The organism is bacterium (genome assembly GCA_037143175.1).
Lineage (GTDB): Bacteria > Verrucomicrobiota > Kiritimatiellia > CAIKKV01 > CAITUY01 > JAABPW01.
Genome location: JBAWZF010000004.1, coordinates 1 through 115,343, shown reverse-complemented (window position 1 = coordinate 115,343; position 115,343 = coordinate 1). Strand labels below are relative to the sequence as shown.

The window sequence follows — 115,343 nt, the reverse complement described above, 5'->3', positions numbered from 1 at the left end:
TCACGACTCACGGGCTCGGTGGTGCGCATCGTGAACACATCCCACTGCCCGCGGGAAATACCCTTATTCACGCCGTTCCGGTCACCAATCAAGGGATAGAACTGCACCCCGGAGCCGTCTCCATAGATCCAGAGCGAGAGCGAGACCGGTAGCCCCGGAAGTGGCGGATCGATCGAGACGAGATGATCTGCGCTGTTGGTCGCGGCCCAGGTCAATTCCAGTGAACGCAAGCCCGAGTGGGCCACCTTATTTGTGGTATGCCCCGCCGGCGACTGATCCGGCTCACGTGACAGGCCAGAAATCTGACCCGCACCATAGGAACGATCCTGCTCGAAATCGGCGAAGAACGCACGACTATCCGGCTTTGACAGGATGATCTCCTGATCGACATTGACCGGGGAATCGCCCGCATCGACGGCCACCACCTGAAGTCGAAGCGGGCCTGCCGCCTTGCGTGCCTCCGCCGCCCGTGCCGGCAGGTCTACCCGGAAGGCGCGCTCCTCCTCAGGTTTGAGTTCGCCTTCCATTGCGCCGGAAGCCACAGGCGATCCAGCCTGGTCCACCAGGCTCCACTGTATCTGCACCTTGCGGCTTCTACCCACCCATCCGTTCTGGACGATAGCCCAGGCGCCACGGTCGCCCGCCCACTGGTGTTCGGGGTCATCATAGGCGGCAAAGGCCGCCAACGCTTCAGCCGCCCGCTGTTGCGTATGGATAAAGACGGAGCCAAATTCGACGACCCCGGATTTCACCGCTCCGGAGTTACGATTCCCCGTCACACCCTTTACACTGTCGTCCTCCCGGGCCGCTGCAATGGCAAAGCCCGCCAGCTCCAAGGGAGCATCAATATCGCGCGTCGAGCCTTTGGGTAAATGCGTGAGGATACCGTCTCCGGGCAACCCCACCTCAATATAACGCCAGCCCGTAAAATCAAGTGTGCACAGTAAGGATTCGATACGGGTGCGCTTCCAGCCGCCTTCATAGAAATCGGCCATGTCGCTGTAGTCCTGCAGAATCGCCGACACGCGCGCCCCCGACCCATCCCCCTTGACCCAGAATCCCGCACGGAAGGCGTCCCCGGAAAAATACCGGCGCGCCGGAGGGCGCATATTGAACACCGTTCCCGAATTCTCAAAATCAACCCGCATGGCATAGCGGCCCGGCGGATTGGTTTCGCCACCCGCCGCTGCGGCAATGTCAACCCGGCTCAGCCGCAGGCTCGTCTGTGGCAACCCTGTGTACCGGTAGGCTTCGGCGACCGAGACGTTCTGATCCCCAAACTTGGTCCCGCGCGTGCCCCAGCCGCCGTAGACGTCGGCGAAGGGCTCGAAAAGGAGATAGCTGTTACCGAACACAATCGTCTCATCCACCCGCCCGTTCAGTTCCGGCACATCGGGCGACAGCACATCGCCTCTCAACCTGAAGGGAGGAACGAAGGGGGCGAAACTATCCGGCGCCATCGGGACGACCACTTCCGTCAATTCACCAGGCGCCAGTTTCACCTCGGTGTCCCGGTCCGCCACCGGCGTGTCATTCCAATCCACCAAGGCCATCCGGACATTTGCCCGGACAGGCTTGGAGGTGAAATTCCGCAGATCAACGGCCACCACCAGATTGGTGTCACGGACGCGCATCCGCGAACCGAGTAACCCGACCAGCGCCGTGGCCGTGGGCTTGGGGCCAACCGACGGCACGACGGTCATATCATCAATCCACACCGTCCCCTCCACCGGCAATTCCTTGCTCTGTTCCCCGCGCTCAATGGCAATGCCCTTGAAGCACAGATGCCGTTCGCGCGGCACCTCCTTGAGATCAAATGAAAATTCTTTCCACCCATCGAAGTCGAGCGTCACAGGAGGCATGGGCCTGTCCTTGCCGTCATCATACCGGATCCCGCCGTCCGAATCGGTGACCGCCTTGGCATCCCAAAACGAAAACCTGATCCGGTTCCCGGATTTGTTGCCCTTCACCCAGACATGAACCAGGCCCGGAGCCGGCAGGATAAAAGCATTGGGAAGGAATGAGAGTTCTGCCCGCCCCCGCACATCCAGCCGATAAGTGAGCGCCGCGGAAGCGAGTCCCACCTTTTTTTCAACAAGGTCGACCCGGGCCGAAATACCCAGGCCCGACGGCAGGAGGCTTGAGAACGTACTCACGACCAATGCCGGTTCGGCCGCCGCCCCTTTAACCGCACTCCCCAGCAACAACGCAAGTCCTAGACACATACCGAACTTCTGAATCTTCAAAATGGCGCTCATTTGTTCTCCTCCGGACCCAGCACGATCACGGCTGAATCATATTCGGCATACGTCACAGGTCCGCCGCGATGCTGCGTGCTGGCGCTCCCCGTCAGCATAAACAGGCGCTCCCCGCTAGGGATCACCCCAATGATGGGAGCTGACTTGCCCGGCAACTTGAGCCGTTCATCGGGCCGGCCATCCTGTTGTCGCAGGACCTGAAGGCCGGACCGGGTAGGGACCAGCAACTGGGTCTGTGTGGCCAGCGGTTGCCCGGTCACCTCGCTACCGAGCACCACCGACCAGAGCACCTGCCCCGCCGGCGAGACCAACGCCGCGTGCCCCTGGTCGCTGGCATAGAAGATGCCGTTCGAGCTCACGACCGCGCCACGCGAAATACGCCCGCCCAGCGGCAGATCGAAAATGGACTTCCCATCCGCAGCCCCGAAGGCCCGCATATGCCCGCTTTCATCACCCAGGAACACCACCCCGCCAGAGACCGCGGCGGCGGCCCGGGTACAGGGAGCTATGGGGGCCGTCCATGCCTGTTTCCCCGACTCGGCGGTCACAGCGTGCAGCTGCCCATCCCACGAGGCGGCATAGATCCGCCCTTCGGCCAGCGCAGCCGCCGCGCGGATTTTTCCGGCCGTCTTGTATTCCCAGATCAGGATCCCGGAGTCGAGGTCAACCCGGTAGAGTTTGCCATCGTCTGAACCAAAGAACACATCGTCGCCCGCAGGGGTCGGCGCCGAATAGACGCGCCCCTCGGTCTGGAACGACCAGAGCCGGGCCCCGTTTTCAGCGATCGCATGGAGCCGCTCGTCGGCGGAGCCCACGAGCAACCGCCCGGCATACCAGGCGGGGGTACTGAGCGGGGTAATGGTGCCAAAGGTCCATGAACGCCCCCAATTGAGCCGCCGTTTCCCCAGCTCGTCACCCAGGGAAGCGGAACGCAGCCCGCCACCGGGCGAAGGAACCACAAAGAGTCCCTTGGCCAGAATCGGGCCTGCGGGGAATACGGGCGTGTTGGCATCCAACCGGCCTTTCTCACTATAATTTCCGCACAGGTCGGCAGGCGTGACGGGAGGAACGTGGGCGGGCCCGCCCATGAACATGGGCCAACTGAGCGGATCAACCGGAAATGCCTTCGCACTGCCCGTATCCGGACCGCCAACGGGGCCATAGACCTCCACCTCGGTCAGGCTGTCCCGGTTGGCATGCAGCTGACGGCCCGGCAGAATCTTCAACACATCGGTGAAAATCGGCTTTTCAAAATGGACCACCACAAACCGGCGGCGGTTGTTCCGCACCAGTGCGACCACGCTGGAAATCTTTGCCTCGATATTATTAGCCTCAATGGCAATCGTGCGATAGGGCTCCTCAGGCATGGCATTATTCAGGTAAAGCACGAGATGTGAAACCCAGGCGGGTTGGACCAACGCCACACTGAAGCCCATGGCATCCGGAGATTGGAACCAGGTGGTCCCGATATCATCGAGCCGGCTGTTATGCAGGAAGGACTCCTCTTCCGTGAAGAGCATGGCGGAGTCAGTCCCCCCCTGTTTAAACGCGGTGACATGGTTTTGCGAAATCAGCTTCTGCTTGAGACTGCTGGGGATCCGGCTGTAGCGCACACGGATATCGCGCACAAACGTCGGCTCCACCGCATAGAGCTCGGGATTGGCCAGCAAATTCGCCGAGGGAAAACGGATCGGCCGCAAACTCACCTGATCCACGAGTATCTCGCCACCCGTCGATTCCAGCCCGACCGTCAACCCCGCCGAGATCAAGGGTGCCTTTACCGCCAGCCGCCCGAAACTCCACACTCCGGGCCGCCCCTTGAAAGCCGAGAGAGTGAGCGGGGCCGATTCCCCGCCGAACTGTACGCCGGCGGTCAGCACGGCACCCGTGCCGATCGGCCTGTAGGAAAACTCAAGCAGATAGGTACCCAGGGGAACCACACGCCGGTCAACACCCTGCGTGACCATGGTTCCGGGAATCACCCGCAAGGAGCGTTTGCCGGCGCGAGCCACCTCCGAGAACTGAGGCTTCCCCTCGCCTGCCATCCAGCCGGCTCCGTCTTCGAAGCCGCCATTGGCGAGCTGCTCCATCCCAAAACGCAAAACTGAATCGAGATCGCCGGACTTGTCCTCACCCGCCGGGTAATACTCGCCCGTCGCATCGGGATCGCGATCAAGCCCCGCCCGGACATAGGCCGGGTAGTCACCGCTAGGCGCCTCGTGGAGGGCGGGCACCTGGGCCTGCCACGTGATCTGGCCATCGAGCCCGAATCGCGCCACGGTCCCGTCGATCGCCCCGGCCATCACCCCATCCGCCACCGGCTGCAGCTTTGCCCGGAAAGCCAGATGGCGCTTCCAGAGCGTGGTCCCATCAGCCAGATCGATGCAAAGCACATCCCCATTCCACAAAGAGCGGTAGAGCCGGCTGAGATCCGGGGCGAGCACATCAGAGGAGACCAATACCGCGGGATCAGCCGCCAGGCTCCAGATCGTGCGACCCTTCACGTCCAGGCAGGTGAGCTCGTTACTCCCCTTGAGAAACCGGTCGCCTTTCAGGCGCCGTCCCGGGAGCCACTGCCACCGACCCAGCTTACCGTCTTCAGGGAGCGGCGCGGTGAGACCGCTTGAATCCACCCAGGGTATGGCCGAACCGGCTGGCCAGCGCACAGACCAGCCCCCGGCACTCGTCTGGTTCCCGGGGTCATCATGACTTTCAACAATCAAGGCGCCGGTGCGGGCGTCGAGGAAGCGCGGGCGGAAAGCCCATACATCAACGATCTCCTTTTTGATCTCCGTGCTCCCCGTCAGTTGGTATTCGCTGGAGACCAGGCGGGAACCATCCGGACTCAGGGCCATATTCACCAGGGAGCGGGTCATGGGGAAGGCCGCGGCCCCCCCGCTCTTTTCAGCTTCCTGCACAACAGACACAATCTCCGGTGCCCGATCTGAAAACCACAGTCGCCGTCCCTCATAATCGAGAGCCAACAGACCGGCACGCCCGGCCACCAGGATCTGTTTGAGCGCCGGATTAATCTCGGCCTGCACGTGCGTATCAATTGCGCCTTCGCTCCAATGCGTGTCCGCCCATTCGGTGGCGGCAAGCTTCTTGATCACACGACCAGTTTGTCCGTCCAACAGGAAGAGGTACCATCCACGTCCGGTCAAGGCCATGATGCGGCGCCCGTCATCATACCACCGGGCGGTATATACATCATGCTCGGGCAGATAAATCTTCCACAGCAGCTTCCCATCCGGTCCAAGGCAAAAGAGGTTCTCGCCATAACCGAAGGTGCCCACAAGCACCCGCCCGGTAGCAGGATCGAGATCCATGCTCTGAACCATATCCTCGCCGCTGATCAATCCGGCAAAGGAGTCCCGAGTCGCCGCAACGGTCTGACCGGGCACAAGTCCAGTAGTCACAGGACGAGGAGCCTGCAAGCGCGGAACTGGAGCAGGCCCTGAGGAGGCCTCCGGCTTGAGTGCCAGGAAAGCATCCACTCCGGCACCAAGCCCCTCGGCATCGTTGGCGAGGATGGCCACCGAGTCGAAGCCATTGGCAAAGGCACTGTGGGTCCAGGACACCAGCGCCCCACCCTGTCCGGGGAAATTCGAGGTCAACGGCTCCGACAACGCATCGCGCCGTGTGAGCGCCTCGATGAGACGGTTCTCACCCCGGCGCCCGAGCAGGATCACTGGCCCGTCAATAAAGAATCCGGGTTGAACCACGTCACCCCGCCAGAGCCGCGTTCCATCAAGCCGTGGTTGCTCGCGATCAAAAGGACCCGGCGGACGTGCCACCGCCTCGCAATTCACAATGGAGGCCTTACGCCCACGCGTAGCCAACCCTTTGCACAACCGTTCGGCCGCGGGTCTCGCCCACTGTTGCTCGGGCTCAAGAGGAATCAGGATATCGCCTTGCGTCCCGGCCAAAAAGGCCGCTAAACGTCCGGGATCAGAGAAACGGACTTTGGCCGTGTCGAAAGTCGCCGCAGGCATCAAGCCATCCTTGACCTGAACCGAAGCCTTCGCGGCCAGGCCACTCACTAACTCGCGCACGGAAACGATCCAGGCTCCGGGGGCCCCGTTGACCGGCACCGTCCAGGCCGCGACATATTCCGGGGCGGCGGCCCGGTAGATCTCCTGCATCGTCTGTCCGGAGGGGGTGGTAATCCGGATCTCCAAGGGGAAACTCGCATTGATCGGCTGGCCCTTTGCCCCGAGCACCGTTACCCGGTAGCTCAGGTTCTGGCCAGCCTTCAGCTCCGCGGACGTTTCGAGCCGGACGGAGACGGGAGCCTCGGGCAGGAACGCGAGCACCTTGCCGGGATAGTGGGCCATATCGAGCTCGAGCGACATCCACTCCCCCTCGGTCTTGACCGCCACGGGTTTCATTTCAAGCAGGTCGAAACAAACGGGTGGGCGGCGGGGAAACTCGAGATGCGTGCGAAGCGGCGCCTGATAGAGGGTTTTAGACAGGCCCGTGAACCCGACCTGGTTTAAGTTCGGCACCACCATGTACTGACCTTCTCCCCGTATCAGCCAGTCGGGACCCACCATCATGTCGTGCCGTGCTGCAGGCAGGATGTGCTTCGCGAGCGTTTCGCGCACGAGGCGCGTGGTCTCAACACTCCGGTCCCAAACCTGCTCGGTTTCAAAGTCCGTGTACTTTGGAAATGAACCCAACTTCGGATCGTACTCATCAAGTTCGCTATCGAGGCGAACAGCCCCCTCGACCGGCAAATGACTGGATCGCTCAACAAGCAACGTCTTCCCGGCGTTGGAAAAGCGACGCAACTCGGTCAACGTTTTCGCCGGACATTCATCCTCAAAGGTAAATCCCGGCGCGAAGAGTGCGCTGTATTCCATCGCACGCCCGGCGGCAATATCATCATCACCCAGGAAATCGGCCGGATAACCCGCACGTAGACAAGCCACCCAGAGCCCCTCACACTGCTCCGTGATGCTGTTCGGCTTGCGGGCGCCGAGATACTGCGCGGAACGCGAATAGTAGATCGCCACCTTTTTGTAACCCTTGTCAAGCGAGAGGAAAAAATCACCATAGCGGGTACAGAGCGTACCGGCGATGTTCTTCAACGCATCCCCGGAATTGCCAAGGGTAAAATACGTAAAACCCTCGATGCGTTGCGAAAGCGCGAAGAAGGCTTGGCGCAAAATGTGCTGATCGTAAATTCCCGGACTATGGTAAGTATGGAGCTGGGTCCAGACGCGGCCCTTCCCGCCAAGTCGAAGCACATCGGCCTGCATCGGAGCGAAAACAGGCCGATCCCCGCAACCGGAGTCCTTATACATGACGCAGGCCGCGATATCGAGGGAGGCAAACACATCCTCCTCACGCCCATTGGCCGCGATATTTCCCCCGTTATGGCCCCAATAACGATTGAGCGTGAAATTGGCTGACGAAGGCATCACGCTTTTCACCGAGCCAGCAAGCCGGTCACACCAGAGCCGCCAGCACTCATCCTCGTAGGCGGGGTACGTACGGAACGTATCAAGATCCTCCCGGTTTCGCTGCTCGACAGGTCGGGCGATATACCGATCGAAGGCCTTCATCGCCTTGGCACTTGTGAGGTTCGGATTCTTGGCACGGTACCCGAGTTCCATCGCCTGCTCAAAGGCCGAGACGATCGGAACGCCATCAATGAGCGACCGGGTATAGATCTCATCATACAAGCAGACCCCCTGGAAGGCAGGGCTATGTCGCATCGAGTGCGTTTCGAGTCCGGCATAGCGCGCACAGGCACCCAGGATAGCGTCACCGCGTGGAAGGGTCGTGTCGTTATAGGTAAATAGATCCTCCCAGAAACGCAGGTTGTACCGCACGCAGGCATTGAGGAAACGATCCCGCCCGCTGGACTGTGCATAGGCCTCCCACGGACCAAGTTCTGGACACTCCCGAATGACCTGCTCAACCACGGCATCGTTATGGACCACCCGATCCATGTCGTAGGACATGCCTTTAAAGCCGTTGATGCCCATCGCGCGGAGCTCGCGTACAAGCTCCTCCGCCCCCTGGCCGGAACGGATGCACTGCGCGTACCTGCTGCCCCAGGACGAGTACTTACCGAGAATGATGTTATCAAAATGTGTCGCCGGTTCAGGCTCTACGAGATCAAAGACCAGCGGACGGGCCGATATCTGTCCAAGGGTCGCCTCAACCCGATAGGAGCCAGGTGCCAACTGAAGGGTTAACGCACTGTCAAGCTGCACCAGCCGTGTGTCACGATCCTTGACCGCCGACCCGAGCTTGTCTTTGAACAGGCTGAAACGCCGTCCCTGCGCATCGACCAGATCAACCTGAAGGGGCGTCCCCGCCGGGATCGGCTGCCCAATCGCCAGCAGCCCAGCCCCCACCCAGAAGGATTCCCCCCGGTAAAACGCATCCCGGCCCCGCTGAGTGAAAAGCCCGAGACTCATCGGACGTGGCTCGGACACCGTAATCCAAGTCTCGACCGACAAGGGCGGCCCCGCTTCGTCAGCCGGCCGTACACCCAGCTCAAGCTTATAAAGCCCATCAGGCACGCGCGGGATCGCCAATTGCGCCCGGCAGTCAGGCCCGGACCGCACCTCAACGGCAACCCAGTTGGTGGCCGCATATCCCTGAAGACGCGCAAAAAGAGCAGCGCCATCCAACCGGTTGGTCAGCGTGGCGGACGCTTCGTTTGTAACCACCCGTGCCCCTGCGGGAATGCCGGAATCAATCGCCTGAAGCCGAACTGTCGTCGCATCACCCGGCTTGAAATGACGAGTCGACAACTCGGCGAGCAGGCCGCGCTGAATGCCCTTGGTGGGATCGGGAAGATCGACTCGCAAGGCCTTGACAGGCAATGATGAAAGGTCGCCTCCAACGGAGATGACGGATCCGGTCATACCCAGGCAAACTTCGTATCCCTGGCGGCGGGGATACAAATGAGCAAACTTGGGTGTGCCTGCATCGTGTTCCCCCCACTGCATCTTCTCAACGCCGGTGACCACGACCGAGCAATTACGGTCGCCAGTGAGCGGAAAGGCGTAGAGCGGAATGCCGATTTCCCACTGGCTGACTCGCACCGCAGGCATCGGCGCCAAGCCCCCACCTGCTCCCGCCGCAATACCATCAGCTCCGAGTTGAAAGCTGATGCCAACCGGATGAAGTTGATACCCGTGCCCAGCATGGTGGGCGGGAAGCCAGATCGTCAAGGGCGCAAATTTTTCAAACACCGGCAGCAATTCATGCGCCTTGCCGCTTTTACGCCACGCCTCATGCGCCTCATCCGCAGTCCCGGCAGGAAGCATCTCGAGGGAATCCCGCAACGTCAGATCGGGCAGAGGCGCCTCGCGCATGGAGGGAGGCAAGTCGGGGTCTGTCGGATTAGAAAGGAGGGCACGAATGGTAACCGGATAAGCCTTGATCCGGATGATTTTCCCGGCAACAAGCAGATCGGGACTTTCAGAGGTAAGGGTTCCGTCAGCTCCCAGCGTGAAGACGTGATCGCCCGGCCATAGGACATGCCGGCCCGGCTTGAGCTCCTGCCGCGCCCGGGGTATACGGTCGATGTACTTGCCTTCATGGTAGCGCTCGAACAGCGGCTGGCCATCCAGCAGAATATTCCTGGCCCAACAGACGACCTTGACGCCAACCTTCTGGACCTCCACCCCGCGCGCTGTCTGCACAGGGTTAAGGATCGGTTCATTCACCTCGAGACTGTCCACCGTGACCTCGGGCCGGTCATAGGGCACAAGACGGAATTCGATTTCGTCGGCCACAGACCCGCGTCCGAAGCTCAGCAGCCCCGACAAGATCATCAGGAAAAATATTCGTCGGTTCATTGGCAATCAGATTCCTCTCTCAATGCGTAAACGTAAACAGCATCCAGTTGACAGCCCATTGGTAGATCATTTCCCGGACCGTATTATCACCGCCATGCCCGATTCCTTCACCCAACGGGTTGGAGGCTGTAGGCGGCGTCGAAATTTCCCACCCGCATCCGTCATCGTTCGGGCTGAAGAGCACGGCTGGCCGCCCATCCAATAAAACATACTGCCAGGGCCGATTCTCGAAAAAGGCAGCCTCCCCGGGCCAGGGACTGGGATAGACCATCTTGAAAACATCGGCCACACGCGGGTCTTCCTTGAGCAGCAAAATCGGTTCAGCGCCGGGAATCAGCTTGCCGACTTCCGGACGAACGGATTCGGCAAAAGCGCTGCCGCGGTTGTAGCAATCGTCAAGGATGAGGGTTCCCCCCCGTTTAAGCCAGAGCGAAAGATTCTCGGTTTCCTTCTCGGTCAACGACCAACGCCCATGGGAAGTGAGATAGACGATCGTGTAGCGGAAGAGGTCCGGACTGGCAAGATCCAGTCCGTCGTTGAAAACGTAAACCGGCAATTCGGTACGCTTGTTGATCTGGTAATGCACATAGGGAATGGCCGTCGGATCGGCATCCCAGTCAAACCCGGCCATGGCAGGCCGGATCCGCGGCATGGAAATCTTATTGCGCCGATCCTCTTCCCGCCCCGCCTCCCGGGTCTTGGCACTGTCGGCAGTGATCTCGCGGCGGTTCATCTGGCTGGCGCGCGCCGCCCAGGATTCGCTGGCCGGGGAAGGCAGGGACAACAGGCAGTAGACAGTAGACAGTAGACAGAAAATCTTGCTGGGGGTATTCATTATTTTCCTCCGGAAATCAGGCGGAAGTAATCGCCAACCGCATCCTCGGCACCACTGGGCCAACTCTCCGAATTAAGCCGTGCCTCCAGCTTCTGCTTGTCAATCGCCTGCGCTTTCTCTGCACGGACGGCCCGCTCCGGCTCCACCAGCAGATTCGTGGCCCGTTTCACTTTCTTCAGCCCGGCCAGAAGTTCGGTCTGTTGGAACCCGAAGCTCTTCTCCGTGAATTGGGCCAGATCGGGCCGGACAACCACGATCTGGAGGGAGCGGGATCGCCCCACCCCGGGCCCGGTCTCGGTATTGTTGTCGCGCGCCGAGAGTTCGACACGGATCCGGTCGCCCGGCAGCAGCCCTGGATTAAGTGCCTTGAAAGCCTCGGTAAACCGGCCATTCACCCGCTCGGACACCGGCTCCACGAGGCGTGAGGTCGACCCCTGCCTTGGCTCACGCCCCAGCATCGCGTCAATCGTATCAATGCGGTAAGCGAGCGACACCTCGGTCACCCCGAAATCGTCCTCGGCTGTATAGGGCACAGCGAAGGCCGTGGCCTCCTCGGCCAGCATGACGAGCTTGTCCTTTCGGATTCCCACCTGGATGGTCGGAACCAGATCCTTGTCTACCACGATCTCTAGATTGACCGGCTCGGTCATCTCAAAGCCCCGCCCATGGCGGCCAGTGAGCCGGATCGAGGCGCGACAAGGTTGGTCCACCGTGAACGAGAAGTGCCCAAAGCGGCCACTGACCGTGATCGCCTGCTTTTCGCCACCCGTCCACTCAACATAACTGAAATCCGGGTGGAGCTCGGTGGTGGATGAGAAGCTGACGAGAATACTGGTGCCGGCCAACGCCTGGATCCTGGGGATGCGACCGGAAAGGGTACGCGGCGGCTGTCCCACATAAGCAGGATAAACCAGCTCGTAACTGATCGCGGAAAGCTGCGGCCGTTCACCTACGAGAATAGTCCCGAACGGACTGCGGCGTCCGGCATAAGCAAAATCGTAGGTAAAGGATTTGTCGGTCTGCCCGATAGTATACGCCGCTGAACCCTCAACCAAAGTAAGGGGCTGGTGCGTCTCCCGGCCGGTATCGGCTTCCTTCATCCGAAGATCAATGGCGGTTCGGCGGGCACCCCGGGCATGCACCTTGAGGGTCACAGGATCGCCCCGGACCGCCGTCACATTGCCCGGCTCGATGGTAAGGGTAACGGGGAAAAGAGTATCAAGCACCGCGAGCCACGCCTCGCGCAACCGGACCACCCGATCGCTCATCAGGCGCGGAGCCGCGATTGCGAGGATCAAGGCCACAACAACAGGAACCATCGCAGCAAACAGGATTTTTCGAGGACGGCGCAGATCAATCAAGAGCGCGGGATCGTTCTTATGAAGCTCCGCAGTGGCCCTCGCCACAAGCGCAGCCACCAGCACGGGCGAATGACGGGACCCAGCCTTTCCACTCAAGGTTTCTTCACCCAACTGGTGCGCGCCAATGATCAGGTTATCCAACTGGCCGTGACGCGCCTCGATCTCGAGGGCTTCGCGGTCAAGCCGGATACGCCGGAAGACGGGCGGCAGCAGCCAACGGACCGCCGCAAAGGCCCCCACCCCGACGGCGGACAGGAAAAGAAGAAACAGTGGCCAGGACGGTAGCAGCAACGCCGAGTCAAGGAGCACCCAAATCAGGAGCATGCCCGGCCCGGCCAGCATGAACCGTCCCAAGCCCTCCAGCAAAGCCCAGCGGTTGCGGAACCGGCCGAAACCACGCAGGGCCTGAGTCAGATTGTCGAATGCTTCCTTCATTACGCCATTCCTCGCCGCTTGCGCACCAGACAGTCCACACACACCAGGATAAAAAACAGGAACAAGGTCAGAGGCAGGTTCCAGAGCGCAACGACGTGGGTTCGGCTAACCGTCTTCGACCGCGCACAAATCGATTTCATGAGAGCGTCACCCTGGTCCGGCGCGAAGGCATGGCCGCCGGTCGCCGCCGCCAGCTCGGCCATCCGTTCGGGACGCGCCCGCGGATCATCAAGTTCTTCCTCGCTATTCCCAGCTTGGAAACTGGAGACTGTGACCTCGATCCGGTTTGAGGCCGTGACGGTCCAACTGCCCGGCTCGGTGAGGGGCACCTCGTATTCATAGAGCCCGGGCCGGCTGCGACTGTCACGCGGATAGTAGACGACCTGAGTGCCGGACGGACTCGTCACGGTGACCACCAGGTCGGCACCCCGCACCGGCTGGTAAAGCTTGTCGATTAAGCGCGTGGAGAGCGTCAGGGTCTCGCCAACGGCCGGATCAGACCGGGAACGCTGGATTTCAGGGCGGCCGGGTTGCCGGCGTGGATCGGGGGCAAGGAAACGTAAGGAGTTGCCCCAGAAGCGACGGAAGCCGTCGGGAGCTTCGGGTTCGCGCATCATTTCCCAGCGCCAGGTGGTGTCGGCGGCGAGTGAAAGTACCTTGCCCTTACCCACATCCTGAACGGCGATGACAGGCATGGCCCCCTCCGGGAGCTGGCGAACGGCAAGCAGGCTGGCTCCCGGCTTCACCGCTCCTACCCGGTTACACCCTTCCAAAGAAGGAAGGTCGGACCAGAATTCACGGTTCGCCTCGGCATCGACCTCCAATTGCATGATCGGATGGACCTGCCCCATGGCTGTCGGCAGCAGGGGAAACTCCTTGGCCACCTGCGGGTCGCCCGGGACGGCGATCTCGAAGGGAAGAATCGACGCAAGCGGCGAATCCTGATAGCCACCGGCCGCATAGGCTGAGTAACCGCCCAGGGTGACAAGTCCGCCGCCGCGCCGGGCCACGAATTCGCAGAGCCAGCGGAGTTTGGTCTCGGCGAGATCGCCTCCCTGCCGGAAATAGGAACGCGGAATATCACCCAGAATCAAAACATCGTATTGGTAGAGATCAGATTCCTGCCCCGGCAGGCCGTCTCCGATGTCTTTGTGCCGCAATGCGCCCTGCCCGTACCAACCGCTTTTTGGTAGCATGGTGATGGTCGCCAGATCCACGACCGGGTCGCGTGCCAGCCAGTGTCCAAGCATCTTGCGCTCATCACGGGGGATGTCGATATAGAGAACCCGGATCCGGGCATCCACCACATCGAGCCGGTGCTCGGCCGCCAACCGATGTGCTGTGGTCCCCCCATGCACACCATCCAGGACGATACGGTAGACATGTTCCCCTACCCGGTTCGGCTTGACGACGAAGCGCACCGCGACAGGCGTCTTCCCCAACCGGATATTTTCCTTCACCGCGAGTGGCTCGGACAACCCCTTGTCGTAGAGGGAAACGCGCACCACCTGCTCCTCGAGTCCACTGGCCGTCAGGACAGCCCCGACCACGGTCTCATCCCCCAGCCGCACATAGGGAGCGGCGGAAGCGATGCGCACCTCAGCCCGGGCAGGAGGTTCCGGACTACCGAAAACAACCGGATAGACCGGCACACCCCGCGAAGCCAGCAGGGGCACCACGAGCGTTCCGCGGTCACCACCCGTATCGTTACCATCGGTCAGGAGGATCACGGCATCAAGATTGTCCTCAAGGCGCAGCGTATCACCCAGGGCACGGGTGAGTCCCGTGGCTCCCGCCATGGGTTTGGCCCCGTCACCGGGTTCCACATGCCAGGCAAAGGCATAACGGCTCAGGCTCACCCTATCCCCAAGATCGCGGACCAGGCGGCTGGCGAGATCCTGCGCGGCCTCGCGCCGGGTATGGCCACCCGCATCCTGCAAGTCCATGCTCTGGGAGGCATCCGCCAACAGCGCCACGCGCGGCGGTTGTTTCCAGTCGATGGCGAATCTCAACTCAAGTTGGATGAGCATGAGCAAAGCCAGGCCGAACCCACCCAGTCGCAGGGCGGCGAGCAAAAGGCGGTTACGCAACGGCATCGTATTCTGCGGCAGGAAATTGAGCGCGGCCGCCGCAAGGCCCACCACGCCCAGGAGAATGAGCAGCCAGGTCGGGACCGAAGCGCCGGCATAGAAACTCCAGTCGGTGACCTTGGCAATGGCCCCCTCTCCGTGAATCCCCAACAACTGGAAGAGAAATTTCATCACGCTCCTCCCTCACTGCGTTCCTTCTGGCGCTGCGCGTTGGCCCGGAAACCAATGAGGGCTTCCAGGACATAAGCGAGCATGAGCAATGCGATGAGCAGCGTCCAGAATTCAATACCCGCAAGCGACAGTTTCAGGGGTTGGCCCGGTCTCGCGATCCGGACGTCGCTACCAAACAGGTCACGGAGCCCGGGTAAGGCCATCAGCTCGGTACGACTCTCGCGCGGATCGGGATTGACGGTGAGGGGACGCGCATAACCGACGACATCCGCCTGGCCACGTTGCGGCTTCCGGATCTGGTAACTCCCCGAGGCCAGTGCTGGCAGCAGCACCGTCCGGTTGGTTGAAATGACCAGGGGTGCCAGTCGCGCGAGCGGCACCAGAACGGGCGTGGGTTGAGCTCCGGCAACCGCGGAGGCAGGAGGCTCCCCCTGCCGCCGAAGCGGAACCGGCACGATCTCCAACTCGCTCTCAAAGGCAAAAGCGGTCGCCGACACATCGAGAACCGCCGGGCAAGCGGCCAGCAGGCTGTCGGGGGAACGTACATTGAGCCGGCCCGTCAGGTAATCCATCAAGCGCCACATCAGCACCGGGAAAGCGCGGGTACGGGCGACATTCCCCGCCTCAAGCTCAAGCCCGAAGGCCAGCAGAACGGCCCGCCCCTGCCCGACGCGGCGCTCGACAGCCAGGGGCGTACCATCCTCAGCCTGAAAGAGCACTGAGGACTCGGGGGGAAGCGTCTCCAGTTCGCGGGCTTGCGAGAACCGCAGGACGGAAAGATCCCCCTGCAGCCGGTCACGGAAGGGAGCCAGCAGCGGATGCTGGCCGGCCGCGGGCTCGAGCCCGAGCGGCGTCTTGAACGTGCGGACATTTCCGATGAGGGCGGGCGAGAGTGCCCCTCGCTCACCGCTGGCGCTTGCCAGGGCACGATTGAACCGAACCGGGTTGCATTCTGCCGGACAGAAAAATAGAAGCGATTTACCGGAGCGGACAAAGGCATCAAGATCGGTCAGTGCATTGGCGGGCAGGTCGCTCACGCCATAGAGGACGATCACATCATACTTGCTCAGCGGCTGGAGCCCCATCGCCTCGGGCGTGCAAAGGGTCGACTCGATCCCGGTGCTGTAGGCAAGCCCGAGTTCGCGTCCCGGATTGAGAACCAGGCGCAGGAAGGTCGCCCCGTCGATCCGAGCCGCCCCGTCCTCTTCATGGGAAACACCGGCATCGGCCCCACCCCCGAGACGTCCAAGCGCGGAAGCCGACGAGGAAACGCCCTTGTCCGAGGGGCGCACGAGCAGGACACGGCAGGAGTCGGCCACATTGACCGGCACGAGGCGCAGATCATCCAGCGGATAGGCATCCGAATCCTGAAGTTGGATTTCCCCAAAAGTCCGTTGCGCCCGGTTCATCGGCGCCGTGAGGTCAACCACGGCCTCGGCAGCCGGTGATAGCAGGAGGGAACGTGTGGTAGCCAGGAAACGCCCCCCAACAGCCAGACGCAAGGTCGTGGATTTCTCGGCGGAACCACTGTTGACCACACGCGCCAGGATATGCACGTCATCACCGACGCGCACATCTCCACCCCGCGTCACCGCTTCCACGATTCCGATGTTCTCGCCAACCCCACCGGCGAGATCCACAAACACAAGGTCAAGAGCGGACCCGAGATCACGGCGCGCCTGCCCGATCCGGCGCAGGTCATCCTGCTGGCGGGTGGTAAAGGCGGAGGCGCGGAGATCGGTAAGGACCACGATCTGGGAACGCACCTCGCGACGTCCGCGGACCATATCGCACGCATCGGCCACGGCGCGAAGAAGGCCGGGCCCGGTCCCGTCTCCAGCCTTGATCGAGGCGAGCGCCGCCAGGGCTGGACTACTCTCGGGCTGAAGTGGAGCGAGGACCCGGTTCTCATCGCCAGCCACAATCAGCGCGCAGCGGCTGTGAGGCGCCAGTTCGCCCAGGAGCGAGGCCGCCCGCTCCCGTGCCACATCAATCAGGGGGGCACGGCCGCCCTTCGCATTTTTCCCTTCCGTCCGCATGCTGGCGGAAGCATCCACCACGACCACCAGATTACGGGGGGCGGGCCGCGAGACTCCACACGAGGTGAAGAACCGGGCCATCGCCAGGCAGAGGAGCGCCAGGATCAGAAGCCGGAGGAACAGTTGCAAGGGGTCAACGAGCCGCCAGGAAAAGACATTGTAGCGCCGCTCGGTACGGAGCAACCGGATACTGGGAAATGACTGGATCGGGAACCGGTGCCGGGCAATGAGGTGAAGGGCCACAGGAACCGACAGGCCGAGCAGACCCAGGAGCATGGCTGGAAAAAGAAAACTCATCCGCGGCGCCTCCGGTAGAGAAGATAATCACGCAACGCCAACTCGATCGGCAGACCTGTATGAATGAACCGGTAGTCAGCCCCGCCGGCAAGACTGCCCTCGCGAATAGCCTCCCGGAAAACACTGAACCGCTGTTTGTATTCCTGACGTTGACGAAGCGGATCGCACATCAGCTCCCGCCCGGTCTCGGCATCGCGAAAGCTGGTCAGCATTTGAAAGGGAAAGTCCACCTCGTCCTGATCCACCAGATGAAAAACAACCAACTCATGACCCCGGGCCGCCAACCGCTTGATGCCGTCCACCACCCGCTCCTCATCGCCGTGGCCATCCGTGATCAGCACGAGCAGGCTGCGACGGGGAAGGCGCAGGGCCATCTTCTGCAACGCGTTCGGAAGATCTGTTTCGCCGGCGGCCTGGAGTTGATTGAGACTCGCCAGCAGCGTAAAGAGATGACGCTGCCCCTGACGCGCAGGGACAAAGGTACGGATATCGGTATCGAAGGTCACCAGACCCGCCGAGTCCTGCTGCTTGCTGGAAAGATAGGCGAGCGAGGCGGCGAGGTAACACCCGTACTCCAACTTGGAAAGCCGGTTTTTGTCGGTGGGCTGGCAGCCCATGGAGCCGCTCACATCCAGGAGCGGAATCACGTTCATGTTCGATTCCATCTCGAAACGCTTGACGTAATAGCGCTCGGTGCGGGCCAGCAGTTTCCAGTCAAGCGTCCGGGGCTCGTCCCCCGGGGAATATTCCCGGTAGGCTTTGAACTCCACGCTATATCCATAGAACGGACAACGGTGTCGCGACGCGTACATCCCTTCCACCAGCAGCCGGGCCGAGAGCTCGAGGGAGCTGATCGACCGGAGGATCTTGGAATCCAGGAAGCGCATCGGAGCTGTGACCGGGACTGGCATCAGACTTTCTCAGGGACTGCCTCCAGCAGCGCATCGATCACGGCATCACTGCTGACCCCGTCGGCCACCGCGGCAAAATTGGTGACCAGGCGGTGACGAAGAACCGAATGGATGACAAAACGGACATCCTCGGCCGTCGCCTGAAAGCTCCCCCGCAACAGGGCATGGCTCTTGGCACCCAGGCTCAAATACTGTCCGGCGCGCGGACCGGCACCCCAATCAATGTACTTCTTGATTTTTTCAGGGGCCCCGGGCTTGCGAATATGGGTCGCCGTGACCAGCCGGACAATATAGTCGAGCACATGGTCGCTGATCGGGATCTGACGCACCACCTTGCGCATGGCGAGCACTTCCTCGCCAGTGAGGACCGGCTGCGGAGTTTCAAACCCGGAGGCGGTGGTGGCTTTAATGATCTGCTTGAGCTCCTGGTCGGTCGGGTAGTCAACCCAGAGATTGAACATGAACCGGTCGAGCTGCGCCTCCGGCAACGGATAGGTGCCTTCCTGCTCGATCGGGTTCTGGGTGGCCATCACCATAAACGGTTCCTCAAGCGCATACGTCTTGCGCCCGGCGGTCACATGTTTTTCCTGCATCGCTTCAAGCAACGCCGCCTGGGTTTTCGGTGGAGTCCGGTTGATCTCATCGGCCAGCAGCAGGTTGGTGAAAACCGGTCCCTGTACAAACACGAATTGTTTGCGACCCGTGGCATGATCCTCCTCAAGCACATCGGTACCCGTAATATCGGCGGGCATCATGTCGGGGGTGAATTGGATGCGCTTGTAGGAAACCGAGAGGGCCTTGGCGAGAGTACTGACGAGGAGCGTCTTGGCGAGCCCGGGAACCCCAACCAGCAGGACGTGCCCGCCCGCGAAAAGCGCCACAAGAACCCGGTCAATGAGATCCTCCTGACCGACAATTACCTTGCGGAGCTCGCGCAGAACCTTTTCCCTGGTCAAGCCCGCGAGTTCAACCATTTTGACATCGGCATCGGATACAGCAGGCTGTGTCATAGCGTAAAATCCTCTCGTTTCTGGGCAACTACTCAGGCCGACCAACAATTGATCAACCCTGTCCGTTCATTGACAGCATTATTTATGCCAAGTCTAAAACGTGCACTTTACGAGGGTTCAGATGCCTCAACTGCCTATTGCTATACGCATCGCAGAAAAATGGCCGCATTCTACAGTATGCATATCAGGAGCCATCCCGCTCACATTACAACTGGTTTGTGAAGTGTGAAAACCCTGTTGCCCTCTCTCCCTTACTCCCGGCATTTCTTGGCTCTGGGGCCGATACTAACGGGATAATCCCCGGTCATGGGCTTGCCGACCGCCGCTTCATGGGGATCGAGATGCTCGTGCCAGACCCGGATGTCACCCGGCGCGAAGGCGGAACACGGCGCAGCCGGATGGGTACGGGCAGGGTTAGCCTATCGACCTCCACCGAGTTGTCCTTTGTTGAGGATTTCATCCCTATGCCTATGGTCTTTTCATTTTAACAAGCCTAACGTGATATTCCGTTCGCACGCATGGCAGATTCAACGGTATTATAGAGCAACATCGTAATCGTCATGGGCCCGACACCGCCGGGCACGGGAGTGATCATACTGGCCTTGGCCATACACCCCTCAAAGTCAGCATCCCCCACTAACCGGAATCCGGCTTTCCTGGAGGGATCCTCAACCCGATTAACCCCGACATCAATGACCACGGCTCCCTCGCGGATCATGTCCGCCGTGACCGTATTGGGGCGCCCCGCCGCGGCAATAACGATATCCGCCTGACTGGTAAAACGAGCCATGTCCCTGGTCTTCGTATGACACACCGTTACTGTAGCATTACCCATCTTGCCCTTCGCCATCAGCAGATTAGCCAGCGGTTTGCCAACGATATTGCTGCGCCCGACAATCACCACATGCGCGCCTTCAATCTTCACCCCACTGCGAAGCAGCATTTGCAGCACCCCATGAGGAGTACAGGGGAGAAACGCTTTTTCACCCACCACCATCCGCCCAACATTCACAGGATGGAACCCATCCACATCTTTTTCGGGATCGATGGTGAGCAATACTTCACTTTCATTCAAATGCCCGGGTAAAGGTAACTGCACCAGTATCCCATTGATTTTTGGATCCGCATTCATCTTCCGGATCAAAGCCAGCAATTCCGCCTGAGAGGCATCGACCGGGAGGCGGTTATCATCGGAAAATATTCCGATCTCATGGCATGCCTTCTCCTTCGCCGTCACATAAGACCGGGACGCCGGATCATCCCCGACCAGAATCACGCCCAGTCCCGGCACAATCGCCTTCTCTTTCAACTTCGCAATTTCAACAGCCAGTTCCTCGCGGATCTGTCGGGCAATCTCTTTTCCATCAATGATTTTTGCGGCCATAATGTCCTTTGAAATTAAAACAGACCTTTTACACGACCCGTATCCACATCAATATCGATATTGTTAAACGCTGGCTCCGAAGCTGTGCCGGGCATCAGTTTGATTTCACCTGACACCGGCACCACAAAACCGGCACCGCGGTAGACCAGCATATCCCGGATCGGCAGCGTCCACCCTTTCGGGCGCCCCTTGAGCGAGGGATCATGCGAGAGACTGAGATGCGTCTTCACCATACAGGTCCCCATTGCGGCAGTTGCAGGATCGGCCTCAAACTTAATGGCTTTCTCCAGCGCCACATCGCTATAGGAAACTCCATCCGCGCCGTACACTTCCTTGGCAATCAGTTCGATCCGCTGACGTAACGGGGTCTTGAGATCGTAAAGGAATTTGAAGTCATTTTTCTCGTTAGCCGCAGCGATCACAACTTCAGCCAGCTCACGGGCGCCTTCGCCCCCTTTGAGCCAATGCTCGGAGAGCGCTACATACGCCCCATGCTGCTGGGCGACCTTCCGCACCAACGCCACTTCAGCCGCGGTATCCGTATAGAAACTGTTGATGCAGACCACGGGCCGCACACCGGACTTTTTAACGATTTCGATATGGGCAACCAGATTTTCACAGCCCTTCTCAAGCAGCCCGAGATTCTCGCGGGTATAGGCTTCGTCCAGCTTGGCGCCTGGCTTAACTTCCGGCCCGCCCCCATGCATCTTCAGCGCGCGGATCGTGGCCACCACAACCACTGCACTGGGCTTCAAGCCGGAGAACCGGCATTTCAGATTCCAGAATTTCTCAAACCCGATATCAGCCGCAAAACCGCTCTCCGTCACATGATACTCGGCCAGTCTGGTCCCGATTTCATCCGCAATGATGGAGCTCTGCCCGATAGCGATGTTCGCAAACGGACCGGCATGCACAAAAACCGGTTGACCTTCCACCGTCTGAACCAGCGTGGGATGGATGGCCTCCACCATCCAGGCCGCCATGGCTCCATCCACCTTAAGGTCGGCCGTGGTGATTTCATTGCCATCCCGATCACACGCCAACACCATCTTGCCGAGTCGTTGCCGTAAATCCTTGAGATCTTTGGACATCGCCAGAATAGCCATGACCTCACTGCCCACGGAAATCTGAAAGCCTGAGTCCATCTCGAAGCCATCCATTTTCCCGCCGCGTCCAATCGTGATATTGCGCAGACTCTGGGCACAGAAATCCATACACCACTTCACGCTTACCCGCGCAGGATCCACGTTCAGACGCCGGATCCCGGTTTTAGCCAGGCGGGCATCATCATAGTTTTTCTCATGCTGCATGCGGGACGTTAACGCCACCATGGCCAGGTTATGGGCATTTGTAACGGAGTCGATATCTCCCGTCATACGAATAGAGAATGGTGCCAGGGGAATACATTGGGCAAGCCCGCCCCCGGCGGCCGATCCCTTGATGTTGAAAGTCGGTCCGCCGCTGGGTTGCCGGATCGCACCCGTCACGGTTTTACCCAGAACGGACAATCCCTCAATCAGCCCGATCGTGGTCGTGGTCTTCCCCTCACCGAGCGGGGTGGGGGTGATAGCCGTGACATCGATATACTTTCCGATAGGCCGGGAGCCAATACGGTCCATGACCGCACGCTGGTCAATTTTCGCCAGCTGCCGGCCCATCATGATAACTTCACTTTCGTGAAGTCCCAGTTCCTCAGCCAACTGCAGCACCGGCTTCATGGTCATTTCAGCCGCTTCAGCAATCTGCCAGTCCTTCATTTTCGTCGGATCCAAGATCGGTCGTGTCATACTAGTATCCCTTTCCTCTGTAGCCGTGCCTGATAAGGCATATCATGATCTGATTACTCTACCAATTTACCCTCGCGATGGGCCATAATGAATTCCACACCAAACATATCCTCGCCCGTCAGCAGCGCCCTGGCAAGTTTGAAGGACTCCGAGGTCGTATCAACTGAGGCCAGTATTTTCGCGTTCATTTGGAGCGGATCCACGATACCACTGTCGCCCCCTGCCTCCACGACCATCCAGGTAAATGCCTGATTGATAAGTTTACGTGCTGGCATCCCGAAAGAGACGTTGCTCAAGCCTCCCGAAATATGAATTTCAGGGCCATAGGCCTTACGAATCGAAACTACGGCCTCCAGGAATGACTGGGCATTGTTCGAATCCGTCGCCACCGGGAACACCAGCGGATCGACATACACATCCCCGCCACAGATCCCCGCCTTGTTGAGCAGCGGCATCAGACGGTTGAGGTTGACTAGACGTTGTTCCGTGTTGCTTGGAAGATCCGTCTCACCGGCCGCAGAAGCAATCACAACTGCCTTGAATTCGGCCGCTACGGAAATGGACTCCTGCCTTTCGAGCGAAACAGAATTCACCATGGGGTGCCCCCGCAGGGGATCACAGGCCTCCAAGCCCGCACGCAGAATGGCAGGATTCGAGGAATCAATACTCAGGGGGATCGCGGCTGTTGCCTGCACCACGCCCGCCACCCACTGAATGGCCCGGATCCGCTCGGAGACATCTGTGCTGAACTCATCCACATTCACATCGAGGAAAGCTGCATCAGCCTGCTCCTGCCGCCGGGCCAAATACCGGAGATAATCCACTGCCGCAGCCTTACCGGCCGCATCACCATATAACCCTTGCCAGACAGCCACGGCACAATGCTTTATTTTGCCAGCCTCCCAGTCAGCCGTCTTTAGAAAATGACCGGGAATCGGCAACGTCCGACTGTCCGCCTTGCCTCCGTAGACAACTGCAAAACTGCCGTCTTCCACTTGCCTCACAAAAGTCCCACCCACCTTATATATACGGGTGCAATGGATATTCTCACCTACCACGATAAACTTTTTCATATACTGCTCCTATACGGTTCTACCGGAATGCTTTCACTATCTCAATTAGGTATAATGTCAGGCTTGTATAAACATGCCTTATTTTTGGATAATCAGGCTTCTTGAAAAAGAAAGATCTAGAAGCTAAAGATTATTTTACTGGAGGGCGAACCTTGCGTGAGACGCGTGAGCAGTGTGTAGCCCGTTCATAACTGTCCGACGTCTTCTGCGCAAACCCCTTCAACCTCATGTACTGCAAGAACTACTCTCGTACCACACTCATCGACTGACTCCTTAGTTCGGTCAGCACGGACTAGTCGGTCAGATCTTGGCAGCCTCGCCCAGTAAACGATTGACTTCTTTGGATATTATATCCAGTTTCGTCGTTTTAGGAAGGTAGCTGGTTACTCGCTTACCCCTGATTTCCTCAATCACCTCATTATCAAATATCAGCCCCGTCAACAGCAGGATCGGCATAGACGGCATGGTTTTCCAGATCTCTTCCGCCAGTGTTAAGCCATCCGTGTCCTCCAGCTGTTGATCCATGATAATCAAGTCCGGGGGATCAGATTGTAAAATGCGCCGTGCGGCATCAGCCGTACTGGCAATGGAAACCCTAAACCCCTTCATCGAAAGAACCGTTTGAAGGATAGTCGAGATTCTAGGTTCATCGTCAATGCTGAGAATATGTTTTTGCATAGGTACCCCGCAAATTTGTGATTTATACCCCAGGGGTGAAGTCAGTGTCCTTTTGCTCTTCCTGGCACAGACGCACCGTCATTACACCTCCGACTACTTTGTTCTGATCTCGAAGAGGAACCATATTGAAACGTATGGGAATGACGGCCCCATTCTTACACAACACGCTTCCCGGCCTTCCCTGAATTTCTCGCCCCTCTTTCACCGCCTGAACAAACTTTAGCTTTGTGGGGGCCTCGCCGGCAGGCAACTCAGGTATGTCGAGAATCTTAGCCATGGGGTTAAGCAGGATTTCCGGCAAATCGTAACCGGTGGTATGCACTACCGCCGGGTTGACCCGAATGATATTGAGCGCTTTACTGATGACGAAAATGTGATCATCAATCAGGTTGATGATCAAGTCACTGTAGCGCAACTGATGAGCCAGGGACTGCTCCGACCACTGCCGCTCCAGATTTTCAGCCTTCAAGCTTTCATTCGACCTGACCAGTTCCGCGGTACGCTCCAAGACCTTTTGTTCCAGGATCGCATTGGCATGCTCGAGCGCTGACGCCGCCTTGCGTCGGGCATCAATATCGTCACGAATCATCCATCCCAGAAAAACCAGCAGGAGAAAATTCAATCCCAACCCCGCCCACACCGTCCATCGTGTGGCTTGCGCCTGAAGGTACGAGGCCTTATCCCGCTGACGCAACAGTTCCTGCTGTTCCTCAGTGAGCTTTTGCGCAGCCCGCTGAATCTCCGCTAACAAGATGCTCCCGGAGTCGGCCTGCAGTTTCTCCAGCGCGGCCTCCTTGCCGCGCAGTTCCAAGGCCTGAACTAATTCGCGGGAAAGGACCATGCGTTTACCCACAAGCTCCTCGATCAATTGAATCCGCTCCCTTGACTCCGGTTCCTGGCGGGTCAGGGCCTTGGCTACCTCCAGATGTCCCACCATTTCATTATAATGGATCCGATACGCAGCCTGGTCCAGTTTGTCCGCTGTAAGGAGATAACTTCTCAGACTTGCCTCTCCCGCATGCAGGGAGGACACAATGGCATCCGTCTCGAGCATGACCGCATGGGTATGATTGACCCAGTCACTTGTGGCCATGGATCGTCTAATGGTGGTGACGGCGACAACCGCCACGACCATCAGGACTACCAGCATGACTCCAAATACCACGAACACCACCTTGATAATATTATTGTTCATAATGATGGAGCCTTAGAAGTTAACGACTATGCTTGAAGTGGGTGTGCTCGCCAGCGGCGGATCCAAAATTGGCGAGTCGGTTTTAACCACGGTCGACCCGAGTTGCCTTACCCCATTGTTCAAAACAAACTCTGATGCCGAAGTCCAATTCATGCTTACATAACCACTATAATTATCGGCGATTTCGCGAATTGTTTCTCCCGAATAATTTAAAGCTAGAATGTAACGATCGTCGCTGCAATCAATGTAGGCTTTGTCTTCAGTCGCATAACAGACATCGTGAAGCGTTTCTCCCGGAAGCCGCATGACAATCAGCCTCGTCTGGTAGCCCTTGCTTCTCAATACCTTATCGGCAAGAACAGCATAGTTGTAGGGCATTACCACCCGGAAGAATTGACTCGGATAAGATGTGGCGACGGACAAAGCGAACCACTCGATAGCCGGGATGAAAGCGGCCTCCAAGGCGTTCTGAGGCACCGCCGGCAGCGTGCCATCAATTGAGGGGACGACATTCGTAAGGGTCATGTTTTCAAGGAGTTCCCACGCCAGGGAATTGCTGAGGTTGGTGGTGGTTTGCACCAATACGTCTGCCCCGACCGTCCCCCAGATTCCCATCCTCAATCCCCCATTCTCCATCGTGATGGAAACAACAGGCGGGATCCCACCTCTACTGGCCTCCGTGATATTGGGGGGCAAGGATGGAGACGTCCACGACAACTCCCCATTAAGAATACTTTCGTTACCATTACTGGTGTAGGAAGAAATCGTGAAGAAAAAAGTCTTTCCCTGTGCTAGGTTCGCGATAGCTGCTGTTGTAGCAAGGCCGACATCCACTGTAGTTGAATAGGTATGCGAGGTTTGCCCATAATAAATCCGGTAACCGGCCAAGTCATTCAAGGGACTCCCATCCATGTAGTTGACCGGAGGATCCCACGCAAACGCCGCATCAGCTGCTTCCAGACTTGAAAGGCCGCATCCGCCCAAAAAGCAACCGACCCAAAGTATCCTGAAAGTCATTGCGCTCATTGGCTACCCTCGACTCATTATGGTATCTTTCTGAAATTCCCTGGCTTGTTCGGCAGACTTGTCCCACTTGACTTTTCCTGCGAATAGGCAGAAACAAAACCATTCACATTGCTCGCATTAATGGCAAAATACCACGGCCCACTATTGGTCGGGATAGTGATGGCTGCCGAAGTCAGGTTGGCTGCTAAATTGGTGAAACTGGTGTATACCCCTGAGATTTTTCCATAGCCTATGGTATATCCCGCCAGGGTCGCACCCGTGGTACTTATCAAACTACCATCCGTGTTGACGGTAGGCGTACTCCAACTCATCGACATTTTCCCCGTCTTAAATGCATAGGACAAGGAACTTAGAACGGGCGGAAGAGACACCCACCCATCAAATATCAATTCCGTGGAAAACACACTTTCATTACCGCTGGTATCGTAAACCGTCACCGCAAAATACGTTCGGTTCGATACGACAGGGATGGATGTGGTCAATACCATCCCCACATCTTGTGTCATCGTATAAATGCCAGAGTTTTGTCCCCAGTAGAGACGGTATCCCTGCACAGGACAGATCGTGCCATCGGTGTAATTGGTGCTGCTATCCCAAACCAGACTCGCAGCGAATAATGAAGTACAACCTGCGAGAATAAATAAACCACTGATGATGAGTTGTTTTTTCATAAACCCTCCTTTGTTGCCTACTACCCAATTTTTCTCCCATGTTGAGAAAATGATATGAGGGGGTTCGTCTGGCTTCTATGGGGTATAACCCTACCAGGAATGAAGGATGGTTCTTGATGAAGATGCAAACCACAAAACGTCATCACCGCTTGACGAAAGCCGCATCATTCGTCATCATGCCGACCTTCATGACTTCAAAGCGGGCAGTTAGCTCAATTGGTTAGAGCGTCTGGTTTACACCCAGAAGGTTACAGGTTCGAGTCCTGTACCGCCCACCATCCTTCGCACTGCGCCGTACGGCTTGAGCTACGGATGGTCTCCGACCGGAAAAAATCAGGAACCCCTCAACAAGCGTTCCTGAGAATTCTCAAGGTTCCGGCACCAGTGGCCGACCACGAGAAGCTTTTGGCAAAATCGCGGCCTTTCAGAATTCGTGCCTGCCGTTCCGTATCAGACCAGTCCAATACCGTCTGGATTGCTGCCGACAAAGCCTTGGGATCGTCGGGGTTAAAATACTGAACAACATCCCCCCCCACCTCCGGGATCGATGCGCACCGCGTCGTTACCACTGGAGTCCCCGCCATCAAACCCTCCAGTACCGGTAAACCAAACCCTTCGTATAGCGACGGAAACACAAAGACATCACAGCCTTGGTAAAGCGCCACCAACTCAAGCTCAGAAAGCTTTTTCAATCGGATAACACGACGAGGATCACTGATCGCATCCAGCGCTTTGGCCACCTCCGGCTCCCCCAGCCGCGCATTTCCGACAATGACGAGATTGTGTGGGATGGAATCCATTAATTGACCGAAGGCTCTCACCAACGCCTGAACATTCTTATGAGGATAAGTAGCGGCCACACAAAGAAGATACGGCAAGGCAGGAGGAATCAGACGATCCACCAATCGCCCACGTTCCATCTTCGGCAAGGGCACAGCAAAGACTGGGCTGGCCGCCTCATAGACCGTATCAATCTTGTCGGTATTAACGGAGGTATACTTGACTATCTCGCCCTGCGAAAATCGCGATACGGCAATAACCCGATTACAGCGCCATGCCGCCGCTTTGACAAGAATGTCTGTTGCGAAACGGGACAGAAACGTCAGATCCTGAGGGAAAGCCTTATATTGCATGTCATGGATCGACACCACCTGAGGGCATGACATCAATACTGGTGCAGTATAGCCTGGCGACCAAAGCACATCTATCCCGCACCTCCTGACCTTCCATGGCAATTCAAACTGTTCTCGTAGAATGCGAAAAGTCCGATTCATGGCGTGGAATTTCAATTGCACAAAGGAGACATGTCGAAATGCGGCCAAATCGGCTTTCAAAACATGATGATTCTCAAAATTGGTAAATACCACCAACCGGTCACCCGCACACTGCTCCGCCATTGCCAACAGTGTTTTACGAAGATAGGTCTCTGTCCCTCCCACTTCACCGGGGATATAAAACAGCGTGTTCACGCCAATGATTAAAGGCTGCATTTTCATAAGTTCAGGATTAAGAAACCAGAATACAGAATGCATACCATCGGTCAAGCATCTCGAAAAGACCTAGGTATACAACACCTCTACAGGAGCTTCCCTATGAATCTCAAGAAGAGGAATGCGCCAATATAAATCAAACGACGACCTGCTTGACCGCAAAATATTTTTAATTATATCATAACTGAATGTTTCACAAGAAAAGCAATATCGATTCCGCAAAATACCTCCAACGCCGTACGGAATTAAAAATCGCCATGCAACACCTCGATCTGGCGGCACGAGGTGCAAACGATCGGGCGCGACTAAAAGCGGCCACAATGGCGATTGCCTCTATCATTGGAATTGCCTCTATCAGCGATAAAAACATAAAACTAAGAGATTCATGGATCCGCTTCGCGGAAACAGGAATTAATGCCTCCGCAGAAACATCTGTACTCAGAAAAGCTTTCACCATCGCATCCACATTCATGATGCATTCAACTTCAAACATCAACGAGCAAGGGAGCGTGGTTCCGCTGAATGTCTCTGAACTTCTGCAAGCCATTGAGCTCTTGATTCACTCTGCTTATGACCAAAATGAGCGGAACAAACCACTCCCCCTCCGTCGGGCCATTCGGCGCACGTATATGATCGGAATTGCGGCTGCAGCAGGGCTAGCGGGGCTTGTATACGGTGTTTGGATGATTTACTCGTGGGTGTCTCCCGAAGGAGTGGTGATTACCTATTTTAACGGAACCAGTTTCGATCACTCTGCTGCACGCCGGGTATGCCACCAACTCAGCCTTGATTACGGCACTGACAGACCCGCCTGGGGCGTACGACGAAATGGCTGGTCAGCACGATGGGAAGGATCTCTTGTCGCGCCAACTGAAGATGAGTATGAGTTCTATATCCAAAGCATGGACGGGGCACGACTGTTCATTGACAATCAATGTTTGATAGATAATTGGCATGAACAGGAATGGCAAGCCAGTGGTCGCCATGCCAACATACGACTGAACAAGGGATCTCACCGATTCATGCTTGAACACTACAACGCGACAGGACCTTCAGCGATTCGAGTCCGATGGATGGGCGGGGGCCTTCCTGCCAATAGCATCATTGAAACACCTTATCTGAGGAAGAAATGAATATCCAACAAACCCCTTTAGTGACAATCGTTGTTCCGGCCTATAATGAGGCGTCTAATCTTGCCCCCTTGGCACGACGCTTAACGGCGTGCATGCCTGGAAATCTAGCATGGGAACTATTGATTATTAATGATGGTAGTTCAGATGGAACGAACGATGAAGTCGACCGTCTTGCCCGAGAAGGGTTTCCCGTTTATGGACTTTCACTTTCTCGAAATTTCGGACATCAAAAAGCACTCCGAGCTGGCCTCGACCAAGCCGAAGGCGATTGCGTAGTCATTATGGATGCGGACCTGCAGCACCCCCCCGAACTCGTGACGCAACTTCTGGAACGTTGGAGAGCAGGTTTCCAGATTGTGCACACAACCCGGGAGGATGGGATTGAGACGGGCCTTTTTAAACGAGGCACATCAGCCATATACTACTCCCTCTTTAATCTACTAACGGGTTTACATCTACCACCTGGCTCAGCCGATTTCCGATTACTAGATCGCAAGGTGGTCAATGCCTTACGAGCCATGCCGGAATCCAACCTTTTCCTCCGCGGGATGGCCCACTGGATTGGCTTCAAGTCAACCACCGTTCCTTATCAACCCGCCATACGCCACAGCGGGTCAAGCAAATATGGATTTTCCAAAATGTTCGGATTAGGCTTGCAGGGAATTATGTCGTTCAGCGTCCGCCCGCTCCGAATAGCCATGGTGCTGGGTTTTATTTTTGCCACATCTGCAGGATTCTACGGCATCTACGCCTTGTTGATCTACCTATGTACAGACCGTGCGGTACAAGGTTGGACATCCATTCTTATAAGCGTGTTGTTTTGTGGCGGCATTCAAATGATGCTCATGGGAATTTTGGGTGAATATGTTGGAAAGCTGTTTCTAGAGTCCAAACATCGACCAGATTATTGGATAGCATCATCAAACTACCGTCCGACTGAGCCCGCAACTGACTCATACAAATACCACTCGTAGTCGAAGCCATGGGTGCCAGCATCCTGCACAGTATAGGGGTATCGCCTTCCCTGAAATAACGCACTCACACGTCGGGATAGATCTAAAAGACAATACGAACCTTGGCGAGAAACTGTTTCAGAAAGGCACCAATAAGCAGGATCCAACCGCTGTCTACTAGCCAACTCCACGGGGATAGCAGAGTGAAGAGAATGCAAAACATGAAGTCCCAATTTTTCACCTCGATACAAAGGCAAAAATTGCTCGAAATAAATTTGGATCGAAGAGACTAGCTCCCTTTCTGGATCCTGCATATCCAAACAGATCGCCATCGGGCGTCCATCTCTCAAACGCTGCTCCATTTTCGACAACAACCGTAGCTCAATATTCCGAGCATTGTGCTGTACGGCAAATTGCAGCAAAAAACCATAATAATTGGCCACGACAAACCATCCCAAAAGAAAAAGGGTTAAGCCATTCAAAAATCCTTTTCTCGCAGGGCACAAAAAATAATAACGATCCAATTCAAGAAACCCTCTGGCTAAATGCCAGCCAAGCAACGGCACCAGCGGATAGAAATATCGCAGCGATGGTAACCAAGAAATCATCAAAATGGCACATAAACTGAGTGTCATGCACAATGAAAAAAACAAGCATTCTACATCAAGAGAAACACCGAATTGTCGGAACAATCCTATCATCCGCAACACCATTGCGATTAATGACGCAATAATCAATACGGCAAATATCGGAGAGGTAGCGAACTGAAAAGCGTCATAGGTCAACCAACGCAAATTCTGCATCAAAAGAGGAATCCCTATCTCAAACACGCCATAGTTGGCGGCGGCAGAGGCCACGTGAATACGCCAGATCGTATAAACCAACAATCCTACTGCCGGGATGACAGCAGCGACTAGGGTGCCTCTTCGCCTAACAATGGCTAACTCAAACAGAACAAGACAAAATATTGCCATTAGCGCAATATTGATTTCTTTTGCCATCGACAGGCCGACATAACCCACAATGAGTATGCAAGTTCGAATTACAATAGTCGCCGTCCCCTCGTCATCGGAATCTGTTAGTAGAAGCATAGTCCCCATAAAGAGCATACCTAAAGCGCAGAAGGTTTGAAGTTCCTGAGGAGCCAATCGAGCAACCGGTTGATTTGGAAAAAAACAGACGAATGCATTAAAAATCAACATCGGCATGAACACGGACGTATCCTGGACACTCCACACTACCCTGTGACAACGGATACGCACCATACGCCAAAGCGCCATGTTCCAGAATAACATTCCCGCCAACCATTCGGCCCAACGGACAAAATGATGCAAGGCCGAATGGGGACCAATGATAAGCCAAGCGATAGCATTATGAAGATCGAAAAAAGGGCGGTAACGGCCCCCTTCCGACACTCCAATAAAAGTCGCATTCATCCAAGAATAAAAACTATGGGGAACCCTTAACAAATTGACGCTGATGAAATCATTCATATCGTCAACAAGCGCAAACGGCGTATTCAGAGAATAGTAAACGGCAGGCACAAACATCAGGAGAAAGAGAGCCACCATGGCAATGGCAACCCAATGAATTCTTCGTGTAAATTCATACTCTTCAGTCTTCCGTCTCATAATGGTTTGGATGGTGCATGCGTGAGCGTATAAAGTCAAGGGAGGCATTTATGGATAGTTGATAATTCAAACAATATATCCAAATCATTCCACCCTTGCCTTGCTCATACAACAAGACAGTGTTTTTTTGTGCATCTTTTAGAATTCAAACACTGTTCCCGGTTCGGGAAGAGCGATTTGTCGTAGATATGTACGTCCCGTATTGAATATTCCCTCCTGATATTCGTTGGAAAATATTTTCAAAGTTCCACCGTTCGTAACACTGCCACCTCCGCCAAGCGTATTAATTACACCTGAAACTGCATCAACAACCGATGCCTTCAACAAGACGCCGCCTCCAGCACCCGCGCCACCTTTTCCACCACCGGCACCTCCATAACAACTTCCATTAACTGTGGCCCCTCCAGCACCTCCATTACTTTGTCCGGAAGAGGACGCGCTGCCACCGCTTCCTCCAACACCCGGAGCGCCTGCTGTCTGGCCAGCACTCCCATTTCCGGCTACACTTGCAAATCCTTTAGCAAGCACAAAGCCTCTTATCATAATCATATTGGATGCAACCAACATTACAGATCCCCCGCCCCTGTTACCAGCGCCACCGCCACCACCACCCGATGTGGGACTATCATAGTATGCTTTCCATCCGGCACCGCCACCACCGCCGCCACCACCACCAGACCCCATTAATAAAGATTCATTTGTAGTTGAGTCGCCCTGCCCACCAACACTCGCATACCCCCCAGGACTACCCACACCACCGCCACCAGCGAATCTTGAAGACATATTCCCATCATGGGAGTCATATCCACCAAACCCGGCAATTCCGTTACTACCGCCAAAAACGCCACTACCGATACCACCATTTACGCCTGGTTTCCCGTTTTCTAATCCTCCCCCACTCATACCAGATGACCCACTCCCCCCACTTCCACCATTTCCTCCCAGGTATCCGGCGCCGCTGGCATCCAGTGTGCCTAATATTGTGATGTTCGATGCGGATATTTCAACCCAACCGTATTTGCTGCCATCATAGGGTTTAACATAAACCGTCGTTCCTGTAGCGATCATCACTGTCCCGATATTGAAGTGATTGCTGGCAATATATGTTCCATTGGTAATCACCCAACTGCTTCCTCCATGATCTCCGCCAGTCAAATCCGTCCAAGCGAAAACCCGCACACACGTAAACAATACTGACAGACCTATTCCTAATTCGATTTTTATTCTCATTCTTTTCTCCATTTTTTGACTCATAGCTGCACTCTCATATTTTTCTTATTTTCGTAAATACCCTGCGTAATATTGAACCCCATGATGATTACCATTAGGTTCTTTTATATTCTGTGGCGACTGCACGATTTTCCAGGCGTCATCTCCCCCCAGAAACGATAAATCACTAAAAACTTTTGATGGAGCGGGCACAAAGTTCGAAAGAGGAACCCCATCCACGCCGCTAGCCGAGCGGTTCCAATAATTGTCAGCGCTCTTTAGTCCCAAGTAGTTTTTGCTGATATACGTTTCCGAGCCAATTCCTTGATACTGGATACGATTCCTGATCCCCGGATCATCAACCAAGTCCAAGGCGCGGCGGAATGTCATTGAGCCCTGACTATGCGCGGTCACATCAATTGTAGCCACTCCTGTAGCCGCAACGCTTCTCAGCGTATTTGCCCCTCGTATCGCAGTGATATCAATTAAGCCAAACTCATTGCCAAGTGATTGAATGGCATCCCCAAGAATCATCCAGCCATGCGTACTATTGGCCACTTGCGTAACAGTCCCTGCTCCCTTGATACTACTTGTAGTTCTTTTCATGTTTTCCGCGTCGACCTGCGTATTGGCCATGCCATTAAAGTTCACCGCTCTTACTCCATCCAAAGAATCGCCCGAATCCGACCACTTGCTTTCCAGAAAATCACCCGACAAAAAGCTAATGGGGAGTCCCCCTGCCACCAGTGCCGCATCAGCCACACCATCCACTAACTGGAATCCAACGAAACTCCGCGAGAAGGGATTAATCACTTGTGAACGCACCTTCCAGGTATCGGCCATGATCGTTTTGCAAATGGCCATCAGGGAACGCGACGGGGCCACGGCCATTTCCTCCAAATGGTTGACCACCGTTGCGGCGCTTCCCCGTAGCACCCGCTTACTGAACTTTTCCTTCACGAACTCACTTTCCGTAGCTTTCACTACGGGAGGTCGATCCTCCCATTTTTCAGGTTGAGCAACTGAACGCGTCTCACTCGGCAAAGCCTCAACCAGCACTGCTGAGATACGGCTCGCCACTGGAGCGATCACGGAGGCCATTGCATAGTCGATCAAAGCATCTCTCGACATGGCACCATCCCCGAATGCTTCCACCATATTCCCGCCATACACTGCGGCTCTGAGCGAACCCTGTACCCCCCCGGATATGGGCGAGTGCAAATAACCCAAGTTCGATACATTGCCCGCATGCATATAGTCACCAAAACTAGCAGGACTCTGCCCCTCAACCGGAGCAGCCATGAAGGTCCCCATCATCCCGCCCGCTGCAAAACTGATGGCCGTATCACGGAACACATTTTTAAATCCACCTCCATCGATCGCTGCTCGCGCACCGGAGGAGACGAAAGTGCTGGTGCCGGACTGGGTTGCCAACTGCATCGGCACATCCCAACCTGTTTTTGCCATCCCATATCCGGCTCCATAACCCGCTACAGAAGCCGCAGAACTTATGGCCCATGACTGGGCAAAATCACCTATATTCCCATGCGATATCATGGTGGTGGCAGCAGAGGAAACCCCTTGAATCACCACCGCACCCGCGACATAGGCACCAAACGAGGCTGTCGTCGCTGTCGTCACGGTCACTCCCACCGTTCCCAGCATTGCAGCACCCAGCGCCCCTCCTGCCCCACAAGTGACCACCGTGGCCACAATCGCCACCGCCGCCATCGTGTATTGCTGTTGAGTTGCTTTTCGCTTATTGCGTAACTGCGTTTCTTTAGCCGACGTTTTCGCAAAATACTGATCCACGTTGGCAGTACCCATGCGACTCATTTCCCCGCGCATGACGTCATTGATCTGCCCCCCCCGTAAATAGTAATCCAGCCACCATTCCCGTCGGGTATCATTAGGCCCGACCGTGGCACCTAACCGGGGAATAGAGTTCACACCGCTCATCAACATCCGGGTCGCCTCTTGCTCGTTCATCCCTAGATGACGGTACTTGCTAACCATATCGCGCACCTCGCGCGGGTGCTCATTCTGGTATCGAGTTAAGGCTCGGGCAGCCCACTCCTCCGCAGCACGCTGCTGCCGCAGTCGTTCTTCTTCTGCCTGGCGCAAGGCTTCCTCATACGCCCGACGTTGTCGTTCGATCTCGCGAAGCTGACCATATTGCGACACAAGCCATTCCCCAACTCGACTGTCGAGCGCCCCGTGATTCCAGCGATATAATCCATAGGGATCGGAAAACAAAAGTGGATTATTCCCGGCATAGGCATAGAGATTCATGCCATCAGCATACCCCGCCGGATCCTGTTGCAGAAAACGCCCCAATTCGGCTGAGTAAGCCCGGTTCCGGTAATGCATCAGTCCGGATTCCTGATCCCACTGCCGTGCGGCAAATGTCCAGATATTACCCAGCCCACTTTGAATCAGCGGATTCCCGTTGCCATCCAATACCTGCATCTGACCGAATAACGAATAGCGGAATTGCTCCACCGGATGTCCGGATGCATCTGTGAGAACCGCAATATTGGCACGCCAGTCCCTCAAATAGTAATAGGGTATTCCCTCACGCAGGAATACCACCGGGGTATCGATTGTATCGGCGAATACATAACTGCGCCCCCATGCCCCATTCACCGCCTCATCAATCAGCGCTTCGCCATCATAGTAATAAGCAATATGCCCGCCAGCGATATCCTTACTCACGCGGCGATTCAACGCATCATAGGAATAATACGCCAACACCACTCCATTGGATCGCAGCTCCACCAGTCGGCCCCTATAGTCGTAGACATACCCGGCATTACCCCGCGCCACGAGACTCCCATTCGCATCATAATGGAGTGCCTCCTCACCCACGCGGGTATACTGATTCCCGGCATTGATCGCCCGACTTACCCGGCCTTGCACCGGATTTGAACTACTAAGCCAATTCCCCATCAGATCATAGTCAAAGGATTCACGAAGCAGGTTATTCAACACCTTCTTAGCCGTCACCTGATTCCCTGCATCATAGGTGTAGGTCGCGCCTTCGCCACTACTCTCGGACGACACCGTCACGTTTCCGTTGGGATCTCGACTCAGCACGGCGTTATAATCACAGTTCACCCCTTGCTGCCGCAGAATGCTGAGTCGCTCCCTTGAATCATAGCCATGGGTTTCTACCACCCCACTCGCATAGGTCACCGTCTCAACTCGCCCATTCGGGGTATACGCATAACGCGCATAGGTTAGCGAACCGGCCGCATTCTTCAGCTCAATCAATCGGTTATTTGCATCATAGCCCCTCCTCATCGTTACCCCTGAAGGAGTGTCCACCTGCTCTGAATTTCCTGAAGCATCATAATGCCGCTGAATGAGTCGACCATTCTGCCACTCCCTTACCACCCGATTCAGGCCATCATAGGCATATTCCACACGGTTATCATCCGTACTGCTGCAGGGATTATTGAAGGCCACCGCATTGGTAATTCTGGATAATTTGTCGTAGCACAATGTTACACTCGGCAATGAATTAACCAATTCCATGGTCAAACGATCCAGCGCATCGTACCGATTGGACACCACCACTCCGTCCGGTTTCAGGGTCCAATCCAGGCGATTCCCATACAGGTAAGCCCAGCGGGTCACCTTCCCGAGTTCATTGGACATCGAACACTTATTCCCACAGATATCGTAGGCATAACGGGTTGCTCCTCCATTAGCGTTTGTTACACGAACAGGACGATTAAGTGGATCATAGTCCGTAATGGTAACCGCCTCAGACCCCGTCCCCTTGGCCTCAACATTTTTAATCACATTCCCGGCGGGATCATATGACACCTCTGAGCGAATCCCCCGCCAATCGCACTTAGCCGTCACCCTGTCCAGTACATCGTACTCAATAAACCTCTGATCACTTCCATCAGTCTCACGAACCGCACGCCCCCACTTGTCATACTCCTGCCGGATGGTTCGGCCATTGGGTAAAATGCTGGCAATAGCATGACCCAAGTTGTCGTAGCATGTGCGGGACAAATTCCCCAGCGCATCGATAGCGCCTGCCTGCCGGCCCAAGGCGTCATAGGTTTTCTGTATGACATATCCGCGGGGATCTTTCCGGCTTCTTTCCAACCCTCGTTCATCATACGTGGTTTCTACAATCGCCTCATCAATCGAACCCGCAGCAAATACCTGCTTGATGAGCAAGCCACGGGAATCATAAACATACCCATTTGCCACGCCGAGATGATTCCGATTGCTCACCAGATGATCTGCTGTATCATAATAAGACCACGCTCGCTGTTCCTCCGGCAGTCCCTCAGCAGCAATCACTTCCTGAACACGCCCCAAATCATCATAAATGGTCGCCGTAGAAACACTACGCGAATTAATAGTGCGCACAGCCTGCCCGGCAGCATTATATTCAATCCAAGTCTGATTCCCGCCCGGATCCGTCAAATTCGTAACGTTCCCGAAAGCATTGAAAGCAAATCGAGTCACCATACCCAGCGGATCTATTACGGCGGTCACCGCTCCCACTGAATTCACCTCGTGCCGTGTGGCATGCCCATTGGCATCCGTGGAAATAACAGGGCGATTATTCCTGTTATACGCAATGGTTGCGGCTTGCCCTAGCGCATCCGTTTTCCGAATCAGGTTCCCGTCTTCATCATACTCAAACTTAGTGATATCCCGCCCAAGCTCCGCGACAAGAGCCTGAAGCCTGACTCGATCACGCCCTGTTAGACGCCCGTCGCCATCCAGATCCCCTGCAATTCCCGGCATCAACAGGCCTTGGGCCTGGTTCGAACTACCGGTCAATTCGTCTTTTGCTCCCTGAGTATCACCATCCGGATCCGCACCCAACGCATACAGCTCACGGATCTCAGCCCCGCCAAGGAAACGGTGATAAATCCGGACATCATCCAACCCACCAGCGAAACAGAAATTAGTTGTAACAGCCTCACATGCAATGCCCAGGGGAGCCAACCTTCCTGTCGTCACCGCGGTGATGTTAGTATCCAGTACTACCTCACCATCCACATAAAGCATCATATTGCTTCCGCTGATTGACAAGGCTACGTGAGCCCATACCCCTGCCGCAAGGCTCGCAGACGCCGGAATCACGTCCGCTGCATTCCCTGACAACCGGACTTCAGGGCGGCGCCCGGTCATCTGAAGGCCTAAACCGCCTTGACGCGCGACCACCATTTGTGTCCCCGTTGTATTGCCCCCGTCAGGCCGAACCCAAACCGATACGGTCATATTGCTTGAACGGTCAAGCAAGTCCGAGCTGGGGATGCGAACCCCACTGGTTACCCCATCAAACTCCAGGGCACTTCCCATCCGGCCAATACCTCCGTTCGGCTCTCCACCTTCCAGCCACACCCCGTTAAGCCTGTTACTGGAACTGTCGGCAATGACAGTTCCATTGGTTTCATCCAGCCGATACCAAGCCGCCAGCCCCTGCCCCAACGATGCCTGGGCTGGATTCATACCCTGCGCCACCTCTACCCCATCACAGAGGCCATCCCCATCGGTATCCGGACTCAATGGATTGCAGCCATAATCTGATTCCCCATCAGCAAACCCATCTCCATTTCGATCTACACCTTGCAGGAAAAGGCCAATCGGCATTACCCCGTCACAGCCATCTACCAGACCATCATGATCGCTATCAGGGTTGCGGGGATTGGTGCCACACAGAAACTCTTCAAGATTGCTCAGGCCATCTTGATCAGGATCGGATGAATCTGTCGGATCCGACGGATCAAGCGCAAATTGAAGCTCCCATGAGTTTGGTAAACCATCGCCATCATCGTCGAGCCCGACTGGTTCGTTTGTAGTAATGGCTAGAGCATCCAGATAACCCCGCGAAAAAATGGGTGTAAACACCCGGGCAACCGAAAATTCGCTCACCGGCTTAGCAAAGGGTATCGCCTTTCCCACACAAACCGCACCGACCCATAGCGCCCAGTGCTGCGCCACATAATCGGCTTTCACCGTGAATCGAGTCCACTGGGATGTTGAAACCGGCGTATGTCCCACCAAAGTCTCCCAGCCAGAAGCCGTACAAACGACCACCTGCCCAGTTGCATTAATAAAAAATGCTGTGGCGACGTCGGGACTAACCCCTGGCAAATAATCGAGCCACCGCCGCACCGGCCGGGCCTGAAAGTCTATCCATACGACAGGACTGCCACAAGCTGCGTTCACCCTCGAAACCGCACCAGTCCCCATCAGAGATGCCGACTGCATCCCTTCAGAAATGCAATTCGTCTGTACCCAGGCAATATTTGTCCCGGTTGCCAGCCAGCCATTCTGACCAGCCAAAACCCCGCATGTTACAACCGGGGGTTCAAACGGTTCAATCCATGGAAGTCCGGCAAACGAATTTGAAACCGCGGGATTTGACCCCCATCGGGTTTCAGCCCCATCCCCCATGCCATCCCCATCACTGTCGGGATTTTGAGGATCCAGAGCCAGCAGGTATTCCTCATAGTTGTCCAGGCCGTCACCATCGGGGTCGGCATAGTCAGACAGATCGGACCAATCAGTATAAGCGAATCGGTCAGATAAATCGGATCGAACGGGTGAGATTAAAACAGAATCAAGATAGCCAGCCCGTTGTGCAGAATGCTTTACCATCAATCCGGAATATTCACGCGGCGAGCAGGAGGCAAATACAAGACCGCTTGCGACCTGCCAACCGTCCATGTACAAGCTCCATACCCGGTTGCTAAAATCCTGGCAGGTTGTAAAGCGAACCCACCCATTGGTTGTCACCCAGGGTGCGTTTGTCAGCGTAACCCAATTGGTTGAGTCCGACACGACCAGTCGACCGTTACGATCCGCATAGAAGCCCACCGTAGAAGAAGGCTCCAACACCGGCGGAACGGACGCCGTCCGGAAGGCGGGGATGGTTCTCAGATCTGTCCAGATAACCGACTGCCCCGCCGCAGCCAGTGGCTGATAGATTGCCACGGCTGATGTCCGGCCATCCAACTGCAGCGCCTTAAGGCCCGAATATGGCTGACTCATATTTACCACAGCGCCAGATTCGCACAAAGGTACGCGCCACCCATTTTGCCCGACAAGAAGCCCGTTAGTGATCTGCGGAGCCTCAAATGACTCACTGAATGGGAGTGTATGATACGCTGCAGCATGGGTTGGCGATAATCCACGCGCTTGCTCCGTCCCATCTCCCATCCCATCACCATCGGTATCTGGATTACACGGGTTCAGGCCAAGCCGGTATTCTTCGAGAGCGGAGAGAGAATCACCATCTTGGTCCAACGGATCGGCCGGATCGGCCGGATTAAGCCCGTATGTGAGTTCCCAGGCATTTGGCATTCCGTCACCATCACTATCAATGTCACCGGGCGCGTCAGTTGTTACCCGGATCGCATCCAGCCAGGCATTTGTATAGCTCGGGGCGGAAAAACGCAAACCAGCAAAGCTGGTCAATCGATGAACGAAACCGAGGTTTTCAGCAATCAGCTGACCATTCAGGCAGAGGCTCCACACTTGATTGGAGTAGTTTTCCATGGCCGTAAAGCGGCACCAGTTTGTGCCGGTAATGGCAGGCGCATTGGTAAGCGTTATCCAATTAGAGCCGCTCGCCACCACGGTTGCCCCATCGGCATCAATGTAGAAGGCCGCCATCGAGGCCGGATGAATCTCAGGCCGTGCGGAGGCAAGGCGACGCACGGGAATTCCCTCAAAGTCGATCCAGGTGGTAACACCAATCTCGCCTTTGATTATTTGAGATATTTGGGCGGCACCAGTCGTCGCCGCGGATAGACATAAAGCCTGCAAGCCTTCGCCGTCGCCATTCGTTCGTACGAGGGCACAATTTGCTATTGAAACTTCCCAACCATGCTGCCCGTGAAGATCCCCTTGGAGCACCTGCGGGGCTTCAAAGGATTCTAAGAATGGAACCGTTGCTGTAATAGACACATTCGCATTAGTTGGCGAGGTTCCCAAGGCGAGTTCAACCCCATCACTGAGCCCATCACCATCGGTATCAGGATTGCCGGGGTCAAGGTTCTGCTGGAATTCTTCGAGGTTGGAGAGGCCATCAAAGTCGAGATCGGACGGATCAGACATATCCAGCGGATTGGAGGAGGTATAGGGATTGAGTCCATAACGCCGTTCCCAGTCATCTGGCATACCGTCGTTGTCTGAGTCCACGCAATAACCCGCCGGAGTATTGGTAAACACACTAATGTCATCAATCAACGCATCCTGATAAAAGGCACTGCGAAAACGTAGCCGGGCCAGTTCAGGGACTCTTGTAGCAAAGGGCAGGCTGCGAACCACATTGGTTCCATTGATCCACAGTCCCCACCGTTGCCCCACATAGTCTTGGCGCACGGAAAACCGGGTCAATGACCCTATTGCCAGCACCGGCGCATTGGAGAGGCAAACCCAGGTTCCCGGGCAGGAGGTCGCATCATATACCATCAGGTACCCCTCCCGATTCACATAAAAAACCGCCCCCACGCCATTTGTGATCACCGGCAATCCACTCGCTATACGTCGAACGGGCGCCCCCAAGAATTCTATCCAAACCACCTCAACACCATAAGCAGCCAAAGGATGCGTGATCAGGGCGTTATCATTCGTATCTGCCTTAAGTCGCAGACCTTGCGGGCTGCCCAGAGCTGCGTTAGTGACCACCCACGCCACATTGCTAAGGCCCACGTTCCAGCCATTCTGTCCGCCAAGCTCGCCACAAATAACCTCCGGCAATTCAAATGACTCTGCGAACGGGGGCCCGACATGACTACCGGCATTAGTGGATGAGAGTCCATTCAACGTCTCGGCTCCGTCCCCCATGCCGTCACCATCCGAATCTCCATTCAAAGGATCTGAACCCGCCCGCCATTCCTCGGCCAGCGACAAGCCATCGCCATCCTCATCACTGCCCCCATCCTGTGGCGATGAGGGATCCAACCCTAATTGCCGCTCTACATACCCGGGTATCCCATCGCCATCCTCGTCAGGATCCTGCAAAACGAAATCAATACCAGTCACAATTCCCGTAACCTGAACAGGATTAAACGCGTACACGCTGGCCGCCTCCCATGAGTCACGTTCGGAATCTCCATCTGAATCGCGCCACGCTTCAACCGCCCAATTTGTCTGCAGGCGTTCCACCACCAGATGATAAGGGCCCAGGCCTGCACAGAACGCGTGGGACTTCAATCCGCCCCCAAGCACCGAATTCGCCACAACCTGTAACACGCCCGTCTGTACACCGGAATATCCAATCAGGCCACTAATGGACGGGTTATAGCTGACACCCATAAGCTGAAAACTGAAGGCCTGCTTCACTTGTCCTACATTGACCGGACTGTAATCCGCCAAGAGACCGTAGTCCGCCCATGGATAATCGGTAAGAGCACCTTCCTCAATCAATCGCTGATAATAAGGAGCAACAACCTGCTTGAGCTGCCCTAGATTGACTGGCCCAGCATGGTCGCCAGCCTCCATACTGGCTAATCCCTCCCGAATTGCATCATTGGCTCCACCAGGGATGTTGGCCTCAAGTTCTGCTTTGGCCATCTCAGCCATCCAGCATAATTGCCCTCTTAACGCAGGTGCGTAATCATTGGCAGGCATGTTAGTCTCCACCACATGACGTGACAGCCACCACTCAGGCATCACACCAGAACCTGATAACGGGAAGCAGAAGGCGGAGAACATACAACAAATAATAGCCTTGAGCTTCATTGAAGCCCCCCTTCCAGTGCTGTCACATCAGCATCATCGACAACCCCGTCCCCATTAACATCCGCACGCCTCAAAACATCCAGGGGAACATTTGGCTTGGAACGATTCACTGTGCTCATGCGATTAAGAGGATCGTATGTGGTCAGGACAACATTCCCATTGTCATCAATCACCGCCGTCTTATTACCGTTTGGGTCGTAAAGGTAACGTTCACGTTCTCCCAACGCATTGAGCCGTTCCGTTTCCCGACCACATAAATCAAAGTTCGCCTTCGAACAATTTCCCGCTGGATCTGTAGTCGCAATAAGCTCGTTGTAAACATTCCACTCATAGGCTGTCCGATTTCCCAGAGGATCAATCGCCGCCACCTTGCGCCCGATGGCATCATACTCGGTTCGCCACGCTGCCCCCCGATAGTCCACCTCCAAAATGGACTGATTCCGGGAATCATATTGAGTGCTCTTCGTTCGCAGCAAAGATCCGCTGGCATTGCGCACAGATTCCGTCACCACATTCCCGTTGGCATCACGCAGGAATTCAGTCACGACGCCCATGGCATTGCAGGCGAGCACCTTCCGACCTTGCAAATCGAATTGGAAGGATTCACTCCGACGTTCACCGCCCGGCGCCACGCTGGTTCGATTTGTCACCTGCCCCGCCGCGTCATAGGCCAACCTGGTATGAAGTCCATTAGGTTCAATTTCGTCCGTCACACGTCCCAGGCAGTCGTATTGGTTTCGCTTGAGATTTCCTTCGGCATCCTGCAACGCAATGAGGTGGCCTTCGGCATCATACTGATGAACAGTCGCAGCCCCGCGCCGGTTGAGGGCTCGTACGATACGCCCCGAAACATCATATTCAACGCGGGCAGAATTCCCCAGCGCATCAACGCTCCGAATCAACCGGTTCAGCGCATCGTAATAAAACTGTGCCTGATATCCTCTGCGATCCACCACATTGGTTTTGTTCCCGTTGGCATCGTAGCTTGTCCGGACCACCTGCCCGAGGGGATCCCACTCTGCCACCACACGACCCGCATAATCCACCTCATACCGTGTTCGCCGGGCATCTGATCGCCCTGCACCAACTGTTTTCTGGACCAGCCGTCCCAACCAGTCATATCCATAGGAAATGACAAGACCTGAGGGGAGCATTTCACGCACTTTATTTCCCACGGCATCATAGGCGAAATACAGGGTATTGGAGACAGAATCCCTGACAGAAACACATCGATTCAAGGCGTCATACCCATATTCAGTGCGCCCCCCTCTTCCATCGGTTTCAGCGACAATATTTCCGTCTGGATCGTAGGCTTTGCAGGATGGATAGCCGCAGGCATTCAAGGTATTTGTCAGGCGCCCCAGAGAATCGTAGTCCAATATGGACACCCCTCCGTTTTTGCTTTTCAACCTGACGAGATGATTACCCGCATCATATTTCCGGGATTCAGTTCCACCGAGTGCATCCGTAGTATTGGTTAATCGCCCAAGCGAATCATACGCGAAATGGGTCGTGGCACCGACTGCATCTGTCTGCGTTCGTTTAAGCCCGTATGCGTTATAACTGGACCGCGTCATCGCCCCCAAGGCATCCACTCTGGCGATAACACGCCCCAATTTGTCGTAATACGTTTGAGTCACTCCGCCACACGCATCACGCACTTCGATTTCGCGATCCATGGAATCATAGCGATGATAAATCACCCCGCCACATGCATCGGTGCTGGAGAGCAGATTACCCGCGTGGTCAAAAACGCTGGAGATTTTAGCCGAAACCCCATTCGATAGTCCGGAGATTTCCGAAATGACCGCATTCCCCAATGGATCATAAATCGTAGATGTCTTCACTGCGCCCGAAACCCCAACCCCCACAACTTTATTGGTCACCCGATTAGCGGCGTCATACTCATACCGGGTCATCAGTCCGCGGGGATCGATCTCAGTAATCTTGTTGTCACGAACGTCATAACTTAACGTCACGGAATAACCAAGCGCATCGGTCACTTTGACCCGCCGTCCATACGCATCATAGCGGGAGGTGGTCACGGCCCCTTTCTTATCCTGCAGCCGCCATAATTTACCATTCCCATCGAGCCACTGAACGATCTGATATCCCAACGCATCTACTGTATTCGTCACCCGGCCGGCAGCATCATAGCTACAGGCTTTTGCAAACCCCTGCGCGTTGGTCTCACTTGTTAGATTACCTTCCGCATCAAAAGTCCTGGAAATTTTATACCCGAGCGGATTGATTTCAGTAGTCAAACGCCCCAGGGGATCATAGACAAATGAAACTTCGCGGGCATCCGGCAGGCCTACGCCACAGACCTGCCGCGTCATTCGCCCCGCTGCATCCCACTCGAAACACGAAATGGCATCATGCCCACTCACTTCGCGCACCTTATTCCCGCAGCGATCATAAGCCCTCTGATGTGTTGCTCCATCCGGATCAACGGTCAGAACCAAGCGGCGATGCCCGTCATAGTTAAAGCTGGTGCGATGACCATGGGGGTCAATCGAGGCAATCTTGAGTCCACGACAATCATACTCGTACCGGTTCGTGGATAGCCCCCCTTTAATCTCCATAATCAACCGATCGGCACTGTCATAAAATGCTGATACCCATTCAACCCGCTTTCCTGCGGCATCCCTTAAACAGGTATTCGTAACATTTCCAGCGGCATCATAATCAGTCACGCGGGTATTGCCGCTGGCATCGGCTTCAAAGACAAGCTGTCCAGCTGCATTATAACCGCTGCTCGTGGTATGAATGTCACCACGCCCAACGCCAACCGTCTTGTTCGTGACACGATTCAGCGCATCATAGGCGTATGCCATATGCAATGGCTCAGGCCTATCCGATTCAGGACAACCCGGATAACCGGCCCACTGATAGATCTCGGATATTTTGTTTCCATTGGCATCATAATCCATCGTTATCCGGTTCCCGCTCTTATCGACAATAAACACCGGGTTGTTATTACGATCATATGTAAAGGAGGCCGCACACCCTCGCCGATCCAGGTCGGCCAAGATGTTGCCCCGCTCATCACGGATGGTTTCACGCGTTTGCCCCACGGCATCGGTCAGTCGCCATGGATTTCCATTCTCATCATATTCCGTCAGAGTCTGGCCCCCCAACCGGTCGATCCGACAAATGGGCCGTCCATCCGCATCGTATTCGATAAATTCCTGGTGCCCGAGAGGATCCCGACGATTCACTTCAAGCCCGCGCCCATCCAGCTGCCGTCCCTCAGCTGTTTCCTCCAAAGTTCCCGCGGCGCTCACGATGTTGGTTGGTTGCCCATTGCGGTCATATTCAAACCGGGTTTCAATACCGGCTTCATCTCGCTCGGAAAGCTTCAACCCTCCAGCATTAAACACGGCATGTCTTCGCCCTCCATCAGGGGCCGTGACACGAATGCAATTCCCCAATGAATCATAATCATAACCAGTTTCAAATCCCCGACGGTTTCGCCTCCTAACCACATTCAATCCATGTGCATCATATAGGGTCTCCTCCACAGCCCCGGCGGTATCCTTTGTCCGGATCACGTTCCCATAGCCGTCATAAGCCATGGTCGACGAATTACCCGCCGCATCTGTCGTCCTGATCAAACGTCCCGCCTGATCATATTCCATCGAGGTCACCCGCCCCAATGGGTCCCAGGTGCGAACCGGCTTATTGGAAATTGGATCATATTCATAACGCCGGATGTTATTTTCAGAATCAGTCCAGGACACCAGATTTCCACGGGCATCATAGGAAAACTGATGAGCACAACCGCCACGGTCACTCGACACCATATTGTGAGCAAGATCATAGAAATAAAGCAGATCCAGCGGATCACGCCCGGGATCAAAATGGCGATAAGCGACTTTCAAACTAAATCCATCTAGCCAGACCGGCACAGGATTGGTAGTGCCTGCCGGTAATGTTATCCGCGCGGTCAGGTTACTGACATCCTCCCACGTCCACTTTGATTTCGCCCGACTGATATCAAGGGCCACCCAGTTACTATTCGTTGCCAGCCAATTGGTGGAAGCGATGCCGACAGCCGACAGTGAAACGGTATTGGTCGCCATCCCCCGTACCGACAAAATGACCTGGACAATGTCATTGCTCAAGCCTGGCACCGCAAATCCCCAGCCTGAAACATCCAGGGCGCTGTTCGTGCTCAGTCCCGGATTATAAGCCATCACTCCATTCGTATCGCCAAGCGCACTTTCAATATTCTGCCAAACGGCTGTGTTGACTGAGCTGACGTGTTCCGCGGAATGCTGGGCCACGAGATTGATTCCATCACTTTCACGATAGGTCAGCTCGCCCTCCCGGATGTAAACCTGACTGATATCGTTGGAACTGTTATAGACGACGCCTTGAATGCTTTTAGAGCCGGGTCGCCAGGAATAGGTTGTTCCTTTCAGGTAGAGGTAATCCACCTCGTTGGATCGCCCTTCAGCCATTTCACCATCCCAATACCCGCATACCCGATCCGGCGTACTATTGGTGGTGTAATAAGCGATCCTGACTGAATGCCCCTCGGGATCAGTCCGGCCAACAAGATTGTGGCGCAGTTCCTCCTGAGATTGAGAATCGTCATAGGCATACCGCGTGACATCCCCAAGCACATTGGTCACGGCCACCAGGTTTTCTCCAAGATAGGCATAGCCTACGGAGCGCCCCAGATGATCTTCAAGCCGGACAATCCGGGCACCCTGAAGTCCATTTTCATAGCTGAAGGTAATGGACTGCTTCAAGGCATCTGCGACGCGACTTAACCGTCCTGAAACATCGTAATGAAATGTCAGTACATTTCCATTGGCATCAGTTTTGCGAAGTAATTTCCCGTCATGAGCAAAGGCCAACCGGGTCCCGTTCTTGTTGTTGATCCAATACTCATTATTGGTTTGAACTAGCTCAAATGTGGTGCCGGGAAGATACTTATACTGGCCGCTCGAGTTTTTGGTGTAAGTCACGCCGAGATGAAAGGTGTCCACAATCACATCCATGGCCGTATTTTGAGTGTAGGAGCCCAGTTCCAGCTTAGCCTGCACCGCATTGACATCCGCCCATGTCCATGAAGCCCGGTCGCCTGTGATATTCACATAATCAAAGTCATACGCCTTGTGGCCCCAAGTAACGGAATTGGAGCCGCCCGCTGAAAGTTTCATAGAGACACCATATTGCGGGTGATCCGAGTCATACGCCGTGGCACCAATCGAGGATAAATCGACCTGAATGATCGTCGAGGGGCCTGTTGGTGGAGAAAATCCCCAACCACCAACTACCAGAGGCTGGAGCGACGCAATCGCTCCGTAAAAGTGTGCCACATTGCCATACCCCCCAATCGCGTCTGGTAGACCAGTTGCCTTAACGCCCTGCCCCCATGAAGGCGATGATATACACACCTGCGCATAGACACTGGTAAAGGAGACATCCGGCATAATGGGAATAACTCCATCCGGAGTAACGTAATGAATGACAAAATCCCCCGGAAATTCCAAATGCTCACCCTGATTCCAGTTCCAGCCGTAACCGAACACCCCGCTGGTCTCGCGCTGACTTCGGTAATTGCGGGTGACGTCCAGCGTTAGCCCGCGTGATTTGATCCACAGATCCGCATTTTCGCGTTGCAAGAATTCGCCCGTTGCCATCTCCACCGGGATTTCCGAAAACCGTTTCACCACCACCGCTGATGGCGCCGCCTGGGGAGTCGCAATGGCAGAAAACTGGAACAGGGATAGCGAAATCAAAAAATACCGGAACTTCGCGTGAAACATCTTTCTCTTCATCTTCCCCCCACCCCATTTGTGTAGGGCCCCATTCCCAGATCGCCTTGTGGCGCCAGATGCAGGATCACGGCTCGCTGAATGGTGGCTTCCCCGCTGATAGCCAGATTGGTTAACGCCAGAGTGCTACTGCTCAACTGGCCGTTAACGACCAGATTGGTCTTCACCACCATGCTGCCATCCACAGTTAATTCACCAGCCACAGCACTCCAGGTCATCACCAGTAAGGCAAATCCCACTCCTCGACTAACGATCGTTTTCATGCAATCTCCTCTTATTTATTGTTATGGCTGAACCCACACGGCACCCATCGGCCGCAGCGTCACATCTCTGGCCCCAATACACAGCGATGGCTCATGAAATACCGCGATGCCTCTCAACTGAATCACATCATGCGGATAGCTCACTCCCGAGGCCGCACCGAGCGAGTGTTTCGGACCATGCCCCGCCACAACATCCGGAGAACGACCATCAAAACCATCTGAGCCCGCATCAGAATCAACATAGAGGGTGATCTCGGAGGAACCGTCAAACCCCGGATCGGTACCGCGTTGAATCTCCATCCCATCAGGGACACCATCTGAATCTGAATCAAACTTCAACGGATCCGTTTGATGAATCAGGATTTCACGGGCATCGGCGAGTCCATCCTGATCTGTGTCTAAATCGGCGTTTCCAACACGATAAAAACGCTGGACGGATGGAGTCATATCCGAATCCAGCCACGTCAGGGTATTGCTCCCCAGAGTTGGAAGATTTGTATCTCGAAGTCCCCATCCTCCCTCCTGCAGATTGGTGGACACATAGATATCCAGTGTGTTCGAAAATACAGAGGGATAATCAATCTGCAGTTCCAACCCCGAGCTAAAGTGTTTAGTAATGGATATAACAATATTAGAATCAGCGGCACCCGGGCGATCTCCTGCCACTAAATTCGCACCGGCTAAATAAAAAGCCATTAGTGGGCACAACACCATTACTGACGCTGATTTACGGCTCACGACCCCATACCTCCCTTCGCTTTATCCTTAATCTTACTTAGATTAGCTATCTTTTAATATGACTGCGTATTAACTTATAACATCTAAAACATCAAGAAGTATTTAGTTTTAATTAGCTTAGTACTTGTATATTAACACAGGTTCGCGCCTATTTAGACCCGATATTCCTGAAATCCAATCAATTGAAAACTTCATCATCTCACTTGACCTCCCGCCCCCAATCCACCAACATATCCCCCTATGAAAGCGCTTTTTCAGGCTAGCCCTCATGGGCATGTGTCCATTCATAAGGATTCTTTGTTATCAATGCATCGGCATTGTGTTTGAGGTTTGGCCTGTATGAGAGTTATATTACTAGGGTTTACCCTTTGCGTGATCGTTCTTTCATATGCGGCCTGCCGCGCCGATGAACTGGATGAACTCGTCAGTCTTGCCTTCAGCAACAGTCCCACCCTTCAGGCAGCCAGGGAAGGATCCCGGCAGGCAGAAGCTGCCTGTGCCGCAACCGCCGAATTTCTCGACCCGAAAACCACGGCCACAGCAGGCCGGTTATCCGGTAACGCCGCGGCCCCCTTATTAGCGTCACCGGCAGGAATCCCGGCCGCCGACGCTTACGGTGCGGCGGCCGCCGTAGAAGTTCCCTTTCGGCCAGGCATCTACGCGGGGATTGGCGCCTCGGAGCAGTACTTAATCAATCCCATAGCAGGCCTTGATTCAGGGTACCGGACTCTCGTCGGGGCACAAATTCGCATCCCGTTACTTCAGGACCGCGGGTTCAGCCTCTGGCGCCAAAGCCAGGCACGCCAAAAGGAACTTCAAGCTGCCGCCGAGGCCCGCCTGTTAGAGACACGCCAGGCAGTCCGGCATGCTGTTGAACAGGCCTATCTAACTTATCTGGTGGAAATTGCGAATGCCGCCACCTCGGAGTCCGCCACCGATCGTTCTCAACAGCTCTTGAAAGAAGCTGAAGAACTGGTTCGCCTGAAAGTGGTGCCGGAATACCAGTTAGCCCCCGCACGGCTTGAACTTGCGCTCCGCCGGGAGGAGATCTACGCCGCCAACCAGGCCATTGACACGGCCCGATTGCGGCTGGAACAGATCCTCGGCGTTCCACCCCCTGAACTGCTAACCACCAATTCCAACGCATTGATCACCCGTATCACTAACCTCCATATCCCTGAGATATCAGCCACAAGTTCATCTTTCGCTACACGTGGTGCCATCAGCGAAATTGAAGCCCTTTCGGCCGCCGCGTCCGCGGAAACCCGGACGCTTACTGACCGGCTACGCCCCGAATTGGGGCTGTCCCTACGCGGAGTTTGGGCGACCGAGGACTCGTCCTCAGCAGCGGCTAATGACGGGGCGGGTATCAGCGGCGAGGACTCCTCCGTGGCCGCCGTTCTGGTCTGGACACGGCCCTGGAGCCAGACAGGCGCCCACGCCCGGCTGCGCGAAGCACGTGCCCGCGAAGCACAATTGGCCGAGGTTCTCCACGAAGTGCAAAACCGGCTATCAGCGGACAAGGCTGCGGCCCACCGCGAATTCACCGGATCCGGCGAGCGGCTCAAGGAAATCACCATCGCTGTGGATCAGGCCCGCCGAACCCTGGAAGCGGAGGCCGAGCGATTCCGGCTCGGCGAGGGACGTAGCCGCAACGTATTGGACGCCCAAAACGACCTGACCAAGGCCTATCGGGCCCGCAACACCATTGTGGCCGCATTGCTTAAGGCCCATTCGGACTTCATGTTCGCAACCGGTTATCAACCTGACAACAATCTGGCGGCAGAGTTACCGCCCCTTGGAGGTACCCCCGGTGGGCATTAGTAAAATTATGGATATGTTCGGATTGGGTGACGACAAACCAGAAGACCTGGAAGTCGCCATGGAGAAACAAATCCTACCCGAGATTCAGCACAAAAGACGCGCTTCTGATGGCCTGCCCGCCGCGGGTGCCAGTGAGACCCAGCGCAGTGAAGAGCTCTTACTCCCTGCTGGGGAACTGCCCGACCACGTTCAGTTTGTCAAAGTGGGCCGTTGTCCCTCATGTGGAGACAACATTATTGAGAATACCGAACGCCCTTGTGCCTGGTGCGACACCCCTTGCCGCCCCAAACAGGATGGCTTCCATCTGGTTCATATCGCACTGGGCTCGTTCCAGGAGCGCCACTGCTTCTGTTGCGATGAATGCTACGAAGCTTTTCGCAGGATGTACCCTGCTCGAGTACATCGCAACTGCTATGAACGGCCCTGTGATGAATGCAACTATTGCAGGAAACGCTACACCGAAGAATCTGACGGTTTCGACGGGCAGGAGCAAGACTCCCGCTCGCAAGCCGCCGACACACCGGAGAAAGTCTGAAAATTTATGGGAGAATACCGCACCACAACCGGGGAACCCGCGCCGACATCCGCGCCACTGCGCCAACGTCGACGGTTCCGTCGCCTGCTCTTCACTCTGTCAACCATCGCGATCGTGACGGCGGCAGGGTTTCTGATCCAACTCGAACGTAGTTTTCTGGCCAATGGGTATGTCACCACCGAAAACTATGCAGAAGTTCGTCCGGCTACCGTCGGCACGATCGCAGAAATTCTGATTAAAACCGGATCCTCCGTAACACAAGGACAGGTCCTCGCTTATCTCGACATGACCGAAGAACAGGCTGCCGTCGAAGAAGCGCAAAGCCGTGTACTCCAGACCGAGTCCGAACTGGCTCGACGACAGGCCGAAATCGTTGAAGAAAAGCGCCGCCATCAGGAACTGATTGCCATTGCCCGTTTGCGCGTCCAGAATACCAGTGCCAAGCTTACCCGGGCGCAGGAATTACTTGAAAAGGGACTTTTGGCTGGCAGCGCCATGGAGGATACCATGCTGGCCGGAAAGCTGGCCGAAGCCGAGCTGGAATCGTTGTTGAAAAAGGATCAAACTGTTAGCGAACAGGAGCTTGCCGCACGACGACAGGAAATCAAGGCCAGGCGTGATGCCCTTGCACGTGCTGCTGCGCGGATAAGCCTGAAGACCATTCGCGCACCGGTATCCGGACAGGCGCTGCGCTATGAGTTTGTGGTTGGGGAACTCATGCGTCCTGAAAATATCATGTACGAGATCTTCGGCGGAGACCGGCAAGTCATGAAACTACGGATTCCGGAGCGCTACGCTGCCCGCATTGCCGTCGGCCAGCCGTATAAGGCACGCCTGACCTCCTATGGCGGCCTTCAGCCAGTATGGTTCACAGGCCAGATTGAAGCCCTCAGGAATGTAATCCAGACAGAGGGGCAAAAAACCTACAGGGTCGCCTATGGCGATTTCACATCCCGCGGTAAAATAGTCCCCCCTGGCACTTCAGCCGAGGCCCGCATTTACTTCGGCAAAGTAAACGTATGGCAATACCTCATCGACTTGTAAGGCCGTCGAGCGCCCCATGATTGCCTCCCGAATTAAAGTCTTTCTGCCCATGCTCTCTCCCTACAAGAGACGGCTCTGGGTATTGCTGGGCTTGACGGCACTCCTGTCCGTCCTCGCGATGATTCCCCCATTGATCATGCGCGCCATTGTCGACCGGGTGATTACCCCCGGGGATCGCAACCCCTTTTTCATGCTGGGGCTGGCCATGCTCTTATTGCCAATGATGAATGCCGCATGCTCTTACATCCAGACAATCGGCATCACTTACGTCGGACAAAAATTCGTCTTCGACATGAGGCAGGCGCTTTACCGGCACCTTCTGCGCCTCTCCATGCGGTTTTTCGGAAAAACTGGTGTCGGGATGCTTGTCAACCGGCTCATGGGTGATACCGGCGCGGTGCAAAACCTCCTCACCGCCCAAACCATCAGCATCGTATCCGACCTGATCTGCTCGGCCTTTGCCATCACCGCCACCTTCCTCATCAACTGGCGGCTCGCCATCGTGATTGTCATCCTGATGTTCATATTCGTGATCAACGCCCGCATTAACATCGGCTTCCTCCGGCAAACCAACCGGAACTACCAGCGCTCCATGGATCGCCTGTCAGCGGGACTGCAGGATCGCCTCATCACCTCACTGGTCGTCAAAAGCTACGGGGCGGAAGCACGCGAACAGCGGGTGTTCAGAGACCAATCAGACGCCAGTCTGAAACAAGTCAGCACGATGCAGATCGCCAACACCACGTTTTCCTACAACACCCAGCTTCTGGCGGACGCTGGTCGCGCCACCATTTATTTTGCCGGGTGCGCCATGGTGCTCATGGAACTGATGACCTATGGTGATGTACTGGCCTTCACCACCTATGCCCTCCAGCTTCTCTGGCCGGCGGTACGATTCTCGTTGCTGGCAAAACAAATTCAGGATGTCGGCGTGGCCGCCGACCGACTGACCGAGCTCTTCTCGGAAAAACCGGAAATTCACGATGCCCCCGACGCGCAAGTCATTCCCCGCCTGACCGGCCGCGTTGATTTTGACCATGTTGACTTCCATTACACGGAAGGGAAGCCCATCATTCGCGATTTCAGCCTGCATGTTGAGCCCGGCCAGACGGTCGCGCTCATCGGCCCCACAGGATGTGGTAAAAGCACACTCCTCTCCCTGCTGCTCCGATTCTTCGATGTCACCGGCGGAGCCCTGCGACTCGACGACCAGGATGTACGAACAGTCCAGCTTACAAAACTGCGCCGCCAGTTCGGCATCGTGCTTCAGGAGCCACAGCTCTTTACAGCGAGCATCGCCGATAACATCCGCTATGCCCGGCCGGGCGCCACACAGGCCGAAGTCGAGGCCGCAGCGCGTGTGGCCGAGATCCATGACTTCATCATGTCCCTCCCTGCCGGTTACAACACCCTCATCGGCGTCGAGGGCACACAACTGTCAACCGGCCAGAAACAGCGTATCACCATTGCCCGTGCCGTCGCGGCAAACCCGGCCATCCTGATCATGGATGAAGCCACCAGCGCACTGGATAGTGAATCCGAAGAGGCCATCCAACTCGCCATGGAACGTCTGCTTAAAAACAGAACCGCGTTCATCGTGGCGCACCGACTGAGCACCATCCGCACCGCCAACCTGATCGTCCTGATGAACCAGGGGCAAATCCTTGAGCAGGGTAACCACAAAGACCTCATGAAAATACCCGGAGGCCATTACGCCGCCATTTACGCCAAATTCATGGGACGCGGCACGCTGGAGGAAACCCCGGCATGAAGATACACCATCGCAACATCCGCTTCCGCCCGCCCCGCCGTGAGTATGAATCGGCCGCCGGCCACATGGATCTCTATTTTCGTTTCGTGCGGGACTACGTCTGGCCCTACAGGCGGATTTTATTGGCGATCTCCATTTGGTGGATTGTCAATGCCTGGACGCCATTCCTGATGGCCTGGTATGGCCGGGTAGTCGTGGATTCCATTCTGGTCGTTACCTCCACGCCGGACGTGAACTCCCCCTCCGTCTCGCCCCAGAACACCTCACCGATTCAAGACGATCGCCGACCTGAGGTATCCGCGCCATCCGGAGGGCTGACCAGGGATCGCGGCCCCGAACTGAGCGTCCGCCCTGCAGGGGCCATGCGTATGCTGGGCATCCTGTTTGGGGTCTACCTGCTCACCCTGATCCTTTCCAATATCGGCTGCCGGATGGAGGCCCGCGCCCGGATTCGGATCAGTCAGGGACTTACCGCCCGACTCCGGGAAGATCTCCACCAGAAGGTGATGAGGCTTTCCCTCGCCTACCACAAATCGCACGCCCCGGGCCGGCTTATGTCACGAATCTTGTCGGATGTCGGTGAGGTGCAAGATCAATTATATATGACCTTCCTGACCTTTCTCAGCGCCCTCACCGCCATTACAACAGGGCTGGTGATCCTGTTCATGCTCGATTGGCGTTTTGGAGCCATCGCGCTGCTCACCCTGCCCGCCTACATGATAACCTACCGCCGCTCACGGCACGTGCTTAAAGAGGTTAACTCGGAACTCCGCCACACCAACTCATGGATGTATGCGCTGGCTTCGCAGAAACTCGATAGTATGCGGGCCATCCAATCCTATGGCCGGGAACGACATGAGGACCTGAATTATCATCGTTTATCCGCCTGCTTCCTTCGCGACACCATGCTCCAGCAACATACCGCGGCCAGCTTGGGCGCCCTGTGCACGGTTATTGCAGCCATTGGAACAGGCAGTTTATTCCTCTATGGCACCTCACGCGTCCTGGCGGGCGAGATGTCCCTCGGAACGTTGATGTATGCGAACGGGGTGACCGCAGTACTCTTCGGCCCGGTGATCATGCTGAGCCAGCTTAACGTAACCCTGTCCAAACTGCTGGTCGTGCTGCAACGCCTGGTACAGGTGCTGGATGAAAAAGAAACCATCGCTGAAGCACCTGATTCACTGGAGTTCCCGTCCCCTCTCAAACGCGGCATTACCCTGCTCAACTCCCATTTCCGTCACGAACAGCAAATCGAACCGGTACTGGAGGACATCACCCTGCATATTCCGGCGGGCTCCTGGATGTGCTTGATGGGCCCCAGTGGCTGCGGCAAGAGCACGCTGCTCCACCTGCTCGGACGCCTCTACGAACCGGTGACAGGGGAGATCTACTATGACCATGTCCCCCTCGACCGGATTCGATCTGAAGACCTTCACAAGCGCGTCGTACTCGTACCCCAGGAGCCCCAGATCTTTGGCGGTTCTATCCGGGACAACATCTGTTACGGCAATCCTGACGCCAGCCCGCGCGACATCATCGCCGCCGCACAGGCTGCCGAAATACACGACCATATTATGGGGCTACCGGTGAAATACGAGACCTTGATCGGCGAGAAGGGAATGACCCTCTCCGGCGGGCAGAGGCAACGCATCACCCTCGCCCGGGCGTTACTCTCACAGCCCGATGTCCTGCTGCTCGATGACTGCATGTCGGCGTTGGATGCCGAAACGGAACGCCGAATCCAGGCCACACTGGTGAAAATCCTGAAAGGCCGTACCGCTGTGATCGTGTCCCAACGCGCGTCCATGGCTATGCGTTGCCAGCGAATTTGCGTACTCGACGGCGGCGTGGTCGCCGAAACCGGCACCCATGATGAACTGTCAAAAGGGAACGGTTTCTATGCCCGCCTGTATCGCCAGCAGACCCGGTAAGCCAATATCATCAATTTTTAAACGCGTTACCAATGCAATTCCAGATCTGGTCGCTTGTTGACTTCCTAACACCACAGTCTTGTGCAAACGACAGCCATCGGCTCCAGAGCCTCATGGTACCGCACCTTCAAGCGCTTCATCGCAGCCCCCGCTTTGGCAGAGGACGCTTCAGCTGCTGATCCAGCTCGTCAATACTCCGAGCCGGAGGCGGCTCCAGCAGCCCTTCAAACTCACTCAGGCGCCCCAGAGACATTGCGACCCGCAGGACAAGTTCCAGCGAAGCCTGCCCAGTTTGCTCAAACCTTTTCAATGACGCTTCGGAGACACCAGCCCGTTCCGCGAACGTCACACGCTTCCACCCGGCAGACAACCTCAACGCCTTCGCCTTGGCTCCCAATTTCACCGCGATCTCTTCTGGCATCAGTTTTGATATTGAATCCATATTGGTAAAATATAGACTATAAGACGTAATATATCAACTATAAGGATAATATATTATCATGACTGAGTGTCACGCCGTTTCCAAAGCAGATAAATGGCCGGGTAAACCAGAAGTTCCATCAGGAATGAGGTAAAAAGGCCACCGACCATGGGGGCGGCGACCCGCTTCATGAGATCTGAGCCTGTCCCTATGGACCACATAATCGGCATCAAGCCCATGGTAGCGGCGGCGACGGTCATCAACTTGGGCCGGATACGCTTGACCGCACCATGAATAATGGCTTCGTGCAGATCTGTCAGGTTTCGCAAGCGTCCTTCGCGCTTGGCCTCGTCATAGGACAAGTCAAGAAACAGCAGCATGAAGACCCCCGTCTCGGCATCCAGTCCCATCAAGGCTATCATTCCCACCCAGACGGCCACAGAGACGTTATAGTCAAGCAGGTATAGCAACCACACCGCACCGACCACTGAAAACGGCACCGCCAGCATCACCACCAACGTCTTGAAGGCGGATTTCGTATTCATGTAGAGCAATATAAAAATCAGCCCAATGGTCAGTGGGATCACCACCTTCATCCGCTCACGCACCCGCAACATGTTTTCGTATTGTCCGCTCCAGACGAGCGAATACCCCGTCGGGAGCGACACCTTTTCACCCACCACCCGCTTGGCCTCTTCCACATAGCCACCAATGTCACGCCCGGCAATATCCACATAGACGTAGCCCGCCAGCATGCCATTCTCATCACGGATCATGGATGGACCGTTCACCAACGCCACATCAGCCACCTCGGATAACGGAACTTGCACCTCCCCCATCCGGGCCGCCACCAGCACTCGCTGCAGTTCATCAAGGTTATCACGCAAATCGCGGGGGTAGCGAAGGTTGATACTGTAGCGCTCACGGCCTTCAACTGTAGTGGATACCGTTTCACCACCGATCGCGGACATGACCACTGCATGCAGGTCATCCACCGTCAGTCCATAGCGAGCCAGCGCCTCCCGCTTGGGGACAATATCCACGAAATACCCGCCAGACGCGCGTTCGGCAAATATACTGCGGGTTCCCGGAACCTTCTGTAAGGCACCTTCTATCGACTCTCCTACACGCTGGATTTCTGCCAGGTTTGAGCCAAACACTTTGATGCCCACCGGGGTACGGACCCCGGTGGTGAGCATATCGATTCGGCCCTTGATCGGCATGGTCCACGCATTGACCGAACCGGGAATCTTGAGGGCGCGGTCGAATTCGGCAATCAGTTCCTCCCGTGAGATATGTTCAGGCCAGATATGACCCAGCAAAGAGCGCAGCCACCGAGGGGCAAAATTTGAATACCAGCAAGGTTTTGCACGCCATTCGGCCATCGGTTTCAGCACCACCGTTGTCTCCATCATCGAGAACGGGGCGGGATCGGTGGAGGTGTCTGAACGACCGGCCTTACCGAACACAGAGACCACCTCCGGAAATGCCCGCAGCAGTCGATCCTGAGTTTCCATGAGGCGTTGGGCTTCGGTCACCGAAATGCCCGGCATCGTGGTGGGCATATAGAGAATCGTGCCTTCATCAAGAGGCGGCATGAACTCACTCCCCAGCTTGAGATACACCGGTACCGTGCTCACAACAATAGCAACAGCTAGCGCAATCACTGTCTTGGGATGACGCAATACCCAGCGGCAGGGCCGCTCATAAAGCGCAAATAACACCCGGCTGACGGGATGCTTTTCTTCACGCACATACCGCCCCACCAGCAGAGCATTTAACACTCCCGATAACGGCTTCCATCGGAATTTGAACTCATCCATGCGGGTAAACAACATCCGTACTGCGGGATCGAGTGTGATCGCCAATAGCGCCGCCATCGCGATAGCTAACGTCTTGGTATAGGCTAGCGGAGTGAACAATTTCCCCTCCTGATCCACCAGCGTGAACACCGGCAAAAATGAAACTGCCACCACCAGTAATGAGAAAAATACCGAAGGCGCAACCTCAATAAGTGCCTCCAGACGAATCGCATGGCAGTCTCCCTTGCCCCCGGACCGCTTCCAAAGCTCCAGTTTCTTGTAAGCGTTTTCAACTTCCACAATTGCACCATCCACCAGCACCCCGATGGAAATGGCAAGACCGGAAAGGCTCATGATGTTTGAGCTGATCCCCGCGAGATACAGGGGAATGAAACACAAAAGCACTGAAACCGGAATTGTCAGAATGGGCACCATAGCTGAAGGGATGTGCCAGAGGAAAAACAAAATGACCAGGCTGACGATGATCATCTCCATCACCAGATCATCCTTGAGATTATCAATCGCCTTCTTGATCAGGGAGGAACGGTCATAGGTCGTCACCACTTCCACGCCCTTGGGGAGCGAGGGTTTGAGTTCATCCAGCTTCGTCTTAACCCGCTCGATGACATTCAGGGCATTTTCGCCGTGCCGCATCACCACAATGCCACCCACCGTATCGCCGTTGCCGTTTAAATCGGAAACCCCGCGCCGAATCTGGGGGCCCATAGCGACGGAGGCCACATCCCGCAACAGTACCGGCGTGCCTTTAGTCCCGGCCTTAACCACGGCCTTCTCAATATCTTCCGGGGACTTTACATAGCCACGCCCACGGACCATGTACTCCCTGCCGCTCCACTCCAATAACCGGCCGCCAACTTCGTTATTACTGCGTTTCAGGGCACTGGCAACATCCATCAACGAAACTCCATAGCTCTGCAACCGGGCCGGATCCACCGTCACCTGGTACTGCTTTTGGAACCCGCCAATCCCGGCTACTTCAGCCACACCCGGTACGCTTTGCAGGGCATAACGCAACGTCCAGTCCTGAAAACTGCGTAAGTCGGCCAAACTATGTGTTCCGCTCTTATCGACAAGGGCATACTGATAGACCCACCCCACGCCAGTTGCATCCGGCCCCAACTGAGGCGTCACCCCGGCGGGCAGCGTGCCTTGCAGTTTGGATAAATATTCCACAACACGGCTCCGCGCCCAGTAGATATCGGTTCCATCCTGAAAGATGACATACACATAGGAAAACCCAAAATCGCTGAAGCCCCGGATGGCCTTCACTCTCGGGGCCCCAAGTAAGGCGGTAATAATGGGATAGGTTACCTGATCTTCCAAAATGTCAGGACTGCGATCCCACGGAGTATAGACAATCACCTGCGTATCGCTCAAATCGGGGATCGCATCCAAGTTAATATTCCGGAGGGCATACACGGCATAGGCCATGGCGGCTGCCACCAACAAGATGACCAGCATCCGGTTGCGGGCACTGAATTCAATGATACGCTTGATCATGGGTTATTTCCTAGAAACTGACTCCAGGGCGGCCCGCATGGAGGACTCTGAATCCACCAGGAAATTTGCGGCCGTAACCACCCGATCGCCAACCTTGAGGCCCGAAAGAACCTCATAGAACCCCTCCACCCTCGCTCCGAGTCCCACTTCGACGGGATGCAATGCCCCATCGGCCCCCTCCCGGAATGTATAACTATGTTCACCGGTCCGCATCACCGCAGCCTCCGGAATAGCGAGTCGCTCACCCAGGGAATAGGAGAGTCTGGCTTCCGCATACATCTCAGGCTTGAGGAGCAACTCAGGATTGGGAATCACCAACCGTGCTTTTACTGTCCGGCTCACCGGATCAAGGGTTGGTGCCACAAAACTGATGGTGCCGTTAAAGATTTTCCCCTGCCAGAAAGGGAGCGAGATTTCCAGCGGCATCCCCTCATGCACAAATGGCAGATCGGACTCATAGACATCGGCCTCACCCCAAACCGTTGAAAAATCACTTACCACCAGCAGGGATTCACCGGGCATGATTTTCTGGCCTGCGAGAACGTTCTTTTCCGTCACTCTCCCCGAAGTGGGCGCAGTGAGTGTCATGGCCTTCACTGGTTCACCCCGTTTCTCCAACAACGCAATTTGCTCCTCCGTGATATCCCATAGCTGAAGTCGCCGCCGGGCAGCCGCCAATAAGGCATCCCCGCCGCCATTGGTAGCCATCGCTTTAGCCTTAACCGCGATCAAGAACTCCTCCTGTGCCGATAATAAATCGGGGCTGTAGATCGTAAGCAGCGGATCTCCCTTTCTGACGACCTGCCCGATGAATCCAACAGCAAGCGACTCCACCCAACCTTCAACCTTGGTTGTTACACGCGCCTGTCGCGTCTCATCCGTTACAATTCGCGCCGACGTCCGTAGCGTTCGAACAAGCGGGCGCACCCCGATGGTTTCCAAAGCGAGCCCCATCCGCTGCCGCGCCTCAGGCGTAATGGCTATCGCTACCAACCCAGGGACTTGCCCCGCAGGTGGCCCTGATTCAGAAGCTGTACTCGCCTGTTCCGCCTGCACCAGATCCATCCCGCAGATCGGGCATTCCCCGGGCCTGTCAGACACCACGGTGGGGTGCATGGGGCAAATATACTTCACGGCCTTGGCAACCCCGTGCGATGTGGCGTGATCCCGACATCCCAACGGTACCGTCATGAGTCCCATTCCCAAAACACACAATACGATCACCCGCGTGGTTTGAATTTTCATTTTAGCACCTCCAGCACACTTACTCCCACGGCACGAGCCAAGCGGGCCCATTGCATCCCCAATTCAGCTTCAGCCATGACCGCCATCACACGCGCATTCAACAGAAACCGTTCGCTTTCCAGAAGATCCATGAAATCCGCCTTACCCCCACTGCGATAACCCGCCTCGCTGGCGGAAAACCGTAATTCCGCTTGTGGAATCAATTCCTTGCGGGTGAGCTCCAACGTCCGTTGTGCCGCCTGGATTTGCGTCAAGGCGTCTTGAACCTCCTGCATCACCTGCCGCTCTGCCGCTTCGCGCGCCGCCTGCTCCGACTCAACCATGCGGTTGGCGCCGCGTATCCCGGCCCTAATCTTACTCCGCCAAATAGGCAACTCAATGCCCACCATAAACATCGCCTGATCATCTCCGGGCATACTCCGGTACTCCAACCCAACCTTATAATCAGGCAGGCTCTCTTTTCCCATATAGGCGCGTTCGGCCTGGGCACGTTCAATCCGAGCCTGAGCCAGTTGGAGTTCAGGCCGATGCACGAGTGCCTTGATGGAAATTTGCTCACCCTCATCCGCGGAAACAGATTGTTCAGGCGGACCTTTAACCCGGCCTATCACGGTTTTGACAGGCCGATTCATTATGGTATTGAGTTTATTCTTGAGGGTAAGTTCCCGCGCCTCAAGCTCAATCTCCTTCTGCTTGAGCATGGTGATTTCGGTTTGTGCTTTTAATACGTCCTGCTGCCCGTCTGCCCCTGTCGTGTAACGGAGCGTGGTGAGAGTTTCGATACGGCGCAACAACGCTTCCTCCGCCCGGATAATTTCAAGGGATTGCTGCGCCACACTTAACCCGTAAAAGGCTTCAGCAGCCAGCATCTCCACATCAAGGGTTGTCGCGGCCACCTCAAATTTCGCGGCATCGGCCGCTTTCGCCGTCATCACCTGCGTCAATCCCCGCTTACCAGGCCACGGGAATGTCTGCTCGATTTCGATCCGCTTCTCATCCGTATTTGGCCACTTCCCCCCATTGGCAGAATCCATGCCACGATAGGTCAACAGGGGATTGGCAAGAGCACCAGCCTGCTGCGAACGCGCTTCCATGGCGCCTGTTTTTTGTTTCAGCGACTGAAGCTGGGCATTGTTAGCCCATGATTCAGCAATGACCTGCGGGAGAGTCAGCGTATTGGTTCCCTCAGCCAATAGAGGTGGGACCGCCACAAGCAATATACCCACGATATAATGGACTTTCGAAATCACACGCTTACTCCCTTTCCCGCTGCCCACTGCCCACTGCTATTTAACCTTCTCCAACGCAACCCCTTCATTCTTGAATTTTTTCATATATTTCTCGGGATCCTTCTTAAAGGCCGCAGGGCAACCGTTGCAGCAGAAGTAAATCCGCTGCCCCTGATAATCGGCGAATACCTTATGATTCACAGCGCCGCCCATCACGGGACAGGTGGTTTGCGCTTTAACCGCTACCGCATTGGTTGGTTCAGCAAACGCCATTGCTGCCGACGCCAATATCACACCCACTAATAGCAATGCTTTCATCTTCTTATTTCCTTCCTCTATGTTTTTAGACACCTATTCACTCAGACATACACCTGCAAGAAGAACCGCCACCCGCCGATCGCATTGTGCAATCCATCGCCTTCACTTGCCGTTCAAAGATGATGCGTTGTTGAGGGGTCAATACTTCGTGCACACGATACATATTAACCAGCGTTGCCAATTCGCTCGCCGCCTGTGCATCGGACATTTCATCAATCAGTGATTGTGAACGTTCCAGTCCATTGGTTGCGGCAAATAATGACTCCATAAAGGCGTCACGGGCCTGACAATGTTTCATACAACAAGTTGACAGAGTTTTCGCCAAGTCCTGATGTATCCGCTGAATGTCAGCCTCCTGCACGGGAGTTAACTGCAACGATTCCTTCAACCAGCGTATGTCACGCAAGGACTCGATCGAGGACATAGGACGCGGCCCATATGCTCGGACAGCCAGCATGGCCGATAAAGCCACCAGGACCCCTGCCAACAAAATAGACAATCTTTTGTAGTTCATTTTATCTGCTGCGAAGCTAACTGCACATAGCCTCTGGTTAAACTTGAAGACTTCAGGATCTGGAAACGCGAATCCACCTGCGCCCCATCATGGTTTGAAATTTGCAGGGATAAGAGCAATCCCGCCGCCATACCTCCCAATGCCGCAAAAACATCCAGTGGCTTCACGTTATCCCTGAACCACGTGAAAATTCTCCCTGAATGCTTCTTTTGTGGGGCCGTTACACTTAACCGCCGCCATACCGTCTCATTAAAACCTGGCGCAGGGGTAATCCCCTTCCACTTCCCCAGTAACGCATCCAGTTTTTCATCATCTGGCACATCACTATTATTTTGATTCGTTTTCACGGCTCCCATTGCTCCCTTATACTAGTGAAACGTTGCTGGAAGGAATAACCCTCGCAGAAATATTATTTCGCAAGAAAAGCGGCCAATTGCTGACGCATGGACTGACGGGCCCGGTATATCCGTGATTCCACTGATTTAACCGAGGCCTTCATAATCACGGCGATATCGGCATAGGATTGCCCTTCATAAACCGAAAGCACCAATGCTGTGCGTTGATCTTCAGGGAGTTCGGCAAAGGCCGCGGAAATCGCCCGCTCCCGCTCCCTGTCGCCGGTGTCCAGCGCCGGATTACCCACGGCAACGGGCCCCAGCAGCGGGAATTCATCAAGCGACTGAACCGGTCGACGCTGGCGCCGTCGCAAAACATCAATCGCTGCATTGCGGGCCAATTGATACAGCCAGGTCGAAAAACGGTCGCGTGACGTGCGAAAGGTAAATGAGTCAAGCTTTTGATAGGCACGAACGAAGACATCCTGGGCGATATCTTCAGCCTCTTCCCGGCTCCCTACCAATCGGTAAACGAAATTAAGAATAGATCCCTGATAATAATCCATGAGCTGCGAATATGCGGCATGGTCACCCTCGCGGACTCTGTCCACCAAATCACGGTCTATGTCATGCCGGTCGGTCATGACCGTCTTATACCAATAGAATCTACTCGAGTCGATGAAGGAAAAAGAACTGATGAAAAATGAATCTGAAGCGCTTCAGATCGTGTTTTTGGGGTTAGCGACCGCTTGCTTCGCGACTTTGGCGATGTGTTGCGCATCCATCATTGCTTCTTGAAGGAAGCGTTCTCGAAAGACCGTTTCGAATATACCCTCGAAAAAACGCTAAACCTTTGCGGCAAGACGGCGACACTGGCCACCTCTCGCACCAACCGGAGCCATGATCTTACCGTTGACGGCAAGCAGGTGCCTCAATGCGGCGATCGGTCTGACGATCGAAGAAATGAGCCTTATCGATGAATACCGCAGGCTGAGCGGTCTCACCTACCTCGAACTTGCGATGGGCATCCACCCGACTGATGAAGGTCGTGTCGGCGGCCCGGAAATAGATATAAGACTCCGAACCCATCGGCTCGATAACTTCCACTGTTGCCTGAATCCGCGATGCCCCGGACAACTGCTCCGCGACCGCTGAGCCAATATCTTCAGGACGTAAGCCCAGAGTCACAGCCTTGTCGATATATGCCCCCAATGCGGCCTTGTCTTTCTCCGGCACAGTCAAACGCATCCCGCCGGGTCCTTCGAACTGTAGCGCCCCGTTCGCCATCCGAATCGTGCCTTCAAAGAAATTCATCGGCGGCATACCGATGAACCCGGCAACAAACCGGTTGATCGGGTTGTTGTAGAGTTTAAGGGGCTCGGCAACCTGCTGGATTAACCCGTCTTTCATCACCACCAGACGCTGCCCCATCGTCATCGCCTCAACTTGGTCATGCGTCACATAAATCATGGTGGTATTCAACTGATGATGGAGTCGACTGATCTCCACCCGCATCTGAACCCGCATCTTCGCGTCCAGGTTGGAGAGCGGTTCATCGAACAGGAATACGGCCGGCTTGCGAACGATGGCACGGCCCACCGCCACACGCTGGCGCTGGCCACCCGACAAGGCCTTAGGGCGTCGTTCCAGAAGTTCCCCGATGCCGAGAATCTGGGCGGCCTCCTGCACCCGCGCCTCAATTTCCTTCGCAGGAAACTTCCGCAGCTTAAGACCGAATGCCATGTTCTCCTTCACGGTCATGTGTGGATAGAGAGCATAATTCTGGAAGACCATGGCGATATCACGATCCTTGGGCGGCACGTCATTCACCACCCGATCACCGATACGAATCACGCCCCCACTGATTTCCTCCAGGCCCGCCACCATCCGCAGCGTGGTGGACTTGCCGCACCCGGAAGGCCCGACAAATACCACAAATTCCCCATCCCGGATCTCTAAATTAAAATCCGACACCGCCTTGACGTTCCCGGTATATATCTTGTCGACATGTTCCAGTGTAACTTTAGCCATAGTTTCTCCTCATCAACTCGAAGAAATCAAACGAGCGTAGATGCTTCTCCCTGGCCCCATTCGCTGTATCCATGCTGACAAAATCTACCGTTACGGAGACTTTCATCGTTGCCTGGTTGGCGGGATCCCCCGAAATGGTCCCAAATGCAATTCAGTCGTGACTAAACACCATTTTTTCCGCCTCCACACCACGGATGGCTGTGAGCTTTTTGATAATGGAAGAACATTTCTTCTCGTCTCCGACGAGTTCAAGCAGGATGATCCCGCTGGACGAGGAGCTACTTCCCTCAACATCATGCAATCCCAATCGGGTCTTGATGTGGATCCCGTATTCAGTGAATACCTTCTGCACAGCACCCGCATGTTTAACTCGATCCGTGATATGAACGCCTACAATGATGTGTTTGTGTGTTTTCATGACTCTTTATTTACCACAACACGAAGGGGGTTAAAAATAAATTCATTTTCTCAATTGTTAATACCAGTCGTTTAACTGGTGTTTAGGATTACCAAAATGCAAAATGGTAAATAAGCGAGGGAAGATAACATGAACCTGAAGCATAGGATTATCAAAGGGTTGGTGGCCGGGAGTCTGATGGCCTGGGGAGCTTTTATGGCGACAGCCGAAACCATCAAGGTTGACGACACCATCTACGCCAATCTCTCCAAGCAATACCAGATCGAAGTCGAGCAGGCTAGAGTCCGGGAACAGCTGGCGGACCTGCAGCAACGCACTGCGGCGGCCGAGGCACGCGCTTTGCGCGCTGAGCGGGCAGCGGAGGAAGCCTACTGGTCAAGACCGACCGTAACCTACGTCTCTTCCCCCTGGATTCAGAGTTACCCCCGCTACTGCCCACATACCCCCACATCCCGAAAAATGTCGCCAACAAACCTCTTCAAATCGGGAAACTCGACAAATTCCCCCAGAGTGACGATCAGTGTGAAATCCGACACGAATATCAAGCAATAATCATCCCAACGGCTCTCACATTGACTTAAAGAGTTCTGTTTCCTATGCTATATGACCTATGACGACTGCATTGCCGACCAGTTTAACGGGGTTGCTGAAACGCACTGGACTCCTGTCTGATGCACAGATCACCACCCTGCTCCAACATGCCCAGCAGAACGACCTTTCCATAACCCGTGCGGCTGTCGCCCAGGGGTTTACCACCGAAGATGCATTTCTCGAATCACTCGCCACAGTACTGCATGTCCCCTTTCTACGTCTTGGCACCATGTCCATCGAAGCGTCTATTCTGGAAAAACTACCTACCCGGACTGTTTTTCAATACAACGTCATCCCCTATTCCATTGAAAATGGAGCCCTGATGGTGGCCACCAACGATCCGTTTGATAGCGGACTCGTGGACGCCCTACGTCTGGCCTCTGGCATGAGGGTTAAGCTCGCATTGGGCTTGCTGAACGATATCGCCGGTGCCACAAAGAAATTCTACGGTGTCGGTGCGGATACGATGGAAAAACTGATGCAGGACGACCATCGTATCGAGGTTGCTCCCGACGATGCCCTCATGAAAACCGATCTGGGTGAACTTGATCAGGAAGCCTCGATTGTCCGCTTCGTGAACCAGATTATCTGGGAGGCCTATCAGGAACGCGCCACAGATATACATATGGAGCCGATGGAAACCCAGTTACGCATCCGCTACCGGGTTGACGGGGTATTACATCAGACACCGCTTCCCGCGCAGCTCTCCCGTTTTCAGGCCGCCATTATCTCGCGTATCAAGGTTATGGCCAATATGGATATTGCCGAAAAACGCCTGCCGCAGGACGGACGTATCGGCATGCGCATTCAGGGCGAGGACATTGACATCCGTGTATCCACCTTGCCCACCACCTATGGCGAGAGCGTCAGCTTGCGGTTGCTTATGCGAGGCAAGGAATTCATTGGCCTCAGACAGTTGGGCCTCCGCGAACGGGATGAAACCATTATCCGGAAGATCATTGAAAAGCCCAATGGTATCATTCTTGTAACCGGGCCAACGGGGTCGGGGAAATCAACTTCTCTGTATGCCTATCTGCACGAGATCAACACCATTGATCAGCGCATTATTACGGTCGAGGATCCGATTGAATATGAAATGGCGGGCATCAACCAGTGTAACGTCAAATCTGAAATCGGACTGACCTTCGCCAATGCCCTGCGCTCTATCCTGCGTCAGGATCCGGACATCATCATGATCGGTGAAATCCGGGACTTTGAAACTGCCGAAATTGCCATTCGAGCCTCGCTGACAGGTCATTTGGTGTTCAGTACCCTGCATACTAACGATGCAGGCGGCGCGGTTACCCGACTGCTCGATATGGGGGTAGAACCCTTTCTTGTGGCTTCATCCCTGGAAGCAGTCGTTGCCCAACGTTTGGTACGTCGACTCTGCCCGGCCTGCAAGCGCCCGGTCAAAAATCCAGACATGGTTCTGCTGGGAAGTCTTGGATTTCCTTTGGATAAAATCGCCACAGCGAGCATGCATGAGCCGGTCGGCTGCGAAAAATGCCGAATGACTGGATTCCGGGGGCGAACCGGCCTTTATGAATTGCTTGCGATTTCTGAGGGTATTGAGCATCTGATCCTGCAACGCTCCTCCTCCAACGCCATCAAACAAAAGGCAGTTGAGGAAGGGATGCAGACTTTGCGCGATGACGGCTGGATCAAGGTGCTTGAAGGTATTACCACCGTGGAAGAAGTGGTTCGCGTCTCGGAGGATGCCGATTGATTTTCAACTACATAGCCAAGGATAAAGCCGGACAACGTGTGGAAGGCTCCATTGAGGCCAATGACCGACTGGCCGCACTGCGGCAAGTCGAAAAAACCGGATTGATCCCGGTATCGATTACCTCCGTAACCACCCCTAATAAACCCAAAGCCACCAAGTCCACGGCCCCGGCCGCCAAGTTCAGCTTTAGTTTTAACAAGACCCCGCGTATGAAGCCCCGTGAAATCCTGGTCTTCTCCACGGAACTTAGCGATCTACTCGCTTCCGGCATGAATCTCGGCCAGGCCTTATCTACCCTGGCCAACCGAAAAACGGGATCTTCCTCGGATGACATTATCCGGGATCTCCGGGATCAGATCATCCAGGGAACAACCCTCTCTGACTCCATGGCCAAACATCCGAAATCATTTCCCTCGCTCTATGTCAGTATGGTCAAGGTTGGTGAAGCCAGCGGCGCATTGGCTGAAATCATGTTACGGCTGGTCGAGCACTATGAACGCATGCAGGATATGAAGGAAAAAGTGGTCATGGCCCTTGTTTATCCAATCATAGTTCTCGTTATGGGAATTGGTACCATGATCTTCTCGATGGTATTTGTGATCCCGAAATTTTCCGCCATATTTCTTGAAATGGGAAGTACGTTACCCCTCCCTACTCGCATGCTGATTTCCCTGAGTAATGGCATGCTCAAGTACGGCTGGCTGGTACTTGGCTTAACGATACTCGGAAGTTTCCTGCTGAACCGCTACCTGAACACGATGGAGGGGAAGCAACGGTGGCACCGCATCCAATTGAAAGCCCCCTTTATCAAGGGCATTGTCGCCGCCAGTACCTATGCCAATTTTGCCCGGACGTTGAGTACACTCCTGAGTAACGGCGTTCCGGCCCTGCAGGCTTTGACTATCGTTGAAAAAACCGTTGATAACGTGGTTATCGCCGCCGAAATCAGGAATGCGCGCGACCGGGTTACTGACGGCACCACCATTTCCGGGCCACTAGCGGCGGGGAAAGTATTCCCCCCCCTCATGACAGATATGCTGGCCATTGGAGAGCAAACGGGGGATATGGCCAGTGCCTTGAAACATATTGCCCATCGTTACGAAAACGAATTGAATAGAAATGTTAAACTGTTTACCACGGCGCTGGAACCGATATTGATCGTGGTCGTCGCACTGCTGGTTGGCTTTATCGCTGTCAGTATCGTCATGGCCGTTTTTAACATCACCAGTGGTTTAGGGGTCTAAAGGAGAAAATTATGAATACAAAGAAAATTACATCCGTCCTATCGTTAAAGTCAAAAGATCATAATCGGCGTTCCGGCTTCACGTTGGTGGAAATTCTGCTTGTAGTCGCCATTTTAGGCATCCTCGCTGGCGTGGCCACTGTCAGCATCAGAGGACGTATGCTCGGCAGTCAAATCGCGGCGGCGCGCACGAGCATACAGGCCATAGGAACGGCCATCGATACCTATGAAGTGGATAATGGGGTGCTACCCGCAAGCCTGCAAAGCCTTCTGACTAAAGGCAGCGAGTACAACTGGAACGGCCCCTATTTGAAAGATGGCCGCATGCCCAAAACCCCCTGGGGTGATGATTTCGTCTATGCTGTCAAAGGCGAGTCGTATGAACTCAAGGCCCGTAAACCTGATGGCGAGTTCGTTACAAATTAATTGAACCTTGCACTTTCCATTCCCTGGAGGCGCCGTTCACCTTCCCCCGGTTTTACCCTTGTGGAAATCCTGATGGTGCTTGCCATTATGGGGATTATGACAATTGTGGCTATGCCCTCGCTCATGAAGTCCATCCGGGGCAACCGGCTGCGGGTAGGAACCCGGACTGTCGTCATGGCCGCCAATTATGCACGCACCAGCGCCATTCTACGAAATCAGGAAATGAAGCTGACCCTCGACAAGGAAAACAACCTGGTGAGTGTCGCCCCCCTCCGGACAGCTACGCCCGCCCTTCCCGGAGATCAGATCTTCAAATCCGAAGACAATGTACCGGTGTCGGCCCCTGTCCCCGATCCTGACGCCCCCCAGGAACCTCAAACAGCGGTACCTTTTAGCAGTATTACCCGCAAACTAGATGCGGTACAGATTGAATCCTTTACGGTAGACGGCAAGAAAAGCGGCATGAAAGGCGAACCGGCAGCGATTGTCTATCAATCCAACGGCCGTTGCACTCCCTTCGAAGCACGCGTCGTTGATGAATTCGGCAGCAGTATGCTTGTTACCGTGGATGCCGTCGGGGCAATCAAAGTCACCCAGAAAGGAAATTGAGGCGTGCCCAGATCCCCAAAAGCAGGCATGACACTTGTCGAGATTCTGATGGCTCTCGCCATCCTGGCCATTTCGGCAGGGGTGCTTATGACCGCCACCTCGCGTTGTCTTGCTGTCGTCAGCACGGCAAAGAATTACTACGAGGCGCGTCGTATTCTGGAAATCGGAGAACTTGATTATCCGCTTCTGGTTGTTCAGAAAAAAAACGAAAAGGAACTTAAGGCACTGAACCTGAATGTGGGCCCCATCGAATACCCTCCCCTCAACTTCACCTATCAACGCACTTCTGAAAGGGATGCCGAAAAAGAAGATCTGGTTGTCGTGAAGAGCCGCGTCACCTGGTCCGCTAAAGGGAGACAGGCTTTCGAAGAAGTGACCTCGTACTTGTACTATACAAATGATCTGGGGTTGTGAAACATGAATTTGGGATCATCCATAGTTTTCTCATTTGGAGTGCGGCGGCTTGACGCCGCTTTCCAGCCGCCAGGCTTGACGGGCTGCAACACCCAAAACGGTGCGTCAAGCCGCACCGAAGAAAAGCGGCGTCAAGCCGCCGCACTCCAAAATGGTTTCACCCTGATTGAGCTTCTAGTAGCCCTTTCCATCATGACTCTGGTATGTGGGGCGTGTTTCATGCTCCTCTCCTCCGTCAGTAAAGCCTGGCAGCGGGGCACAGCACTCAGCAAAGATCTCCATGCCGGCGACTTTGTCATTGAGCAACTGGTGAGCGCCTTGCGGTCAGCCCGTTACCGCGGGGGGGATGATGGATTGATCCTCAAAAAGAGTGGCAGCGGGAATGCGTCATCCGACAGCATTTCGTGGGTCAAGGAAGGGTCGGATCTGGTAGGCGTTAATTCCTATATGGCCAAAACGTTCCACCATGTCCGGTTTTTTATCGGGCAGGATAAAAATGGCAATCGTGGTGCGGCCTATACGGCTTGGGGTGACGAGTATCTTCAGCCGGACGACTTTGAGCCCGACACCCTTGAACCGGAAGTGCTTTCAGACCGAATTACCGGCCTCGGCATCCGCGTGGCGACCAATGACTTCGAATCCGAAAAGATCGAGTGGCTGGATGAATGGGAGGGCAAATGCAATTTGGGGGGAGACCTCACCAACCATCTCCCCCGCTTTGTCGAGATCACGCTGTATCTGCAACCACTGGAAGAGGGAAAACCGCCGCTTGAAATGCGCCGCCTGGTGGAAATCCCCATCGCCAAGGAGGGAATACGATGAAGCGCGGTTCCGCATTGATCATCGTCCTGTGGGTCGTCGCCCTCCTCTCAGTTCTGATCGGGGGATTTGCCTTTGACATGCATGTCGAAGCGAAAATCGTGTCCCACCTGCGCAAACGACTGAAAGCCGAATATCTCTCCAAGGCAGGTCTGGAATACGCCCAGGCGCTTTTCATACATAGTCAGGAGGTCAAAGGCAAAGGGGATAGCGACGAAATGAAGGGGAAATATTGGTATGACTCAGCCAAACGGTTACGCCAAGGCTACGCCATTATGGGATTGACGGTAAAGCTTGGGGAGGGAACCTTTATTCTCGATATCCTTCCTGAACCCGCACTCAGAAACCTTAACGCTATAAAAGATGATGAGGATTGGGATGCCATCTTTACGGTTGGCGGTGTGCCGGATGATATTAATCTAAGAAAGGAACTGATCGACTGCCTTTACGACTGGAGAGATCCTGATGATGATCGCAGCACGGATGGGGCAGAAACTGATGACTATTATGCCCGACTTGATCCCCCCTATAAGGCAAGGGGGCATAAGGCAACTGTTTCCAGTAAAACCTCAAAAGTCATGACACCTGACAAAATGGTAAATCTGGACACAATAGAAGAACTGCTCCTTATCAAAGGATGGAGCCATGCCATCCTTTACGGAGGCTATGCCGAAGACGGGGATACCAACAGTGCCCCAATGACCGGCATCGCTGACCTGCTGACTGTCAGCCCGGAAGCCGGGGAAACTGTCAATATCAATGCCGCCTCAAAACGTGTACTCATGACCCTCCCCGGCATTGATAGCACACTGGCGGATGCCATTATTGCCGAACGGGAAAAGGGCGGCAGACAAGGTTTGACAGGGGGCGCGCAAATAAGTGAAGATTACTTCTATACAGACGTGAACAACTTGTTTAGCCGGGTTCCCGAGCTCAACAGACTCACGGCTGAAGAGCAACAGCGCCTGAAAGCGCTGGGAGGAACCGCCTCCTCCGTGCTTAGAGTGCGTTCATCGGGAGTGGTTCATGGGGTTGAATACCGGATGACCTCCACGCTTGGAGTAACCGCATCAGGTAACGGAACGGCTCAAATACGCAAATAAGTAAAGATTATGGCTGTTAAAGTTCTTACAAGTTTAGCTGTGCGGTCCCACTCATTGGAGTGGGCTGTTCTGCATAAAGTAGGTGAAAAGAACTCCTCAAGCCCGTCTCGTTCTGTCGAATTGGATCTTGGCGAGAAGCAAAAAGATCTGATAACGGCTCTCCAAACCGACCGAGATCGGCTGATTGATGAGATCCGCACCAAATGCGGTCGTGTACCCGCTCCGGTCAGCATCGGAATTCCGGCCTCGTGGGTCTTGCTGAGGATCGCGGAACTCCCCTCCGGCAGTCCTGAAGAAATCAAAAGCATGGCTGAACTTCAAATCGATAAGTTTTCCCCGTTCCCCATCGAGGAATCAGCCATTTCTCACGAAATCCTTTCAGAACAGGACGGGCGTTGCCGACTTCTGTTAAGTGCGATCCGCACCGATACCATCAATCTTCTGGCGGGTGCCTTGCGGGCTGCCGGCATCGAACCCAAATGGGTGGATATCAACCTTCTAGGCTGGTGGAAATTGATTCAGGATGCTGGCAAAGTCCAACAAACCGGCCTTCAGGTTTCCATTATTCTGGAAGACTCATCTTGCGATATCATCATCGCCTCTGCCGGAATTCCTATTGCCATGCGCTCTTTAAGTGGCATGGACGAGATACCCGCCGCTGAAGCAGATGAAGAGATCGCCAGGGAAACCGCATTAACACTCTCGTCCCTGGATTTGAATCACGACGGAGTTCATCCGGTCTCCTTTTCCGTCTGGCACAGGGGCGAAAGTCCAACGGGCCTCATCAAAGTTTTCGCTGATCAGTTCCAAATCACGGCGCACCCCGAAGCCCTTGATGCTCTTCCCTCGCTCGCTGAGGGCTTGCTCCGCCGAACTGAAACCAGAACTTCCGGAAGAATGGATTTGGCGCCCATCGCCTGGCTGCAAACGGAAACGGCCTTGCGAACAAAGCGACGGGTGATCATCATTTCCATTGTCGCGGCGTCCCTCTGGCTCACAGGAATGCTAGCCCTTTTCGGGAGTATTCAATTCCAAAAAAGCAGCATCGATTCACTCACCCGTGAACTGACAGAACTCAAAGGGCCGGCGGAAAAAGTGAAAGCCGTACGGGAGCGGACTCAGGGGTTGACCAAATACATGGATCGTTCCTTCTCCGGACTGGAATGTCTGCGTGAAATCAGTGACCGACTCCCCCAGGGAATCACGCTGAAATCCTTTAATTACCACAAGAACAAGAATCTCGAGATGAGTGGTGAGGCAGAGGAATATGCACAGATTGCTGATTTCAAAAAGGATCTAGAACGTTCCAAGCTCTTTATCGCCTCGGAATTATCACGTACCCGCCGCACCAAAGATGGCAAAGAGGAATTCAAAATCGTCTGCACCTTGCCGGGAGGTGAACAGCCATGAAAATTTCACCCCGGGAAATGGTACTTGTATGGGTAACGGGCATCGTGGCCCTGGCTGGGCTCACCTTCTTTCTGGTTGATCCCCAACTTAAGGAGTGGAAGGTATTATCAGAAAAGAAAGCCACACTCACACGCGAGGTAGAAAAACAAAAATACCTGATCTCCCAGGCCCCAAAGTGGGAGACCCAACTCAAGAGTCTGAAAAAGAGATTGCCCACCCATCCGCAAGGGAAAGACGTCAGCACAGATCTCCAGATTCTCATTGAGCGTCTCGCCAAGGCGAATAATTTGAATCTGATCAGCCGTGACGCCGAAAAGGAGACGCTCAAAGGCAGCATGTACGAAGTGGCGATCAACTGCAAATGGGAGGGAAAACTGGCGTCTCTAACCCGTTTCCTCTTTGATCTGCAAAAGGAAGATGTTATTTTAGACATCAGTCAATTAAGCATTGCACCAAATGAGAAATTGGTATTGCGAGGGGGATTCACGGTTTACTGCTCGTACTCCAGAGTCCTCACCGCCGGTGGCGAAAAAGAATAACCGAACTCAAAGGCTATAAAATGACGTCTTTCCAGTGCACAATGAGAAGTCTTTTCGGGATACTGGCGCTGGCCGGATCCCTCTTCCAGCTATACCCCGCCCAGGCGCAGGGATTCCCCCCTACCGTTCGTCCAGCTTCGCCTCCAGCCATTACACGCGCCCCTGCTGAAACCAAAGCAGATACCAATCGGACAGTTGAGCTAAAGTTTAATCAGGCACCTCTGGACTCGATCCTGCAATACTATTGCTCAGAATTGACCGACCGCACCCTGCTGCAGGCCCCTAACGTCAACGCCATCATCACCCTGCGCAGTCAAACCCCCCTGACTGTTCCCGAGGCGATTCAAGCCATCAAGGCCGTTTTGGCCATGAATAACATCGCTTTGATCAATCAAGGCGATAAGTTCGTTAAGGCTGTCCCCATCACTGCAGCCCCTCAAGAGGGACTTCAAATCCAGACCAATCAAGCCGACCAGGTGATTCATCCTGAAACCGATGAACTCGTCAGTGAAGTCGTTCCCCTGAAGTTTATTGACCCGGCTGAAGCACAAAAGGCCATTGCCGGCCTCATCCATGCCTATGGAAAAATCCTTCCTTTGGAACGAATTAACAGCCTTCTGATCGCGGATACATCCGTTAATCTCAATCGCATCAAAGACATCCTGGCCCGTATTGATCAGCCGCTGGACATCAAAGAGTCCATACACATCCTGCAAATGCGCAACTCCAAACCTTCGGATATCAAAACAAAACTGGAAGAAATCATTGCGGACCAGAAAGATAAGGAAAAGCAGCCTACCGTCCGTCGTTTAAACACCTCAGGCGCGCCCGGAGTTGACACCACCCCCGTGACCATTCCCGGCGTGATCCGAGCCCGCAACATGATTCCCACCGGAACCCCGAAAACTACTGACGCCACAGAGGGAAGTGACTCAAGCGACGACCGGATGATCAGGGGCAATGTTAAAGTCATCGCCGATGACCGGACAGGCTCCCTGATTATTATTACCCGCGAGGAAAATATGAAATTTTTCGAGCAGGTTGTGTCCGCGCTGGATGTGGGAACCGCCCCGGACGTGACCATCGAGGTCATACGCCTTGAGTATGCTGATGCCGAGGAAGTAGCGTCCATGCTGAACGCCTTGATCGGGGCAGCCGCTAGCACAACCTCAAAATCTTCCACTCCGAAAAAGACAAGTGCCACCAGCAGTACGGCGGCTCGCACCGATGGCACCCCCGGCTCAACAACGACAGCCGCCGCCCGCGAAGAGCCTCGCAGTTATCAGCTACAGGAATTTATTGACCAGCAGCGGCAACTAGCCAGTGCCAAAGGCCCCGAGGGCAAGACCAAGGTCGGTCAACTTTCGGCAGAAAATATCAAAATTCTCGCCGATACACGGATCAACGGCTTGATTCTCATGGCCAGCAAAGCCGATATGGCGGCACTGAAAGACATTCTGAAGGGGATGGATGTCATGCTCTCGCAGGTGCTGATCGAAGCCGTTATCATGCAAGTATCATTGGACAAGAATCTGGAACGCGGCGTGGACTGGGTTCAACGCTCCATGATTGCCTATAATGGTCGCAATGGCGGGCGGAATGCAGAATTCGGATTTGCTGGCGCTGGCGGTGGCGGGAAAGGCACTCCCATAAACGCCACAACCATCAACTCATCGGCAGGTATTGGAGGCGCTGGCGGACTTACTTACTATTTCACCCAGTTCGGACTCAATCTTGACGCGGTGATCAAAATGTCGCAAAGCGATAATCGCTCAAAAATCATCGCCTCACCCATCATCCTCACCACCGATAACAAGGAAGCTAAAATTGAAGTTTCTGATGAAGATTATTTTTACAAAGGCGTCAGTTACGTCGGGTCTTACGGGGCAACCTCACAACAATCCGTCCCCAATGTTGAAGCCAGGAAAGTCGGGTTAAGCTTGGTAGTCACCCCCCGTATCAACGCCAAAAAGTTCGTTGTGATGGAAATCGCCCAAAAGATCGAGGATATTTCTAGTTATAAAACCATCGTCGACAGCAGTGGTAAAAATGATTGGCCGATAGTCTCCTCACGCGAAATGACCGCCTCAGTCTCTGTCCGAAATGGTGAAACAATTATTCTCGGAGGACTGGTTAAAAATCATAATACTGAGAACAAGAACGGCATACCCTTCCTCAACAAACTTCCTTTCATCGGTTTTCTTTTTGGTGCAGCCAGTGATACCGGTAAACGCTCCGAGATTGTGGTATTCATCACCCCTTATGTTCTCGACTCGCCGGAAGAAATTGAAACTGAGTCAGCCCGCCGTAAGGCAGCTTTAAGTGCTGACTCCGCGGGAATGTGGGAAAAGGGCTGGTCAGACAGCAATCTGGCAGACCCGCCGAAAAACAGCAGGGGCTGGAAAAGTCTTTTGAAATAACGAAAGGATTCCTGATGAAAGTTATTTATGTGTTCACCATAACGCTGTTCGCCTGTTTGGGGACAGGGTGCAGTTCTCTGAAAGTTATTGAAGGCAATGTCTCTCCCCCTAAATGGGTCGCTGACACCTCTCTTGCGGCAAACTGCGATCCTACCAACTTTATCTATGCAAGTGGTATATCCACTTATACCCTCGTCCTGGAAGAAGGCATCAATGATGCACGTCATGACGCTATTCGTAAACTTGCAGAACGGGCCGGGGTGACGGCAGACGATGTCTACCGTACAAGTCGCAGTGACAAGTACAGTTCGACACAAACCGGCATGCCAAATGTGCCTCAGGTTATTGACAATTCACATAAAGCCGTTCAAACAACAGGCAAAGTTGAATCAAAAACCACGCTCACTCCTCAAGCCACACATACTACACAAATCCGACTTCACGACGTTGATCAGGCCCTGATCTGTTACACGGTCTGGCAGTATGGTCCAAGCCTCTGGGCTCGAACCTGGTACGGTGACACGGCTTTACGCTTTTATGATGTCTATGTGATCATGCGTTGCCCTAAAGCTGAATTCGAGGCCGCTCTCAAAAAGGAGCGGATCAATGACAGCTATGAGGTTACGCCTATAAAACCTTAATTTGCGCTTTTCTTATACCCGATTTCCCTTTATTGTTGGCGAACTTTGCGAACAAGGGAATGTATATGAGTAATGTCAAAAAAGCGTTAATTACGGGTATCACAGGGCAGGATGGCTCCTATCTGGCAGAATTACTTTTGCAGAAGGGATACGAGGTCACCGGCATTGTCCGTCGGTCCAGTTCGATCAGTCGAACACGTATTGACCATCTCCTCGACAGAAATCTCAAACTACACCTTGAATACGGGGATCTTGCGGATAGCTCCTCGCTCCGTCATGTCATGACCAAGGTTCAGCCTGACGAGGTTTATAACCTTGCGGCCCAATCCCACGTCCGAATTTCTTTCGATCAACCGGAATATACAGCGGACGTCACAGGACTGGGCGTGTTGAGGGTTTTGGAGGCGATTCGCGACTACAACAACGCTACAGGCTCAAAAGTCCGATTCTATCAGGCTTCCTCTTCTGAAATGTTTGGGGCCGCTAAGCCGCCCCAAAGTGAAGCCACTCCGTTCCACCCGCGTAGTCCCTATGCCGTGGCAAAAGTGGCTGGTTTCTGGCAAACGGTCAACTATCGGGAATCGTATGACATGCACGCCAGCAATGGCATTTTGTTCAACCACGAGAGCGAGCGACGCGGCGAGAACTTCGTTACCCGCAAGATCACCCGGGCGGCAGGCCGGATCAAGGTTGGACTGCAAAAAAATCTGGCACTCGGGAATCTGGATGCCAAGCGCGACTGGGGCCATGCCCGCGATTACGTGGAGGCCATGTGGTTGATGCTGCAGCAAGAAAGACCAGACGATTACGTTGTTGCAACAGGCGAATCCTATAGCGTCAGGGCATTTCTGAACGAGGTCTTTGGCCACCTTAACCTCAACTGGCAGGACTTTGTTAAAATTGACCCCCGCTTCTACCGCCCGGCTGAAGTGGATTATTTGCTGGGTGATCCGGGTAAGGCCATGAAAACACTCGGGTGGAAACCAAAAATTACCTTTAAAGAACTGGCCCGACTCATGACTGAATTCGACCTTGAACTAGCACAGCGTGAGGCCCACGCCGCTTCCTTCAACGGAAAAGTGTGATAATCAGACTACTCCATGGCCTCACTTCTGGCGATGGAAACAGAATTACGCCGAGAGCCGATCCCTAACGGGACCGGCTCTTCTTACAAAAGGAAGCATCCATGCGTTTACATTACATGTGCAGTAACTGCGGGGCGGAGATGGACGTCTCAGACCGCGAAATCCAGAATTTGGAACAGACGGGCCTGTTCCAGAAGCGGCTTCAGTGCTCTATTTGTAATGTTTTCATTGCCATTCCCGATGCCAGGTTGACGAACCGGTCTGAAATTTCAGGCTATCGTATCTCGTCACGGGTAGAAGTCGATGGCCCCCGTGAAATCTACGCAGCTGAACATATCCAGACCCATCGAAAAATGGAATTGCAGATACTCCATGCCCCCTTTGCCGAAAGCGGTGAACCCTCCGCCCTTTTCCTGAATGACATGAACCGGTACATGAAGATCAGGCATCCGAACCTGATCAGTATTCTGGATGCTGGCCGAACCAGTGAAGGAATATATTTCGTCGCATGGCAACGAATCAAAAACAAATCCCTGGAATACCGGATGTGGGAAGGCGGGGCACTGGAGCTCAAGCCTGCTCTACATTTAGCCACTCTTATCGGACAGGTTCTGGAATGGCTTTGGACTCAACATGGATTAATTTACGGGCACCTTTCACCCCGCCGCATCTGGATTGCACCAGACAAAACCGTGCAGTTATTCAACACGATTCTATCCCCACTCGTAAAAGATCAGCCCCCCTCCTTCCCCTTGGATACGTTAATGGCAGGCATGCCAGGGTTCTTGAGCCCCGAGATACTGAACGGCTCCACTCATCTGGATTGCCGCAGTGACATGTACGCCCTAGGTGCGACCCTCTACAACATGCTGACAGGTACCGCACCATTCTGCGGACTGAATCCTCAACAAATCCAAGAGGCCCAAGCCAGCTCTTCACTACCCGATCCCCGTACCTTAAGACCTGATCTTCCCACAGCCGTCGTGGAATTTTTAAAATCAACATTAGCCCACGATCCCTCAGATCGCCCCCAGGACTGGTCTACTTTCCTAAGCCAGCTCGCCAGCCTTCAAAAAGATCAGCCTATTCCCCAGCCTGTCCACATGGCGAGCCATTCGGTGCTCATCCAACTGGAGCCGTCCCTGATTCCGCCCATTTCGAAGAAAATTGTCATCCAGAGAGCAAGCCGGAACCCGATCAGGACCAAGACTCCGACAACCGCACCAGCAGCGAATCCCTCACGGGCCTTCTTCGGAATATTAGCCGTCGGCCTCATCACCGTCATCGCATTTCTCACCTGGCTGGCCACACGCGTTCCACCGCCCTCCCCCCCGGCCAAGTTAGTGTTCCGTACCACCACGAATTCATCTTTGTCATCCACGACAATCACCCTGCCACCCCAACAACCTCACCTCAAACCCTCCAACACGGTTTCAAAGATCCTCCAACCCACTAATTCCTTTGATGCGCTTTATCGGTCTACCCAGGAGTACCTGAAAAACAACCCTATGGATTACGATGGCCTGCTGGCGCAATACGATGCCCTGCTGATCATGACTGAGACAACGAAACCCCATTGGCACGCCCGGATTCTGGATGAACGACGCGGGATCGAAATGACAAAATCCTTCGCCTTGGATCGCGCCCTTGAGGAAATCCAACAAAAGACCGAAGAATTTGATAAAAATGCAAACTACGCCGCCGGCATTTCCTGGTTAACCAGCTATCAGGGTGTCTTCTCGAATCAGACAAGCGCATTGAGGGACAGTCTTTGCAGCAACCTCGTTCTGCATGCGCATGTAAACGCTAACACCTCCAGGGCCAAACAACAAAAACAACAGGCAACACAGCACGATGAGCTGACGGCGAAACGCAAAAGCTTTCTTGAAGTGATTGCAAAAGCTGTTCTGGCTAATAATTTTGAACAAGCACGCAAAAACATTCAGAACTGGAATACCCCTTCCGATTTGGGCTGGTCTAAAACGCAACAGGATGACCTGCTCTCTCAATTAGGGCTTATCAGCAAACTTTCAGAGAAAATCATGGAGCGCTACCACGCCATGATCGGTACGACTGTAAAAATTGAACTCATCAACGGCTTAATCAGCGGCAAGTTGATCGCGGTTGAAAATCAAGTGCTTACGATCCAATCCCTCTCCGCCGATGGCGAAATCATTACCCTTCCGGTCTCCATCGATAAAATTCGCCCTCAAGATGTCTTTCTCCGGCTTGCCAGTCTGAATCCTTTAGAACGAGGCCTGCTTCAAGGCTTCTTTGCCTGCCAGCACAACGATGACAAACTGGCTTTAGCCAGTTTCACAGGCATGACCAACAGTCTCCTGGTAACGGCGCTTATAGCCCATATTGAGGAGACCATAAGCCAGACCCGCGAGGCGGAGGCACAAAAAGCACTCAATGCCGTATTGACCCTGGCAGGCATCAACCCCGATAAGAAGGATGCGTCAACTCCGATTGCGTTACAGATTGACCAGACTTCCTTCCCCGATTTTCAATGCCTCAAAATCAAGGAGGCCTCACAACGTTTTACCGAGCTGTACGGCCGCAGCTCTACAGCGCAAAATGCAGCCCCCATTCTGACTGCCTTGAACGACGTTTCCCCCATCGTTCGTAAAATCGACCTGGTGACCTTGGAAAACATGATGAATACCCTGAAGGCTTGGAAATCAGGGGAGACCCACCTGCTGTTTTCTTATCGGATCGACGGAGCGCTTGCCTGTCTCGATTTGTCGGAAAACAGAATTCTCCCTGACCTATCGCCCTTAAAGATTCTTCCTTTTAAAGAACTTTCATTCCGAAAATGCGGAATGACTAAATTGCCCTCACTGGAAGGCTTCCGCATCAATCGTCTGGACTTGAGTGACAGTGCTATCGTCAACTTAACGGGACTCAAGGGGGCTTCCATTGACACGCTCATACTCTCAGGCACTCAAGTGGCGAGTCTTCATGTTCTGAAATCAGTACCCGTCCGTGTCTTCCATGCCGAAAATTGTGAGAATCTGTCGGACCTATCCGGCCTGGCGACGACAAATCTTACCAATATCGTCCTGACAGGCTCCGCCGTCTCGGACCTGTCTCCTTTGGAAAATGCCCCCCTGATCAGCGCCGACTTTTCAAATTGCACATTAATTAACGATCTGAAGCCCCTCAGTCGGTGTCCCCTCACAGAGTTGAACATTGCGGGATGCCATCGCATATCAATGATTTATGCCTTGAAGGGACTTCCTTTACGAAAGCTCAATATCAGCGGCACAAAAGTCAGTGATCTTGGACCGCTGACAGAAATGCCATTAGAGACATTGATTCTCGCGAACGCCCGAAACATTACGGATCTTACGCCGCTGGCCAATAATAAATCACTGCAAAGCCTGACGCTCCCCACTGATTCGGTAAACGTGACCTGCCTGCGCCAACACAAAACACTTGAAGCCATCGGCTTCCCTGCTCCGATTAGGGCTGCCCTGTTTTGGCAAAAACAGGAATAACAGACCTGCGCCCCCCCTAACCCGCCATTTCCTTCAACAAGTGGAGCTCTTTTCCCCAGAGCTCTTCGTTCGGCGTCTCGAGCACCAGCGGCATGTTCTCGAACCGCTTGTCCCGCATGATGCATTTGAATACGTCAATTCCCAGAAGCCCGGCTCCCAGTGATTCATGCCGGTCCACATGCGAGTTGAACGCCACCTTGGAGTCGTTCAGATGCATGCCACGCAGGTAGTGCATACCCACCGTTTTCGTGAAGTGATCCATGGTTTCAAGAAATCCGTTACGCGTACGAATGTCATACCCTGCCGCAAAGGCGTGCATGGTATCAAGGCAGACGCCCACACGGGACTTATCCTCTACCCCATCAATGATCGACCGGATCTCCTCGAACGTTGAGCCTAAATTACCGCCACTGCCAGCCGTGTTTTCAATCACAACCGTCACGCCAGCCGTTTCAGACAAGGCCGCATTGATGGATTTCGCCACGCGTTCACAGGCCGCTTTTGGCGTAATCAGGCGCAGGTGGCTGCCCGGATGAAGATTCAACTTGTCCAAACCGAGCGCCATGCAGCGCCGCAACTCGTCCAGCAATGCGGCCATTGACTTCTCATGCGCCGCCGCATCCGGATTTGCCAAATTGATAAGGTACCCCGCATGAGGCATGACCTGGGCCGCCGTATACCCATCAACCTTCATTTGGGTTTTAAATGCGGCCAGGTTCGCCGCCGTATAAGGCGCCGCCGTCCACTGGCGCTGATTCTTGACAAACATCCCAAAACCGGTGGCCCCCAACACCTTGGCGTTAATCGGTGCATTCTCCACCCCTCCCCCAATCGACACATGTGGTCCGACGTAATACATGAATCCTCCTTCAAACTCACGCTGCATTCAAGACTGCGCCTACTCCCAGCAAGCTTCCGCCTTGCCACGAGGCCAAGTATCTTGCCGAACGCTGTATAATGCGGCTCTCGTTTCTAGATCATATCCAACAAAACATTCAAGTCAATCAGGGAATAACCGAGGCCACCCTGTACATAAGTCATTGATAATCAACGCATTTTGTTATAATTGAATAGTAATCGATATTATCTGACTCCATCTGGGAGTGAGAGTGCATATTATTGACATATTAAATGCCATTTGTCATTATAGATGGCATGAAAGCTAAATTGAATATTGATAAAGCTGGGCGGGTCATTCTGCCTCAAGCGGTTCGCCGCCAATTTCATCTGGTTGCGGGGGATCACCTTGATCTGCAAATATTGCCCGATGGAATATTCTTGAAAGTCCATGATCGCCAGGCACATCTGGTAGAAAATAATGGGCTTCTGGTTCATGAGGGAGAGCCAACCGGAGATCTCAACCAAGCCGTCGAACTGAGCCGGTCAAACCGTGATGCAGAAGTGCTGGGATGGCGGAAATGACGGTCTTTTGCGACACATCCGTTTTGGTTGCCGCTTGCATCCATAAGCATCCTCATTATGAGCGGGCACGCCCGATCTTGGAGTCTATAGCCAGCGGAGAAATAGTCGGCTTTGTTTCAACTCATAGTTTGGCGGAGGCGTTTTCTGCTTTGACTTCAGTCCCGATCACTCCGCGGATCCTGCCGTCCGAAGCTAGAGATATTATCGCCACGAATATCAGGAAGCACTTCCAACTGGTGGCCGTCACGGCTGAAATGTATCAACGGGCAGTTGAAGTCTGTGTCGGATGCGGGCTCGGAGGCGGTAAGGTTTACGACGCCTTATTGTTTGAGTGTGCCCGCCTGTCCCAAGCGGATCGGATCTACACTTTCAATCTCCAGGATTTCCGCCGGCTAGCCCCGGATCTTGTGACCCGTATTTCCGCACCGTGACGGTTAGCGCCGACCAGAAGGCCAATTCGTATGCACACGCACATTGGTATTATGCTAAAGCTTTATTTAAAAGCTTTAGCACGCGGATATCGATTGCATCTATTGCCTATCCAAGCCCCTCCATAAGGCAAAAATCATGATGGTGCTGCGCTTGCAATAGAGGAATTTTGATCGTCTGGCATTTCAGTTTCATTCTCATGAGCAGCCTCAGCCGCGACAGGAACTGAATCCGAAACCGGTTCCGGCGTCACATTATCTGGCATCGTTGGCACGGGTTCTGGAGGTGGAACCGGTGTCGGCTCAATGAGAACTGGCTCAGGCACGACTACCGGTTTCGGGGTGATAACAGGAATCGGCGCCACTTCGGGCACCACGGGAATAGTCTCTAACACCGGCGGCTCTGGCATCACGATGTCCGGCACCGGCTGCATCATCACTTCCGGCATCGGCACGGGTTCAGGGGGCGGGGGCGGGACCGGCACCGACTCAATGACAACCCGCTCAGGCACGACCACCTGCGCTTCGGCGGTGACTAGGATCGGCACCGCCTTCGCCACCATGGAAATTGGCGCTGTCACCGGCTTCGGCGTGACCACGCCAGATGCTGGCGGTGTCAATACGATAGGTTTTTGGGCGGGCACCGGGGAAGGAGTCGGCGTTGGGGATGTAACGGCCGGCACCCCACTCACGTCGACGCCTGTTATCTTCGCCAGCAACGACTTGGCCCCACCTTTCCAAAGGACAATCACCGGCACTCTTCCCGCCACGGCTTCCACCACGGCGGTGTAAATAGTCGTACAGCACAACACTCCCACCGCACCTTCGGCTAGAAACTGGAGCACCTGTTCACTCGCGCCCCGAGGCTCGGACGAAACTTTCATAATCTCCACCCGGTAATCGGCCGCTACGAACACTGATACCTGGTCTGGAAGTAGCGCGAAGGACTCCACCGGACTGGCGGCGGAGAAGATGAGGCCAATCTTACGATTATCCGAAACCTTGTCATCCATTTGAAGTTTTACATCAGAAATGCCGCGAAGCGGCTTGCCTCTCCCAAGTGCAATATCCCGAGCCAACTGATGCGGTTGATACCCCATCTGGCTAGCGAGATTCCGGATACGAGCTTGCGTGTCGACACTGATCCGAACCCTGTCCCCTTTCCCGTTAAGGACAAGCGAGACAGTTGAATCGGCCACTCCGGCCGCCTTTGCTATGTCAGAAATCAAAATGCCACTACTCATGCTAAAGCTTATTACAATAGCTTTAGCACAAAGTACAGCGGCACGTTTCGCGACGATTGAGAATTACAGCAACCGTCGGTAATACCGCTAGAATTGTTCCCTAATTTCAGAAACTGGCGGGATGCGGGCAGATTGGATTACGCTCCGGATTTGCTCAGTGGTGAGACGGTCAGGCGCAATAGCTGAGGCCGGTCCAACTCTTGGAGCATGCAAACGCGCCCGGCCCGGGTTTACCACCCAGCATCACGGAACCGGTCTCAAACACCACCATCATATAGCGTTCAGGCTTACCGGTCGCCTCTGCCATCTCCTTTGGATGTATCTCCGATGCCTGTCATCCTGTCTCAACCCTTTTCTTCGGGATTTAGAATGAATAAGGACAGATAAATTGTTCCACTAATAGCAACAATTACGCCGCATCTTTACCACTGTCGAGCCATAAGTAAAAAAATGCGCAAAAAAACTTCTCTTGATCATTTATAATTTGTTATCAAGAGTTCAACTGTTGTCCTCGCCTTCGAAACGAGATTGATTTCCCTCCTGCAAGACATCTCTGTGAATTGATAACCTGTAAATAATTTGCGCATGAAATCCGTGTTACTGTTGCTAAGTGCCCAATGTACTCCCATATCATCTAATTCGTGACAGAAAGCTAACTCGAAGTCACCGGATCGGATATCAATTTTCTTCAAAGCGAGAGTAATGAACTAATGTCTGGCATCCCTCGCGACATTTCTATACTGTGACTATATTCATAGTTAATTAAGGAATATCATGCTAGCCAAGGTGTATAGTGGAGCGGTTTACGGGGTCGACGCCTATCCCGTTGAAATTGAGGTCAATGCCGGGCATGGAGATCCTAGCATCATCATCGTAGGCCTGCCTGACGCCGCCGTAAAAGAGAGCAAAGACCGGGTCCATACCGCCATCAGCAACTCAGGCTTCCGACCCCATATCGGGCGAACCACCATCAATCTCGCTCCAGCCGATGTCAAAAAAGAGGGTCCTTGCTTTGATCTTCCCATCGCGATAGGCATTTTAGCCACCCAGGATCATCTCCCGCCAGAAAAGCTCATTGAATTTGCGATGATTGGAGAGTTGGCGTTAAGCGGCGAGGTCAGGCGCGTCAAGGGTGTCCTTCCCATCGCCTTGGCCATGCGTAAGGCAGGACGGCGCGGTCTTCTCGTACCTGTCGATAACGCAGAGGAGGCCGCGGTGGTAAAAGGCCTGGAGGTCTATCCGGTCCAGAATCTACGGGAGGCCGCTGATTTTCTGGCAGGGAAAACGCCGATCACCCCCTATCATGTGGATCTGGATCAAACCTTTGCCGTCCCCATGGACTATGAGGATGACTTCATTGACGTCAAAGGCCAGGAAACCGCCAAAAGAGCTGCCGAAATCGCGGCCACTGGCGGCCATAACCTCCTTTTAATTGGATCGCCGGGCACAGGGAAGTCCATGATAGCAAAGCGGATAGCCTCAATCCTCCCGCCCATGACGATTGAAGAAGCCCTTGAAACCACGAAAATCCACAGTATTGCCGGTGTGCTATCCTCGCATCAGGCACTCATTGTAAGGCGACCGTTCCGCGCCCCGCATCACACAATATCCGATGCAGGTCTTCTGGGTGGCGGAACCCATCCTATGCCGGGCGAAGTAAGTCTGGCACATCGCGGGGTATTATTTCTGGATGAACTTCCGGAATTCCATCGCAATGTACTGGAGGTAATGCGGCAACCTTTGGAGGATGGCCATGTCACCATATCCCGCGCGGCTGCCACAGTGACATTCCCCTGTCATTTCATGTTGGTCGCGGCAATGAATCCATGCTCGTGTGGCTACTACGGTGATGCAAAACGCGAATGTCGTTGTAAGCCAAATCAAATCCAGAACTATCGGAATAAAATATCAGGCCCCCTTCTGGATCGCATCGACCTGCATGTTGAAGTTCCCACAATTCGATATCAGGATCTTTCAGGCATTACTCCGGGTGACAGCTCATCAGCCATCCGCGCCCGGGTTATTGCTGCACGACAAATCCAGCGGGATCGCTTCAAATCACTTCGCCGGATCCATAATAACGCGGGGATGAAGTCCAAGGAAATTCAGCGTTTCTGCCCACTTTCAACCGAGGCCCAGGACGTCTTGAAAATGGCCATCAATGAACTAAATTTCAGCGCCCGGGCTTATGATCGAATTATAAAAGTGGCACGAACCATTGCAGATCTTGATAATCAAGAACACATCCAGCCGCATCAGATGTCAGAAGCGATTCAGTATCGCACACTGGATCGTCAACTGTGGGTGTAATGAACTTACAGGAAAGCAGCCAGCTTGTCCTGAAGCTGCAGCTTGCTCATGGCACCCATCATTTGTCCCTTTACTTGCCCTTCTTTGAAAACGAGCAGTGTAGGGATGGAGCGAATTGCAAATTGTGTCGCCAAGTCACGATTCTCGTCGACATTAACCTTTGCAATCTTAATTTTCCCGGCCATTTCCGTTGAAAGTTCATCGAGCATAGGGGCAATCATTTTGCAGGGACCGCACCATTCTGCCCAAAAATCCACGACCACGGGAATCTTAGACTCCAGGACTTCTGTTTTCCAGTTCGCACCCGTAATATAAACAACTTGTGAGTTAGCCATGAATCATTACTCCTACATACAGAAAAATTAATAAACAATCACCCGCCCACAGACCAACCAAGGGAGGGATAAGCCTGCGCCATCAGCACATACATCATCACACACAACGTCACCACTGCCGCCGCAGCAATGAGTACAAACGACCAGTGGGGCTTGGCAACCTGCACTGACGAAGAAACGGCAACTTCTTCTTCATTCCGAGCGATACTAACCGGACGAGGCGAGGCTTTTACTTCCGTCCCGCCGCCATCCGCACGCCTGATTTTTATTGTTTTCTTCTGGGTTTGCTGCCCTTCCGCAGCAACTGCCTCCGGCGGTATATCCACCCGCGCCGTCTGACTTTTTGCATCTGGTGCCGCCACAACTACAGGCTCAATGACCTGAGGCTGGGACTGAGACACTGAAGCAGGAATTGAAATCGACGGCCGCTTAATACGAATCGTTTTCGGCGTGGCCTCTCCTCCAGCTGACGCGGCCTCCAATTGCGGCAACACTGATTCCAGGGAGATGCGGGAAGTCTTGCGCTTGGCATCATCGGAAATCAGCATTCCGGTTAGCGCCTTGCCGACTGAGGGGAAAGGAGTCGCAGAGACCTGCCCCGACATCGCCGGAGCTAAACGAATGGTCTTGGATGCGAGCCCAGCACCTACTACGGACACAGTGGCTCCAGGCTCAGCCGTCACTTGATCCAGGGCAATGCGTGCTGTCTTTTTCTTGTTAAAAGACACGGGAGACTGACTTACATCAGTTTGCTTCTCTAAAACTGAAGGCGGAGTCGCTATGGCCGCCCCGGGTGCAATCGTCCCAGCAACATCGCTTTGCCCCTGATTTTTGATTATCACTCGAGGGGGAATGGGGCCCGTACCAGATTTTATCTCTTCGCTCATAGGCTCTCTCTCTTTTTGCAAAAAGTATTCTTAACCTCCAGGGGAGTCAAAACAAAAAAAGGCTGATGACAGCCGACTAAACCGCCATGACTTCTTTTTCTTTTGCAGCAAAAGTATTATCCACCTTCATAATGTGGGAATCCGTCTCTTTTTGAATCTGAGCCAACCCCTGATCCCGCTCATCTTCCGTAATCTTACCGTCCTTCTGAAGGGCCTTGATCTGTTCATTGGAATCACGGCGAATGTTCCGTATCGCCACACGGCCTTCTTCGGCCATTCGTTTGGCAACCTTCACCAACTCCTTGCGCCGTTCTTCGCTGAGTTCGGGAATGATAATGCGAATTACTCGACCATCATTTTTCGGAGTTACTCCCAAATTCGCTGCCAAGATCGCTTTTTCAATGGCAGGGAGCGCCGTGGGATCATAAGAGTTGATCACAATCATGCGTGCTTCCGGGGTGGAGATCCCGCCGATTTCACGGAGCCGCGTCATGGCCCCATAGTAAGGCACCATGACATTTTCGACTAAACTTGGAGAAGCCTTGCCAGTCCGCAAACCAGAAAATTCCTGATGTAAAAAGGCCAGACATTTCGTCATCTTATCATCAGCTTCTAATAAGACATCATCCAGTGATTCCATAACTTCTCCTACTCTGTAACAAGGGTTCCGATCGACTCCCCAGCGACTACTTTCCCAAGATTTCCGGGCTTAAAGAAATCAAACACAATAATGGGAATATCATTTTCCATGCAAAGCGAAAACGCAGCCGCATCCATCACCTTCAACTGCTTGGCAATAGCCTCCTGGTAACTGATGCGGGAATATCGCTTAGCCTTCGGATTTTTGACGGGATCTGCGCTATAGATACCATCGACCTTAGTTGCTTTCAGTAAGGCGTCTACATCCAATTCGCTTGCACGCAAGGCGGCGGCCGTATCTGTGCTGAAATAGGGGTTTCCGGTTCCGCCACCAAAAATCACCACACGGCCCTTGGAGAGATGTCGCAAGGCACGGCGCCGAATGAATGGTTCTGCCACCTGCCTCATTTCGATAGCGGTCTGAACGCGGGTATCCACCCCCTCTTTTTCAAGGGCATCCTGAAGGGCAAGCGCGTTGATAACAGTGGCCAACATTCCCATGTAATCCCCGGTATTGCGGTCGATTCCACGCGTCTCACCAACTTGTCCACGGAAAATATTTCCCCCACCCACGACGATTGCAATTTCGACCCCGGTACGACGCACCGCCTTGATTTGCCTGGCAAAACCCACCAGAACTTCCGGATCAATACTGAGTCCACTTTTCTTACTTTGAAGTACTTCTCCGCTAAGTTTTAGAAGCACACGTTTGAACTTACTTTTCAGGGGTTTTAAACCTGCCATTTTGACCCTCACTATTCAGTTTGCAGTATTTATTCAGTAATCGTTGTGACGATACGTGAAATAGGAATGACTGTAAAGAATGAACCCGTTGGAGATTGGCGCGCCCACGGGGAGTCGAACCCCGCTTACCAGGATGAAAACCTGGTGTCCTAACCGATAGACGATGGGCGCTTCAGCGATATGAGGGGCGCAATATATCAAACTTAAACAAGAGCGCAACCACAAAGGCAGAAATAATTATCACTTCGAGCCACGTTGTCATTGGACAACATTTCCATCACCAAGGCAGAACATAACAGCGATCCAAAGTGAAGGCGGACTCGATATGACGGATCACAGGCTTGGAACAATCTTCCTTGCCCACCACCTCAACCACATCAAATCTGAAATTAACCGGCTGCTTTAATCTCTGCAAATAGCGAACTGCGGCACGAGAAAGATGATGACGCTTATTACGATCCACAGCCGAAGCAGGTCGGCCAAACAATTCCGTCCTCCGTGTTTTGACCTCAATAAACACAAGTACGTTTCCCCGCCGTGCAATTAAATCAAATTCATCCCGGGCTGATACACGGAATCTGCGGCCAATAATTTTATACCCTTTTTCCTCAAGGAAGATGGCCGCCTGATTTTCACCCCAAAGCCCAGTCTTGAGATGGAATGGCATGGAAAAGGTCATTACACATCATCCCGAGGGAAATTGCCACCCGTCCCATGCAAGCGCAACATTTCTTGAACTGGCCGAAAAGACCGCCTATGAGCTGGACATGGACCATAATCCAGAAGCGCCTTTATATGCACCCGGGTACCATACCCTTTGTGCCGGGCAAATGCGTATTGGGGATATTGCTGATCCAGTTCCACCATCATCCTGTCACGCGTAACTTTGGCAATAATGCTGGCAGCGGCAATACTCAAGGAACGCCCGTCACCTTGAATAATAGATAGGGACGGACAAGAAAGCCCGGGGACGGGCAACCCATCAACCAGTACGAAATCAGGAAGGGGGGACAGGGCACCAAGCGCGCGGGCCATCGCGAGATGAGTTGCACGCAGAATATTCAGGGAGTCAATCTCGAAAACTGAGGCAATTCCTACACCGAAAGCGCAGGGACACGTCCCCGTTAATTCAGCATAAAGACGATCACGTTCACGCGGAGTCAGGCGCTTTGAATCATTTACTGATTTGAGCCGACCATACTGTTCGGCCTCGAGAAAAAGCCTTTCAAAAATAATCGCGGCAGCAACCACGGGGCCCGCCAAGGGGCCCCGACCGGCCTCATCCACACCCGCTAGCCGACAAATTCCACGCCCCCATGCCTGACGTTCAAATTGGAGCAATGGAATCCTTAGCCGTCTGCTTTATTCTTCTCGCGCAACTTCGCGCTCTTACCACTGCGATCACGCAGATAGTACAATTTGGCACGGCGGCTCTGACCGGAACTCTCGACAACCAGACTGGCCAAGTTCGGTGAATGAACAGGAAAAATCCTTTCCACGCCAACACCGTGAGAAATTCGACGCACTGTGAAAGTTTCCGTAGCGGCATGCCCATCCCGTGCGATGACGGTACCCGTGTATGCCTGAATGCGCTCTTTAGCGCCTTCGCGAATTTTAACCTGCAGTTTAACAGTGTCACCAATTGAAAACGGCGGCATCGCATCCTTCCGCAGGTTTTCCTTGTGAATCATGGCCAATGCTTTTGCAATCATAGTTCCCTCACCTTCAACAAGTCTGGTCTTTTATCCCTCGTCCGACGCTCTGCCTGATCCCTGCGCCACCGACCAATTTCTTCATGGTCTCCGGAGACAAGGACTTCGGGGACATCCAATCCCCTGAACATACGCGGTCTCGTGTATTGCGGATACTCCAATAGCCCATCCGTGAAAGATTCCTCACACGTCGTTTCGCTATTTCCGAGCACCCCTGGCACCAATCTCACCACAGCGTCTATAACCACCGCTGCCGGCAGAACCCCGTTCGTTAGAACGTAATCCCCTATCGAAATTTCATCAGTTGCCAAATGGGTTCTCACCCGCTCATCAACACCTTCGTAATGTCCGCATATAAAAATCAAATGCTGTTCACGCGCCAGTTGTACAGCCTTAGCCTGCTCATATCGTACGCCCTGCGGCGTCATCAAAATCACACGCGCTTCGGGGGTCCGCACTGACTCCACGGCCTTAAATAACGGTTCAGGCTTCATAACCATTCCCGGGCCCCCTCCAAACGGACGATCATCCGTAGTTTGGTGCCGATCCGCAGCAAATTTCCTCAAATCCACCGTATTAAAGACAACAGCCCCTTTCAGAGCTGCCCGCTTAAGGATACTCTCTTCCAGAAAGCCATTAAGCATTCCCGGAAAGATGGTAATAACATCGATCCTTAACGGCGAGAATTCACTCATGCCTTGGGGGCGGATGCTGCGCGATGCTTCTTAATCAAGCTTTTTACGGTATCACTAACCAAGGCCCCTTTACTGACCCAGTGATCAATTCGCTCCATCTTCAAATTGAAGTTAATCCCTTTTTTCTTGGGATCATACCAGCCAATCACTTCAAGGTTCTTTCCATCACGCGGGGATCTGCTGTCGGCGGCTACCACGCGATAACAAATATCCTTGTTCGCACCCGTACGGGTCATTCTAATTTTTACTGACATTCAATGCCTCCCTAAAAAAACACTCACAAACCCATAACGGGTTCACCGCCAAGACTCAAAAAGCGGCGCACTATTACACATTCTCACCGATGGCGCAACCTCTTTTGCATCGATCCCATCCGTTTTGTCATTTCGCGGGCCTGATCAAACCGCTTTAATAACTCATTAACGTCTTGAACTTGCGTCCCACTTCCCACAGCCACACGCCGTTTACGGCTTGCGTTCAAAAGCTCCGGCCGGCGTCGCTCCTGAATGGTCATACTCCGAATAATCGCCTCGGCACGAGTTGTAAAGTGTGTGAAATCCTGTCCCCCACCCGCTTCCCGCAGTTTGGCTTTCATGGCGCCACCCATGGGCATCATATCCAGAAGACTCTCAACCGATCCCATCTTGCGAAGTTGAGCAATTTGCCCCAGAAAATCCTCCAAATCAAGTCGATTTTTCCTGACCTTTTTCTCCATTTCCACCATCTGGGAAAAATCCACAGATTCCTGGGCCTTTTCCACCAGGCTGAGAATATCCCCCATCCCCAGAATACGAGACGCCATCCGCTCGGGATAAAAGGGCTCTAACTCCCCAACACGCTCCCCAACGCCAGTATAGAGAATGGGACAGCCTGTAACGCTCTGGATCGAAAGCGCGGCGCCACCGCGGGCATCCCCGTCAAGTTTTGTCAGAATCAACCCCTTGAGATCAAGAGCCTTGTGAAACACTTCAGCAACGTGGACTGATTCCTGCCCAATGGCGGCATCAACTACCAGTACCGTATTGCGACACTTGACAATCTCACGCAAATCCTTGAGTTCCTGCACCAGTTCATCATCAATCTGAAATCGGCCGCCAGTATCAAACAAAACAACATCCCGGCCACTCGCTTCGGCTTTATCCAAAGCACGACGCCCCAACGCTGGCACCGTTTCGCCGGGCTCAGGCGCCAACATGTCCACACCGACCTGCTGGGCTAAAACCCGCAGCTGGTCTACCGCCGCTGGCCTCCGGATGTCCGCCCCCACCAGAAGCACATTTTTGCCATCCTTTTTCCACAACGCCGCCAGTTTGGCGGAGGTGGTTGTTTTTCCAGATCCGTGCAATCCGACCAGCATCACCGGTGCCGGCAATGGATTCAGCTCCAGACGACGATTTTTCGCCCCGCCCAGCAGCGTAACGAGCTCATCATGTACACGTTTGATGACCTGTTGCCCGGGAGTAATACTGTGCAGGACTTCTTCCCCGATACATTTTTCACTCACGCGTGAAACAAAATCACGAGCCACTTCGAAATTCACATCGGCCTCCAACAAGGCCATACGCACTTCTCTCATGGCATCGCGAATATTCGGCTCTGATAGCCGACCATACCCCCTCAGTTTTTTAAAAACTGACTCTAATGAAGTTGTGAGTGACTCGAACAAAATCTTCTCCCCATGCTAGACAACAACACAGATCGGACGTTAGGCTTTTACCTTCTTACCGGTAACCGCACTGAAGACCAATCCACCGTCTCCTGTTCGCACAGAGACCTTCTCGGCCCCCACAAAGTCACCCCGCAAAATATCTTCAGCCAGGGGATCTTCCAGGTATCGCTGTACGGCTCGCCGTAAAGGACGGGCGCCCATGGCGTGATCAAAGCCTTTCTGAAGCAAAAACTCCTGTGCCTCTGGGGTCAGCTCTAGATGAATACCTTTTCGATCAAGACGGTCGGTTACTTTCCGGATCTCCAGTTCCAAAATCCGGATCATTTCAGGCCTTTCAAATTGACGGAAAACCACAATTTCATCAATGCGGTTCAAAAATTCCGGCTTAAACACCCTTTTCACTTCTTCAAGCATGCGGGATTTCAGAGTCTCATAATTCATCACTGAACTTGCTTCAGTAAATCCAAGCCCTCCTTTACGAATGAAATCCGAGCCGAGATTAGTCGTCAAAATAATGACCGTATTTCTGAAATCAACCTGACGCCCGGCACTATCCGTCAAACGCCCCTCTTCCATAATCTGCAACAACATATGCATGACATCCGGATGGGCCTTCTCAATCTCATCAAACAGAATAACGGAATAAGGGCGACGCCTCACTTTTTCTGTTAGCTGGCCGCCTTCTTCATACCCCACATACCCTGGAGGCGACCCCACCAAACGGGACACCGTGAACTTCTCCATATATTCCGACATGTCTAATTGAATCAGCGCATCAGCCTCATCAAACATGAATTCGGCCAGCGTCTTGGCGAGGAGCGTCTTACCAACGCCGGTGGGCCCAAGAAACACAAACGATCCGATGGGACGGCGGGGATCTTTAAGATCAGCCCGAGACCGTCGCAATGCCTTGGAAATGGTTACGATGCCTTCTTTCTGACCAATGACCGTTTTTTCTAGTTCCACTTCCATATTCAGCAGCCGCGCCAATTCCTGTCCCTCCATCTTTTTCAGAGGTACGCCCGTCCACTTGGAGATCACGGCCATTACATCCTCATCGGTCACCTTGACCTTTTTCTTCTTAGCAGCCTCCTGCCATTTTTTGACGCTCGCCTCAAGTTCTTCCCGTTCGCGCCGTTCCTGATCCCGTAATCGCGCGGCATCCTCGAACTTCTGCCCCTTGATTGCCGCTTCTTTTTCTATACGGATCTTTTCAATAGCGGCTTCTTTCCGACGCAGTTCGGGAGACCGGGTCGTCGCGGCAATCCGAACCCTGGCCCCGGCTTCATCAATGGTATCGATCGCCTTATCAGGCAAGTGTCGTCCGGACAAATACCGGTCAGTCAAACGCGCCGCGGCATCAATGGCCTCATCGGTGATTTTAACATTATGATGCTCCTCATATTTATGCCGGATTCCCTTGAGGATTCGGATTGCGTCATCTACGCTGGGCTCGTTCACCATCACTGTTTGAAAACGTCGCTCCAGCGCGCCATCTTTTTCGATGTATTTACGATACTCATTCAACGTAGTAGCACCCACACACTGAAGTTCACCCCGCGCCAAGGCAGGCTTGATAATATTTGAGGCATCCAATGTCCCCTCCGCTGACCCCGCGCCAACGATGGTATGAATCTCATCAACAAACATAATCACATTGCCCGTTCGCTTGACTTCCTCCATCACGGCCTTGATGCGCTCTTCAAACTGCCCCCTGTATTTTGTCCCGGCAATCATCAAGGCTAAATCCAGGGCAATCACACGTTTGTTTCGAAGAATGTCCGGCACCAAACCAACAACAATCACTTGGGCCAATCCCTCCACAATAGCCGTTTTTCCGACTCCAGCCTCACCAAGCAGGACGGCATTATTCTTGGTCCGGCGACAAAGAATCTGAATACAACGTTCCAATTCGGACTCACGCCCGATCATGGGGTCTAATGCGCCTTTCCGGGCAAGCTCTGTAAGATCACGCCCGAAGGCGTTCAAAGCGGGAGTCTTAGGCTTATCACTCTGCTCCTGTTTAGGCTGCTTGGCACCTGGCTCAGGAGGCTCCTCGCCCTCCTCAGGCTCATAATTTGGATCCAGTTCCTTCATAACCTCAATGCGTGTGGTCTCAAGATCTACGTTCAACGCCCGAAGCACTTGTGAGGCAACACCTTCCCCCTCACGCAGAAGCCCCAATAGAATATGTTCGGTTCCAACATAAGTATGTTGCAGGGCGCGCGCCTCGGCATTTGCCAATTGCAACACTTTTTTGGCACGTGGCGTGAAGGGTACATTGCCGACAGTTTTGGTTTCAGGTCCCTGCCCTACCACTTTCTCAACTTCAAGCCGCAACGACTCCAGGGAGATTCCCATCCGCTCAAGCACCGTAACAGCAACCCCTTGACCTAACGCCACCAACCCAAGCAACAGATGTTCGGTGCCAACATAGGAGTGGTTATACCGATCCGCCTCAGTCCGGCTGATTTGGATCACTTGTTTGGCGCGCGGCGTGTAATTTCCTGCATTATCCATAAGTCCTGATTCCCACTAATATCGACAGGTCATCGCCTAAAACGACGCCTGCCGAACGGTCTCTCTCACTAGACGGGCACGAACATAATCCCTTTCATCTGGTGGGATGATGCGCCCTTCTGATTTTTGCAGATGTCCCGGCATTGAATATAAAACCAGCCGATTCACCTCCGCAACCTGTAACCCTTTAATCATATCAAACTCACAGCCAAAACGCAACGCGGACAACATATCCAATGCTTCGCGCGAGCTCAAAACACGGGCATGGCACAAAACCCCATAGGCGCGCCCAACAAAATCCTCTATATAGGCTCCGCGTTGCTCCTGGAGCCGAATCCGGGCGTTGGCCTCATGTTGAGCCACCTCGGCTACAATTCGCTCCAGACGGTCAATGATGACAGGTTCCGACTCTCCCAGCGTCATTTGATTTGAAATCTGGAACATGTTTCCAGATGCCTCGGTCCCCTCCCCTTGCAGTCCCCGAACCGCAAGCCCGATTTTCGTCAATCCCTTAACAATGGGATCGATTTCGTTAATCAACCTCAACCCCGGAACGTGCAACATGGCACTCACACGCAGTCCCGTGCCGACATTCGTAGGGCAAGCCGTCAGATATCCCAGTGACGATGAAAAAGCATAATGGATGTGTTGCGCGATCTGAGAGTCCAAATCATTAATTTCAGCCCACAACTCTTTCAACTGCAATCCAGGCCGTAACGCTTGCAGCCGCAAGTGATCCTCTTCATTTACCATCACACTCAAGCGCTCATCAGATCGGATCACCACGCCGCTACCTTGCGTTTTTTGCGCCAGATCATTACTGATCAAGTGACGCTCGCGTAAAAAATCGCGATCGACCGCGTTCAGAGACACCAAATTCACCGGCAGACAAGGCGAAAGACACTCAATGCCCTGCAGCATCCCCCAAACTTGCTCCAGAATCCGCACACACTCCTCGTCACCAGCCCACCCCGGAAACGCCAAGCCCTCGATGTTGCGAGCTAATCGAATCCGACTGCTTACAACAATTCCCGCAGGTCCTTCAGAAGCCAACCAGGCAACGGGCCTATGAATCAAATCATCCAGCAGCATTTCCCGCCTCCCGGATACGATCTCTTAAAAACGCGGCTTCCTCATATTTTTCATCACGAATGGCCCCCTCCAGCTTCCTTTGCAAATCCTCGCAAAGCGCACTCTTCTCAAGGGATTGTCTTAAATATTCAGGGATTTTACCAATATGCTTTATCCCCTTGTGCATGGCGGCAAGCATGGGCCCGAGTTCTTTCGCAAATGCTTCGTAGCAGTGCGGACAGCCCAAGCGGGCTGTCTTTTTAAAATCACACCCTCGCAAATGACAGTGGGGACAGCTCGAAGTTGACTGTTGGCCCTCTTCTTTAGTTTCAGATGCGCCCAAACCAAAAAGAATCTCGGGAATAGACATGACATTCTGCACGTTCATGCCACTTTCCTCTGCACACCCCTCGCAGAGATGCAGTTCCCGCGACTGGTTATTCACCAGTTGCGTAACATGAATGGTCGCATCGTTTTTTTGACAGCATTCGCAAAGCATACAAACCCCTTAGTGCTTGAAGCACCGCTGCCCCGTAAACACCATGGCGGCACCTGCCTCATTACAAGCTTCAATAACTTCAAAATCACGATCAGATCCACCCGGTTGAATTACAGCAACGATCCCTTCACGTAACCCCACCTCAACACCATCCCTAAACGGGAAAAAGGCATCAGAGACCATACAAGAACCCACCAAGCCACCTTTGGCTATAGCCGTTTCATCATCAATATCTTTGCGCTGGAGCTCATCGCCCAGGTTGTTATAAAGCATCCCATATCGCTCCAGGGATATGCGATCGGCATAATTACGATAGGCTTTATCTCTGGCATATTGAGCCATTCCGACCCGATCCTGACCACCAGCACCAATACTTACCGTCACGCCGTCTTTTACATAAAGCACCGAATTGCTGGTAACGCCGCACTCAATCAGCCAGCCGAACAAAAGATCGGAATACTCCTTCTCCGTAGGCAAACGGTTAATCTTGCATTCTTTACCTTTGTATAAGGCTAGAGCAGGCGACAAATCAGCTTTCACCTTCGTCTTTGGGACAAAAGAGGTTTGAACCACAAGCCCTCCATCCATGAGCGACTTCATATCAACGACAACGCTCCCCGCGAACTCTTGCAGTCGGGTCATGTTCCCGATTCGCATGACCCGTAAATTTTTCTTTTTAGCAAAAACATTCATCACGCCTTCCTCGAAATCAGGAGCAATAACCACTTCTGCGTAATTTTGGGTTATTAATTCCGCAGTTTCCTGATCAACCGCCCGATTCAGCGCAATAGCCCCACCAAAAGCAGCCACCCGATCCGCATTGTTAGCTTTTTGATAGGAGTCAGCCAAGGAAAAGGATCGGGCGGCACCACAAGGGTTGTTATGCTTGACGATGACCGCACAAGGCTCGTCCATCAAATAACGCAGGATATTTAATGCATTGTCTGCATCGGTAATATTCGTCTTACCAGGATGTTTACCAGATTGCAGAAGCTCCACATCCGAAGCCAGAGCTCGCCCTGCCTGCAAACAGGTGACGTCCCCCAGCCGCAAATTTCCCCCAACTAACTTATAAAGCGCCGCTTCCTGCCCGGGATTTTCGCCATATCGCAATCCTTTTCTCACACCCTCGATCTGCCACGCAGTTTTCTCGTAACTCAGTGTTTGTCGCCGGCCATCCTCTTCCATAAAGCTGATCTCCATACGGGGAGAAAAATGATCATCCATGATGGTTTTATAAGCCGATTTATAATCAGGAGTTGCCATGCACACCACACCTTTCAAAAACGCAAATTCCGATAAATATGAGAACGACAAGCTACAGAACTTGCCTGCGGAACTCAAAGCTTTTTGACAAGCTTTTGACGAATATCCATAGTTGTGTTATTAGTCATCAATAAACAGGAGAGTATCGTGAGCTTGATAGAAGAAGCCCTTCGAAAACAACGGGAAGAAAATGACAAATCAGGAAATGCCTCCATTTCCCCTCCTCCTATTCCCGATGTGTCACCTGAATCCACGCCAGAACCTCCTGCAAATGCCGAAGAACCAGCCCGCCGCCCATGGGTCTTGCTTGCTGGGATCGTTGGGGGTGGGGTGCTTGCTATTCTTTTTGTTCTCTGGCTACTGTTCTATGGACTTGGACTCTGGCACAATAAACCCGGAACATTAATCGTAAAGTCGGTCGGACCGACAAACACACCAATATCAATAGTTTCTAACCTATCCGTAGGTGCCACAAATAACACAACATTATTAGCGGTGCCGCCCCCGGTATCTAGCACGACAACCGTAGCCCAACTCTTAACACCACACCCCACACAAACCGCTTTGACTCCTCCGCAAACATCGCAACCCAAGCCGCCACCTGTTGCCGCACCAGTCATTCCCGCCTCACCCTTGTCAATAGCTGAGCCCCCCCCCCTTCCCCAAAAGATTGCACCTCCGCCCCCCACCCCTGCCAAACTCGAAATGCCAGTTGTTTGGCCGAAACTAACGGTATCAGGAATCATCGGAAGTTCAAAAAATGGTCGGAGTGCCGTGATTCTTAATGGTCAAATGATGAGCCCGGGCGAAACCATAGAGGGTGTCGTTATTGACTCCATAGACAAGCAAAAGGTGAAGCTAAAATTCAGCGGAGAGGTCAAACTACTCTCTGTAGGCGCTACTACGGAGTAACAGACACTGCCAGTGGCTTCGATTCTTTCTTAAAAAAACGTTCCATTGTGTTATCAAAATCAGCTGGGGGTGTTATGAAGAAATGGCACCTGTGTTCGATTAATGACTGAACTTTTTGACGCAGCGTCTTATTGTAAGGGTTCAATAACACGACCAGCACGTCACTCCCCATCAGTTCAAAGGGTATGACTCCGTAGCGGATCATAAAATCCCGCGGCAGAAAACTTAATACTGTCTCCGTGATTTCGAACAAAGATAGCGGAACAAGGGGAATTCCTGAATCTCGGGCGGCAAACGCCATGATCCTTTCTAAACCCCTGTTTGAACGGTCATGAAGCGTATGGAGCACAGACACCGTCACTAACGCAGAATTTGTTGAGATCGCGCTTAAATCCTGTGCAACCACGGCATAATCCTCCTGGGTCAACTCCCCTGCCTGGAACAAAGTCCACGCAAAAGAAAGCTCCGAGGCAACATGCGCATTGCGATTTTCCGCCTCATCATCCTTCTTCAGGTCGTCCGTCAGTTGTTCCGCTGATAAATCAAATTGCTTCGCTTGGGGCTGCCCTACATTAAGAAAAGCATCAAGCCTGGCGCCTGCATCTCCGGCAATAGGATCAGTGAGGGCAAAACGCAAAAACCGCTCTCTTAAAAATTCTGCGGTATCCCGATCATTCTCCTCAATGACAACGCCAGCCAACCGCACAAGATATTCCCGGGCACGCGACAAATCGCCAACCTGCTCGTAGGCATGAGATAACGCTTCAAGCGAAACTCGGTCATTAGGAATGGTTTCAACTATCTGCTCAAATGCAGCAATTGCACTCCACACCTGACTTTCCAGGTCCGCATGTTGATGACTTTCATCCTTAGCCGCCATGTTACTCATGCCGCAAAGATAAAGTATTGTTTTTTAAAAGTCGAGACCCTAAGTCCAATTCATACGCAACCAGAACTCATTGGCGTAAGCGAAAAGATCTTGCCGTCATCGCCGCGAAAGGCATAATACCCACGTTCGTCATTTCAAATGACGGGCCCGTAGCTCAGTTGGTCAGAGCGGAGGACTCATAATCCTTTGGTCGTCGGTTCAAGTCCGACCGGGCCCACCACTTATTCCTCTATGAAAAAGATTCGCCACTTGGAGCGCCGAGAGACACTGGCCTACTGGCCTGCGCACGATGAGCAGACCGGAGAATCAACGGGACTCGTCACCAACCTCAGCGAGGAAGGCATCAGCCTCCATAGCCAATGCCATTTTGAGCCGGGACAAAGACTCAATATCCGCGTAACCGTGGATCCAAAATTAACGGGTCACCAATTTCTTCACCTTCATGTTGAAAACGCATGGTGCCATCCCAGCGGCATATCAGGATATTACCAATCGGGATTCAGAATCATAAATCTGTCGCAAGAAGCACGTGAAGGGATCCAGAAATTACTGACGTCCTTCAGTTATTCTGTACCCCTCTCATCCTTACCCTCTTAGCCGATACAGGTGAAACAGAATCAGTTTTGGCGACCGACTTCAAGCTCGGTCTCAAAACGAACCGTCTTATCCCAGTTGCGTGCTTTTCTTACGACCACATCGTGATAAAGGGCGCGCAAGATAGCGAACATCCAAAGGTATCCATAGAAAAAATACATCAGAAAACCGACTAGCAAACTTTCAGGCTGAGCCTCTCGCTCAAGGGAAAGGGCAAACCAGATTTGAGCAAAATAAAACAGGGCGGAAAACTGCCAGAAATAGAAAATCCAACCGGCATCATGGTTGAGGTGCTCAAAGCCGAATAATGATAGCATCAACGCAACCTGCGAGATAACGAGGGCGATAAGAAACGAATAACTCATCGTCAACATGAAAAGATTTTCAAAAGTGCGGGCCTTGTCCTTTGAACTTCCAAAGTGTCGGATAAGCTTTGAAATTGCGTAGTTATTACCACGCGCCCAGCGGGTGCGTTGCGTCATCCACACCTTCATGGTTTCCGGTTCCTGCTCCCACGTCTGCGAATAAGGCACGTAATCGACCCTGTATCGTTCCATGTATAAACGGGTGGATAACTCGCTGTCCTCGGCCAGTGCCTCTTCGTCCCAACCCCCAACCTCCAAGAGAATGTCTTTTTTGATCACATAGTTGGTGCCCGTTAAAAAGGCAATATCGAGTAGCATATGGCGCCCGGCCTGCACAACGCCTTGAAAACAGAGTCCCTCAATGTTAACGCAACGGGTGAGGAAATTCTGGCGTTTGTTGCCGCACCGGAATTTACCCACAGCCGCCGCTAAAGACGGCTTTGCGATAAAACGCGCCATCAGCAGAAGCAACGCATCAGGTTCGGGACAGTTGTCAGCATCGTATATGGCAATGTAGTCGTCTTTGACACGCAAGGCAGCGGCATTGAGTGCGGCAGCTTTCCCCTGCCCGCCGTCTGGCTTATGACGATGAAACACTTCAACTCGCGGATTCTGCTCATGCAGCCGGTCTAAAATCGCCGCAGTACCGTCCGTAGAGGCATCGTTGATGACCATTAAGGTAAGTTTATCTTGAGGGTAACGCAACGAGAGCAACGTTTTAACCGTGCGTTCAATCACAAGTTCTTCATTGTGTGCCGGCACCAATATCGTTATCGCCGGAAACTGCTCCAGTCCAGGCAGCACACGTCCCATCTCCTTGACAGTCCGACGATGATGAATAAAAGCCCCAATCGTCAAAAAGAACTGATAAATCACCATGCCCGCAACGATCGTTGTGGAAATTACAGCGGAATAATGCAAAAAATCGACCATCATTATATTTAGCCTTGTCCTGATTCTGGCATAGTTTTACCAAAAACGAATAAAGTAGACCACATCACCCCACGCAAGACAAGAACTCCCCAACTATTTGCCACTTTCCGCAGCCCTGAGAGCGCGAGAGGAATAAAGTCATCGTAAAGACAATGAGGCTAAGGCGGTAGCATAGATACGGCCGCCAGCCGATCCCCACCGGTCATCAGCTTTCCAACTCCCCGCCTCGGCGCCCCGCTTTAACTGCAGTGCCAGAAGATCATGGCGCATTGTTGCCAGACGCCGGTGAGCGGGCTCTTCATCCATTTTTTTAAGGGCAGCCGTGAGGAAATAACGGCGATAATAATCCATATCCGGTCCAGAACTTGCCGCCAATCGTTGCATCTGAGTCTGGATGGCTTGGCGTCGACGGGGAGATACCAAACCGATGTGGGCCGGATCCAACAGACTCATGGCACCCATCGCTGTGAGGGTTTGCGAGGCCCCACCTGGCGTGTCCCCACTCTTCTGATATCCAAATGAACCATCATCCGCCGCCATACCCGCCATCCAGCACAACCCCCGCTCTACCCGCGGTTGCAGTTGCGGCCACCCCTGCTGCGACGCCAGGCGCAGAGCCTCAATCTGCCACATGGTAATTGATAAATTGGATGCCGGATGAGCCTCGTTAGAGTAGCCCCAACCGCCATCAGGATACTGGCTGGAACAAATAGCCGCGACCGCCTTATCCAAAGCCACCCTGAGGGCCTCGTCTTTCCGGGATTCATAGGCCTTTGCCAAAGCCAAGGTGGCAATCCCCTGATTATAAGGAGTCCCTGAAAACACCGCCCCAAATCGCCCATCCTTTTGCTGATGTTGAATCAGATAACCAATCGCTTTTTCAACCGCAGGCTTTCCCAAAGACCCACCGTCCAGAAGCGTCATCAGGGAAAGCCCGGTCAGCGCGACTTCAAAATGCTTGCTCCCTCCCCATTTTGCGACGCTCCATGAGCCATCAGGTTCCTGAGTCTGACACAACCATGCCGCAGCCTTTTGACCAGGCTCCATGGTCCTTGCCACAGTTATCCACACCCCCCCCACTAGCAGTGCCACCGACGCCGCAGCCGCCAAGGGAATCACAATACGCCAGAGTCCTGCCCGTTTGCTTCTTCTGCTGTTCCGCTCAGCCCTCACTTTTGCCAAAATATCGGGAGCCAGGTCATGGGACACCACAACAGGGGGCAGGCTCTTAAGCCGGTCCAGCACATCTTGCTCAGTTTTCATTAAATATCCCCCTTAGTTCCAGCAGTGCCAAGTTGATCCGAGACTTCACCGTACCCAGCGGAATTTCCAGTACATCTGCAATATCCTGATAACGCATTCCCTGGTACACATTCAGCACAATCACTTCCCTTAATTTCGGGGACAGCCGATCCAAAGCCTCCTGGACATCCATGCCTGCCTGCGATACCGGAAGCGTCATTCCACCGCCGATTTCAGCATCTGTTTTCAGGCTGTCTTCCAGTCGCCTGTGCATTTTCGCCTTACGCCCCCTGTCTGCCCAGACATGCCGCGCCAGCAGATACAGAAACGTTGTAAACTTGGCGGCAGGGCGATATCGTCCCCTCGCCTTGTAAAGCCTCACAAAGGTTTCCTGCACTAGATCCTCGGCATCATTATAAACGCCCATCCGGACAAAAAAGTTCAGTAGCCCGTTCTGGTGGCGGTGGATCAATTCGGCAAAAGCCGTTTCGGAGCCACCCGCTGTCGCCAGCATAAGCTGAATGTCGGGATCGGAATAAAATTCAGGATGGTCGTCTTCCTGCATGAAGGAAATTTAGAACTCCACCCGATTCACGGCCTCATCCACCGGCTCAAGCCGGGCAGGGGGCAGACTGCCCACGTTCAGATCTTCGCGATCACTGATCGGGACTCCCCTGGGAGGGATTATCCCTTGAACGGTATTTTTAAAGTTTGTGACCCCGGCCTGCTGCACGGCGGCCTGTAAAACCAACTGCCCTTGTCGTGCCAAATCAACGGCCCCTTGAAGAACACGGACGGCTTCCTGTGGCGAATGGAATCCCGTGGAGTTTTCTGAAGAGATAAAATCCCAACGCATGCTGGCCCGGCGATGGAGTTCCCTCGCCCCACCCAAATGATGGGCCAGCAATACCTCGCGCTCCTCATCCGTCTTGGCATTGGCCAATTCCGGAGTCTTCAGAAGTTCCTCTCTGGCAGCCTTAATGTCCGCAATTAAGGCAATAATGGCCCCTTCAGCCTCTTTGAGAGACCAGGCCGTTGAACGCTGTATTTTTTGTATCCGAAGCCTCAAGTCGTCTTCACTTTCCGGGTGACAAACCTGGCATGACGCATTGATATGTTGAAGAGGTGACGTAATATTGTGATCTGAAATCTTCACTGCGCCTTCGCGCTTATACGGCATATGGCAATCTGCACAGGAGACTTTTGAACGTGCATGAATGCCACTTGAGGACAGCTCGGTTTCCGGATGCTGCATTTTCAGCATGGAGGCGCCCGTATCCTTGTGAACCCAGTCATTTTTAAATCCGTTCGTGGTTTGCCGAGCCTCATCATAATAGGTTTCAATCATTTCAATCCTGAGAGGCTGATCCTTGGGCCATTTTGCCCAGGGGAACGTCAGAACTTTGTCCGGCCCCTTGAAATAATACTCCACATGGCATTGCTGACAGACATGGGAGCGCATTTCCTGCCGCGACGCCTTGAGCCCATGCTCAGCATCCGCCTCATAGCCCCGCGCAAGCATGGCATTAATGTAGGCCGGTCTTGTGACACGTAACGACATATCGGCAGGCGCATGGCAATCCGCGCAGGTGCTCCCCATTTTCGAACCGTGAATATCGCCTCCATGAGCGGCTTCGATTTTCGCAATGAGATCCCAGTAAGGTGTATGATTGAATTTCTCCCAGCCCAGTTCCCTGATGAGACTCGGCGTCCAGCCACTATGACAATTCATACAGGCGCCAGGCTGTCCCGCAAATTTCGGCAACCCATGGGCGTTCAGCCACTCTTTGTTGTTCCGCTTAGTGTCGCGCTGATCGATCTGCGAGAAGTAATGACTGCGCTCCTCATTAAAGTCCATACTGAAGGGGTAACCTGCCCAGAGCACGGTCAGGGCGGGATACCTGATCAATTTACTATAGGGCTGACTGCCACCAAATTCGGTGGACGTATTATTTTGCGCCATGGACTTGTAGGCTTCGAGATGCGACGGAAAGTTTTTACCCCAGACCTCAAAATCCACATTGTCATCGGTAACCTTGTTGAGCATCAGGGGGTATTGGCGGCCCTGGGCTTTCTTTTCACTGATATCTAAAAGTAGCGCCACAATGCCCCCGCCAATCAGTGCTGTAACAAAAAATGCGATACCCCACAAAAGCAACACCTTTTTCATCTTGATTTCACCGGATGACATAATATTTTCCCTTTCTAAATTAATTATGGACGTGACCAACCTCACGATGGCACGACACACACCTCAAAGACGGCTCCATCCCCGAGGCCCCACAAACAGCTGGAGCGGCGATGGCGGCATGACAGCGGATGCAATTTTCCTGAACGATTCCCTGAGATGATTCCCTGGCTTTTATGGCAACGGGAACCTTTTCGAAGGTGAATGCATAGCTGTGATGGAAGCCATTATCCGCCTTCACTATCAATTTACCGACCAAGTTATGAGGCACATGGCAGTCATTACACACGGCAACGTGCTGATGCCCACCCTTTGACCAGTTTTCAAAAACGTTATTCATGACGTGACAATTCCGACAAGCCTCGGGATCATTGGTGATATAAGAATATCCTTTGGCGTAGATGAATGTGCAAGCGGCTAAGCCGGCAACAACCCCAGCACAGCAGAATAACACCATGACAGGAACAAAGAGCTTCCGTCCGGTAATGGTGACAATGAAAGTTCGGATAAAATGCCAAATCATGATGAATGACTGTATATTAACCTCGCGCTACAGTCACCACACAAACACGCCCCGCACCGGCCGCCTTCATTTCGCGACTGAGCTCAGCAACGGTTGCACCCGTGGTCATAACATCATCGACCAACAGAAAGTTGCGGCCTTCAATCCATTCGTGACTGTCGGCGCGGAAAGCGCCAGCCACATTTTTTGCACGGGCACGCATATTCAAGCGGGTTTGCGTCCCGGTTTCCCTGACACGCGACACATATCCACCGGCCAGAGGAATTGCCATGAGGCCCGCCAGGTGCGCCGCCAGTAAACGGGCTTGATTATAGGTCCGAGATCGTTCCTTGGCCGGGTGCAGCGGCACAAAACCAACGGCATCAAAAGCCTCACGGGTATAATACGTATTCACACAGGCGTGTAACAAGGCGGCCAAATCAGAGGTCATGTGGGTGGCATTGGAATACTTAAACCGATGCAAAACGTCTTTGATCCCTCCTTTAAACCGGAGGGCGGATCGCGCCTGATCAAATGCAGGTTTCCGATCCACACAGAGGGAGCAGACATAGTCGCGGGTAATCGCCCCATCCACGGGATCACCACACACCCCGCAAAAGGGAGGCTGGATAAGAGGCAGCGCGCTCAGGCAGTCCCAACACAAGTAATTCCCGATCGGCCCCGGCGGAGCCCCACACATCTCGCAAGCCCTTGGCCACACCAGATCAAGAAGGGGCGCAAGGGTGATATACTGGAGACTGGTTGACAACCTTTAGAACGCCCCCATCAGGAGTGAGGTAAAACTCACCACGGGCGATGTTTCCCGGTAATCATCCACAGCCAGGCGAACTTCATTCACCGCCGCTTTCACGTCGTTGTACAAAGTCTCATCGTTGATAATTTTGCCCAGTAATCCTTCACCTCTCTGGATTTTGCCCGTGATCGCCTTGAGCGATTCCGCACTGGCGGAGATGTCTTTATAAAGCTGATCATCCTGGGAAAGCAGTTTACCCAAGGTCCCCTCACCCTTATTCAGTCGATCGCTGATTTCCCTGAGATTCACTGCCACCGCCTGAATATTGGTGTAAACCGAATCATCGGAAATCAGCTTGCCCAAGGTCCCATCCCCTTGATTAATTTTATCGGCAATTTCCTTTACCGTGGCGGTCACGGCACGAATGTCCTTAGCGGCCCCCTGGAACTCATTATAGATTCCATCATCATTGACCAGTTTACCAATGGTGCCTTCACCCTTATTGATTTTGGCTGTCACATCTTTGATGGAGGCGATCGACTGCTCAAGATTAGTCAGAACGCCCCCTTCATTCATGGAGTGGCGGATTTCATGGATCGCTTGGGCGGCTTCCGCCATCAGATCAAACGGCTTCTCCCCCTGCGGCATCACATCTGGCGGCAGTAGCGGGGCACCGGACGATCCCTCCTTGACCTCCACATAACGCCCGCCAAGAATCGACGTTGTCACAACAGTGATCTTATAATCGGTCTTCAGCCTGATCGGACTATCCAGCAACGCCTGAACACGAACCTTCCCATCCAATAACCGCAAGGATTTGACTTTTCCCACCGTCATTCCGCGTTGAACCACCGTATCATCTTTGCGCAAGCCCATGACGTCCACAAACTCGACTTCCATGGGGAATTTCTTCTCGAACAAACTCGCCCGCCCTAGCACAATGGTAAAATAAGCGAGTGCCAAAAGGATCATGAACATGAAGGTTCCCACAATCAACTCGATTGACATCTCTCGATCTACACTACTCTGTTTCATAGTCCGCTCTTCTCCCACTCACCGCGAACGGTGATAAACTGTGCTTCCAAAAATTGCCGCACTTCCTCGATCTGTGATTTCACAAAATCTTCCGGGGTTGCCAGCTCAATAATTTTCCCATTGGTGAGCATGGCAATCCGTGTTCCAATGGACAGCGCACTATGCAGATCATGCGTCACCACAACACTGGTCACCCCGAGTTCATTCCTCAAGTGATCAATCAACCGGTCAATCATGCGCGAAGAAACCGGATCCAGCCCCGACGTAGGTTCATCATAAAGAATAATCTGGGGGTTGGTGACAATCGCCCTCGCCAACCCCACACGTTTGCGCATTCCCCCCGAAATCTCGGATGGAAATTTTTCGATATCCTTTTCCAGCCCCACCATGGCGAGCTTCTCCATGACTTTTTCCATGATCTCGTCGTTGGACAACTGGGTCTTTTCACGCAACGGAAGGGCTACATTCTCAGCCACATTCAACCATTCCAGCAACGCCCCGCCTTGAAAGAGCACGCCGAATTTGTCGCGTATCGATTCCAGTGCTTTACCACTGGCCTCACTGACCACCATGCCGTCGACTACGACCCGCCCCTCATCAGGGGTCATCAGGCGTACCATATTTTTGAGCGTCACGCTCTTTCCAGTTCCAGAAGGGCCCACAATCACAAGGGTCTCCCCTTTGCGGACCTCCAGATTCACGCCATCAAGCACGCGTCGGGTCCCCAGGATTTTGACTACATTTTCCAGTTGGATCATACGTAGAACATCCTTGTAATCATATAGCCCACAATCAGGATGGATAAAAATGAAAGAATGACGGTGCGTCGCGTGGCATTCCCAACCCCTACGGCCCCCTGTGTCGTTGCAAAACCCTGATGACATGCCGTGATAACGATGATCATGCCAAACAAAAAGGCCTTAAGCATCCCGACGAAAAGATCCTTATTGGCTGCAAACCGAATCGCATTGTCAATATAGGCGGCCCACGGGACATTCAACTGGGTCATCCCCACGATCCCCCCACCCACTACGCCCATGATACAGCTATAAAATGACAACAAGGGGGTCATGATCATCATCGCCACTAATCTCGGCATGACCAGATATCGTACCGGATTGATGGACATTAGTTCCAAGGCCGCAATTTCCTCAGACACCACCATGGTTCCCATTTGCGCGGCAATGGCAGACCCCACACTGGCCGCCAAAATCAACCCCGTCATAAACGGCCCCATTTCCCGCAACATGGAGACCATGACGGCAGCACCAATATAGACCTCCTGCCCGAACCGCCGCATTTCAATACCCGTTTGCAGGGCAAGAATCATCCCCGTAAAAGCGGCCACCACCGTAATCACCGTGAGGCTTTTGATTCCCCCCACAAACATCTGATGGATGGCCTCCCGACGCGAACGCCGTGTGAGAACGTAGCGAATGCAGAGCAGTGCTTCCGCCAGCAGAATAATCGCCCGACCGGCGTTACGGCAGGCACCCACCACTTCCCGACCCAACTGGCTCCGCCAATCGGTCGCAGGCGGAAAATATCTTGGTTCACGTGTGATTATGGCCTGTTCCTCCAGTTAATAAAATATAACAATCGCCAACTCGTTCCGGATTCATCACGGCGGTATCCTAGCATCCCTTTCAGAAAATCCCAGTCCTTCTGCTGGCCTTCCCTATCCCCGCGCCCCCACGATGCCAGCGGGAACACAGATCCATATGATGCGCCATTCGTTTCGGCACCCCAGTGAATCAATCCCCATAAAATATCATTCTCACGCCCTACCGTGGTTCGCTCATACTTATAGAACGTCCACCATGGAGTTAAATTCCGTTCAATCGGAGCCGTATTACGAAAGGGCCATAAATCCGGGAATCGAAACCGCTTATAATCATCATTTTTCCGCTCGTAAGAACCTAACGGCCAAACACTTACATACCGATCCACAACAGGCTCATCCCCTTTTTTCAGACGGATTCTTTCGGCATGATAAACAGGAAAAACCCTCACGCTGTTAACATCTCGATCTTTCCTGGTCTCTGTCCGATTCCAAATGAAGGGCCATAACCAGAAACGTCTATTTTCCCGCTCCGTGGTTCTTCGGCCATAGAGTGGCCAGACATATAACTTTTCCTGCTCTTTCGATTTTTGGGTTTGTATAATGGGCCACAGGTAAATATTTTCCGTGCCTTTCTTCCCTGTAGAGTGTCGAAAGAAGGGCGGCAGGAACATCCAGGTTTCCCCGCATTCAGTCTTGGAATGGCCATAAAACGGGAAAAGCATAAACCCGCTCCCACGCGACCCGGGACGGTCATACCGCACTGTTGACCAAAAGGGCCAGAGAATCGAGCGATGTTCCTCAACCCCCTTTTTCTCTGACCTCGCATAAAAGGGAAATACCCTGAAACGGTAAACGTCATCCCCCGTTGTACGGGAAATGAACGGCCATAAATAATAATCAGTTCTCAGATCATTCAGTTCACTGTGCCAGTACAATGGAAAGAGGACAAACTCCACCCGATCCCGCCCGAACCAGTTGTCGATGCGTCCGCCCAAAGGAAACAAGGCACCATAGTCTTCCCCACCGTTGGAACGTCCGACGGCTATCAATGGCAACAGCCAGAATCGGTAAGCTGAGGCAGGGTCTGCGGAATCAGGATCATGATAAACTGCGGATAAAAAACGCCAGTCCGTCTGATTATGCCACCACGAGAAATGCCCAACGGGCCAGAGCACATCCAGACTTTCGCTCCCTCTTCGGGTATCAAATTCACGAACAAAAAATGGGCGAACCGCTGTGAGTTGGTTGGTTCCACCACTATCAGAACGCTCAAAAACCGGACCCAATCCCCGCGCCGTATCCTGTTCACACAAGTCTGGCCCGGAGGAGGCGAGACAACCATAATCGTAGATCGGGGCTGCCCCCACACAGGCAATACACCCGAAATACAAAAAGCCCCCGACTAATATCTTTGGGAAGGTTCTCATCATGAATGGAATGAATTTATGACGCCTGCTGGGCAAAATACCGGTTAATCGTCGCCTCTTTTCCAAAGATAGCGGCAATTAAGGCACTCCGGATCCACATCCCATTTCGCATTTGGCGCCAGTACACCGCCCGTGGATCTTCATCCACATCTACAGAAATTTCCTGGCGTCGAGGGAACGGATGCATAATCACAGCATCCTGTTTAAGCATTTTTAGATGGGCACGGGTAAACGAATACTGACTGATGTCAATATTCCGGCTTTCTCCCGCCGCATCCCATTCGTCCTGAATCCGTGTCATATAGATGGCATCCCCTAGGGGAACGGCTTTTTCGAAATCACTCATTAACTCGAAACTCACTCCAGCCCGGGATAATTGCCCCAGGACATCATCCCCGATTTGCAATTCTTTCGGAGCGACAAACAGCATTTTCACGTTCTGGTAATTTGTCAGCAGCCAGGCCAGTGAGCGCACCGTTCTCCCGCGCGCCAAATCCCCGACAAACACCACGGTCTTGCCATCAATACTGCCACGATTTTCAAAACTGCGTTGCAAGGTATAAATATCCAGCAGCGCCTGCGTGGGATGCTGATCTTTTCCCGATCCGGCATTGATGATCGGCACGGGACGTTCCGTATTGGACAACAACCAGGCCATTCGCTCAGCGAGACCGCCTGTCTGCGAACGCATGATGATCAGATCAAAATAGGAACTGAAGGTTCGCACTGAATCTTCCTGAGTTTCTCCCTTGAATTCACTGGAGGTCGCTGTATCGCGGACCTCTCCTATATTCATCCCGAGAATCTTACAGGCGGCGCAAAAGGACAGAAAGGTTCGGCTGCTGGGCTGGCTGAAATAGAGCATCGCCCGCTGATTCTGCAACAGTTGCCGAAGAAACGTCATTCCCGTTTCTTGCTTGGAGATGCGGCGAATGGCGGTGGCTAACGCCCCGAGTTCCTCAAGCCTTTTACGATTAAATTGTTGCGCCACAAGCACGTGATATTCACGCCCTTGCCCGGCCAGATAGCGCCCTTTTTCATCCACACTCATGCTGTGGAACGCGCCCCAACTCATGTCACTTAATTGCACAGATCCAGACATACTCACCTCGTTACGCTAAAGACGCCACCATAACCGCCTTGATTGTATGAACCCGGTTCTCCGCTTCATCAAAGACTTTAGAGAAGGGTGCCTCAAAAACTTCGTCCGTCACCTCCATGGGCCCGATCTCCCTGGTTACGTCCGTCTCGTAATCATGAAAAGCCGGAAGACAATGAAGGAAAATAGCCTGGCGAGACTCCAAATTTCCCGTATGGCGCATGAGATCCATCGTGATCTGATAAGGCCGAAGCAATCTCAATCGCTCAGCAAACTGATCTTCCTCCCCCATCGAGACCCAGACATCTGAATAGATGACATTCGCACCCTGGACCGCTTCCAGAGGATTCGTCGTAACGGTTACACTTCCACCACGGGAAGCGGCCATAAGGCCCACATCCCGACACAAATCTGCTGACGGTGCCAGCTCAGCAGGCGCACAGTCAACAAAATGCATTCCCGCCTTGGCACATCCAACCATCAGGGTATTGGCCACATTGTTGCGGCCATCGCCAATGTAAACCACTTTCAAGCCTTTAAGACGTTCAAAATATTCCCGAATCGTCAGCAGATCCGCCAGAATCTGGGTGGGGTGCCATTCATCCGTCAGCCCATTCCAGACGGGAATACCGGAATACTTGGCCAATTGCTCCACCGTCTTTTGTTTGAAGCCCCGGAAGGCGATCCCATCGAACATCCGTCCTAAAACACGGGCCGTATCGACAATGGACTCCTTCTTGCCAAAGTGGATATCCTGAGTGCCAAGATATTCCGACTGGCCACCCTCATCCCGCGCCGCCACGGTGAATGCACAGCGGGTGCGTGTTGAATGCTTCTCGAAAATCAGGGCGATATTTTTGCGGCGCAGGGAATTTCCCCGAATTCCCATTTTCTTCTTGTGCTTGAAATCCTCAGCAAGATCGATCAAATAGATCATCT

Annotated in this window: 89 protein-coding genes and 3 tRNA genes (1 of these 92 running past the window's edge); 29 read left to right on the top strand and 63 right to left on the bottom strand. The window is 53.8% G+C overall.

Going from position 1 to position 115,343, the window contains the following annotated elements:
• The 8 genes in view from WCI03_02955 to WCI03_02920 are tightly spaced (at most 19 nt apart) and all read right to left on the bottom strand, a layout consistent with a single transcriptional unit that may run on beyond the window.
• Positions 1–2,258, bottom strand: the 5' end (the start) of a protein-coding gene (locus WCI03_02955) for an NPCBM/NEW2 domain-containing protein (GenBank protein ID MEI8138807.1). Its footprint begins 2,656 nt before the window's first position; the window shows 2,258 of its 4,914 coding nt (coding positions 1–2,258); the start codon lies at positions 2,256–2,258; its stop codon lies off the left edge, out of view.
• Entirely contained in the window at positions 2,255–10,084 is a 7,830-nt protein-coding gene (locus tag WCI03_02950; protein ID MEI8138806.1) for a PQQ-binding-like beta-propeller repeat protein, read from the bottom strand. The genes WCI03_02955 and WCI03_02950 overlap by 4 nt, the downstream gene beginning before the upstream one ends.
• Before the next feature lie 19 nt (positions 10,085–10,103).
• On the bottom strand, positions 10,104–10,919 hold the full coding sequence (locus WCI03_02945; GenBank protein MEI8138805.1) for a DUF4159 domain-containing protein: 816 nt from the start codon (positions 10,917–10,919) through the stop codon (positions 10,104–10,106).
• On the bottom strand, positions 10,919–12,715 hold the full coding sequence (locus WCI03_02940; protein ID MEI8138804.1) for a hypothetical protein: 1,797 nt from the start codon (positions 12,713–12,715) through the stop codon (positions 10,919–10,921). Before WCI03_02940 ends, WCI03_02945 begins: the two co-directional genes overlap by 1 nt.
• Complete coding sequence (locus WCI03_02935) at positions 12,715–14,976, bottom strand: glutamine amidotransferase (GenBank protein ID MEI8138803.1); 2,262 nt, start codon at positions 14,974–14,976, stop codon at positions 12,715–12,717. The genes WCI03_02940 and WCI03_02935 overlap by 1 nt, the downstream gene beginning before the upstream one ends.
• A complete protein-coding gene (locus WCI03_02930; protein MEI8138802.1) occupies positions 14,976–17,312 on the bottom strand; it encodes a BatA domain-containing protein in 2,337 nt (778 codons plus the stop codon). The genes WCI03_02935 and WCI03_02930 overlap by 1 nt, the downstream gene beginning before the upstream one ends.
• Positions 17,309–18,223, bottom strand: a complete 915-nt coding sequence (locus WCI03_02925) for a DUF58 domain-containing protein (GenBank protein MEI8138801.1) — start codon at positions 18,221–18,223, stop codon at positions 17,309–17,311. The genes WCI03_02930 and WCI03_02925 overlap by 4 nt, the downstream gene beginning before the upstream one ends.
• Complete coding sequence (locus WCI03_02920; GenBank protein MEI8138800.1) at positions 18,223–19,233, bottom strand: MoxR family ATPase; 1,011 nt, start codon at positions 19,231–19,233, stop codon at positions 18,223–18,225. The genes WCI03_02925 and WCI03_02920 overlap by 1 nt, the downstream gene beginning before the upstream one ends.
• Before the next feature lie 218 nt (positions 19,234–19,451).
• Between WCI03_02920 and WCI03_02915 the strand changes: the two genes are divergently transcribed.
• Entirely contained in the window at positions 19,452–19,721 is a 270-nt protein-coding gene (locus WCI03_02915; GenBank protein MEI8138799.1) for a hypothetical protein, read from the top strand.
• A 5-nt stretch (positions 19,722–19,726) separates the two neighbouring features.
• Here WCI03_02915 and folD read toward each other — a convergent pair whose 3' ends face one another.
• From folD to WCI03_02880, 7 genes are all read right to left on the bottom strand, one after another.
• Positions 19,727–20,617, bottom strand: a complete 891-nt coding sequence (gene folD, locus WCI03_02910; GenBank protein MEI8138798.1) for a bifunctional methylenetetrahydrofolate dehydrogenase/methenyltetrahydrofolate cyclohydrolase FolD — start codon at positions 20,615–20,617, stop codon at positions 19,727–19,729.
• 14 nt (positions 20,618–20,631) lie between these two features.
• Entirely contained in the window at positions 20,632–22,404 is a 1,773-nt protein-coding gene (locus tag WCI03_02905; protein MEI8138797.1) for a formate--tetrahydrofolate ligase, read from the bottom strand.
• 53 nt (positions 22,405–22,457) lie between these two features.
• Positions 22,458–23,477 (bottom strand): dihydropteroate synthase, encoded by a 1,020-nt coding sequence (locus WCI03_02900; GenBank protein ID MEI8138796.1) that lies wholly within the window; start codon positions 23,475–23,477, stop codon positions 22,458–22,460.
• A gap of 300 nt (positions 23,478–23,777) precedes the next feature.
• Positions 23,778–24,155: a response regulator gene (locus WCI03_02895; GenBank protein MEI8138795.1), complete on the bottom strand. Its 378-nt coding sequence runs from the start codon at positions 24,153–24,155 to the stop codon at positions 23,778–23,780.
• A 22-nt stretch (positions 24,156–24,177) separates the two neighbouring features.
• A complete protein-coding gene (locus tag WCI03_02890; GenBank protein MEI8138794.1) occupies positions 24,178–25,350 on the bottom strand; it encodes a CHASE3 domain-containing protein in 1,173 nt (390 codons plus the stop codon).
• Positions 25,351–25,362: 12 nt separating this feature from the next.
• The gene (locus tag WCI03_02885) at positions 25,363–26,376 is read right to left on the bottom strand and encodes a hypothetical protein (protein ID MEI8138793.1); all 1,014 of its coding nucleotides are present in this window, start codon (positions 26,374–26,376) and stop codon (positions 25,363–25,365) included.
• Positions 26,377–26,393: 17 nt separating this feature from the next.
• Positions 26,394–27,047, bottom strand: a complete 654-nt coding sequence (locus tag WCI03_02880; GenBank protein MEI8138792.1) for a hypothetical protein — start codon at positions 27,045–27,047, stop codon at positions 26,394–26,396.
• Between the two features lie 201 nt (positions 27,048–27,248).
• On the opposite strand from WCI03_02880, the gene WCI03_02875 reads away from it, so the two are divergent.
• Positions 27,249–27,325, top strand: a tRNA-Val gene (locus tag WCI03_02875).
• Positions 27,326–27,391: 66 nt separating this feature from the next.
• Here the strand turns inward: WCI03_02875 and WCI03_02870 are convergent.
• Positions 27,392–28,543 carry a glycosyltransferase family 1 protein gene (locus tag WCI03_02870; GenBank protein MEI8138791.1) on the bottom strand — a complete coding sequence of 384 codons (1,152 nt, stop codon included), beginning with the start codon at positions 28,541–28,543 and terminating at the stop codon, positions 27,392–27,394.
• 182 nt (positions 28,544–28,725) lie between these two features.
• Here WCI03_02870 and WCI03_02865 point away from each other — a divergent pair, with 182 nt between their 5' ends.
• Both WCI03_02865 and WCI03_02860 read left to right on the top strand, forming a co-directional pair.
• Positions 28,726–29,670: a PA14 domain-containing protein gene (locus WCI03_02865; protein MEI8138790.1), complete on the top strand. Its 945-nt coding sequence runs from the start codon at positions 28,726–28,728 to the stop codon at positions 29,668–29,670.
• Positions 29,667–30,644: a glycosyltransferase family 2 protein gene (locus WCI03_02860; protein ID MEI8138789.1), complete on the top strand. Its 978-nt coding sequence runs from the start codon at positions 29,667–29,669 to the stop codon at positions 30,642–30,644. Before WCI03_02865 ends, WCI03_02860 begins: the two co-directional genes overlap by 4 nt.
• On the opposite strand, the gene WCI03_02855 is transcribed toward WCI03_02860, so the two are convergent.
• The 6 genes from WCI03_02855 to WCI03_02830 all read right to left on the bottom strand — a co-directional run bounded on the left by WCI03_02855 (position 30,596) and on the right by WCI03_02830 (position 49,985).
• A complete protein-coding gene (locus WCI03_02855; GenBank protein ID MEI8138788.1) occupies positions 30,596–32,254 on the bottom strand; it encodes a hypothetical protein in 1,659 nt (552 codons plus the stop codon). The genes WCI03_02860 and WCI03_02855 overlap by 49 nt on opposite strands.
• Positions 32,255–32,392: 138 nt before the next feature.
• Positions 32,393–33,508 (bottom strand): hypothetical protein, encoded by a 1,116-nt coding sequence (locus tag WCI03_02850; protein MEI8138787.1) that lies wholly within the window; start codon positions 33,506–33,508, stop codon positions 32,393–32,395.
• Positions 33,509–33,529: 21 nt separating this feature from the next.
• Positions 33,530–43,192: a LamG-like jellyroll fold domain-containing protein gene (locus tag WCI03_02845; protein MEI8138786.1), complete on the bottom strand. Its 9,663-nt coding sequence runs from the start codon at positions 43,190–43,192 to the stop codon at positions 33,530–33,532.
• Positions 43,189–48,987: a DUF6531 domain-containing protein gene (locus WCI03_02840; protein ID MEI8138785.1), complete on the bottom strand. Its 5,799-nt coding sequence runs from the start codon at positions 48,985–48,987 to the stop codon at positions 43,189–43,191. Before WCI03_02840 ends, WCI03_02845 begins: the two co-directional genes overlap by 4 nt.
• Positions 48,984–49,247, bottom strand: a complete 264-nt coding sequence (locus WCI03_02835; protein ID MEI8138784.1) for a hypothetical protein — start codon at positions 49,245–49,247, stop codon at positions 48,984–48,986. Before WCI03_02835 ends, WCI03_02840 begins: the two co-directional genes overlap by 4 nt.
• 21 nt (positions 49,248–49,268) lie before the next feature.
• The gene (locus WCI03_02830; protein MEI8138783.1) at positions 49,269–49,985 is read right to left on the bottom strand and encodes a hypothetical protein; all 717 of its coding nucleotides are present in this window, start codon (positions 49,983–49,985) and stop codon (positions 49,269–49,271) included.
• Between the two features lie 339 nt (positions 49,986–50,324).
• Here WCI03_02830 and WCI03_02825 point away from each other — a divergent pair, with 339 nt between their 5' ends.
• Genes WCI03_02825 through WCI03_02805 form a run of 5 tightly spaced genes read left to right on the top strand, consistent with a single transcriptional unit; the run spans position 50,325 to position 57,093 of the window.
• A complete protein-coding gene (locus WCI03_02825) occupies positions 50,325–51,809 on the top strand; it encodes a TolC family protein (GenBank protein ID MEI8138782.1) in 1,485 nt (494 codons plus the stop codon).
• Positions 51,799–52,344 carry a hypothetical protein gene (locus tag WCI03_02820; GenBank protein ID MEI8138781.1) on the top strand — a complete coding sequence of 182 codons (546 nt, stop codon included), beginning with the start codon at positions 51,799–51,801 and terminating at the stop codon, positions 52,342–52,344. Before WCI03_02825 ends, WCI03_02820 begins: the two co-directional genes overlap by 11 nt.
• Before the next feature lie 6 nt (positions 52,345–52,350).
• The gene (locus tag WCI03_02815) at positions 52,351–53,388 is read left to right on the top strand and encodes an HlyD family efflux transporter periplasmic adaptor subunit (protein ID MEI8138780.1); all 1,038 of its coding nucleotides are present in this window, start codon (positions 52,351–52,353) and stop codon (positions 53,386–53,388) included.
• Positions 53,389–53,404: 16 nt separating this feature from the next.
• Positions 53,405–55,159 (top strand): ABC transporter ATP-binding protein, encoded by a 1,755-nt coding sequence (locus WCI03_02810; GenBank protein MEI8138779.1) that lies wholly within the window; start codon positions 53,405–53,407, stop codon positions 55,157–55,159.
• A complete protein-coding gene (locus tag WCI03_02805) occupies positions 55,156–57,093 on the top strand; it encodes an ABC transporter ATP-binding protein (protein ID MEI8138778.1) in 1,938 nt (645 codons plus the stop codon). The genes WCI03_02810 and WCI03_02805 overlap by 4 nt, the downstream gene beginning before the upstream one ends.
• Positions 57,094–57,229: 136 nt before the next feature.
• On the opposite strand, the gene WCI03_02800 is transcribed toward WCI03_02805, so the two are convergent.
• From WCI03_02800 to WCI03_02755, 10 genes are all read right to left on the bottom strand, one after another.
• Positions 57,230–57,535, bottom strand: coding sequence for a helix-turn-helix transcriptional regulator (locus WCI03_02800; protein MEI8138777.1), 306 nt, complete (start codon positions 57,533–57,535; stop codon positions 57,230–57,232).
• Positions 57,536–57,591: 56 nt separating this feature from the next.
• Positions 57,592–60,837 carry an efflux RND transporter permease subunit gene (locus WCI03_02795; protein MEI8138776.1) on the bottom strand — a complete coding sequence of 1,082 codons (3,246 nt, stop codon included), beginning with the start codon at positions 60,835–60,837 and terminating at the stop codon, positions 57,592–57,594.
• 3 nt (positions 60,838–60,840) lie between these two features.
• Positions 60,841–62,082, bottom strand: a complete 1,242-nt coding sequence (locus WCI03_02790; GenBank protein MEI8138775.1) for an efflux RND transporter periplasmic adaptor subunit — start codon at positions 62,080–62,082, stop codon at positions 60,841–60,843.
• Entirely contained in the window at positions 62,079–63,332 is a 1,254-nt protein-coding gene (locus WCI03_02785; GenBank protein MEI8138774.1) for a TolC family protein, read from the bottom strand. Before WCI03_02785 ends, WCI03_02790 begins: the two co-directional genes overlap by 4 nt.
• Before the next feature lie 36 nt (positions 63,333–63,368).
• Complete coding sequence (locus tag WCI03_02780; GenBank protein MEI8138773.1) at positions 63,369–63,629, bottom strand: YHS domain-containing protein; 261 nt, start codon at positions 63,627–63,629, stop codon at positions 63,369–63,371.
• Positions 63,630–63,666: 37 nt separating this feature from the next.
• Positions 63,667–64,143, bottom strand: coding sequence for a Spy/CpxP family protein refolding chaperone (locus WCI03_02775; GenBank protein MEI8138772.1), 477 nt, complete (start codon positions 64,141–64,143; stop codon positions 63,667–63,669).
• Positions 64,140–64,490 carry a hypothetical protein gene (locus tag WCI03_02770; protein MEI8138771.1) on the bottom strand — a complete coding sequence of 117 codons (351 nt, stop codon included), beginning with the start codon at positions 64,488–64,490 and terminating at the stop codon, positions 64,140–64,142. The genes WCI03_02775 and WCI03_02770 overlap by 4 nt, the downstream gene beginning before the upstream one ends.
• 62 nt (positions 64,491–64,552) lie before the next feature.
• Positions 64,553–65,122: a sigma-70 family RNA polymerase sigma factor gene (locus WCI03_02765; protein ID MEI8138770.1), complete on the bottom strand. Its 570-nt coding sequence runs from the start codon at positions 65,120–65,122 to the stop codon at positions 64,553–64,555.
• Between the two features lie 262 nt (positions 65,123–65,384).
• Positions 65,385–66,509, bottom strand: coding sequence for a sn-glycerol-3-phosphate ABC transporter ATP-binding protein UgpC (ugpC, locus tag WCI03_02760; GenBank protein ID MEI8138769.1), 1,125 nt, complete (start codon positions 66,507–66,509; stop codon positions 65,385–65,387).
• Positions 66,510–66,660: 151 nt separating this feature from the next.
• On the bottom strand, positions 66,661–66,927 hold the full coding sequence (locus WCI03_02755; GenBank protein MEI8138768.1) for a hypothetical protein: 267 nt from the start codon (positions 66,925–66,927) through the stop codon (positions 66,661–66,663).
• 129 nt (positions 66,928–67,056) lie between these two features.
• Here WCI03_02755 and WCI03_02750 point away from each other — a divergent pair, with 129 nt between their 5' ends.
• From WCI03_02750 to WCI03_02685, 14 genes are all read left to right on the top strand, one after another.
• Complete coding sequence (locus WCI03_02750; GenBank protein MEI8138767.1) at positions 67,057–67,479, top strand: hypothetical protein; 423 nt, start codon at positions 67,057–67,059, stop codon at positions 67,477–67,479.
• A gap of 58 nt (positions 67,480–67,537) precedes the next feature.
• Positions 67,538–69,247 (top strand): ATPase, T2SS/T4P/T4SS family, encoded by a 1,710-nt coding sequence (locus tag WCI03_02745; protein ID MEI8138766.1) that lies wholly within the window; start codon positions 67,538–67,540, stop codon positions 69,245–69,247.
• Positions 69,244–70,491 carry a type II secretion system F family protein gene (locus WCI03_02740; protein MEI8138765.1) on the top strand — a complete coding sequence of 416 codons (1,248 nt, stop codon included), beginning with the start codon at positions 69,244–69,246 and terminating at the stop codon, positions 70,489–70,491. Before WCI03_02745 ends, WCI03_02740 begins: the two co-directional genes overlap by 4 nt.
• An 11-nt stretch (positions 70,492–70,502) precedes the next feature.
• Positions 70,503–70,916 (top strand): type II secretion system protein GspG, encoded by a 414-nt coding sequence (locus tag WCI03_02735; protein ID MEI8138764.1) that lies wholly within the window; start codon positions 70,503–70,505, stop codon positions 70,914–70,916.
• Positions 70,917–71,525, top strand: a complete 609-nt coding sequence (locus WCI03_02730) for a GspH/FimT family pseudopilin (GenBank protein MEI8138763.1) — start codon at positions 70,917–70,919, stop codon at positions 71,523–71,525.
• Between the two features lie 3 nt (positions 71,526–71,528).
• Positions 71,529–71,939: a prepilin-type N-terminal cleavage/methylation domain-containing protein gene (locus WCI03_02725; GenBank protein ID MEI8138762.1), complete on the top strand. Its 411-nt coding sequence runs from the start codon at positions 71,529–71,531 to the stop codon at positions 71,937–71,939.
• Positions 71,940–71,942: 3 nt separating this feature from the next.
• The gene (locus WCI03_02720) at positions 71,943–72,761 is read left to right on the top strand and encodes a prepilin-type N-terminal cleavage/methylation domain-containing protein (GenBank protein ID MEI8138761.1); all 819 of its coding nucleotides are present in this window, start codon (positions 71,943–71,945) and stop codon (positions 72,759–72,761) included.
• Positions 72,758–73,861, top strand: coding sequence for a helix-hairpin-helix domain-containing protein (locus tag WCI03_02715; GenBank protein ID MEI8138760.1), 1,104 nt, complete (start codon positions 72,758–72,760; stop codon positions 73,859–73,861). Before WCI03_02720 ends, WCI03_02715 begins: the two co-directional genes overlap by 4 nt.
• A gap of 9 nt (positions 73,862–73,870) precedes the next feature.
• A complete protein-coding gene (locus tag WCI03_02710) occupies positions 73,871–75,271 on the top strand; it encodes a PilN domain-containing protein (GenBank protein MEI8138759.1) in 1,401 nt (466 codons plus the stop codon).
• Positions 75,268–75,810, top strand: a complete 543-nt coding sequence (locus WCI03_02705) for a hypothetical protein (protein ID MEI8138758.1) — start codon at positions 75,268–75,270, stop codon at positions 75,808–75,810. The genes WCI03_02710 and WCI03_02705 overlap by 4 nt, the downstream gene beginning before the upstream one ends.
• A 41-nt stretch (positions 75,811–75,851) precedes the next feature.
• Positions 75,852–78,230, top strand: coding sequence for a type II secretion system secretin GspD (gspD, locus tag WCI03_02700; protein ID MEI8138757.1), 2,379 nt, complete (start codon positions 75,852–75,854; stop codon positions 78,228–78,230).
• Between the two features lie 14 nt (positions 78,231–78,244).
• Positions 78,245–78,871 (top strand): hypothetical protein, encoded by a 627-nt coding sequence (locus tag WCI03_02695; protein ID MEI8138756.1) that lies wholly within the window; start codon positions 78,245–78,247, stop codon positions 78,869–78,871.
• A gap of 65 nt (positions 78,872–78,936) precedes the next feature.
• A complete protein-coding gene (gene gmd / locus WCI03_02690) occupies positions 78,937–79,956 on the top strand; it encodes a GDP-mannose 4,6-dehydratase (protein ID MEI8138755.1) in 1,020 nt (339 codons plus the stop codon).
• A gap of 101 nt (positions 79,957–80,057) precedes the next feature.
• Entirely contained in the window at positions 80,058–83,459 is a 3,402-nt protein-coding gene (locus tag WCI03_02685) for a protein kinase (GenBank protein ID MEI8138754.1), read from the top strand.
• Positions 83,460–83,475: 16 nt separating this feature from the next.
• On the opposite strand, the gene nfo is transcribed toward WCI03_02685, so the two are convergent.
• Positions 83,476–84,318 carry a deoxyribonuclease IV gene (gene nfo / locus WCI03_02680; GenBank protein ID MEI8138753.1) on the bottom strand — a complete coding sequence of 281 codons (843 nt, stop codon included), beginning with the start codon at positions 84,316–84,318 and terminating at the stop codon, positions 83,476–83,478.
• Positions 84,319–84,614: 296 nt separating this feature from the next.
• Here nfo and WCI03_02675 point away from each other — a divergent pair, with 296 nt between their 5' ends.
• Positions 84,615–84,881: an AbrB/MazE/SpoVT family DNA-binding domain-containing protein gene (locus WCI03_02675; protein MEI8138752.1), complete on the top strand. Its 267-nt coding sequence runs from the start codon at positions 84,615–84,617 to the stop codon at positions 84,879–84,881.
• The gene (locus WCI03_02670) at positions 84,869–85,312 is read left to right on the top strand and encodes a type II toxin-antitoxin system VapC family toxin (protein MEI8138751.1); all 444 of its coding nucleotides are present in this window, start codon (positions 84,869–84,871) and stop codon (positions 85,310–85,312) included. The genes WCI03_02675 and WCI03_02670 overlap by 13 nt, the downstream gene beginning before the upstream one ends.
• 134 nt (positions 85,313–85,446) lie before the next feature.
• Here the strand turns inward: WCI03_02670 and WCI03_02665 are convergent, their stop codons facing one another.
• On the bottom strand, positions 85,447–86,553 hold the full coding sequence (locus tag WCI03_02665; GenBank protein MEI8138750.1) for a helix-turn-helix domain-containing protein: 1,107 nt from the start codon (positions 86,551–86,553) through the stop codon (positions 85,447–85,449).
• Positions 86,554–86,722: 169 nt separating this feature from the next.
• Positions 86,723–86,860 carry a hypothetical protein gene (locus tag WCI03_02660; GenBank protein MEI8138749.1) on the bottom strand — a complete coding sequence of 46 codons (138 nt, stop codon included), beginning with the start codon at positions 86,858–86,860 and terminating at the stop codon, positions 86,723–86,725.
• A 467-nt stretch (positions 86,861–87,327) separates the two neighbouring features.
• Between WCI03_02660 and WCI03_02655 the strand changes: the two genes are divergently transcribed.
• Positions 87,328–88,863 carry a YifB family Mg chelatase-like AAA ATPase gene (locus WCI03_02655; GenBank protein ID MEI8138748.1) on the top strand — a complete coding sequence of 512 codons (1,536 nt, stop codon included), beginning with the start codon at positions 87,328–87,330 and terminating at the stop codon, positions 88,861–88,863.
• 5 nt (positions 88,864–88,868) lie between these two features.
• On the opposite strand, the gene trxA is transcribed toward WCI03_02655, so the two are convergent.
• The 15 genes from trxA to WCI03_02580 all read right to left on the bottom strand — a co-directional run bounded on the left by trxA (position 88,869) and on the right by WCI03_02580 (position 100,900).
• On the bottom strand, positions 88,869–89,198 hold the full coding sequence (trxA, locus tag WCI03_02650) for a thioredoxin (protein ID MEI8138747.1): 330 nt from the start codon (positions 89,196–89,198) through the stop codon (positions 88,869–88,871).
• A gap of 38 nt (positions 89,199–89,236) precedes the next feature.
• The gene (locus tag WCI03_02645) at positions 89,237–90,085 is read right to left on the bottom strand and encodes a hypothetical protein (GenBank protein ID MEI8138746.1); all 849 of its coding nucleotides are present in this window, start codon (positions 90,083–90,085) and stop codon (positions 89,237–89,239) included.
• A 76-nt stretch (positions 90,086–90,161) separates the two neighbouring features.
• On the bottom strand, positions 90,162–90,725 hold the full coding sequence (frr, locus tag WCI03_02640; protein ID MEI8138745.1) for a ribosome recycling factor: 564 nt from the start codon (positions 90,723–90,725) through the stop codon (positions 90,162–90,164).
• Between the two features lie 8 nt (positions 90,726–90,733).
• Positions 90,734–91,468: a UMP kinase gene (pyrH, locus tag WCI03_02635; GenBank protein ID MEI8138744.1), complete on the bottom strand. Its 735-nt coding sequence runs from the start codon at positions 91,466–91,468 to the stop codon at positions 90,734–90,736.
• A 96-nt stretch (positions 91,469–91,564) separates the two neighbouring features.
• Positions 91,565–91,639: transfer RNA gene (locus tag WCI03_02630), tRNA-Glu, on the bottom strand.
• Positions 91,640–91,745: 106 nt separating this feature from the next.
• Entirely contained in the window at positions 91,746–92,147 is a 402-nt protein-coding gene (locus WCI03_02625) for a YraN family protein (GenBank protein ID MEI8138743.1), read from the bottom strand.
• Entirely contained in the window at positions 92,147–92,809 is a 663-nt protein-coding gene (locus tag WCI03_02620; GenBank protein ID MEI8138742.1) for a ribonuclease HII, read from the bottom strand. Before WCI03_02620 ends, WCI03_02625 begins: the two co-directional genes overlap by 1 nt.
• A gap of 8 nt (positions 92,810–92,817) precedes the next feature.
• Positions 92,818–93,180, bottom strand: coding sequence for a 50S ribosomal protein L19 (rplS, locus tag WCI03_02615; protein ID MEI8138741.1), 363 nt, complete (start codon positions 93,178–93,180; stop codon positions 92,818–92,820).
• Positions 93,177–93,875: a tRNA (guanosine(37)-N1)-methyltransferase TrmD gene (gene trmD / locus WCI03_02610; GenBank protein ID MEI8138740.1), complete on the bottom strand. Its 699-nt coding sequence runs from the start codon at positions 93,873–93,875 to the stop codon at positions 93,177–93,179. The genes rplS and trmD overlap by 4 nt, the downstream gene beginning before the upstream one ends.
• The gene (gene rpsP, locus WCI03_02605) at positions 93,872–94,129 is read right to left on the bottom strand and encodes a 30S ribosomal protein S16 (GenBank protein ID MEI8138739.1); all 258 of its coding nucleotides are present in this window, start codon (positions 94,127–94,129) and stop codon (positions 93,872–93,874) included. The genes trmD and rpsP overlap by 4 nt, the downstream gene beginning before the upstream one ends.
• 83 nt (positions 94,130–94,212) lie before the next feature.
• On the bottom strand, positions 94,213–95,544 hold the full coding sequence (gene ffh / locus WCI03_02600) for a signal recognition particle protein (GenBank protein MEI8138738.1): 1,332 nt from the start codon (positions 95,542–95,544) through the stop codon (positions 94,213–94,215).
• A gap of 36 nt (positions 95,545–95,580) precedes the next feature.
• Positions 95,581–98,064, bottom strand: a complete 2,484-nt coding sequence (locus WCI03_02595) for an ATP-dependent Clp protease ATP-binding subunit (GenBank protein ID MEI8138737.1) — start codon at positions 98,062–98,064, stop codon at positions 95,581–95,583.
• 36 nt (positions 98,065–98,100) lie between these two features.
• Entirely contained in the window at positions 98,101–99,156 is a 1,056-nt protein-coding gene (locus WCI03_02590) for a protein arginine kinase (GenBank protein MEI8138736.1), read from the bottom strand.
• Positions 99,143–99,634, bottom strand: coding sequence for a UvrB/UvrC motif-containing protein (locus WCI03_02585; GenBank protein ID MEI8138735.1), 492 nt, complete (start codon positions 99,632–99,634; stop codon positions 99,143–99,145). Before WCI03_02585 ends, WCI03_02590 begins: the two co-directional genes overlap by 14 nt.
• 9 nt (positions 99,635–99,643) lie before the next feature.
• Entirely contained in the window at positions 99,644–100,900 is a 1,257-nt protein-coding gene (locus WCI03_02580) for an IMP cyclohydrolase (protein ID MEI8138734.1), read from the bottom strand.
• 147 nt (positions 100,901–101,047) lie between these two features.
• On the opposite strand from WCI03_02580, the gene WCI03_02575 reads away from it, so the two are divergent.
• Positions 101,048–101,812 carry a hypothetical protein gene (locus tag WCI03_02575; GenBank protein ID MEI8138733.1) on the top strand — a complete coding sequence of 255 codons (765 nt, stop codon included), beginning with the start codon at positions 101,048–101,050 and terminating at the stop codon, positions 101,810–101,812.
• Here WCI03_02575 and WCI03_02570 read toward each other — a convergent pair.
• Complete coding sequence (locus WCI03_02570) at positions 101,802–102,701, bottom strand: hypothetical protein (GenBank protein ID MEI8138732.1); 900 nt, start codon at positions 102,699–102,701, stop codon at positions 101,802–101,804. The genes WCI03_02575 and WCI03_02570 overlap by 11 nt on opposite strands.
• Positions 102,702–102,844: 143 nt before the next feature.
• On the opposite strand from WCI03_02570, the gene WCI03_02565 reads away from it, so the two are divergent.
• Positions 102,845–102,921, top strand: a tRNA-Ile gene (locus tag WCI03_02565).
• A gap of 11 nt (positions 102,922–102,932) precedes the next feature.
• Complete coding sequence (locus WCI03_02560; protein MEI8138731.1) at positions 102,933–103,298, top strand: PilZ domain-containing protein; 366 nt, start codon at positions 102,933–102,935, stop codon at positions 103,296–103,298.
• 20 nt (positions 103,299–103,318) lie between these two features.
• On the opposite strand, the gene WCI03_02555 is transcribed toward WCI03_02560, so the two are convergent.
• The 12 genes from WCI03_02555 to argF all read right to left on the bottom strand — a co-directional run bounded on the left by WCI03_02555 (position 103,319) and on the right by argF (position 115,341).
• Positions 103,319–104,596: a glycosyltransferase family 2 protein gene (locus tag WCI03_02555; GenBank protein ID MEI8138730.1), complete on the bottom strand. Its 1,278-nt coding sequence runs from the start codon at positions 104,594–104,596 to the stop codon at positions 103,319–103,321.
• A 135-nt stretch (positions 104,597–104,731) separates the two neighbouring features.
• Positions 104,732–105,856, bottom strand: coding sequence for a prenyltransferase/squalene oxidase repeat-containing protein (locus tag WCI03_02550; protein ID MEI8138729.1), 1,125 nt, complete (start codon positions 105,854–105,856; stop codon positions 104,732–104,734).
• The gene (locus WCI03_02545) at positions 105,846–106,400 is read right to left on the bottom strand and encodes an RNA polymerase sigma factor (GenBank protein MEI8138728.1); all 555 of its coding nucleotides are present in this window, start codon (positions 106,398–106,400) and stop codon (positions 105,846–105,848) included. Before WCI03_02545 ends, WCI03_02550 begins: the two co-directional genes overlap by 11 nt.
• A 9-nt stretch (positions 106,401–106,409) precedes the next feature.
• Positions 106,410–108,026, bottom strand: a complete 1,617-nt coding sequence (locus tag WCI03_02540) for an ammonia-forming cytochrome c nitrite reductase subunit c552 (protein MEI8138727.1) — start codon at positions 108,024–108,026, stop codon at positions 106,410–106,412.
• Between the two features lie 19 nt (positions 108,027–108,045).
• Entirely contained in the window at positions 108,046–108,546 is a 501-nt protein-coding gene (gene nrfH, locus WCI03_02535; protein ID MEI8138726.1) for a cytochrome c nitrite reductase small subunit, read from the bottom strand.
• Positions 108,547–108,562: 16 nt separating this feature from the next.
• Positions 108,563–109,294 carry a ComF family protein gene (locus WCI03_02530; GenBank protein MEI8138725.1) on the bottom strand — a complete coding sequence of 244 codons (732 nt, stop codon included), beginning with the start codon at positions 109,292–109,294 and terminating at the stop codon, positions 108,563–108,565.
• Between the two features lie 3 nt (positions 109,295–109,297).
• Positions 109,298–110,314 (bottom strand): MlaD family protein, encoded by a 1,017-nt coding sequence (locus WCI03_02525; GenBank protein MEI8138724.1) that lies wholly within the window; start codon positions 110,312–110,314, stop codon positions 109,298–109,300.
• Positions 110,311–111,072, bottom strand: coding sequence for an ABC transporter ATP-binding protein (locus tag WCI03_02520; GenBank protein MEI8138723.1), 762 nt, complete (start codon positions 111,070–111,072; stop codon positions 110,311–110,313). The genes WCI03_02525 and WCI03_02520 overlap by 4 nt, the downstream gene beginning before the upstream one ends.
• Positions 111,069–111,827, bottom strand: coding sequence for an ABC transporter permease (locus tag WCI03_02515; protein MEI8138722.1), 759 nt, complete (start codon positions 111,825–111,827; stop codon positions 111,069–111,071). The genes WCI03_02520 and WCI03_02515 overlap by 4 nt, the downstream gene beginning before the upstream one ends.
• 50 nt (positions 111,828–111,877) lie before the next feature.
• Positions 111,878–113,308 carry a hypothetical protein gene (locus WCI03_02510; GenBank protein MEI8138721.1) on the bottom strand — a complete coding sequence of 477 codons (1,431 nt, stop codon included), beginning with the start codon at positions 113,306–113,308 and terminating at the stop codon, positions 111,878–111,880.
• A 13-nt stretch (positions 113,309–113,321) separates the two neighbouring features.
• Positions 113,322–114,407, bottom strand: coding sequence for an aspartate carbamoyltransferase (gene pyrB / locus WCI03_02505; GenBank protein MEI8138720.1), 1,086 nt, complete (start codon positions 114,405–114,407; stop codon positions 113,322–113,324).
• 10 nt (positions 114,408–114,417) lie between these two features.
• On the bottom strand, positions 114,418–115,341 hold the full coding sequence (gene argF / locus WCI03_02500) for an ornithine carbamoyltransferase (GenBank protein MEI8138719.1): 924 nt from the start codon (positions 115,339–115,341) through the stop codon (positions 114,418–114,420).
• Between the last annotated feature and the right edge of the window lie 2 nt (positions 115,342–115,343).

Bases quoted from the DNA above. Each gene is read 5' to 3' on its own strand.
- WCI03_02895 (MEI8138795.1), bottom strand. From the start codon at position 24,155: ATGCAAAAACATATTCTCAGCATTGACGATGAACCTAGAATCTCGACT.
- WCI03_02855 (MEI8138788.1), bottom strand. From the start codon at position 32,254: ATGAGACGGAAGACTGAAGAGTATGAATTTACACGAAGAATTCATTGG.
- WCI03_02555 (MEI8138730.1), bottom strand. From the start codon at position 104,596: ATGATGGTCGATTTTTTGCATTATTCCGCTGTAATTTCCACAACGATC.
- WCI03_02835 (MEI8138784.1), bottom strand. From the start codon at position 49,247: ATGAAAACGATCGTTAGTCGAGGAGTGGGATTTGCCTTACTGGTGATG.
- WCI03_02665 (MEI8138750.1), bottom strand. From the start codon at position 86,553: ATGAGTAGTGGCATTTTGATTTCTGACATAGCAAAGGCGGCCGGAGTG.
- WCI03_02545 (MEI8138728.1), bottom strand. From the start codon at position 106,400: ATGCAGGAAGACGACCATCCTGAATTTTATTCCGATCCCGACATTCAG.
- rpsP (MEI8138739.1), bottom strand. From the start codon at position 94,129: ATGTCAGTAAAAATTAGAATGACCCGTACGGGTGCGAACAAGGATATT.
- WCI03_02780 (MEI8138773.1), bottom strand. From the start codon at position 63,629: ATGAAAGCATTGCTATTAGTGGGTGTGATATTGGCGTCGGCAGCAATG.
- nfo (MEI8138753.1), bottom strand. From the start codon at position 84,318: ATGTATTACGTCGGACCACATGTGTCGATTGGGGGAGGGGTGGAGAAT.
- frr (MEI8138745.1), bottom strand. From the start codon at position 90,725: ATGGAATCACTGGATGATGTCTTATTAGAAGCTGATGATAAGATGACG.
- WCI03_02645 (MEI8138746.1), bottom strand. From the start codon at position 90,085: ATGAGCGAAGAGATAAAATCTGGTACGGGCCCCATTCCCCCTCGAGTG.
- WCI03_02865 (MEI8138790.1), top strand. From the start codon at position 28,726: ATGTTTCACAAGAAAAGCAATATCGATTCCGCAAAATACCTCCAACGC.
- WCI03_02585 (MEI8138735.1), bottom strand. From the start codon at position 99,634: ATGCTTTGCGAATGCTGTCAAAAAAACGATGCGACCATTCATGTTACG.
- WCI03_02590 (MEI8138736.1), bottom strand. From the start codon at position 99,156: ATGCTGCTGGATGATTTGATTCATAGGCCCGTTGCCTGGTTGGCTTCT.
- WCI03_02765 (MEI8138770.1), bottom strand. From the start codon at position 65,122: ATGACCGACCGGCATGACATAGACCGTGATTTGGTGGACAGAGTCCGC.
- WCI03_02950 (MEI8138806.1), bottom strand. From the start codon at position 10,084: ATGAACCGACGAATATTTTTCCTGATGATCTTGTCGGGGCTGCTGAGC.
- WCI03_02720 (MEI8138761.1), top strand. From the start codon at position 71,943: ATGAATTTGGGATCATCCATAGTTTTCTCATTTGGAGTGCGGCGGCTT.
- WCI03_02685 (MEI8138754.1), top strand. From the start codon at position 80,058: ATGCGTTTACATTACATGTGCAGTAACTGCGGGGCGGAGATGGACGTC.
- WCI03_02625 (MEI8138743.1), bottom strand. From the start codon at position 92,147: ATGACCTTTTCCATGCCATTCCATCTCAAGACTGGGCTTTGGGGTGAA.
- trxA (MEI8138747.1), bottom strand. From the start codon at position 89,198: ATGGCTAACTCACAAGTTGTTTATATTACGGGTGCGAACTGGAAAACA.
- WCI03_02750 (MEI8138767.1), top strand. From the start codon at position 67,057: ATGAACCTGAAGCATAGGATTATCAAAGGGTTGGTGGCCGGGAGTCTG.
- WCI03_02710 (MEI8138759.1), top strand. From the start codon at position 73,871: ATGGCTGTTAAAGTTCTTACAAGTTTAGCTGTGCGGTCCCACTCATTG.
- WCI03_02790 (MEI8138775.1), bottom strand. From the start codon at position 62,082: ATGAAAATTCAAACCACGCGGGTGATCGTATTGTGTGTTTTGGGAATG.
- WCI03_02825 (MEI8138782.1), top strand. From the start codon at position 50,325: ATGAGAGTTATATTACTAGGGTTTACCCTTTGCGTGATCGTTCTTTCA.
- ugpC (MEI8138769.1), bottom strand. From the start codon at position 66,509: ATGGCTAAAGTTACACTGGAACATGTCGACAAGATATATACCGGGAAC.
- WCI03_02520 (MEI8138723.1), bottom strand. From the start codon at position 111,072: ATGATCCAACTGGAAAATGTAGTCAAAATCCTGGGGACCCGACGCGTG.
- WCI03_02885 (MEI8138793.1), bottom strand. From the start codon at position 26,376: ATGAGCGCAATGACTTTCAGGATACTTTGGGTCGGTTGCTTTTTGGGC.
- pyrB (MEI8138720.1), bottom strand. From the start codon at position 114,407: ATGTCTGGATCTGTGCAATTAAGTGACATGAGTTGGGGCGCGTTCCAC.
- WCI03_02695 (MEI8138756.1), top strand. From the start codon at position 78,245: ATGAAAGTTATTTATGTGTTCACCATAACGCTGTTCGCCTGTTTGGGG.
- WCI03_02675 (MEI8138752.1), top strand. From the start codon at position 84,615: ATGAAAGCTAAATTGAATATTGATAAAGCTGGGCGGGTCATTCTGCCT.
- WCI03_02925 (MEI8138801.1), bottom strand. From the start codon at position 18,223: ATGCCAGTCCCGGTCACAGCTCCGATGCGCTTCCTGGATTCCAAGATC.
- WCI03_02705 (MEI8138758.1), top strand. From the start codon at position 75,268: ATGAAAATTTCACCCCGGGAAATGGTACTTGTATGGGTAACGGGCATC.
- WCI03_02755 (MEI8138768.1), bottom strand. From the start codon at position 66,927: ATGAAAACACACAAACACATCATTGTAGGCGTTCATATCACGGATCGA.
- WCI03_02935 (MEI8138803.1), bottom strand. From the start codon at position 14,976: ATGAAATTTCTCTTCCAGTTGTTGGGGATTCACGGAGAGGGGGCCATT.
- WCI03_02810 (MEI8138779.1), top strand. From the start codon at position 53,405: ATGATTGCCTCCCGAATTAAAGTCTTTCTGCCCATGCTCTCTCCCTAC.
- WCI03_02840 (MEI8138785.1), bottom strand. From the start codon at position 48,987: ATGAAGAGAAAGATGTTTCACGCGAAGTTCCGGTATTTTTTGATTTCG.
- WCI03_02850 (MEI8138787.1), bottom strand. From the start codon at position 33,508: ATGAGTCAAAAAATGGAGAAAAGAATGAGAATAAAAATCGAATTAGGA.
- WCI03_02560 (MEI8138731.1), top strand. From the start codon at position 102,933: ATGAAAAAGATTCGCCACTTGGAGCGCCGAGAGACACTGGCCTACTGG.
- rplS (MEI8138741.1), bottom strand. From the start codon at position 93,180: ATGATTGCAAAAGCATTGGCCATGATTCACAAGGAAAACCTGCGGAAG.
- WCI03_02715 (MEI8138760.1), top strand. From the start codon at position 72,758: ATGAAGCGCGGTTCCGCATTGATCATCGTCCTGTGGGTCGTCGCCCTC.
- WCI03_02775 (MEI8138772.1), bottom strand. From the start codon at position 64,143: ATGAACTACAAAAGATTGTCTATTTTGTTGGCAGGGGTCCTGGTGGCT.
- WCI03_02580 (MEI8138734.1), bottom strand. From the start codon at position 100,900: ATGGCAACTCCTGATTATAAATCGGCTTATAAAACCATCATGGATGAT.
- WCI03_02945 (MEI8138805.1), bottom strand. From the start codon at position 10,919: ATGAATACCCCCAGCAAGATTTTCTGTCTACTGTCTACTGTCTACTGC.
- WCI03_02860 (MEI8138789.1), top strand. From the start codon at position 29,667: ATGAATATCCAACAAACCCCTTTAGTGACAATCGTTGTTCCGGCCTAT.
- WCI03_02890 (MEI8138794.1), bottom strand. From the start codon at position 25,350: ATGAACAATAATATTATCAAGGTGGTGTTCGTGGTATTTGGAGTCATG.
- WCI03_02815 (MEI8138780.1), top strand. From the start codon at position 52,351: ATGGGAGAATACCGCACCACAACCGGGGAACCCGCGCCGACATCCGCG.
- WCI03_02800 (MEI8138777.1), bottom strand. From the start codon at position 57,535: ATGGATTCAATATCAAAACTGATGCCAGAAGAGATCGCGGTGAAATTG.
- WCI03_02510 (MEI8138721.1), bottom strand. From the start codon at position 113,308: ATGATGAGAACCTTCCCAAAGATATTAGTCGGGGGCTTTTTGTATTTC.
- WCI03_02805 (MEI8138778.1), top strand. From the start codon at position 55,156: ATGAAGATACACCATCGCAACATCCGCTTCCGCCCGCCCCGCCGTGAG.
- WCI03_02920 (MEI8138800.1), bottom strand. From the start codon at position 19,233: ATGACACAGCCTGCTGTATCCGATGCCGATGTCAAAATGGTTGAACTC.
- WCI03_02570 (MEI8138732.1), bottom strand. From the start codon at position 102,701: ATGAGTAACATGGCGGCTAAGGATGAAAGTCATCAACATGCGGACCTG.
- argF (MEI8138719.1), bottom strand. From the start codon at position 115,341: ATGATCTATTTGATCGATCTTGCTGAGGATTTCAAGCACAAGAAGAAA.
- WCI03_02845 (MEI8138786.1), bottom strand. From the start codon at position 43,192: ATGAAGCTCAAGGCTATTATTTGTTGTATGTTCTCCGCCTTCTGCTTC.
- WCI03_02905 (MEI8138797.1), bottom strand. From the start codon at position 22,404: ATGACACGACCGATCTTGGATCCGACGAAAATGAAGGACTGGCAGATT.
- WCI03_02655 (MEI8138748.1), top strand. From the start codon at position 87,328: ATGCTAGCCAAGGTGTATAGTGGAGCGGTTTACGGGGTCGACGCCTAT.
- WCI03_02870 (MEI8138791.1), bottom strand. From the start codon at position 28,543: ATGAAAATGCAGCCTTTAATCATTGGCGTGAACACGCTGTTTTATATC.
- nrfH (MEI8138726.1), bottom strand. From the start codon at position 108,546: ATGATTTGGCATTTTATCCGAACTTTCATTGTCACCATTACCGGACGG.
- gmd (MEI8138755.1), top strand. From the start codon at position 78,937: ATGAGTAATGTCAAAAAAGCGTTAATTACGGGTATCACAGGGCAGGAT.
- WCI03_02540 (MEI8138727.1), bottom strand. From the start codon at position 108,026: ATGTCATCCGGTGAAATCAAGATGAAAAAGGTGTTGCTTTTGTGGGGT.
- WCI03_02930 (MEI8138802.1), bottom strand. From the start codon at position 17,312: ATGAGTTTTCTTTTTCCAGCCATGCTCCTGGGTCTGCTCGGCCTGTCG.
- WCI03_02795 (MEI8138776.1), bottom strand. From the start codon at position 60,837: ATGATCAAGCGTATCATTGAATTCAGTGCCCGCAACCGGATGCTGGTC.
- WCI03_02900 (MEI8138796.1), bottom strand. From the start codon at position 23,477: ATGAAAAAGTTTATCGTGGTAGGTGAGAATATCCATTGCACCCGTATA.
- gspD (MEI8138757.1), top strand. From the start codon at position 75,852: ATGAGAAGTCTTTTCGGGATACTGGCGCTGGCCGGATCCCTCTTCCAG.
- WCI03_02880 (MEI8138792.1), bottom strand. From the start codon at position 27,047: ATGAAAAAACAACTCATCATCAGTGGTTTATTTATTCTCGCAGGTTGT.
- trmD (MEI8138740.1), bottom strand. From the start codon at position 93,875: ATGAGTGAATTCTCGCCGTTAAGGATCGATGTTATTACCATCTTTCCG.
- WCI03_02940 (MEI8138804.1), bottom strand. From the start codon at position 12,715: ATGAAGGAAGCATTCGACAATCTGACTCAGGCCCTGCGTGGTTTCGGC.
- WCI03_02670 (MEI8138751.1), top strand. From the start codon at position 84,869: ATGGCGGAAATGACGGTCTTTTGCGACACATCCGTTTTGGTTGCCGCT.
- pyrH (MEI8138744.1), bottom strand. From the start codon at position 91,468: ATGGCAGGTTTAAAACCCCTGAAAAGTAAGTTCAAACGTGTGCTTCTA.
- folD (MEI8138798.1), bottom strand. From the start codon at position 20,617: ATGGCCGCAAAAATCATTGATGGAAAAGAGATTGCCCGACAGATCCGC.
- WCI03_02525 (MEI8138724.1), bottom strand. From the start codon at position 110,314: ATGAAACAGAGTAGTGTAGATCGAGAGATGTCAATCGAGTTGATTGTG.
- WCI03_02660 (MEI8138749.1), bottom strand. From the start codon at position 86,860: ATGGCAGAGGCGACCGGTAAGCCTGAACGCTATATGATGGTGGTGTTT.
- WCI03_02735 (MEI8138764.1), top strand. From the start codon at position 70,503: ATGAATACAAAGAAAATTACATCCGTCCTATCGTTAAAGTCAAAAGAT.
- WCI03_02595 (MEI8138737.1), bottom strand. From the start codon at position 98,064: ATGGATAATGCAGGAAATTACACGCCGCGCGCCAAACAAGTGATCCAA.
- WCI03_02550 (MEI8138729.1), bottom strand. From the start codon at position 105,856: ATGAAAACTGAGCAAGATGTGCTGGACCGGCTTAAGAGCCTGCCCCCT.
- WCI03_02745 (MEI8138766.1), top strand. From the start codon at position 67,538: ATGACGACTGCATTGCCGACCAGTTTAACGGGGTTGCTGAAACGCACT.